This window comes from Streptomyces sp. SD15 (genome assembly GCF_054462255.1).
The window spans coordinates 1-115343 of sequence record NZ_JBTLMO010000027.1; the positions used below are offsets into that span (position 1 = coordinate 1).

General features: G+C 70.0%; 82 protein-coding genes and 4 pseudogenes (1 of these 86 running past the window's edge). 55 read left to right on the top strand and 31 right to left on the bottom strand.

Annotated elements, in window-relative coordinates; translation table 11 throughout:
• Positions 1 to 188: 188 nt before the first annotated feature.
• Together ACX28W_RS25250 and ACX28W_RS25255 are read right to left on the bottom strand one after the other, a co-directional pair.
• On the bottom strand, positions 189 to 1439 hold the full coding sequence (locus ACX28W_RS25250) for an IS701 family transposase (RefSeq protein WP_459001631.1): 1251 nt from the start codon (positions 1437 to 1439) through the stop codon (positions 189 to 191).
• 462 nt (positions 1440 to 1901) lie between these two features.
• The gene (locus ACX28W_RS25255) at positions 1902 to 3524 is read right to left on the bottom strand and encodes a glycoside hydrolase family 76 protein (RefSeq protein ID WP_459001746.1); all 1623 of its coding nucleotides are present in this window, start codon (positions 3522 to 3524) and stop codon (positions 1902 to 1904) included.
• 638 nt (positions 3525 to 4162) lie between these two features.
• Here ACX28W_RS25255 and ACX28W_RS25260 point away from each other — a divergent pair.
• Positions 4163 to 7003, top strand: a complete 2841-nt coding sequence (locus tag ACX28W_RS25260; RefSeq protein WP_459001632.1) for an alpha-L-rhamnosidase-related protein — start codon at positions 4163 to 4165, stop codon at positions 7001 to 7003.
• Positions 7004 to 7085: 82 nt separating this feature from the next.
• Here the strand turns inward: ACX28W_RS25260 and ACX28W_RS25265 are convergent, their stop codons facing one another.
• From ACX28W_RS25265 to ACX28W_RS25285, 5 genes are read right to left on the bottom strand one after another with little or no spacing between them, the layout of a single operon-like run.
• A complete protein-coding gene (locus tag ACX28W_RS25265; RefSeq protein ID WP_459001633.1) occupies positions 7086 to 8513 on the bottom strand; it encodes a cellulose binding domain-containing protein in 1428 nt (475 codons plus the stop codon).
• A gap of 47 nt (positions 8514 to 8560) precedes the next feature.
• On the bottom strand, positions 8561 to 10075 hold the full coding sequence (locus tag ACX28W_RS25270) for a beta-N-acetylhexosaminidase (RefSeq protein WP_459001635.1): 1515 nt from the start codon (positions 10073 to 10075) through the stop codon (positions 8561 to 8563).
• A 40-nt stretch (positions 10076 to 10115) separates the two neighbouring features.
• On the bottom strand, positions 10116 to 10955 hold the full coding sequence (locus ACX28W_RS25275; RefSeq protein ID WP_459001636.1) for a carbohydrate ABC transporter permease: 840 nt from the start codon (positions 10953 to 10955) through the stop codon (positions 10116 to 10118).
• Positions 10952 to 11944, bottom strand: coding sequence for a carbohydrate ABC transporter permease (locus tag ACX28W_RS25280; RefSeq protein WP_459001637.1), 993 nt, complete (start codon positions 11942 to 11944; stop codon positions 10952 to 10954). Before ACX28W_RS25280 ends, ACX28W_RS25275 begins: the two co-directional genes overlap by 4 nt.
• Before the next feature lie 29 nt (positions 11945 to 11973).
• Positions 11974 to 13242, bottom strand: a complete 1269-nt coding sequence (locus ACX28W_RS25285) for an extracellular solute-binding protein (protein WP_459001639.1) — start codon at positions 13240 to 13242, stop codon at positions 11974 to 11976.
• A gap of 270 nt (positions 13243 to 13512) precedes the next feature.
• Here ACX28W_RS25285 and ACX28W_RS25290 point away from each other — a divergent pair, with 270 nt between their 5' ends.
• On the top strand, positions 13513 to 14352 hold the full coding sequence (locus ACX28W_RS25290; protein WP_459001641.1) for a GntR family transcriptional regulator: 840 nt from the start codon (positions 13513 to 13515) through the stop codon (positions 14350 to 14352).
• A 135-nt stretch (positions 14353 to 14487) separates the two neighbouring features.
• Here ACX28W_RS25290 and ACX28W_RS25295 read toward each other — a convergent pair whose 3' ends face one another.
• The 3 genes and pseudogenes from ACX28W_RS25295 to ACX28W_RS25305 form a co-directional block, all read right to left on the bottom strand.
• Positions 14488 to 14685, bottom strand: a complete 198-nt coding sequence (locus ACX28W_RS25295) for a hypothetical protein (protein ID WP_459001752.1) — start codon at positions 14683 to 14685, stop codon at positions 14488 to 14490.
• 77 nt (positions 14686 to 14762) lie between these two features.
• Positions 14763 to 14906, bottom strand: a pseudogene (locus ACX28W_RS25300) (hypothetical protein); the annotation flags it as partial.
• On the bottom strand, positions 14884 to 15357 hold the full coding sequence (locus tag ACX28W_RS25305; protein WP_459001642.1) for a MarR family winged helix-turn-helix transcriptional regulator: 474 nt from the start codon (positions 15355 to 15357) through the stop codon (positions 14884 to 14886). The pseudogene ACX28W_RS25300 and the gene ACX28W_RS25305, both read right to left, overlap by 23 nt.
• An 82-nt stretch (positions 15358 to 15439) precedes the next feature.
• Here ACX28W_RS25305 and ACX28W_RS25310 point away from each other — a divergent pair, with 82 nt between their 5' ends.
• From ACX28W_RS25310 to ACX28W_RS25320, 3 genes are all read left to right on the top strand, one after another.
• Entirely contained in the window at positions 15440 to 16495 is a 1056-nt protein-coding gene (locus ACX28W_RS25310) for an ABC transporter permease (RefSeq protein WP_459001644.1), read from the top strand.
• A gap of 124 nt (positions 16496 to 16619) precedes the next feature.
• Entirely contained in the window at positions 16620 to 17600 is a 981-nt protein-coding gene (locus ACX28W_RS25315) for an ATP-binding cassette domain-containing protein (RefSeq protein ID WP_459001646.1), read from the top strand.
• On the top strand, positions 17597 to 18388 hold the full coding sequence (locus ACX28W_RS25320) for an ABC transporter permease (RefSeq protein WP_459001648.1): 792 nt from the start codon (positions 17597 to 17599) through the stop codon (positions 18386 to 18388). Before ACX28W_RS25315 ends, ACX28W_RS25320 begins: the two co-directional genes overlap by 4 nt.
• Here ACX28W_RS25320 and ACX28W_RS25325 read toward each other — a convergent pair.
• Positions 18369 to 21506 (bottom strand): ATP-binding protein, encoded by a 3138-nt coding sequence (locus ACX28W_RS25325; RefSeq protein ID WP_459001650.1) that lies wholly within the window; start codon positions 21504 to 21506, stop codon positions 18369 to 18371. The genes ACX28W_RS25320 and ACX28W_RS25325 overlap by 20 nt on opposite strands.
• A 573-nt stretch (positions 21507 to 22079) precedes the next feature.
• On the opposite strand from ACX28W_RS25325, the gene ACX28W_RS25330 reads away from it, so the two are divergent.
• A complete protein-coding gene (locus tag ACX28W_RS25330; protein ID WP_459001652.1) occupies positions 22080 to 23318 on the top strand; it encodes an RNA-guided endonuclease InsQ/TnpB family protein in 1239 nt (412 codons plus the stop codon).
• A gap of 112 nt (positions 23319 to 23430) precedes the next feature.
• On the opposite strand, the pseudogene ACX28W_RS25335 reads toward ACX28W_RS25330, so the two are convergent.
• Positions 23431 to 23898, bottom strand: a pseudogene (locus ACX28W_RS25335) (serine hydrolase); the annotation flags it as partial.
• A gap of 243 nt (positions 23899 to 24141) precedes the next feature.
• On the opposite strand from ACX28W_RS25335, the gene ACX28W_RS25340 reads away from it, so the two are divergent.
• Positions 24142 to 25413, top strand: a complete 1272-nt coding sequence (locus tag ACX28W_RS25340) for an alginate lyase family protein (RefSeq protein WP_459001653.1) — start codon at positions 24142 to 24144, stop codon at positions 25411 to 25413.
• A gap of 35 nt (positions 25414 to 25448) precedes the next feature.
• Positions 25449 to 27137 (top strand): RNA polymerase sigma factor, encoded by a 1689-nt coding sequence (locus ACX28W_RS25345; RefSeq protein ID WP_459001654.1) that lies wholly within the window; start codon positions 25449 to 25451, stop codon positions 27135 to 27137.
• On the opposite strand, the gene ACX28W_RS25350 is transcribed toward ACX28W_RS25345, so the two are convergent.
• Both ACX28W_RS25350 and ACX28W_RS25355 read right to left on the bottom strand, forming a co-directional pair.
• On the bottom strand, positions 27138 to 27833 hold the full coding sequence (locus ACX28W_RS25350; protein ID WP_459001655.1) for a glycerophosphodiester phosphodiesterase: 696 nt from the start codon (positions 27831 to 27833) through the stop codon (positions 27138 to 27140). It abuts the gene before it with no gap.
• Between the two features lie 26 nt (positions 27834 to 27859).
• A pseudogene (locus ACX28W_RS25355) lies at positions 27860 to 29061 on the bottom strand (adenosine deaminase).
• Between the two features lie 32 nt (positions 29062 to 29093).
• Between ACX28W_RS25355 and ACX28W_RS25360 the strand changes: the two are divergent.
• On the top strand, positions 29094 to 30062 hold the full coding sequence (locus ACX28W_RS25360; protein WP_459001656.1) for a DUF4190 domain-containing protein: 969 nt from the start codon (positions 29094 to 29096) through the stop codon (positions 30060 to 30062).
• Positions 30063 to 30091: 29 nt separating this feature from the next.
• On the opposite strand, the gene ACX28W_RS25365 is transcribed toward ACX28W_RS25360, so the two are convergent.
• Positions 30092 to 30658 (bottom strand): NADAR family protein, encoded by a 567-nt coding sequence (locus tag ACX28W_RS25365; RefSeq protein WP_459001658.1) that lies wholly within the window; start codon positions 30656 to 30658, stop codon positions 30092 to 30094.
• Between the two features lie 208 nt (positions 30659 to 30866).
• Here ACX28W_RS25365 and ACX28W_RS25370 point away from each other — a divergent pair, with 208 nt between their 5' ends.
• The 7 genes from ACX28W_RS25370 to ACX28W_RS25400 all read left to right on the top strand — a co-directional run bounded on the left by ACX28W_RS25370 (position 30867) and on the right by ACX28W_RS25400 (position 38837).
• Positions 30867 to 32390 carry a gamma-aminobutyraldehyde dehydrogenase gene (locus ACX28W_RS25370; protein ID WP_459001659.1) on the top strand — a complete coding sequence of 508 codons (1524 nt, stop codon included), beginning with the start codon at positions 30867 to 30869 and terminating at the stop codon, positions 32388 to 32390.
• Between the two features lie 76 nt (positions 32391 to 32466).
• Positions 32467 to 33714 carry an ABC transporter substrate-binding protein gene (locus tag ACX28W_RS25375; RefSeq protein WP_459001660.1) on the top strand — a complete coding sequence of 416 codons (1248 nt, stop codon included), beginning with the start codon at positions 32467 to 32469 and terminating at the stop codon, positions 33712 to 33714.
• 163 nt (positions 33715 to 33877) lie between these two features.
• Positions 33878 to 35029: an ABC transporter ATP-binding protein gene (locus tag ACX28W_RS25380; RefSeq protein WP_459001661.1), complete on the top strand. Its 1152-nt coding sequence runs from the start codon at positions 33878 to 33880 to the stop codon at positions 35027 to 35029.
• Complete coding sequence (locus ACX28W_RS25385) at positions 35029 to 35952, top strand: ABC transporter permease (protein WP_459001663.1); 924 nt, start codon at positions 35029 to 35031, stop codon at positions 35950 to 35952. Before ACX28W_RS25380 ends, ACX28W_RS25385 begins: the two co-directional genes overlap by 1 nt.
• Positions 35953 to 36753: an ABC transporter permease gene (locus ACX28W_RS25390; RefSeq protein WP_459001665.1), complete on the top strand. Its 801-nt coding sequence runs from the start codon at positions 35953 to 35955 to the stop codon at positions 36751 to 36753.
• Positions 36754 to 36782: 29 nt separating this feature from the next.
• A complete protein-coding gene (locus ACX28W_RS25395) occupies positions 36783 to 38219 on the top strand; it encodes an NAD(P)/FAD-dependent oxidoreductase (protein WP_459001667.1) in 1437 nt (478 codons plus the stop codon).
• Positions 38220 to 38384: 165 nt separating this feature from the next.
• Entirely contained in the window at positions 38385 to 38837 is a 453-nt protein-coding gene (locus tag ACX28W_RS25400; protein WP_459001668.1) for a bifunctional DNA primase/polymerase, read from the top strand.
• Between the two features lie 208 nt (positions 38838 to 39045).
• On the opposite strand, the gene ACX28W_RS25405 is transcribed toward ACX28W_RS25400, so the two are convergent.
• Together ACX28W_RS25405 and gabT are read right to left on the bottom strand one after the other, a co-directional pair.
• Positions 39046 to 39837 (bottom strand): phosphatase PAP2 family protein, encoded by a 792-nt coding sequence (locus ACX28W_RS25405; protein ID WP_459001748.1) that lies wholly within the window; start codon positions 39835 to 39837, stop codon positions 39046 to 39048.
• Positions 39838 to 40036: 199 nt separating this feature from the next.
• On the bottom strand, positions 40037 to 41371 hold the full coding sequence (gene gabT, locus ACX28W_RS25410; protein WP_459001670.1) for a 4-aminobutyrate--2-oxoglutarate transaminase: 1335 nt from the start codon (positions 41369 to 41371) through the stop codon (positions 40037 to 40039).
• Positions 41372 to 41671: 300 nt separating this feature from the next.
• Between gabT and ACX28W_RS25415 the strand changes: the two genes are divergently transcribed.
• From ACX28W_RS25415 to ACX28W_RS25425, 3 genes are all read left to right on the top strand, one after another.
• Entirely contained in the window at positions 41672 to 43807 is a 2136-nt protein-coding gene (locus ACX28W_RS25415) for an ATP-binding protein (protein WP_459001671.1), read from the top strand.
• Between the two features lie 133 nt (positions 43808 to 43940).
• Entirely contained in the window at positions 43941 to 45599 is a 1659-nt protein-coding gene (locus ACX28W_RS25420; protein WP_459001673.1) for a PucR family transcriptional regulator, read from the top strand.
• 364 nt (positions 45600 to 45963) lie between these two features.
• A complete protein-coding gene (locus ACX28W_RS25425) occupies positions 45964 to 47409 on the top strand; it encodes an aldehyde dehydrogenase family protein (protein WP_459001675.1) in 1446 nt (481 codons plus the stop codon).
• Between the two features lie 142 nt (positions 47410 to 47551).
• Here ACX28W_RS25425 and ACX28W_RS25430 read toward each other — a convergent pair whose 3' ends face one another.
• Positions 47552 to 50425 (bottom strand): glycoside hydrolase family 3 C-terminal domain-containing protein, encoded by a 2874-nt coding sequence (locus tag ACX28W_RS25430; protein WP_459001676.1) that lies wholly within the window; start codon positions 50423 to 50425, stop codon positions 47552 to 47554.
• Between the two features lie 362 nt (positions 50426 to 50787).
• On the opposite strand from ACX28W_RS25430, the gene ACX28W_RS25435 reads away from it, so the two are divergent.
• The 7 genes from ACX28W_RS25435 to ACX28W_RS25465 all read left to right on the top strand — a co-directional run bounded on the left by ACX28W_RS25435 (position 50788) and on the right by ACX28W_RS25465 (position 61930).
• Positions 50788 to 52470, top strand: coding sequence for a type 2 periplasmic-binding domain-containing protein (locus ACX28W_RS25435; RefSeq protein ID WP_459001678.1), 1683 nt, complete (start codon positions 50788 to 50790; stop codon positions 52468 to 52470).
• Between the two features lie 4 nt (positions 52471 to 52474).
• Positions 52475 to 53560, top strand: a complete 1086-nt coding sequence (locus ACX28W_RS25440; RefSeq protein WP_459001680.1) for an ABC transporter permease — start codon at positions 52475 to 52477, stop codon at positions 53558 to 53560.
• Positions 53557 to 54492: a carbohydrate ABC transporter permease gene (locus ACX28W_RS25445; protein WP_459001682.1), complete on the top strand. Its 936-nt coding sequence runs from the start codon at positions 53557 to 53559 to the stop codon at positions 54490 to 54492. The genes ACX28W_RS25440 and ACX28W_RS25445 overlap by 4 nt, the downstream gene beginning before the upstream one ends.
• A gap of 171 nt (positions 54493 to 54663) precedes the next feature.
• On the top strand, positions 54664 to 56883 hold the full coding sequence (locus ACX28W_RS25450) for a 1,4-beta-glucanase (RefSeq protein WP_459001684.1): 2220 nt from the start codon (positions 54664 to 54666) through the stop codon (positions 56881 to 56883).
• Positions 56883 to 58889 carry a beta-galactosidase gene (locus ACX28W_RS25455; RefSeq protein WP_459001686.1) on the top strand — a complete coding sequence of 669 codons (2007 nt, stop codon included), beginning with the start codon at positions 56883 to 56885 and terminating at the stop codon, positions 58887 to 58889. The genes ACX28W_RS25450 and ACX28W_RS25455 overlap by 1 nt, the downstream gene beginning before the upstream one ends.
• 5 nt (positions 58890 to 58894) lie before the next feature.
• Positions 58895 to 61168 (top strand): glycosyl hydrolase family 95 catalytic domain-containing protein, encoded by a 2274-nt coding sequence (locus ACX28W_RS25460; RefSeq protein WP_459001687.1) that lies wholly within the window; start codon positions 58895 to 58897, stop codon positions 61166 to 61168.
• A gap of 45 nt (positions 61169 to 61213) precedes the next feature.
• The gene (locus ACX28W_RS25465) at positions 61214 to 61930 is read left to right on the top strand and encodes a glycoside hydrolase family 12 protein (protein WP_459001689.1); all 717 of its coding nucleotides are present in this window, start codon (positions 61214 to 61216) and stop codon (positions 61928 to 61930) included.
• 93 nt (positions 61931 to 62023) lie between these two features.
• On the opposite strand, the gene ACX28W_RS25470 is transcribed toward ACX28W_RS25465, so the two are convergent.
• Complete coding sequence (locus ACX28W_RS25470; RefSeq protein ID WP_459001690.1) at positions 62024 to 64075, bottom strand: glycoside hydrolase family 31 protein; 2052 nt, start codon at positions 64073 to 64075, stop codon at positions 62024 to 62026.
• A 116-nt stretch (positions 64076 to 64191) separates the two neighbouring features.
• Positions 64192 to 65205: a LacI family DNA-binding transcriptional regulator gene (locus ACX28W_RS25475; protein WP_459001692.1), complete on the bottom strand. Its 1014-nt coding sequence runs from the start codon at positions 65203 to 65205 to the stop codon at positions 64192 to 64194.
• Positions 65206 to 65481: 276 nt separating this feature from the next.
• On the opposite strand from ACX28W_RS25475, the gene ACX28W_RS25480 reads away from it, so the two are divergent.
• From ACX28W_RS25480 to ACX28W_RS25525, 10 genes are all read left to right on the top strand, one after another.
• Positions 65482 to 66288 carry a GH12 family glycosyl hydrolase domain-containing protein gene (locus tag ACX28W_RS25480; RefSeq protein ID WP_459001693.1) on the top strand — a complete coding sequence of 269 codons (807 nt, stop codon included), beginning with the start codon at positions 65482 to 65484 and terminating at the stop codon, positions 66286 to 66288.
• 159 nt (positions 66289 to 66447) lie between these two features.
• Positions 66448 to 68391, top strand: coding sequence for an acyl-CoA dehydrogenase family protein (locus tag ACX28W_RS25485; protein WP_459001695.1), 1944 nt, complete (start codon positions 66448 to 66450; stop codon positions 68389 to 68391).
• Positions 68392 to 68494: 103 nt separating this feature from the next.
• Complete coding sequence (locus tag ACX28W_RS25490; RefSeq protein WP_459001697.1) at positions 68495 to 68980, top strand: hypothetical protein; 486 nt, start codon at positions 68495 to 68497, stop codon at positions 68978 to 68980.
• A gap of 27 nt (positions 68981 to 69007) precedes the next feature.
• The gene (gene secA / locus ACX28W_RS25495) at positions 69008 to 71776 is read left to right on the top strand and encodes a preprotein translocase subunit SecA (RefSeq protein WP_459001698.1); all 2769 of its coding nucleotides are present in this window, start codon (positions 69008 to 69010) and stop codon (positions 71774 to 71776) included.
• Between the two features lie 85 nt (positions 71777 to 71861).
• Positions 71862 to 73118: a 1-deoxy-D-xylulose-5-phosphate reductoisomerase gene (gene dxr / locus ACX28W_RS25500; RefSeq protein ID WP_459001699.1), complete on the top strand. Its 1257-nt coding sequence runs from the start codon at positions 71862 to 71864 to the stop codon at positions 73116 to 73118.
• Positions 73115 to 74419: a M50 family metallopeptidase gene (locus ACX28W_RS25505; RefSeq protein WP_459001700.1), complete on the top strand. Its 1305-nt coding sequence runs from the start codon at positions 73115 to 73117 to the stop codon at positions 74417 to 74419. The genes dxr and ACX28W_RS25505 overlap by 4 nt, the downstream gene beginning before the upstream one ends.
• A gap of 162 nt (positions 74420 to 74581) precedes the next feature.
• Positions 74582 to 75739 (top strand): flavodoxin-dependent (E)-4-hydroxy-3-methylbut-2-enyl-diphosphate synthase, encoded by a 1158-nt coding sequence (gene ispG, locus ACX28W_RS25510; RefSeq protein ID WP_459001701.1) that lies wholly within the window; start codon positions 74582 to 74584, stop codon positions 75737 to 75739.
• 305 nt (positions 75740 to 76044) lie between these two features.
• Positions 76045 to 76893, top strand: coding sequence for a GNAT family N-acetyltransferase (locus tag ACX28W_RS25515; protein WP_459001702.1), 849 nt, complete (start codon positions 76045 to 76047; stop codon positions 76891 to 76893).
• A gap of 138 nt (positions 76894 to 77031) precedes the next feature.
• Positions 77032 to 77610: a GNAT family N-acetyltransferase gene (locus ACX28W_RS25520; RefSeq protein WP_459001703.1), complete on the top strand. Its 579-nt coding sequence runs from the start codon at positions 77032 to 77034 to the stop codon at positions 77608 to 77610.
• A gap of 72 nt (positions 77611 to 77682) precedes the next feature.
• A complete protein-coding gene (locus ACX28W_RS25525; protein WP_459001704.1) occupies positions 77683 to 79374 on the top strand; it encodes a proline--tRNA ligase in 1692 nt (563 codons plus the stop codon).
• Between the two features lie 99 nt (positions 79375 to 79473).
• On the opposite strand, the gene ACX28W_RS25530 is transcribed toward ACX28W_RS25525, so the two are convergent.
• From ACX28W_RS25530 to ACX28W_RS25540, 3 genes are read right to left on the bottom strand one after another with little or no spacing between them, the layout of a single operon-like run.
• Complete coding sequence (locus ACX28W_RS25530) at positions 79474 to 80397, bottom strand: aminoglycoside phosphotransferase family protein (protein ID WP_459001705.1); 924 nt, start codon at positions 80395 to 80397, stop codon at positions 79474 to 79476.
• 39 nt (positions 80398 to 80436) lie between these two features.
• A complete protein-coding gene (locus tag ACX28W_RS25535) occupies positions 80437 to 80919 on the bottom strand; it encodes a ferritin-like domain-containing protein (protein WP_459001706.1) in 483 nt (160 codons plus the stop codon).
• Positions 80916 to 81470: a hypothetical protein gene (locus tag ACX28W_RS25540; protein ID WP_459001707.1), complete on the bottom strand. Its 555-nt coding sequence runs from the start codon at positions 81468 to 81470 to the stop codon at positions 80916 to 80918. The genes ACX28W_RS25535 and ACX28W_RS25540 overlap by 4 nt, the downstream gene beginning before the upstream one ends.
• Before the next feature lie 330 nt (positions 81471 to 81800).
• On the opposite strand from ACX28W_RS25540, the gene rimP reads away from it, so the two are divergent.
• The 10 genes and pseudogenes from rimP (at position 81801) to ACX28W_RS25590 (ending at position 94244) form a co-directional block, all read left to right on the top strand.
• Positions 81801 to 82298: a ribosome maturation factor RimP gene (rimP, locus tag ACX28W_RS25545; RefSeq protein WP_459001708.1), complete on the top strand. Its 498-nt coding sequence runs from the start codon at positions 81801 to 81803 to the stop codon at positions 82296 to 82298.
• 2 nt (positions 82299 to 82300) lie between these two features.
• The gene (gene nusA / locus ACX28W_RS25550; RefSeq protein WP_459001709.1) at positions 82301 to 83299 is read left to right on the top strand and encodes a transcription termination factor NusA; all 999 of its coding nucleotides are present in this window, start codon (positions 82301 to 82303) and stop codon (positions 83297 to 83299) included.
• Positions 83300 to 83400: 101 nt separating this feature from the next.
• Positions 83401 to 83679 carry a YlxR family protein gene (locus ACX28W_RS25555; RefSeq protein ID WP_362074609.1) on the top strand — a complete coding sequence of 93 codons (279 nt, stop codon included), beginning with the start codon at positions 83401 to 83403 and terminating at the stop codon, positions 83677 to 83679.
• A gap of 147 nt (positions 83680 to 83826) precedes the next feature.
• Positions 83827 to 86982 carry a translation initiation factor IF-2 gene (infB, locus tag ACX28W_RS25560; RefSeq protein WP_459001710.1) on the top strand — a complete coding sequence of 1052 codons (3156 nt, stop codon included), beginning with the start codon at positions 83827 to 83829 and terminating at the stop codon, positions 86980 to 86982.
• 276 nt (positions 86983 to 87258) lie between these two features.
• Complete coding sequence (locus ACX28W_RS25565; protein WP_459001712.1) at positions 87259 to 87552, top strand: DUF503 domain-containing protein; 294 nt, start codon at positions 87259 to 87261, stop codon at positions 87550 to 87552.
• Positions 87553 to 87585: 33 nt separating this feature from the next.
• Positions 87586 to 88038, top strand: coding sequence for a 30S ribosome-binding factor RbfA (rbfA, locus tag ACX28W_RS25570; RefSeq protein WP_459001714.1), 453 nt, complete (start codon positions 87586 to 87588; stop codon positions 88036 to 88038).
• A complete protein-coding gene (truB, locus tag ACX28W_RS25575) occupies positions 88035 to 88940 on the top strand; it encodes a tRNA pseudouridine(55) synthase TruB (RefSeq protein WP_459001716.1) in 906 nt (301 codons plus the stop codon). Before rbfA ends, truB begins: the two co-directional genes overlap by 4 nt.
• Before the next feature lie 259 nt (positions 88941 to 89199).
• A pseudogene (locus tag ACX28W_RS25580) lies at positions 89200 to 91299 on the top strand (trypsin-like peptidase domain-containing protein); the annotation flags it as partial.
• Positions 91300 to 91650: 351 nt separating this feature from the next.
• Positions 91651 to 93174: a hypothetical protein gene (locus ACX28W_RS25585; protein ID WP_459001717.1), complete on the top strand. Its 1524-nt coding sequence runs from the start codon at positions 91651 to 91653 to the stop codon at positions 93172 to 93174.
• Positions 93175 to 93290: 116 nt separating this feature from the next.
• Positions 93291 to 94244 (top strand): bifunctional riboflavin kinase/FAD synthetase, encoded by a 954-nt coding sequence (locus tag ACX28W_RS25590; RefSeq protein ID WP_459001718.1) that lies wholly within the window; start codon positions 93291 to 93293, stop codon positions 94242 to 94244.
• 70 nt (positions 94245 to 94314) lie between these two features.
• On the opposite strand, the gene ACX28W_RS25595 is transcribed toward ACX28W_RS25590, so the two are convergent.
• From ACX28W_RS25595 to eccE, 8 genes are all read right to left on the bottom strand, one after another.
• A complete protein-coding gene (locus tag ACX28W_RS25595; protein WP_459001750.1) occupies positions 94315 to 95316 on the bottom strand; it encodes an ABC transporter ATP-binding protein in 1002 nt (333 codons plus the stop codon).
• Between the two features lie 44 nt (positions 95317 to 95360).
• On the bottom strand, positions 95361 to 96347 hold the full coding sequence (locus tag ACX28W_RS25600) for an ABC transporter ATP-binding protein (RefSeq protein ID WP_459001719.1): 987 nt from the start codon (positions 96345 to 96347) through the stop codon (positions 95361 to 95363).
• Positions 96344 to 97327: an ABC transporter permease gene (locus tag ACX28W_RS25605; protein WP_459001720.1), complete on the bottom strand. Its 984-nt coding sequence runs from the start codon at positions 97325 to 97327 to the stop codon at positions 96344 to 96346. The genes ACX28W_RS25600 and ACX28W_RS25605 overlap by 4 nt, the downstream gene beginning before the upstream one ends.
• Complete coding sequence (locus ACX28W_RS25610) at positions 97324 to 98391, bottom strand: ABC transporter permease (RefSeq protein ID WP_459001722.1); 1068 nt, start codon at positions 98389 to 98391, stop codon at positions 97324 to 97326. The genes ACX28W_RS25605 and ACX28W_RS25610 overlap by 4 nt, the downstream gene beginning before the upstream one ends.
• 101 nt (positions 98392 to 98492) lie before the next feature.
• Entirely contained in the window at positions 98493 to 100334 is a 1842-nt protein-coding gene (locus ACX28W_RS25615; RefSeq protein ID WP_459001723.1) for an ABC transporter substrate-binding protein, read from the bottom strand.
• Positions 100335 to 100752: 418 nt separating this feature from the next.
• The gene (locus ACX28W_RS25620; RefSeq protein ID WP_459001724.1) at positions 100753 to 103704 is read right to left on the bottom strand and encodes an SCO5717 family growth-regulating ATPase; all 2952 of its coding nucleotides are present in this window, start codon (positions 103702 to 103704) and stop codon (positions 100753 to 100755) included.
• A gap of 208 nt (positions 103705 to 103912) precedes the next feature.
• A complete protein-coding gene (locus ACX28W_RS25625) occupies positions 103913 to 104746 on the bottom strand; it encodes a hypothetical protein (protein WP_459001725.1) in 834 nt (277 codons plus the stop codon).
• Positions 104746 to 106062 (bottom strand): type VII secretion protein EccE, encoded by a 1317-nt coding sequence (gene eccE, locus ACX28W_RS25630; protein WP_459001726.1) that lies wholly within the window; start codon positions 106060 to 106062, stop codon positions 104746 to 104748. The genes ACX28W_RS25625 and eccE overlap by 1 nt, the downstream gene beginning before the upstream one ends.
• A 431-nt stretch (positions 106063 to 106493) precedes the next feature.
• On the opposite strand from eccE, the gene eccB reads away from it, so the two are divergent.
• From eccB to ACX28W_RS25675, 9 genes are all read left to right on the top strand, one after another.
• Entirely contained in the window at positions 106494 to 108074 is a 1581-nt protein-coding gene (gene eccB, locus ACX28W_RS25635; protein WP_459001727.1) for a type VII secretion protein EccB, read from the top strand.
• Between the two features lie 207 nt (positions 108075 to 108281).
• Positions 108282 to 108593 carry a WXG100 family type VII secretion target gene (locus ACX28W_RS25640; protein WP_459001728.1) on the top strand — a complete coding sequence of 104 codons (312 nt, stop codon included), beginning with the start codon at positions 108282 to 108284 and terminating at the stop codon, positions 108591 to 108593.
• A gap of 122 nt (positions 108594 to 108715) precedes the next feature.
• The gene (locus ACX28W_RS25645) at positions 108716 to 109000 is read left to right on the top strand and encodes a WXG100 family type VII secretion target (RefSeq protein WP_362074657.1); all 285 of its coding nucleotides are present in this window, start codon (positions 108716 to 108718) and stop codon (positions 108998 to 109000) included.
• A 227-nt stretch (positions 109001 to 109227) separates the two neighbouring features.
• Positions 109228 to 110514 carry a type VII secretion-associated serine protease mycosin gene (mycP, locus tag ACX28W_RS25650; RefSeq protein ID WP_459001731.1) on the top strand — a complete coding sequence of 429 codons (1287 nt, stop codon included), beginning with the start codon at positions 109228 to 109230 and terminating at the stop codon, positions 110512 to 110514.
• Between the two features lie 69 nt (positions 110515 to 110583).
• Positions 110584 to 110934: a hypothetical protein gene (locus ACX28W_RS25655; protein ID WP_459001732.1), complete on the top strand. Its 351-nt coding sequence runs from the start codon at positions 110584 to 110586 to the stop codon at positions 110932 to 110934.
• 38 nt (positions 110935 to 110972) lie between these two features.
• Positions 110973 to 112415: a hypothetical protein gene (locus tag ACX28W_RS25660; protein ID WP_459001734.1), complete on the top strand. Its 1443-nt coding sequence runs from the start codon at positions 110973 to 110975 to the stop codon at positions 112413 to 112415.
• 88 nt (positions 112416 to 112503) lie between these two features.
• A complete protein-coding gene (locus ACX28W_RS25665; RefSeq protein ID WP_459001736.1) occupies positions 112504 to 113856 on the top strand; it encodes a S8 family serine peptidase in 1353 nt (450 codons plus the stop codon).
• 1159 nt (positions 113857 to 115015) lie between these two features.
• Complete coding sequence (locus ACX28W_RS25670; protein ID WP_459001738.1) at positions 115016 to 115339, top strand: hypothetical protein; 324 nt, start codon at positions 115016 to 115018, stop codon at positions 115337 to 115339.
• A protein-coding gene (locus ACX28W_RS25675; RefSeq protein WP_459001739.1) for a WXG100 family type VII secretion target crosses the window boundary here: on the top strand, positions 115336 to 115343 show its beginning. Its footprint extends 1270 nt past the window's final position; 8 of the gene's 1278 nt are visible here — the first part of the coding sequence; it begins with the start codon at positions 115336 to 115338; the stop codon falls past the right edge of the window. Before ACX28W_RS25670 ends, ACX28W_RS25675 begins: the two co-directional genes overlap by 4 nt.

A 115343-nucleotide genomic window follows, 5' to 3' on the forward strand; every position in this document is an offset into this window, starting at 1 on the left:
ACGCACCAGACCCCGCTCACCTGCGCCGACAAGGCACCGCCGCTTCCCTCCGACCTGATCCGCCGGACAGGCCCTAGTAGGGCCTGGTCAGGTTCGTATGGGCATGGGTATGTCGCGGTGGCAGGTGGGGCAGGCGCCGGTCCAGAGGGCGAGGAGTGTCTGCAGTTCGCGGACGACCTGGTAGAGGCTCAGGCCTGCGCTGTGTCTTTTGGGTGGTGTGCCAGTCGTTGCAGTGTGCAGAAGGCGTGGGCGGCGGAGACGAGGGTGACGTGGTGGTGCCAGCCCTTGAAGGTGCGGCCCTCGAAGTGGGCCAGGCCCAGGGCCTGTTTCATCTCCCGGTAGTCGTGCTCGATGCGCCAGCGCAGTTTGGCCAGCCGCACCAGCGTGGCCAGCGGCATCCCGGAGGGCAGGTTCGACAGCCAGAACTGCACCGGCTCGCTCTCGCAGGCCGGCCACTCGGCCAGCAGCCAGCGCTCGGGCAGCTCCGGATCCTCGCTGGTCTTACGGATGCCGCGTCCAGCAGGCCGGATCCGCAGGGCCACGAACCGCGAATACATGCGCTTGAAGCCACTTTGGCCTTTGCCCGGCCGGGAGCCTTCCCTCCAGGACACCGGTCTCGCGGCCGTCCTCCCGGCCGCGATGACCAGCTGTTTCACGGTCTGCGCAGGCTCGGGGTACTGCGCCTTCGGCGGCCGTCCGGTGCCCGCATAGGCGGGCTGGACCGGCCGGGCCTCGGCGGGATGGGCGCTATGGCGGGAGGAAATCCCCACCGCGTAGGGCAGGTTGCGTTCTTCCAGGCCCAAGCGGAAGGCGGCGGCATCACCGTATCCGGCATCCGCGACGACGAGGGGAATGTCGATGCCCCACGACCGGGTCTCATCGATCATGTCCAGGGCCAGCTGCCACTTCTCCACATGCCCCACCTGGGCGGGGATGCCGCAGCGACTGCGGCGGGCGACCTTGACCGGATCGGCTTCCGGCGAGGTGGGATCCCAGGAAGCGGGCAGGAACAGCCGCCAGTTCACCGCAGCCGAGGCACGGTCGTGCGCCAGGTGCAGCGATACTCCCACCTGGCAGTTGGTGACCTTGCCCGCGGTGCCGGTGTACTGCCTGGACACACATGCTGAGGCGTCACCGTCCTTGAGGAAGCCGGTGTCGTCGACGATCAACGCCTCCGCACCGATGACGTCCTGCATCTTCCAGGCGAGCCGGGCCCGCACATGGGCCGCGTCCCACGGGCTGGAGGTGATGAAGTGCGCCAGCGCCTGACGGTTGCCGTCCTCACCGAGGCGGGCCGCCATCGGCTCCACCGACTTACGCCTTCCCTCCAGCAGCAGCCCCCGCACATACGCCTGCCCCCACCGCCGCTGATCCGCACGGAAGAACCCGTCGAACAACTCCGCCACGAACGCCTCCAGGTCCTCCCGGACCTCGGCCATCCCCTCAGGTGTCACACCAACCCAACGACACCCATCCGCAAGCAGACATGCCACTCACGAGGGAAGCTGACCAAGCCCTACTAGGCCCTGTTTGAGATGTGATCACGGCGCCTGTGTCCGTCGTTGTGGTTGATGCAGGTGTGGTGTGCGCAGGCCGTCGGGGGCCTGGCGTACCCGACCGGGCCGGGCAGAGGATGTCGGGTCCGGCAGGGTGGGTCCTTCCTGACGTGAGTGATCGAAAGGGAAGGAGACCGGGGTGCTCACCATCCCGGCCGGCACGTGGGCCGTCTTCGAGAAATCCTCCCCCACGCCTCGGGGCGCCTCTCGCCCGGCGGGAGGCGCCCCTCGTGCTGAGAGGTGCGCCTTCCGGCAGCGGTCCCTCCTGGCCGTGGTCCGCCCCGTGCGCGGCGAGCGGCATCGACGGCCCGAGCCCCGCCCCACACCCTTCCGTTCCAGCGGTCGTCAGCCCGCGGCGGCGGTGAGCGCTCCGAGGGCGCTGGCCTGGGTGCGCCAGTCGGTCTGGTTGGGGCTGGTGCCGGCCCAGCGTTGACCGAGGGCGTTGAGGGAGCTGCGGTCCTGCGCCCACAGCGTGTCCGCCTGCTTCTGGATGTAGCTCCGGTAGGTGCTGGAACCGGTGACCTTGGCGAGGTCGGCGAAGTGCCGCATGAAGATGCCCTTGAACTGTTTCTGGTTGTCGTCGCAGGCCGCCGAGCCGATGTCGCAGGACTCGGTGAGCACTCCGTCCCGGGTCAGCGCCGGGCTGCTGATGGCGGCGTCGGCCAGGGTCCGCGCGGTGGCCAGCAGCGAACTGTCCCCGGTCGTCTTCCACAGCTCGGTGAAGCCGCCGATGGCCAGTCCTTGGTTGTAACTCCACACGGTGCTGCCGTTGTTGGCGCAGGTCGAGGTCAGCCCGTCGTTCACCAGCCCCGAGGAGTTGATCATCCCGCCGGCCTTGTACCAGGCGGCGGACGTCTTGGCCCGCTGGAGCCATACCGTGTCGCCCGGGATGCGCTGGTGCAGCGCGGTGGTCAGCCAGAGGTACTGGCCGTTCGTCACCGCGTTCTTGTAGGTGCGCTCGCGGTCCCACCACACGCCACCGCCGCAGGTGCTGGGGTCCCAGTACTGCTGGACGTAGTTGGCGATGGTGACGGCCTCGTCGAGGTAGCGGGAGTCGCCGGTGTAGTCGTACGCGTCGAGCCAGGCGATGGCCCACCAGGCCGAGTCGTCGATGGAACGGCTGATGAAGTGGCCCTCGATCGCGTCCGAGCTGCGCACACCGGCGGCGAAGACGCCCTTGTTCTGCTCGAAGGTGCGGGCGATGACCCAGTCGTAGTGGTGGTTGCCGGTGGTCTTCGCGAAGTCGATGAGGGAGGTGAGGGTGGCGGCGGAGTTCCACCAACTGCTCGGCCACCAGCCGTTGTAGGGGTCGTACGAGGTCATCAGCGCGTCCGCCGCTGCGCGCGCCCTGGTCGGCGCGGGCCTGGCCCATGCCGTGCAGCTGCCCTCCTGGTGGGCGGCCTCCCGGCCGCAGGCGCGGACCGCGCCGCCGTAGAGGAGGCCGCGTGGGTCGCGGGTGGCGTACATGGTGGTACGGGTGCCGGTGGCTCCGGACGGGGTGCTGGTGCGGCCGAGGGAGGAGCCGTCCGGCCAGGTCGAGCCGCCGTCCCAGGAACGGTCGAGCCAGATCTCGTCGCCGGAGCCCCCGGTGTCGATGCTCGCCCACGCCATGGAGTTCTGCTGGTCGACGTGCAATCGGATCCTGCGGCCGTAGAGGGTGGTGGACGGCACCGGCTGGTCGTCGCCGGCCGCCTGGCCGGCGTCGGTGCCGTCGCAGAGCGTGTCGCAGACGGTGGGGTAGACCCAGTTCGTACAGCCGACGGCCGCGGCGTCGCCGCAGGCCCGGACCAGGCCGCGGCGGTGGTTGCGAGGGTCGGTGATGTTGTACATCAGCGTCCTGGTGCCGGTCCAGGTTCCTGGGATGCTCGCCTTGCCGAGCAGTCCTTCCCAGGTGGCGCCGCCGTCCCAGGAGCGGTCCAGCCACACCGAGTCGCCCGTCACGCCGTTGTCGATGCTGGCCCAGGCCATGTCGTCCGCGTCGGAGACGTGCAGTTCGAGGCGACGGCCGTTGAGGTTCTTGGCCGGCACCGGGAAGCTCTCCTGCCGGGCCTGTGAGGGGTCCAGCGTGTCACAGGCCAGTACGCACACCGGGGTGGCGGCGGCCGCGGGCGTCGCGGCCGGGACCAGTGCCGCGAACGCGAGAGCGGCCGTCAGCAGGACGCTGAGAAGCCGTGATCTGACAACGATGTCGGAACTTCGTGAGGACACGGCAAACTCGCCTCGATTTCACGATGGGGAAGCCGGTTGGTGGGCGTTGCTGGGGCCGACGGCTCGCACCGAGCCGGGCCGGAATCGCGCACTGGTCCATACCTGTCTCCGAGGCAGTGAAGCGGCTTGGCGAGTCCCTGTCAATGCCTTCAACGGGAGTCCGTTGCAGGGCAGTTCGCGGTCGCCGCGGCGGGTTGACACCCCGATTCCGCGCGCCCATCATCGGTGGAACTTCGGCGAGGCTCCTCGTGTATCCCACTGTCCGATCGGCCACTGGGCCTCGCAGGCCACGGTTTTGAATCGTTTCAGACGTCACGTTTCCGTTGTTCCCGCACCCGCCCCGGGAGGTTCCCATGCGCCGTCGTTCCCCGCTGAACAGATCGCCAGGTCGGTACCACTTGCTCAGCCTCGCCATGGTCGCGGCCGCCGTGCTGGCCGCAGGTCCCGCGCCGTCCGCCTCGGCGGCGACCCCGGTGACTCCAACAGGCGTCAGCAAGGCGGCCCTTGACGCCCTGAACTACTCGCCGACCTCACGCACCCTCAAGCCGACCGCCGTCCACCGAACGTCCGGCAGCGTCGCGAACCCGCAGAACGTCCTCAGCGGACAGCCGACGCGGATCTCCGGCTCGCAGTCGGCCGTCACCCTCGACTTCGGCAAGGAAGTCGGCGGTATGGCAACGTTGTCCTTCGGCAGTACCAGCGGCAGCGGCCAACGAATCGGCCTGGCCTTCAGCGAGTCGTCCCTGTACGTGGGCAACAACAGCGACCGCAGCAGCGGCCGTGACGGCGAGGACGGGGCGCTCTACGCGACGGCCTCCGCCAACGGCACCTACACGATGCCCACCGCGAGACAGCGTGGCGGCTTCCGCTACCTCACCGTCTTCCTCGACAGCTCGGGCTGGGTGGACCTCACGGGCGTCAGCCTCGACTTCACCGCGGCTCCGGGGAAGGCCAACCCGGCCGACTACGCCAACTACTTCTCCTCCAGCGACGAGCTGCTCAACCGCATCTGGTACGCCGGGGCGTACACCGTGCAGCTCAACACGATCGCCTCCGACCAGGGCCGCGCCTGGCCCCCGCCGGCCTCGGAGTGGGACAACGGCGCCACCGTAGGTGTGGGCGACTCCGTCCTGGTCGACGGGGCCAAGCGTGACCGTACGGTGTGGCCCGGCGACCTGGGCATCGCCGTACCCACGCAGTACGCCTACTCGAACGACCTCACCTCGACCCGCAACGCGCTCACCACGATGTACAACGTGCAGTCGGCGGAGGGCGAAATCCCCTGGTCGGGACCGCCGTTCAACCTCACCGGCTCGGACACCTACCACACCTGGACACTCCTGGGCACGGCGACGTACTACACGTACACGGCCGACCGGACGTGGCTGGACTCCCAATGGGCCGACTACAAGCGCGGGATGGCCTTCATCATCAACAAGATCGGCGGCAACAACCTCCTCGATGTGACCCGCACCCAGGACTGGGCCCGGGTCGGCCAGGGCGGCGAGAACATCTCCGCCAACGCGCTGCTGTACGCCGCGCTCAAGGGCGGCGCCACCCTGGCCACGGTCGAGGGCGACAGCGCGCTCGCCGCGAGCTGGGCCGCCAAGGCGGCCGCCCTCAAGACCGCGGCCAACTCCCGCCTGTGGGACGCCTCGAAGGGCATGTACAAGGACAACCCGACCAGCGGTCTGTACCCGCAGGACGGCAACTCGCTCGCGGTCTGGTACGGGCTCACCGACTCCACCGCGAAGTCGCGGAGCATCATCACCCAGCTCGGCACCCGCTGGGGCATCTACGGCCCCACCACCCCCGAATGGGGCGGCAATGTGTCGCCCTTCGCCGGCGGCATGGAGCTGAACGCCCGCTTCACCGCCAACGACGACTACGGCGCCCTCGCGCAGATCCGCCGCACCTGGGGCCACATGCTGAACAGCGACATCGGCACCAAGAGCACCTTCTGGGAGGGCATCAAGGCCGACGGCGGCCTCGCCTACGGCGGTTCGTTCATGAGCCTGGCCCACGGCTGGTCCAGCGCGCCCACCTCCACGCTCACCTTCGACGTGCTCGGCACCGCACCGGAGTCGGCGACCGGCGCGTACCGCTTCGTCCCGCACCCCGGCGACCTGACCAGCGCCGAGGGCCGCATCACCATGCCCCAGGGCGCCATCAACGCGTCCTGGTCCCGCGAGCCCGCCGCCGGTACCTATGCGGCGCACCTGACCAGCCCGTCCGGCACCAGCGGCCGCATCGGCGTCCCGAAGTTCGGCGGCGGCAACATCTCGGTGTCCGTGAACGGCAACGTCGTCTGGAGCAACGGAACCTTCACGCCCACCTCCGGCATCACCGGCGCGAGCCAGGACGACACCTACGTGTACCTCACCGGCGTCGCCCCGGGCAGCTACAGCGTGACCGCCACCGGACTGGGCAACCCGTCGGCACCCGCCGAACCCGGTACCGGTGCGCTGCGGGCGGGCTTCACCCGGTGCGCGGGCGAGGGCGGCACCTGCTCCTTCAGTGGCACCCGTGCGGTGGCCTACGGGGCCGGGACGTACACGTACAAGACGGCGACCGACAGCACCGCCTGCACCAACGCCTCCTTCGGTGGCGACCCGGCGGCGAATCTCGTCAAGTCCTGCTACGTCGCCGACGCGGGCGGCCCGCCCGGATACACCGTCTGCGCGGCCGAGGGCGGTACCTGTGCCGTGCCCGGCTACAACCGTGACGTCGCCTACGGCGCCAACGGCAATTTCGCGCACCAGGTCACCAACGGCTCCGTCGCCTGCACCAACGCGCACTTCGGCGATCCCATCGACGGAGTCGCCAAGTCCTGCTACCTGCCGCCCGCCGGAGGACCGCCCGGTGGCTGGACCAAATGTGCGGACCAGAACGGCACCTGCCCGGCCGTCGCGGGGCAGCCGGTGACGTACGGAGCCTTCGGCGCGTTCACGACGATCACGGCCACCGGCAACACCCCGTGCACCGACGCCACGTTCGGCGACCCGATCGCCGGGGAGTCGAAGGCCTGCTACACCGCGACCGGCGGCCCGGTCGGCTACGCCACCGCCTGCTCCGCCGAAGGCGGCACGTGCGCCTTCAGCGGACAGCGGACCGTCGCCTACGGCGCGCGGGGCCGCTTCCTCTACAAGTCGTTCACCGGCGGCACCGGCTGCACGACGGCGGCATTCGGCACCGATCCGCTGCCCGGCGTGAGCAAGACCTGCTACCTCACCTCCTGAGGCGGCGGGCAGAAGGACCGCGCACTCGATGCATCTGCACCGAGTGCGCGGTCACCTTCGCCCCCGTCGTCGGGCAAGGGGATCAGCTGCTGGGGACGGTGTCCTGGAACGTGGTGCCCGCGCTGCGGTACGCGTTCAGCTTGGCGGTGACCTGCGCCGGCGTGAGGACCTGGTCCTTGACGTGCAGGACGTAGTCGACCTGCTGGTCGTACGCTCGCGCGGTGGTGCTGGTCTGGCCCGCGAGGTCGATCAGCCACTGGTTGAAGTTGATCGACATGGGCCGCTCCGGCAGGTACGCGGCGCCGTGGGTGCCGAAGAGCTGCCCGTCGATGTAGTACTTGATGGTGCTGTTGTCGATGGTCAGCACCAGGTCGTGCCAGCCGCTGAAGCTCTGGCGGCTCTCGGTGTGCTGGTTGACCGCCACCCACGGGTCGGCCTGGTAGGTCTCCCAGGACGTCGTGTAGAGGATGTTCGACGGCTCGCCCCAACCGCCGTTGGGCAGGTACTCGAAGTCGTACTCGGCGTAGTCGTCCGCCAGCGGTGCCTTGAGGTCGTTGATGGTGAAGAACGTCTGGACGAGGTGGTCGCCGTCCGGGCCGTACTTGGGCGCGTCGCTGAACCTGACCCGGGCCGCGTAGGTGCCGTTCTTGAACTTCATCGACTTGGTGAGGATCTCGGTCTGCTCGGTGCTCGCTCCGGTGCCGGCGGTCGAGGTCTCCAGGTTCATGAGGGAGTTGCCGCCCGTGGTGGAGAAGGTGACGTTCTCGGGCGCCCAGGTGGCGCCGGGCACGCCGGGGCCACCGGAGTTGGAGCGCACGCTCCAGCCGTTCGCCGAGATCTTCGGGTCGGTGTAGCCGCTGTAGTTGAAGTCGTCGAACAGCGTGGCGCCGTCGGCCGGAGGATCGGTCGGCGGGTCGGTGGGCGGGTCCGTCGGCCCGTTGCCCGCGGGGGCCTGGCCCCACAGGGTGGTGCCGGCCAGCTGCGCCGTGACCTTGGACCAGTCGCCGTACGACGTCTGGGAGGCGCCGAAGGAGTAGTCGTCGCTCTGGTTCAGCGGCGCCCACGTCGACTGGTAGAAGCGCAGCTGCAGGTCGCCGGTGTCGGCGCCCGGGGCGAGCGAGCCGGCACTGGAGGTGAAGCCGATCTCGAGGTAGCGGTCGGCCGTGGCGGTCGGGTTGGCGAGCGTGCCGAAGGCGCCCGTGACGTTGGCGCAGCCCTTGACGGCCCAGGAACAGGCGAAGCGATAGGTCGCGCTCGCCGAGTCGGCCTTGAAGTAGTAGCGGACCTTGACGCTGCTCAACTGCACGCTCGTGGTGCCGGTGTTCTTCACCTTGAACCAGGGTTCGGCCTGGTCGGCGCCGGCTCCGGTGGCGCTCGTACGGTACTGGACGCTCAGCCCGTCGGCGGCCGCGCTCGCGGTGGCCGGGAGTGCGGTGAGCGCGGCGGCACCCATGGCCACCGCGACGGCGGTGTGTGCGGTGGCGCGCAGCCGGTTCTTCGCGAATCTCATCGTTGTTCCTCTCCAGAAAGGTGGGGTGATTCCCGGAATGGGACAGGTCAGGGGTGGTGCTGGACGCCGAGCGCGTCGAGCCGGGCCGTGTGCGCGTCGAGGCGGGACCGGAAGTCGGCCCAGTCGGTCGTGCCGCTCCAGCCGCGGTCGGCGAGGGCGCACAGCCGCGGGTAGGTGAGGTACTCGATGTGGGCGGGCGTCGTGACGAACTCGGTCCACAGCTGGGCCTGGGTGCCGAGCACCCGCCCGGCCGCCTGGGCGTCCGCGTCCTCGGGTACGGGGTCGTGGGCATGGACCGCGCGTAGATCTACGACGGTTCCGGGCTGGGCCGGCGGCTCGTGCGGGTTGTCGGACTGGGCGTAGTCGAGGTAGGTGGCCCGGTGGTAGGCGCTGACGACGGGGTGGCCGCGACGGGCCGCCGCCAGGGTGTGGGCCGAGTCGCGCCAGGTCATCACGGTGAAGTCGAGGGGCAGTTCGGCGCCGGTCTCGGCCCAGCCGACCGGGCGGCGTCCGTGCCGGACGAGGTGGTCGCCGATCCGTCCGAGGAACCAGCCGTGCAGGGCCTCGGGGTTCGGCAGACCCTCCGCCACTGCTCGTTCGCGTGCGGCGACACTGTGCGTCCACTCGGTGGTGGGGCACTCCTCGCCGCCGATGTGGATGTACGGCGAGGGGAAGACGTCCATGACCTCGTCGAGGACGGTGCGGCAGAAGTCGAGGACCTCGTCGTGGACACCGAGGACGGTGTCGCACACGCCCCAGCGCGTCCAGACGTCGAGGATGCGCTCCGGGTGGTTGCCCAGTGAGGGGTAGGCGGCGAGGGCTGCGCGTACGTGGCCGGGCATCTCTATCTCCGGCATGACGGTGACGCCGCGAGCGGCCGCGTACCGGACCAGGCCGGCGAGTTCGGCCCGCGTGTACGCCCCACCGTGCGGGACGCCGTCGTACGTGTCGCTGCCGGCCGGGCCTTTCTGGGACTCGGCGCGGTGGCCGCCGATCTCCGTGAGCTTCGGACAGGCGGCGACCGGCATGCGCCAGCCCTGGTCGTCGGTGAGATGCAGATGGAACACGCTGATCTTGTGCAGGGCCAGCACGTCGACGTACCGGCGCAGGTAGGAGACGGGCTGGAAGTGGCGTGCCACGTCCAGCATCGCGCCGCGCCAGGGGTGACGCGGGACGTCGGTGATGTCGGCGCACGGCAGCAGCCACGGCGTACCGCGCTGCGGGATCACCGACAGGGCCTCAGGGGGGAGGAGTTGACGGATCGTCTGGATGCCGCGCAGCAGGCCGGTGGGGTGCGCGGCGCGCAGCAGCACGGCGTGCGGGTCGATGGCGAGGACGTACCCCTCTTCGCCCAGGTTGCCGAGGCCGGAGTCGAGCGCCAGGGCGAACTGTCCGTCCGGGGACGGTCGCAGGGGCAGCCCGGTGGCGGGGGCGAGCAGGGTGCGCAGCAGTTCCGCGGCCGGTTCGGCGCCTGCGCCGATGCGCAGTGCGGTGTCGGCGTCGAGGGTGAAGTGGCCGGGCCTGAACGCGGCCTCGGTGGGGCGGGGGACGAGGGCGGGCATGCGTCGCCTCCGGAACGGGGTCGCGGGGGTGGGTGTGAGGTCAGCCCTTGACTGCGCCGGCCGCGAAGCCGGAGGTGACGTGGCGCTGGAGCAGCAGGAACACCACGAGTGCCGGGGCGGCGAAGAGGGTCGAGGCGGCCATGGTGGCGCCCCAGTCGGTGCCGAAGACGTTCTGGAACGAGGACAGCCACACGGGCAGGGTGCGGTTGTCCTGCTGCTTGATGATCAGGAAGTTGGCGTACGTGAACTCGTTCCAGGCGGTGATGTAGCCGAACAGCGAGGTGGCCATCAGGCCCGGGGCAAGGAGCGGGAACGCTATATGCCGAAATGCGCCGAGCCGGGAGCAGCCGTCGACCTGGGCGGACTCCTCCAGCTCCGGGGGGATCGTGGCGATGAAGCCGCGCAGGACGATGACGGTGAAGGGCAGCGTCATCATGAAGTAGACGAGCGTCAGGGTCGGCAGCCGGTCGAGCATGTCGGTGTCCCGGGAGATGATGTAGACCGGGATGATCAGTGACTCCCAGGGCGCCATCTGGGCGATGAAGACCATGAGCATGAACTGCCGGCGCCCCTTCCACTTCATCCGGGCGACCGCGTAGGCGGCGCCGAGCGCGATGACGAGGGCGAGCAGGACCGCGCTCAGCGTGACGAGGATGCTGTTGCGCCAGAACAGGCCGAAGCCGTCGGCACCGACGGCGGCGCGGAAGTGGTCGAGTGTCCAGGTCTCCGGGAACAGCCGGGGGCTGTCGGACTGGATGTAGCGGGTCGGTGTGAACGCGGTGGCGACCATCCAGTAGACCGGGAACAGACAGACCACGACCGTGACCACGGCGGCGGCGTTCAGGGGTATGCGGCGGATGCGGGGCCGGGTCGTGCTCATGCGAGCTCGTCCTCCTGGCGGAACATCTGGCGGAAGTAGAAGACGAGCACGCCCGACATCAGCACGACGGTGACCATGGAGGCCGCCGATCCGAGGTCGTAGCGCTGGCTCGACAGGGCGGTCTGCACCGCGTACACGGGCAGGATCGTGGTCGCGTCGCCGGGTCCGCCGTTGGTCATCACCCAGATCTGGACGAACGCCTTGAACGTCCAGATCACCTCCAGCGAGAAGACGAGCATGAAGATCGGCCGGACCATCGGGAAGGTGAGGGAGCGGAATATCCGCGGCCCCGATGCTCCGTCGAGCCGCGCCGACTCGTACAGCTCGGTGGGGACGGTGGTGAGGGCCGAGTACAGGGTGATCGCCGCGAAGGGCACGGACTGCCACACGACGAGGGTGACCACGATGGCGAAGGCGGCCGGACCGTGCGCGAACCAGGGGTAGCGGTCGAAGGATTCGAACCCGAGGTCTGTCAGAACCGCGTTGACGATGCCGAACTCCGAGTGGAACAGCCACTGGAAGACGGTGGTCGCCGCGATGACGGGCATCGCCCAGGTCAGCACGAGCGCGCTGAGGACCGCGGTCCGGCCGAACCGGCCGAGTCGCTCGATCATGAGCGCGACCAGCGTGGACAGCGCCATGATCAGGACGACGTTGATCGCCATGAAGAGGAAGGTGCGGCGTACGACCTCCCAGAAGCGGCCGTCGCTCAGCAGCGTCTCGTAGTTCTTGAGTCCGACGAAACGCGCGTCGCCCAGGATGAGTTGGCGCAGTCCGAAGTCCTGGAGCGATATCACCACGGCGCGGACCAGGGGATAGACGAGCAGGTAGAGCGCGCCGAGGACGGCGGGCGCGATCAGGACGTACGGCCAGACCCCACGGTCGGCGGTCTTCGACGGGCGGCGCGGTCCTGGGCCGGTGGAGCGCCGGGGTGGCCCGGTGCCGAGTGGGGGGCGAGGCGCGGTCTGCTCTCGGACGGCGGCCGACACGGCGCTCCTCCTTCCGGTGCGTGGACGGTTCAGGAGCCGGAGTTCATCGCCGTGGTGAGGGCGTCGGATGCGGTGGCGGCTTGCTTCTGGGCGTCGCCTCCGGTGAGAACGGCCGTCATGTAGTCCTTGACCGGGTTCTTGGCCTCGACGGCGGCCCAGCCGGGTGTGTTGGGCGTGGCGTGACCTTCGGCGGCGCCGACCGCCATGGCCGCGGCGCCCGGGTCGGAGGCGACCGCGCCGGCCAGGGTGGTCTTGTTCGGGACGTAGCTCATGGCGACGGCGAGCTTCTTCTGCCAGGTGTCGCCGGTGAGTTCCTTGATGAAGGTGTAGGCCGCGTCCTGCTTGGTGGACGCCGTCGGGATGACGAGGTCGGAGCCGCCGGTGAAGACCGCGCCGGGTGTGCCGGCGGTCTTCCCCGGGATCGGGAAGAAGCCGAGCTCGCCCTTCAGCGCGGGGTTGTTCTGGATGACGACGTTGGCGCCGCCGGGTGTCGCGATGATCTGGGCGACCTTCCCCTTGGCCATGACGTCCGCCTGCGGGGGGTTGGCCTCGTCGGAGTCCTTGGGGCCCCTGCCGAGGGCCTGGAGCTTCTCGTAGAACTTCATGCCGCGGATCGCCTCGGGGGTGTCCAGGCTGCCCTTCCACTTGCCGCCGGACTCGGTGGCGAGGTCGCCGCCCTCGTCCCAGACGAAGCCCGCGAAGGTGTACCAGTTCTGGCCGGGCAGATAGATGCCCTGCGTGTCGCCGGTGTTGAGCTTCTCGGTGGCGGCGATCCACTGGTCGCGGGTCTTGATGGCGGACGCGTCGACGCCCGCCTCCTTGAAGAGGTCGGTGCGGTAGATGACGACGCGGTTGGCGGCGTAGTAGGGGATGCCGTACTGCTTGCCCTCGTAGGCGCCCGGCTCGGCGAGGCCCTTGAGCCAGTCCTTCCCGCCGAGTTCGTCGACCTTGTCGCTGAGGTCGAGCAGCCCTCCGCTCTGCGCGAACTGGGCGACCTGGGTGTTGCCGGTCTCGATGACGTCCGGTGCGTCGTTGCTGGCGAGGGCCGCCGTGACCTTCTCGCCGATTCCGTCCCACTCCTGGATCTGCACCTTGACCTTGATGTCCGGGTGAGCAGTCTCGAAGCCCTTGACGAAGTCGTTCTGGAACGCGGCCGAGACGCTGTCGCGCATCAGCCAGACGTCGATGGTGGTGCTCCCGTCGGAGCTGTCGTCGGAGGCATCGGAGGAGCTACTGCAGGCACTCAGCCCGGCCGTCATCACGAGCACGGACACACCGGCAAACAAGCGGAGCTTCACGGTTCACCTCTGGAGGACATGACCTGACCACCTGACCAGTGAAGTCCACTGGACAGCTCACCTCTTGATGTGGGGATGAAGGTGGCATAGACCAATCGAGGGCGTCAACCCCCTGTACATCGCGGGGTTTTGGTCTTCAGGCCGGTCGGGATCTGGACGATCACCGCTCGGTGACAGTTACACTTCCCTGGCCGAGAGGGCAGTTGCGGGCGACCACTGGTCAACTGGTCAGCTGGGTAACTGGGGATTCCGCGCATGAGGGAGTGCAATATGAAGGCCGACGAACCAGGTGCGGTGCTCAAACGGGAGCGAGTTCGCGACTTCATCCTCGACCTCGTCGAGTCGCACCGCCCGGGGGACGCGATCCCCTCCGAGCGCTCCCTGTGCGCCCAGCTGGGCGTGTCCCGCCCGACCCTGCGCGCGGCGGTCGACGAGCTCGTCGCCGCGGGTCTTCTGGTACGGGAACACGGCCGCGGCATGTTCGTGGCACCAGAGAAGATCACCCAGGAACTCGTCTCCGGTCAGCAGACCATGACAGTTCCTCAGGCCTCCGGGACCTGGTCGAGCCGCCTGCTGGAGTTCACCACCATCCCGGCAGGCGCACGCGTGGGCCGCAAGCTGCGCCTTTCACCCGCCGCCGAGATCGTGTACGTGGCACGACTGCGCCTGGTCGACGGCGCCCCGATGGCCATCGAGCATCTGCACATCAGGGCCGATCTGGTCCCCACCCTGTCCGCCCAGGAACTGGAAGCCGGTGACCTGTACGAGCACCTGCGCGAACAGCATGGCGTGCACGTCCAGGAGGCCGTACAGGCGATCGAGCCGACCGTCGTCACGCGCGCCGAGGCCGAGCTGCTCGACGTGCCCGAGCTGTCCCCGGCGCTGCTCTTCGAGCGGCTCACCTCGGACACCACCGGTCAGCCCGTCGAATACGTCCACTCGATCTACCGCGGCGACCGCTACCGCATCGTCTCCCGGCTCACCCTCGGCCCCTCGGCCGCAGTGCCGCCGGCCCGGCTCGGACACCACCCCGGCATCCCCCCGGGCGACTTCGCGCACCGCGACACCATCGCGTCCTCCACGCGCGGGGACATCCAGTCGGCACCGTGAGCCACTGCGGTTTCCCGGCGGGGCATGGGCGCAACGCCTGGCGAGCGTGGCCGGTCCTGAGCGTGGCCGGTCCTGAGCGCGGCACCGACTGGCAGCGGGCTTCCGGTTCCATGGGCAGGGGCATCAAGATCACCGTCAGTTCTCGGAAGCCCCTGAAACGCTGTCACCCGAGCCCTTCACGATCCTCAGCAGGTTCCGCCAACCGGCTTCCACGCGCTCCTGCGGTATCCCGCGTTGATGTACGAGGTGGTTGAGGAGGGCGGTGTCGAGGGAGGCCAGCAGTGTTTCGGCGAGCAGTTCCACATCGCCTTGTGTGCCGGTCTGCCGCAGCAAGGTGAGGAGGTGGGCGCGGCGGACGTTGAGGGGACGGTGCCCTTGCCCACCGAGGCGGCACGCGCGACCGCGTCCATGGTGACGTGCTCGACGCCGTCCTCGGCCACCAGACGGGCCGCGGCTTCCAGCAGGCGCGCTCGGTTGCGCACGGCGTCGGCGCGACGGCGGCTTCTTCTGATCCCACGTCGGGGATGGCCGTCACCCGTCCGTCGGCTCCTCACGATGCGCGCTGTCGACGTCCATGGATGCCGGATTCAGGGACGCCAACAGTTTCAGCAGCAGTGAGTGCACCTGCTCCTGCTCCACCGGCGTCAGCACCTCCAGAGCTTCGTCGTGGGTGGCGTCCACCGCGCTTCTGGCCTCCGCCGCGAGCCGCAGGCCGGCCTCGGTGGCGTGCAGTCGATGCGTGCGCCTGTCGCCGGGGGCGGTCCGACGTTCCAGAAGCCCCCGCTCGACCAGCCCGTTGACCGCGGTGCCCATGGACTGGGGGGTGATCGCCGCTCTGCGTGCCGCGGTCGCACTGGTGAGACCCGGATCGAGGATGGCCTGCGACAGGGCGCTGTTCTGGGCAAGGGTCAAGTGGAACGGGCGCAGTGTGCGCTCGACCCGAGTCGAGATGATCTGGCCGATCTGCCAAGCCACATGACCCGTACGCCGGTCGGATTGGTTCACGTGGCGGACCCCTTTTGTAAGTCAACTGATTATGATGTACAACAGACTATCAGCTGCCTTCTATTCTAGGAACCTGTCTTCGATGTCTCGAGTCTCCCCCCGACAGCCTCACAAGCACGCCCTGGACGTGGCCCATGCGCCTCCCCGCCCGGGAAACTCGCGTGCCGTCCTGCTCCCCGTCGCGGTCGTCCTGCTGATCGGCACCGTTTTCGTCAGCGTCTATCTCGCCGCCTTCCATGCGCCGCGCCCTCATGAGCTCCGCGTGGGCACCACGGAGGTCGGCACGCGGCAGGCGCACCTGCGCGAGGACCTCGAGCGGGTCGCCCCGGGCGGCTTCACGCTCGAGACCTACCCCGACGAATCCGCCGCCCGGCAGGCCGTCGAGGACAGGTCCGTGTACGGCGCCTACCTCGGCAAGGGGAACCTGCTCTACGGCAGCGCCAACGGAGCCGCCGTCACCGCGACCCTGACCACTGCTTTCGCTTCCGTGGCCCACGCGGAGCACCATGACCTCTCCGTCAAGGACGTTGCCCCGGCGGCAGCGGGGGACACCCGAGGGCTCTCCGTCTTCTACGCCGCCTTCGGCCTCGTACTGGCCGGATACCTGTTCGGCATGACGACCTACCAGATGGCCCCCCGGCTCCAATACCGCTGGCGTATGGCCAGCCTGGCCCTGTTCGGAGCCGTCGGCGGTGTCCTGGTCGCCGCCATCGGCGGGAGCACGGGCTTCGGTGCGCTGCCCGGCGCCTTCCTGCCCCTCGCTGTCATCATCGCGCTGATGGGCGCCGCGGTCGGCGGGACGACCATGGTGCTGCTGCGACTGTTCGGCTCCGCGGGCGTCAGTCTCGCCTCGATCCTCCTGCTGATCCTCGGCAACAGCAGCAGCGGCGGGATCATGCCGGCGGCCTACCTTCCCGCCTGGCTGCGCCCGCTGTCCGAGATCCTGCCCGTCGGGGTCGGCGTCCGCGCGATGCAAGGGCTTTCCCGGTTCGAGAACGACGGTTTGACCCGCGCCCTGGTGATCCTCCCGCTGTGGGTCCTCGGTGCCGCCGCCGTGCTCTACCTGAAGGACGTGTTCCGGCGCGAGGCTCCGGCCGGCGCGTGGGAGAAGGCCGAGCCACAGCCCGCGGCGGGCTGAGGCCGACAGGGCACTTCCGCATCTGGATGCGGTGTTGACGGGGCGTACCCTCCGCCGCCCGGTTCCAGGGCACTGAAAGCAGCCTGAAACCGCGCTGAATGCGCCCTGCCGCAGTCTCTTCGGCATGACGACAACGACATCGCACTCTCCCGCCATCGCGGCCAAGGGGCTGCGCAAGGCCTACGGGGACAAGACGGTCCTCGACGGCATCGACCTGGCGGTGCCGGCCGGCACGGTCTTCTCCCTGCTCGGGCCGAACGGCGCCGGTAAGACCACCGCAGTCAAGATCCTCTCCACCCTCGTCACCGCCGACGCCGGTGACCTGCATGTCGGCGGCCACGACCTGGCCACCGACCCGCAGGCCGTGCGCGCCGCGATCGGCGTCACCGGGCAGTTCTCCGCCGTCGACGGCCTGATCACCGGTGAGGAGAACATGCTCCTCATGGCGGACCTGCACCACCTCTCCCGCAGCGAGGGCCGCCGCACCGCCGCCGAACTCCTTGAGCGCTTCGACCTGGTGGAGGCCGCGAAGAAGCCCGTCTCCACCTACTCCGGCGGCATGAAGCGCCGCCTCGACATCGCGATGACGCTGGTCGGCAACCCGCGGATCATCTTCCTCGACGAGCCGACCACCGGGCTCGACCCCCGCTCCCGCCACAACATGTGGGGGATCATCCGTGGTCTGGTCTCCGGCGGCGTCACCGTCTTCCTCACCACCCAGTACCTGGAGGAGGCCGACGAACTCGCTGACCGTATCGGCGTGCTCAACAACGGAAAGATCGCCGCTGAGGGCACCGCTGACGAACTGAAGCGGCTCATCCCGGGAGGGCACGTCCGGCTCCGTTTCACCGACCCGGCCGCGTACCAGTCCGCCGCCGTCGCCCTGCGTGAGGCCACCCGCGACGACGAGGCGCTGTCGCTGCAGATCCCCAGCGACGGCAGCCAGCGCGAGCTGCGCTCCATCCTCGACTGGCTGGACTCGGCCGGCGTCGAGGCGGACGAGCTGACCGTGCACACCCCCGACCTCGACGACGTGTTCTTCGCCCTGACCGGCGGAACCAACGTCCCCAGCCAGCCCAACGAGCCCAAGGAGACTGTCCGATGAGCGCCCTCTCCCTCGCCGTACGCGACTCGAACACGATGCTGCGCCGCAACCTGCTGCACGCGCGGCGCTACCCGTCCATGACCCTGAACCTGCTGCTCACGCCGATCATGTTGCTGCTGCTCTTCGTCTACATCTTCGGAGACGTGATGAGCGCGGGCATCGGTGGCGGCGGCGCCGACCGCTCCGACTACATCGCCTATATCGTCCCGGGCCTCCTGATGATGACCATCGGCAGTACCGTGATCGGGGCCGCGATCTCCGTCTCCATGGACATGACCGAGGGCCTCATCGCCCGCTTCCGCACGATGGCGGTCTACCGCGGCTCCGTGCTCGTCGGGCACGTCGTCGGCAGCGTGCTGCAGGTGCTCGCCAGCCTGGTCCTCGTCGGCGCCATCGCCGTGGCCATCGGCTTCCGCTCCACGGACGCCACGGCCCTGGAGTGGCTGGCGGCGTTCGGGCTGCTCGCGCTGTTCACCCTGGCGCTCACCTGGATCGCGGTCGGGATGGGCATGGCCAGCCCGAACCCCGAGGCGGCCAGCAACATGGCGATGCCGCTGATCCTCCTCCCGCTCATCTCGAGCGCCTTCATCCCGGCCGACACGATGCCGGGCTGGTTCCAGCCGATCGCCGAGTACCAGCCGTTCACGCCGGCCATCGAGACCCTGCGAGGCCTGCTGCTCGGCACCGAGATCGGCAACAACGGGTGGATTGCGATCGCCTGGTGCGTCGGCCTCACCGCGCTCGGCTACCGCTGGTCGACGGCGCTGTTCAACCGCGACCCGAAGTAACCGCCATGACAGCGCGGGCCGCATCCCGCAGTTCGTCCCGCTCCAGGGCGGCGTACTCCGACACCGCGTCGGCGTACGCCGCCCTGTCGGCATTCTCGGCCGCCTGCCGGGCGCGGTCCGCCGACATCGTCGGCTGGAACTCGCGCGCCACCCGCAGCCGTTCGGCCAGCGCGATCATCCGCACGGCCGAGATGTCGCCGGACGCGAGCCCCGCCATGCCGAGCGCGTGCAGCACCGTCCCGAACAACAGGAGCTCCATGGGCGAGCCGGCCGGACCGGAGAGCAGGGTCCGCAGCCCCCGCCGCAGCCGGTCGACCGGTTCCGCGACCAGCTCGAGCCGGCCGGCGTGCGCGTGCGCCGTCACCGCCGCCGAGTGGGTCTGCAGCGCCGACGGGTCGAGCCAGGGGTCGTCGCCGTGCATCGATCCGACTTCGAGCATCCGCTCCACGGCGCCGCGCCACAGGCCGAGCCCGACCTCCGTCAGTCCGCGGGCGAGCGCGATCTCGGCGCGCCCGCCGAGGTCGGGCCGGTGGAAGGAGTCCTGCTGCGGGGTGTTGTCGCTCTCCGCCTGCCGCAGCCAGTACTCGGCCTCGTCGGGGTCGTCGCGCTGCAGGCAGGCGAGGACGAGGCTCGTGCGGATGAAGGGGTAGTCGTGCCCGTCGCCGAGCCGCGGCACCACCTCGAGCGTCGCCTTGAGGTGCTCGTACGCTTCCTCGCCCCGCCCCGTCCGCAAGCACAGCTCGCTCAGCCGGGAATGCCCCATGAGCTGCATGGACGGATTGTCGACCGGAGCCAGTTCGGCGAGTATCCGGCGAGCCGAGGTGAGCGCGCGGTCGATGTCGTGCTCGTACTCCCAGACGTAGGTGGCGATGCTCTCGGCGATGCCGGCGACCAGCGGCTGCTCGCTGTCGCAGAGCCCCCGCAGCACCTCGTAGTCGGGAGGCAGCATCTCGGGGACCGCGCTCAGCACGGCCGCGGCGGCGCGCGGCAGCGTGTCCGGCGGGGCCGGGGGCAGCCGCCGGAGGGTGACGAGCTGGCGTACGGCGACCGGGCCGTAGCCCATGAACAGGCTCGCCGTGCCCACCACCGCGGCGGCGCGGGCGACTTCGACGTGTTCGGGCTCGGGGTAGTAGTGCGACAGCGGCGGGCCGGTGTCCGCGGCGAGGGCGGCGAGGCGGGGGAAGTTGGAGTCGTTGGACCACAGAGCGCCGAGGACGGCGGTGAGGGCGGCGAGGGTGGGGCCGTCCGTACGGGCGAGGGCGTGCCGCAGGGCCAGCACGAGGTTGTCCTGCTCGGCCCTGATCCGCTCCCCGGCGGCCAGCGGTTCCGAGCCGAAGAACCAGTCGTGGTACGCGACCCCGAAGTCCCGCGCCCAGGTGAGGAACCGGCCGACGGCCTCCTCGTCCCCGCCCGCCTCCGCACACCGGGCCGCACTGAACTCCCGTACGGTCTCCAGCATCCGGAACCGCACACCGGCCGGGGTGTCGGCGACGGTGAGCAGCGACTGATCGGTCAACTGCTCCAGCAGAAGCAGCGCATCCTCGCCGAGCACCTGCTCCGCCGCCTCGCCGGAGAAGCCGCCAGGGAAGACGGACAGCATGCGCAGAGCCGCCCTGGCGTCCTCCGCGAGCAGGTTCCAGCTCCACTCCACGACCGCGTGCAACGTGCGGTGGCGCTCCGGCACGTCCCGTACCCCGCCGCGAAGGAGCGCGAACCGGTCGCCGAGGCGGCGGGCGATCTCCGGCACCGAAAGCACCCGCACCCGTGCCGCGGCCAGCTCCACGGCGAGCGGCAGCCCGTCGAGGTGACGGCACAGCTCGGCCACCGCGTCCGGCGGCAGCTCCACGCCGGGCCGGGCGGCCCGGGCCCGCTGCGTGAACAGCTCGACCGAGGTGTCGAGACCGAGCTCCGGCAGCGCGTACACCGCCTCCGACGTGAGGCCCAGCGGGGCCCGGCTGGTGGCGAGCACCCGCAGGTCCTTCGAGGACGAGACCAGAGCCTGTACGAGGTCGGCGGCGCCCCGGATGACCTGCTCGCAGTTGTCCAGCACCAGCAGAGCGGACCCGGAGCCGAACACGCCGAGGATGCCGGACACCGAGTCGGCCGTGGCGTGGCCGCTCACGGCGCCGTGCCGCCCCTCGCCCGCGCCGAGCGCGGAGGCCACCTCCGCGGCCACGTCCGCGTCCGTGGTGACGCCGGCGAGCGGCACGAAATACACCACGCGCTGCTCGCCCCGGCGGCTGACGGCGTGCGCGAGCCGGGTCTTGCCGAGGCCGCCGGGGCCGACTACGGTGACGGCGCGGGAAGCGCGCAGCAGCCGCTCCACCGCCGCAATGTCCTCGTCACGCCCGAGCAGCGGGTTCGGCTCGTGCGGCACGCCGTGCCTGACCACAGGCGCCTCGCCGCGCAGCAGCTCCCGCTGTACGGCCTTGAGCCCGGCGCCCGGATCCGTGCCGAGTTCGTCGCGCAGCTCACGGCGGTATGCCTCGTACTGCATCAGCGCGGCGGACGGGCCCGCCGTCGCCGCTTCGCCGCGCAGCAGCTCGGCGAGCACTTCTTCGTCGCGCGGATGCTCCGAGGCGGCCAGGGCCAGCGGCCCGGCCGCCTCCGCGTGCCGTCCAAGGCGGGCGAGTGCGAGCGCCTGCGCGCGTATGAGCGTGCCGCGGACGGGGGCGCGCTCGGTGCGCAACGCGGCTACGGGGTCGTCGGTGTCGCCGCCCCCGTCAGGAGTGCCCTCCCACAGCGCGAGCCCGGCGTCGGCCGCCGCCAGCGATCCCGCGTGGTCCCCGGCCCTGGCCCGGTCCGCGCTGGCGGCGGCGTGCAGCAGCAGGGCGGAGCTGTCGACCTGGTCCTCGGCGAGGGTAAGCCGGTATCCGGTCGGCGTGCTGACGAGGACGTCGGCGTCCAGCTGCGCCCGCGCCCTGGACACGAGGACCTGCACCGCCTTTCCCGGCCGCTCGGGCAACTCGTCCGGCCACAGCCCTGCCACAAGCCGCTCGGTGCTGCAGCCCGTGCGCAAGTCGCCCGCCAGCAGCGCGAGGAGACCGCGGAGCCGGGGCGCGGTGACTTCCTGTCCGCGATAGGCGACACGCGGCAGCAGGGTCAGGTCGGTGGTCATCCGTGCAGATTAGCCAAGGCCCGGCCGCCGGAACTACCGCCGCGGGCCGAACTCCCGCTGCGCGGGCGGCTGTCGCAGCCGCGCCGACCGTTCCTGCAGCCGCGCCGACCGATGCCGACTCCCCCAAGTTCTCGGCTTCGCTCGAACAGAAGGGACCCCCATCGCGTCGACGCCCTCCTCCGCCTTGCAGCTGCACGCACCCCACCCCGCTCACCGGCACCGACCACACACCGCTGCTTTCCTCCACCGTGATCGACCGGACAGGTCCTAGAAATCCTGGTCACAGCCGGTGATGTCCCGGGAGACGCCCATGACGCGGTGCGTTGTCGAATCGTCGAGGGCGATCGGAGTGCGCTGCTCGAAGGCTCCGGGCTTTGGCCAGTACGTCGCCGCCGCCCAGTGGTCGCGGCGCGGAGCGCCGCGGTATCGATGGTGTCTGCTTGGCTGCGAGGCGGCCGGGTGCCGTGTCCGGCGGAGCCGGTGCTGCGTACACGCGGTGGCGGGATCACTCGGTCGGGTGAGGGGTGGGGAACGTGCGACGGGGCGTCGTATGCGTGTGTACGTTTGCTGATCGTGAAGCTGGTGGTGCAGGTCAAGCTGCTGCCGACGCCCGTGCAGGCGGCGGCACTTGAGGCGACCCTGCGTGCCTGCAACGAAGCAGCCGGCTGGGTGAGCCAGGTCGCTTTCGAGCACGGGGAGTTCAAGAACTTCCCGCTGCGCAAGCTCACCTACGAGCAGATCAAGACCCGGTGGAACCTGGGGGCGCAGGCTGCCCAGCACACCATCAAGAAGGCCTGTGACGCGTACGCGACGTTGAAGGCGAATCTGAAGGCGGGCCGTCTGGGCCGCCCCGGCTCGAAGCGCTACCGGCGCGCCACCGAAAAGCCCGTTGCCTTCCGTCGTTGCGGTGCTCAGCCGTACGACGACCGGATGCTGTCCTGGCAGATCCCCGACCGCACGGTGTCGATCTGGACCACCGACGGCCGCATGAAGAACGTGGCCTTCACCGCCTCCCCGGAGCAGCTCGCCACCCTCGCCCTGTACCGCAAGGGCGAGTCCGACCTGCTGGAGCGGGACGGCATGTGGTTCCTGAACGCCACCTGCGAGGTCCCCGAGGCCGAACCGAACGCCGAACCGGTGGACTTCCTCGGCATCGACCTGGGCATCGTCAACATCGCCACCACCAGCGACGGCGAGATCATGGCCGGACGGCAGCTCAACCGGATCCGCCTGCGCGAGCGCGGCCTGCGCACCAAACTCCAGAAGAAGAACACCCCGTCCGCCAAACGCCGCCTGAAGAAACGGCGGCGCAAGGAGGCGCGGCGGGCGAAAGACATCAACCACAAGATCGCGAAGCATGTGGTGGCCGAGGCAGAACGCACCGGTCGCGGAATCGCCCTGGAAGACCTCACAGGCATCCGCGAGCGGGTACGGCTTCGAAAGCCCCAACGGGCCACCCACTCCAGCTGGTCCTTCCACCAGCTCGGACAGTTCATCGCGTACAAGGCCCGTAAGGCCGGGGTGCCCGTGGTGTACGTCAATCCGGCGTACACCTCGCGCACCTGCGCCGAATGCGGGCACATCGACAAAGCGAACCGGGTCTCCCAGGCCCTCTTCGCATGCCGGTCCTGCGGATTCGTTGATCACGCGGACCGGAACAGCTCCCGCAACATCCGCGCAAGAGCGTGGGAGTTGTGGCGAAGCGGGGCCCTGTCAACGGCCCCCGCCCCACCCCCGAAACCCAAGGGTGGGGCCGGACGCAAACGGCACGTCACCGCCAGTGACGCCCGTTGTGCAAGCCCGGGACTTTAGGACTCCGTTGGTAAAAGGACAAGGCCGACATCACGGCTCGCATGCCGGTTGGATGCGGATCACTCGACTTGCGAGTTCGCAAGCCCGGTGATCCTCGCGGCCGGGGTTTCGTCCCTTTCCCAACGGAGTCCTTTAGTCCCGGGTAGTTGACCAACTGCCGTACGAAGACGGGCTTGAAGGCGGGGGAGAGCAGCCCCGGGAGGTAGCGCTGCACCGGCGCGCCCAGATCGACCTCCTCCGCCGCGAGCTGGAGCACCACCGCGGCCGTGACCACCTTCGTCGTCGAACCGGCCCGGAAGACGGCGTTCGGGTCCGCTTTACGGCCGGTCGCCAGATCGTGCACTCCGGCACTGCCGCTCCAGCGGCCGTCGCTGCCCCCGACGCGTACGAGGGCGGCTGTCGCGTCGGCGTCCGGCAGTCCGGCGAGCGCGGCGCGTAAGGCGGCGGCGTCCGGGCCGGCCGTGGCGGGGCGCGCGGTCACGGAGGGCGAGGCGACGGCGGGCACGGCCAGGGGGCCGGCCGCCAGGCCGAGGACGAGGGCGGCGGCGACGGCCGCGACGGTTGTGGTGCGGACGGGCATCTGCTGCTCCTGGTGTGGGCGGTGCGGTGGGAACATCCTGCGACCGCGCGGGCTCTCGCGGATCGTCACCGAGGAGGGCCCCACCCCTGACGCCCACCCGGATCAACTCCCTTTCCATGCAGGGGTGTTGTCAGGGGTTGCCCCTAGGGCCCGGCGAAGAGAGGTGCGAAAAACTGTTATCGCGGAGGGCGGCCGTCCGTCTCCTGTGCGTCAGGACCACCTCTTCGCACAGGAGTAAACGCCATGCCCGCGCACAAGCGCCCGAGCACATCCGAGCCCAAGCGTGAGAACAAGCACCGCCTGACCCGCCGCGGTCTGCTGGGCATCGGCGGTGGCCTCGCCGCCACCGCGGCAGTCGGTGGTGGCGCGCTGCTCGTGATGTCCGGCGGAGACAACGCGGGCGCGGCGCCCACGGCCTTCGCCCACCCGGGCATGCTGCACGCCCACGGCGAGCTCAACCGTGCGAAGGTGCGCGTGGCGGCGAAGGCGCAGCCCTGGCTGTCCGGCTGGGACAGGCTCACCGCCAACCCGCATTCCCGCAGCACCTGGAAGGCCAACCCGCAGGCCACGATCGTCCGTGGCGGCACCGGCCAGAACTACGGCATCCTCTACAACGACATCCATGCGGCCTACCAGAACGCCCTGCGCTGGAAGATCGCCGGGACGAGGGCGAACGGCGACGCCGCACGTGACATCCTCAACGCCTGGTCGGCCGCGCTCACCGCGCTCACCGGGAACGCCGACCGGTTCCTGGCGGCCGGGATCTACGGCTACCAGTTCGCCAACGCCGCCGAACTCATGCGCGGCTACGACGGCTTCGACCTGGCCCGGTTCAAGAAGATGATGCTGAGGGTCTTCTACCCGATGAACCGCCAGTTCCTGGCCACCCACAACGACGCGGTCATCACCAACTACTGGGCGAACTGGGACCTCTGCAACGTCGCCTCGATCATGGCGATCGGCATTCTGTGCGACGACCGGACGAAGTTGGACCGCGCGATCGCGTACATGAAGCACGGAGCCGGCAACGGCTCCCTGAAGAACGCCACCCCGTTCGTCTACGAGTCCGAGGGCCTCGCCCAGTGGCAGGAGAGCGGCCGCGACCAGGGACACACCATGATGGGCATGGGGCAGATGGGCACGATCTGCGAGATGGCCTGGAACCAGGGCGTCGACCTGTACGGCTACGACGACAACCGGTTCATGAAGGCCGCCCAGTACGTCGCCAAGTACAACCTCGGACGGAGCGTGCCCTTCACCACGTACGCCTGGCGCAGCGGCACCGGCACCGGCAAGTACAACGAGCAGACTGTGATCTCCGACATAGGACGCGGACAGGTTCGCCCGGTTTGGGACATCCTGCACTACCACTACGCGCGCCGCCGCAGGCTCTCCGTGCCGTACATCACGGCCATGGCTGAAAGGGTGCGTGCGGAGGGCGGGGGCGGCGACTACGGGCCGAACAGCGGCGGCTACGACCAGCTCGGATTCGGGACGCTGCTCTACGCCAAGTGACGGCTCTACGCCAAGTGACACCGAAAGGGACGCACGTGGACGGGCGGCAGTGGCGTTCGACCATCGCGGCCGCGCAGGCCGGTGACCGGCGCGCCCTCGACGAACTGGTCGAGGGCTGGCTGCCCCTCGTCTACAACGTCGTCGGCCGCGCGCTGAACGGTCACGCGGACGTCGACGACGTCGTGCAGGAGACCATGCTGCGCGCCGTCGACAACCTCGGCTCACTGCGCGACCCGGACAGCTTCCGGTCCTGGCTGGTCGCCATCGCGATGCGCCAGATACGCGAGCGGGCCCGCCGCCGCACCGCCGAGACGCTGGACGACGGCGCGGCGGACCAGGCCGCTGACTTCGCCGAACTGACCGTGCTGCGGCTCCAGTTGGAGGGGCAGCGGCGCGAGGTCGCGGAGGCCGTGCGGTGGCTCGACGAGGATGACCGCCACCTGCTCTCGCTGTGGTGGCTGGAGGTCGCGGGCGAGCTCACCCGGCGCGAGCTGGCGGCGGCGAGCGGGATCAGCCGACAGCACGCGGCGGTGCGGGTGCAGCGGATGAAGGAGCGGCTGGAGACCGCGCGCGACATCGTACGGGCGCTCGACTCGTCCTGCCCGGACCTGCCGTCGGTGACCGCCCGCTGGGACGGACGTCCCGACTCGGTGTGGCGCAAGCGGCTGGCCCGGCACATCCGGGGCTGCGCGTACTGCTCGGGCGCCCGCGAGGCCGTCGTACCGGCCGAACGACTCCTGGTCGGGATCGCGCTCGTCCCGCTGCCGGTCGGCTTCACGCTCTCGCTGGCGCTGGGCGGCAAGACGGCGGGGGCCGCCACCGGCGTCGGCTGGTCCGCCAAGGTGATCGGCGTGCTCACCAAGCCCGCCGTCGCGGTGACGGCCGGAGCGACGCTCGTGGCGGGCGGCGCGTACGTCGTGACACACACCCCCGACAAACCGCCCGCGCGCGCCGCCGAGCCGACGACGGCGAGCACGGCCCGCCCGCCGACATGGACCCCTTCCGCGACCCCGAGCCCCTCACCGACGAAGTCGACGTCGAAGACGAAGCCGACGTCAAAGGCGAAGAAGCCGGAGGGGGAAACGCAGCTGTACGGCACGGTCGTCGACGCCGTCGACAACGCGCCCTCCGCGACCGCGCTCCCCGCCGCGCTGCCCCGGCGTGCCGAGAAGGGCGTGACCGCGACGGGCGCGCCCGCCACGGGTATGACCCACCGCGGCGAGACGATCACCCTCACCGGCCAGGGCTACGTCCGCGTCCGCTGGCAGATCCTGCCCGGTCAGCGCCCCGGCAGCGTGGTGATGCCGACCTGGACCGGCCTGCGCGGCAAGCTCTTCCACGTCGCCTCGGGCGGCGGCCACCGTATGGACGACGTCCAGCCCGGCGCGACGGACGGCACGACCTGGATGGGCGGCCCGGCCACCGGCGTGTCCGTCCTGCCGTCCGGCACCCAGCAGATGTGGCAGAACGAGTACTTCTGGGTCGACGGCACCGTCACCCTCCACCAGAACGAACGCGGCGCCGACTACAACCTCTTCGTCGAGACCTCGACCTGGGACAAGGCGACCGAGGACATCCGCACGGGTCCCGCCCAGGGCGCGGTCCGCTACGGCCTCGTCCGTGACGACGGCAAGGACACCGCTCCGGTACCGCAGTACCTGACCCGCTCCACCCCCACCGACCCGGCGACCGTCCCTCAGCGGTCCGACGTCACCACTCCATGACTACTCCCCTGACCACGCCTTGCGCAGGGCGCACAGCGTGTCGATGCGGTTCGTCGTGATCGAGTCCACCCCCATGTCGAGCAGCCGGCGCATGGAGCGGCGGGTGTCGGGGGTCCAGACGGAGAGGAGGTAGCCGTTGCGGTGGACGTGGGCCGTGAGGGCGCGGTCGACCAGGGTGAAGCGGTAGTTGAGCCAGCGGGGGCGCACCGCGTCGAGCAGGGCGGGGCGCGGCGGCGCGAGCGTCGTCCAGGTGAGCGCGATCTCCGCCGCCGGGTCGGCCGCCCGCACCGCGAGCATGGTCGGGGCGTCGGCGCAGTAGTACACCCGATCCTCGGCCCCGCACTCGCGAATGACGTCCACGACCCGGCGTACGGCCCGCGCGTTCGCCGCACCCGGCAGATCGACCAGGATCCGGCTGTCCCCGGTCGCGGCCAGCGCGTCCACGAGCGTCGGCACGCCGTCGTCCGTGAGCCCCCGCAACTCGTCGCAGGAGAGGGACCGCAGGGGCCGCTCCAGCTCCCACAACCGCTTCAGCGTCTCGTCGTGCAGCAGAACGGGCACGCCGTCGCGAGTCGTCCGTACGTCGATCTCGACCACGTCCGCGCCCAGTTGGAGCGCGGAACGCAGTGAGTCGATCGTGTTCTCGCGGACGCGATAGGGGTCGCCGCGATGAGCGACGGCAGTCACGGTGCGCATGGGGCCCATTGTGGTGGTGCGGTGTGTCAGGGCGCGAGCCAGGTCGAGGCGTAGGTGTCGATCTCCTCGGCGAGCTTCATCTTTCCGGCCGGGTCGAGGAAGGACGCGTCGACCGCGTTCTTGGCGAGCGCGGCGAGGCTCTGCTCGTCGAGTTCGAGGAGACGGGCGGCGACCGCGTACTCGTTGTTGAGGTCGGTGCCGAACATCGGCGGGTCGTCGGAGTTGATGGTGACCAGAACTCCGGCCCGTACGAACTCCTTTATGGGGTGCTCGTCGAGGGTGCGGACCGCGCGGGTGGCGATGTTGGAGGTCGGGCAGACCTCCAGGGCGATGCGGTGCTCGGCGAGGTGCGCGAGCAGCTTGGGGTCTTGGGCGGAGCTCGTGCCGTGTCCGATGCGCTCGGCGCGCAGGTCGGTGAGTGCGTCCCAGACCGTCTGCGGGCCCGTCGTCTCACCGGCGTGCGGCACCGATCGCAGCCCGGCCGCGATCGCCCGGTCGAAGTACGGCTTGAACTGCGGCCGCGGTACGCCGATTTCGGGCCCGCCCAGCCCGAAGGAGACCAGTCCCTCGGGGCGCAGCCGATCGTCGGTGGCGAGCCGTACCGTTTCCTCGGCCGCATCGAGGCCCGCCTCGCCGGGAATGTCGAAGCACCAGCGCAGTACGACACCGAGCTCGGCCTCCGCCGCCTTGCGGGCGTCCTCGATCGCGTCCATGAAGGCGCGCTCGTCGATGCCGCGGCGGGTGGAGGACCACGGCGTGATGGTCAGCTCGGCGTAACGGACCTGCTGCCGGGCCATGTCCCGGGCGACCTCGTACGTCAGCAGCCGTACGTCCTCCGGGGTGCGGATGAGGTCGACGACGGACAGATAGACGTCGATGAAGTGGGCGAAGTCCGTGAACGTGAAGTAGTCCGCGAGAGCCTCGGGGTCCGTCGGCACCTTGGAGTCGGGGTGGCGGGCGGCGAGGGTCGAGACGATGCGCGGGGAGGCGGAGCCGACGTGGTGCACGTGCAGTTCGGCCTTGGGCAGCCCGGCGATGAAGGCGTGCAGATCGCGGGTGCCGCGGGTGGCCTGGGTGTTGAGGTGGTCGGTCAAGGGTTCCTCCCCGGGAACGGCGCCCCCGGGCCATGGTCGGCGGGGACGCGGGTGATCGGCTGATCGGTGACTCGGGGATCATCGTAGAGCGCGGTCCGCGAGGGGCAGGCCCGGGCCGTAGCATGACCGAACATACGACAGGTGTACGACAGAGGGGGGCCCACGCATGTCCGACGACGCGCAGACGCCGCAGAGCGCCGCCGGGACCCCGTGGGCGTCCCCGGACCAGGGGACTTCGCCACCGTCGCCGACCGACGTGTCGCCGACTGCCGAACCCGCGGACGGCATGCCCGCCGACGCGATACCCGCCGACGCGATACCCGAGGTGGGCGGGGCGACCGGGTACACCGCCCCCGCTCCCAAGATCGCCCTGGACAAGTCCCCGGACGTGTCCTCGGACAAGTCCCCGGACGCGATGCCCGCCGCCCGGCAGCCCGAGCCGAACCCCTGGGCTCCACCCGCGGATCCGGCCCCGTCCCGAGCGGGCGGCGCTCCCACGCCACCGCCCCCCTCGGTGGACCACCAGCCGACCGTCACCTCGCTCCCCGCCACGGGCACCCCGAGCCACCACCCTCAGCCCCGCCCCTGGGACAACCCCTTCGCGCCTCCCGCCGCCCACGCGCCCCACCCCCGACCCGCCCCCGGAGAACCGGTCCCCCCGCCGCCCATCGCCCCCGAGGGGCCCGGCCAGATCCCGTACGGCTACGGATACGGCCAGGGCTACCCGGCCTACGCCCCGCCGCAGGCCGGCCACCCGGGCCTCCCCGGCTACCCGGGCGGCGTCCCTGGCCACGGCTGGCCCGCGATGCCCCTGCCGCCCAGCAACGGCGTGGGCACCGCCGCACTCGTGCTCGGCATCGTCGCGGCCGCCATGTTCTGTCTGTGGCCGCTGGCCATCGTCGCGGGCATCCTCGCCGTGATCTTCGGTGTGATCGGCCGCCGCAAGGCCCGCCGGGGTGAGGCGACGAACCCGGGCCACGCCCTGGCCGGGATCATCTGCGGAGCGGTCGGCATCGTCCTGGGTGTCGCGTTCGCCTCGCTCCTGTTCCTCGTCCCGGACGACGACGGGACCGATGACCCGTTCACCGGCGACGACGGCTACTCCACCTCACTCGTCGTGCAGCACCACGGCTGACCGGGCCCCCAGCCGGCGGGAGGACACCCTCAGTCGGCCTGGGACTCTCTCAACCGCTCTCGCGCCTCCATCAGCGCGAACCCCAGCAGATTCGGCCCCCGCCACCGCTCGGGATCCGATGCGCGCTCGTCGTCCGCCGCGAGCCCGATGCCCCACACGCGGTCCAGGGGGCTGGCCTCGACCAGCACCCTCTCACCCGTGCTCAACAGAAACGCCCGCAGATCGGCGTGCGCGGCGAACTTGTGGACGCTGCCTTCGACCACGATCGCGAACCGCTCCCGCTCCCATATCGAGTCGTCGAAGCCGCGCACCAGCCGCCCCGCCTTCTTGGCGAGCGCGGGATGGGGCGCCTCGACCGCGCGCCGCTCCGCCTCCGCGTCCCCGAACAGCCGCGCCTTGCCCGCCATCATCCAGTGCTCGGCACTCGCGTAGGAGACCCCGGCCACCGTGAACGGCGACGGCCACCACTGGCTCAGACAGCTCGCGCTCACCTGACCGTCCGGTCGCGGGCTGTGTCCCCAGAAGTGCAGGTACTTGACCCTCGCCCCCGAGGCGACCGTGCTGACCAGCGCTTCCCAAGAATCGATCCTCCCCATGCACGCGAGTCTGGCATCCACCACTGACAGTCCGTCCTGCCTTTTCCCTGGGGACTCGACACCTGGTCGACAGATTCCGTCGCGTAACCAAAAGGCAACAACGGAATCACTTGTTGGAGTCCCTTTGCTCTGTCAGGATCGGCACTCAAATCGAGCTGGAGCTACGCCGGCCCTCGCGGTAACGGGCAGGGCGGCGGAGGAGAGCGACATGCACAATCCGGGTCATCGCTTCCAGGCGCAGGACCGCTTCGCGGACGGCGCGCAGTACATCGCGGGCCGACTGACCAAGGGCACCTCCGGCCGCACGTACGCGGTCGTCGACCCGGCCACCGGCGACGCCGTCTACACGTACGAACTGGCCGGTACGCAGGACGTCGACCGCGCCGTCGCCGCCGCCCGCGACGCGTTCCCCGGCTGGTCCGGCGCCACCCCTGGCGAGCGTTCCGACGCGCTGCACCGCTTCGCCGCCGTGCTCGCGGACCGCGCGGAGGAATTCGCCCGCGCGGAGTCGCTGCAGTGCGGCAAACCGCTCAAGCTCACCCGGGAGTTCGACGTCCCGGGGACGATCGACAACACCGCCTTCTTCGCCGGTGCCGCCCGGCACCTCCAGGGTCAGTCCGCGGGCGAGTACTCCGGCGACCACACCTCGTACGTACGCCGTGAGCCCATCGGCGTCGTCGGCTCCATCGCGCCCTGGAACTACCCCCTCCAGATGGCCGCCTGGAAGATCCTGCCGGCGATCGCGGCGGGCAACACGATCGTGCTGAAGCCCGCCGAGCTCACCCCGCTGACCTCGCTCCTTTTCGCCGAGGCGGCCACCGAGGCGGGGATCCCGGACGGGGTCGTCAACATCATCACGGGAGCCGGGAAGGACGCGGGGGAGCACCTCGTCGGTCATCCCGACGTCGCGATGACCTCCTTCACCGGGTCCACCGCCGTCGGCAAGCGGGTCGCGGAGATCGCCACGTCCACCGTCAAGCGGCTCCACCTGGAGCTGGGCGGCAAGGCGCCCTTCGTGGTCTTCGACGACGCCGACCTGGACGCGGCCGTCCACGGCGCGGTCGCCGGCTCGCTCATCAACACCGGGCAGGACTGCACGGCGGCCACGCGCGCGTATGTGCAAAGGCCCCTCTACGAAGATTTCGTTCACCGAACGGCCGCCCTCATGGAGAGCGTCCGGCTCGGCGACCCGTTCGCGCCCGGCACCGACCTGGGCCCGCTGATCTCGCACGCCCAGCGCGACCGAGTGGCCGGATTCGTCGACCGGGCGCGTGCCTACGCGCGCGTCGTCACCGGCGGCGACATCCCCGAGGAGCTCAAGGACGGCGCGTACTACCGGCCCACGCTCATCGCCGACGCCGCTCAGGACAGCGAGATCGTGCAGTCCGAGATCTTCGGCCCCGTCCTGGTCGTGCTCCCCTTCGACAGCGACGACGAAGGAATCCGGCTCGCCAACGACACTCCGTACGGTCTCGCCGCCTCCGCGTGGAGCCGGGACGTGTACCGGGCCAACCGTGCGACCCGCGAGATCAAGGCGGGCTGTGTCTGGATCAACGACCACATTCCGATCATCAGCGAGATGCCGCACGGCGGTTATCAGGCATCCGGCTTCGGCAAGGACATGTCGGCGTACTCGTTCGAGGAGTACACCCAGATCAAGCACGTCATGTTCGACAACACCGCGGTGGTCAGGAAAGCCTGGCACCGCACGATCTTCGGGGACCGGCCGTAACGGGATTCCCGCTACCGCCAAGTGGCAGACCAGGCCGCGACCACGGCCGCGACCCTTCCGAAAGGGCACCACGAGCATGGAGCAGTACGAGCCCGAACGCCTGGCCCCGGCCCAACTGGCCGCTCTTCGGCGCAGCTTCGCCGGCGGCAGGGCCGCCCTCACCCGTCGTTCGCTGCTGCGCGCCTCCGCGGGCGGTGCCCTTGCCGTCGGCGGGCTCGCGGCACTGAGCGGCTGCGGAATCCCCGCGGCGGGCAAGTCCCAGGGCGGCGTCTCAGCCGAGGACCACTCGGCCAAGGAGAAGACGATCAACTTCTCCAACTGGACCGAGTACATGGACGTCGACGACAGCGAGAAGCACCACCCGACGCTCGACGCGTTCACCAAACGCACCGGAATCAGCGTCAAGTACACCGAGGACATCAACGACAACGTCGAGTTCTTCGGCAAGATCAAGCCGCAGCTCGCGGCGGGCCAGGACACCGGGCGCGACCTCATCGTCGTCACCGACTGGCTGGCGTCCCGGCTGATCCGCTTCGGGTGGGTCCAGAAACTGGACGCGTCCAATCTCCCGCACGCGTACGCGAACCTGTCGGACCAGTTCCGCAGCCCCGACTGGGACCCGGGCCGCGCCTACTCGTACCCCTGGACCGGCATCTCCACCGTCATCGCCTACAACAAGAAGGCGCTCGACGGCGTGGAGGTCAAGTCGGTCTCCGACATGCTCGACAACCCCAAGCTCAAGGGGCGCGTCGGCTTCCTCTCCGAGATGCGCGACAGCGTCGGCATGACGCTGCTCGACCTGGGCAAGGACCCGGCGAAGTTCACCGACGACGACTTCGACGCGGCGATCGCCCGGCTCCAGAAGGCCGTGGACAAGGGCCAGATCCGCCGCTTCACCGGCAACGACTACACGTCCGACATCACCAGCGGCGACTTCGCGGCCTGCATAGCCTGGGCCGGCGACGTCGTGCAGCTCAAGGCGGACAGCCCCGATGTCGACTTCATCATCCCGGACAGCGGCTATATGACGTCCACGGACAACTTGCTGATCCCCAACAAGGCGCGCCACAAGACGAACGCCGAGCGGCTCATGGACTACTACTACGAGCCCGAGCCGGCCGCCGAACTCGCCGCCTACATCAACTACGTCTGTCCGGTCGACGGAGTGCAGCCCTATCTCGCGAAGATCGACGAGGACGCGGCGAACAATCCGCTGATCATTCCTGACCAGGCCATGGCCGCGAAGTCGCACGCCTTCCGCTCACTGAGCTCGAAGGAAGAGACGGCCTACGAAGAGAAGTTCGCGAAGCTCACAGGGGCGTAACGCCTCCGGCGGGTGCGGTTCGGGCGGCCTGGGCCGCCCGGGCGGTCACCCGGCACCGCGGGCACCGAGCGCGGGCCCCGCCGCGCCGCGTACCCGACCGGCGCGGCGAGCGATCGCCACCCGCCCCGGATCCCCTACGACCCCGACACTCAGGGACCACACCATGACGACAGACCATGGCGGCGACGTCCGCCTCTCCGGGATCAGCAAGACGTACGGCTCCTTCACGGCCGTCCACCCGCTCGACCTGACCGTGCCCGAGGGATCGTTCTTCGCGCTCCTGGGAGCGTCCGGCTGCGGCAAGACGACCACCCTGCGGATGATCGCCGGACTGGAGGAACCTTCCTCCGGCACCGTCTCGCTCGGCGAGCAGGACGTGACGAACCTGCCGCCCTACAAGCGGCCGGTCAACACCGTCTTCCAGTCCTACGCGCTCTTCCCGCACCTCGACATCTTCGAGAACGTCGCCTTCGGCCTGCGCCGACGCGGCATCAAGTCGGTGAAGAAGCAGGTCGAGGACATGCTCGACCTCGTACAGCTCGGCGAGCAGGCCCGCAAGAAGCCGCACCAGCTGTCCGGCGGCCAGCAGCAGCGCGTCGCCGTGGCCCGCGCGCTGATCAACCACCCCAAGGTGCTGCTCCTCGACGAGCCTCTCGGCGCCCTCGACCTCAAACTGCGCCGCCAGATGCAGCTGGAACTCAAGCGCATCCAGACCGAGGTCGGCATCACCTTCGTCCATGTCACGCACGACCAGGAGGAGGCCATGACCATGGCCGACACGGTCGCCGTGATGAACGCGGGCCGCGTCGAGCAGCTCGGCGCCCCCGCCGACCTCTACGAGAACCCGCAGACCACGTTCGTCGCCAACTTCCTCGGCACCTCGAACCTCATCGAGGCCGCCGTCGACGGCAAGAGCGGCGACGACATCGTGCTGGCGGCGGGCGGTGGCAAGCTCGTACTGCCGCAGGCGCGATGTTCGGCGCCCACGACGGCCGGCGGCAAGGTCCTGGTCGGCGTCCGCCCCGAGAAGATCTCGCTCACGCACGCCGACGACGCGGGCGAGATCCCGGAAGGCCGCAACCGGATCACCGGCAGGATCGCCGACTCCAGCTTCATCGGCGTCTCCACGCAGTACGTCATCGACAGCGCCGTCTGCCCCGAGTTCGAGGTCTACGCCCAGAACATCGACCGTGACGCCCGGCTCACCCCCGGCGCCGAGGTCGTTCTGCACTGGAGCCCGGCGCACACCTTCGGGCTGGATGCCGCGCAGGACATCGATGCGGGTGTCGAGACGGTCGAGGAGGACGCCGCCTGATGGCCGCCGTCACCGAGGCGCCGCCCCTCGCGCCGGGGCCCGCCAAGAAGCCGCCCCGCAAGCGCGGCCGTCTCGTCCCGTACTGGCTGCTCCTGCCCGGCATCCTCTGGCTGCTGGTCTTCTTCGCGCTGCCGATGATCTACCAGGCCTCCACGTCCGTGCAGACGGGCTCCCTGGAGGAGGGCTTCAAGGTCACCTGGCACTTCCAGACGTACTGGGACGCGCTGGTCGACTACTGGCCGCAGTTCCTGCGGTCCGTGCTCTACGCGGGTTCGGCGACGATCCTGTGCCTGCTGCTCGGCTACCCCCTCGCCTATCTGATCGCCTTCCGCGCGGGCCGCTGGCGCAATGTGGTGCTGATCCTGGTCATCGCGCCGTTCTTCACCAGCTTCCTGATCCGCACGCTCGCCTGGAAGACGATCCTCGCGGACGGCGGCCCGGTCGTCGGCGCCCTCAACACGCTGCACGTCCTGGACGTCACCAGCTGGCTCGGCTTCACGTCCGGCGACCGCGTCCTGGCCACCCCGCTCGCGGTGGTCTGCGGTCTGACGTACAACTTCCTGCCGTTCATGATCCTGCCGCTCTACACCTCGCTGGAGCGCATCGACGGACGACTGCACGAGGCGGCCGGCGACCTGTACGCGAAGCCCTTCACCACCTTCCGCAAGGTCACTTTCCCGCTGTCGATGCCCGGAGTCGTCTCCGGCACGCTGCTGACCTTCATCCCGGCCAGCGGCGACTACGTGAACGCCGACCTTCTCGGCTCCACGGACACCCGGATGGTCGGCAACGTCATCCAGACGCAGTTCCTGCGCGTTCTCGACTACCCGACGGCCGCGGCGCTTTCGTTCATCCTCATGGCCGCGATCCTCATCATGGTCACGCTCTACATTCGCAAGTCCGGGACGGAGGATCTGGTTTAAATGGCCTTCGTACGCTGGTTCAAGCGGAATCTCGTCGTCATCGCGGGACTGCTGACGCTCGGATATCTACTGCTGCCCAACGTGATCGTCACGGTGTTCTCCTTCAACAAACCGAAGGGGCGCTTCAATTACGAGTGGCAGCAGTTCTCCACGGACGCCTGGAGCGATCCGTGCGGGGTCGCGGACATGTGCGGCTCGCTCTCGATCAGCCTGCAGATCGCGCTCTGGGCGACCGTCGGGGCCACCGTCCTCGGCACGATGATCGCGTTCGCGCTGGTCCGCTACCGCTTCCGGGCGCGCGGCGCGGTGAACTCGCTGATCTTCCTGCCGATGGCGATGCCCGAGGTCGTGATGGCCGCCTCGCTGCTCACGCTCTTCCTCAACATGGGCGCGCAGCTGGGCTTCTGGACGATCCTGATCGCCCACATCATGTTCTGCCTCAGCTTCGTCGTCACCGCCGTCAAGGCACGCGTGATGTCGATGGACCCGCGCCTGGAACAGGCCGCGCAGGACCTCTACGCCGGCCCCGTGCAGACCTTCCTCCGCGTCACCCTGCCCATCGCGGCCCCCGGAATCGCCGCGGGCGCGCTGCTCGCCTTCGCGCTCTCCTTCGACGATTTCATCATCACCAATTTCAACGCGGGTTCCACCGTCACCTTCCCCATGTTCGTCTGGGGCTCGGCACAGCGCGGGACACCCGTTCAGATCAATGTCATCGGTACGGCCATGTTCCTCATCGCCGTACTCTTCGTCCTGGCCGGAATGGTCATCGGCAACCGCCGCAACAAGCAAAAGGCATAAACGCTCAGAAGTCGTAGGGAGTTGAAATCATGGCCCCAAGCGCCATGACCCGTGGGAATCATCGGAATCACTGGACGAAATCTCTTTCCGACGCCCAGCCGGTGTCCTACTGGCTGGACGACCCCGGCAAGCCCCACCCCGAGCCCGCCCTCACCGGCGCCGAGATGTGCGACCTGCTCGTCGTCGGTGGCGGCTACAGCGGACTGTGGACCGCGCTGATCGCCAAGGAGCGCGACCCGCGGCGCGAGGTGGTGCTCCTGGAGGGCCGCGAGGTGGGCTGGGCCGCCTCCGGCCGCAACGGCGGCTTCTGCGCCGCGTCGTTGACCCACGGACTGGCCAACGGCCTCGCTCGCTGGCCGGACGAGATCAAGAAGCTGGAGGAGCTGGGCGCCCGCAACCTCGACGAGATCGAGGCGGCCGTCGCCCGCTACTCCCTCGACTGCGACTTCGAGCGCACCGGCGAGATCGACGTCGCCACCGAGCCGCACCAGGCGGCCGAACTGCGCGAGTGGTACGAGGAGCTGGAGGGCGCGGGCCTCGCCGACGGCACGGAATTCCTGGACGCCGACGCGGTGCGCGAACAGGTCGACTCCCCGACCTTCCTCGCGGGCCTGCACGACCGCCGTGGTGTCGCCATGCTCCACCCCGCGAAGCTCGCCTGGGGCCTCAAGCGCGCCTGCCTCCGGCTCGGGGTACGGGTGTACGAGCACACGCCCGCGCTCGCCCTGAAGTCGTACGGCGCCGGTATGGCCGTACGCACCCCGTACGGCTCCGTCCGCGCCCGCCGGGTCGCCCTCGCCACCAACATCTTCCCGAACCTGGTCAAGCGCGTGCGGGCGTACACCGTCCCGGTCTACGACTACGCGCTGATGACCGAGCCGCTGACCGCCGGCCAGCTGGCGGCTGTCGGCTGGAAGAACCGCCAGGGCCTCGGGGACAGCGCCAACCAGTTCCACTACTTCCGGCTGTCGGCGGACAACCGGATCCTGTGGGGCGGTTACGACGCGATCTACCCGTACGGCGGGCGGGTGCGCGCCGAGTACGACGACCGCCCGGAGACCTACGCGAAGCTCGCCGGGCACTTCTTCACCTGCTTTCCGCAGCTGGAGGGCGTCCGCTTCACCCACGCGTGGGGCGGCGCGATCGACACCTGCTCGCGCTTCTCGGCCTTCTTCGGCACCGCGCACCAGGGCAGGGTCGCGTATGCGGCGGGCTACACCGGGCTCGGCGTGGGCGCGACCCGGTTCGGTGCCGACGTGATGCTCGACCTGCTGGCGGGGGAGCGCACGGAGCGCACCGAGCTGGAGATGGTCCGCAAGAAGCCGCTGCCCTTCCCGCCCGAGCCCTTCGCCTGGACGGGCATCGCGCTGACCAAGTGGTCGCTGGCGCGCGCGGACGCGCACGGCGGGCGGCGCAATCTGTGGCTGAAGGCGATGGACAGGCTGGGGCTGGGCTTCGACAGCTGAGGGGCGCGTGCGCCCACCCGTGATCCACGGGCGCACGCCCAGCTCATCCACTGTGACCCGGCTCACCACCGACAAGTGGCGGAACCCGCGTAATGCCCGGCCCGAACCCCCCTCTCCCCGGTGACGCAACCAGCGTCGACACGAGGAGAAAAGGGAGATTACGCCATGACAGTGGACCAAACGGCGGTCGAGTGGCTGGCATCCGTGGCGCCGGATCCCGAGGCCTGCCGCTGGGAATGGGAGCGCAATCCGCAGGGGGTCGCGCTGCTGCCGGCGGGCAGGCTTTGGGACGTACTCATCCTGCCCGGCGAGCTCGGCTATCCCACGCTCGATGTGCTGACCCGGGTGATCGACCAACTGGGCCCGGTGCTCGTCGACTTCGGCGACGCCCGCATGGGCTTCTTCGTGCCTCCCGGTACCGCGGCCCGGTGGCTCGGCACGGGGGTGCGCACGGCGGGCGGCGGTACGTGGATAGTGGTGCCGTATCCGGGACGGACCACCGGCGGGGTCCGCTGGCTGATCCCCCCGGACGGCTCCGGCACGCTCACCGATCCGGCGCTGCTGGAACTGGCCATGCATGAGGCGGCGGCGGGGCCGGCCGGAAACGAGGACCGATAACCGGGACGGGCCGGACCCCGATGATGCTCGGTGACGGTCAGAGGTCTCGACCACGGAAGCGGCCTGTGCCGAATGGCGTCGCTCCACCTTCCTGAATTCCCCCATGCCAGGAGGAAGTCGAGCCGCACCCGGCCTCGCCGTGCTCTCGTCGGCCTGGCCGTGCTCCGGTCGGCCGCCCGTGCGGCCGACGGCCCGATGACCTGGTCGGTCAGCCGCTTCGATCGCCGATCCGGCTGAGCGAGAGCCGCAGCGCGAGCAGCAGCACCGCACTCAGACACCAGCTCGCCACCACGTCCAGCGGCCAGTGGTAGCCGCGGCGGACCAGACCGATCGCCACCAGGGTGTTGAGAGCGAGACATGTGATCACCAGGGCACGGCGTGCGTACGTCCTGCGCAGCCAGGGCAGCAGGAGCAGGGTCGCGGAGCCGTAGGAGATGGCGGCGGTGGCGGTGTGGCCCGAGGGGTAGAAGCCGGTGCCCGGGCCCATGACGGGTGGGCCGGGACGGGCGACCAGTTCTTTCAGAGGCACGATCAATGCCGGTACGACCGCCATCAGCACCGCCGCGGCGACCGACGGCAGCCACCAGCGATCCCACCCGGCCCTGCGGGCCCGCCACGCCACATACCCGAGCGCGACGGCCAGGATCGGCACCGCGACAAAGACACTGCCCAGGTCGGAGAGGAGTTCGGAGCCGCGACCGGGCCGGACGACGCTGTCACTGAGACGTTCATCCGCGCGGGCGAGGGGGCCGTGGGCCGCGACCTGCCAGGTGATCAGCGCGAAGAGCAGGGCCGGAAGGCCGAGGAGGAAGGTCGGCCGCCCCGGAACAGGGGGGGGAGTTCCGAGGCGGCCGTCCAGATCGGGTCGTCGCGCGCCCCGGGGGGTTTGGGGCGAGCGACTGTCCGATCGGTGAGGAGATCCGGAGCCGGAAGCTCCGGGTGTGTGCGCGAGGGCACGACCAGGGCGAAGCTGGGGAGGCCTCGACCCGGTGTCGCCCACAGTCCCCTGTGGGCGGGGTGTATCTCTCATCTGGGTAGAACCTACGGCAGGGGGTCCGGGTCCGACAGGCGGAATCGCGTCCCGTCATGCACCCCGCACACGTTCTTCACACGCTCTGACGCCCGTGACCTTACCGCCCAAACCAAGCGGAATCCGGCACGAGGAGCAGCCGGATTCCGCTGGTGGGGCGGGTGGGACGTCAGATACGGGCGAAGGCCTGCTCGATGATGTCGAGGCCCTCGTTCAGCAGGTCCTCGCCGATGACCAGCGGGGGCAGGAAGCGGAGGACGTTGCCGTAGGTGCCACAGGTCAGGACCAGCAGGCCCTCCTGGTGGCAGGCCTTGGCGAGCGCGCCGGCCGCCTCCGCGTTCGGCTCCTTGGTGGCGCGGTCCTTGACCAGCTCGATGGCGATCATGCCGCCACGGCCGCGGATGTCGCCGATGATGTCGAACTTCTCGGCCATGGCGCCCAGGCGGGCCTTCATGACCGCCTCGATGTTCTTCGCCTTGGCGTTGAGGTCGAGCTCCTTCATCGTCTCGATCGCGCCGAGCGCACCGGCGCAGGCCACCGGGTTGCCGCCGTAGGTGCCGCCCAGGCCGCCCGCGTGCGCGGCGTCCATGATCTCGGCGCGACCGGTGACGGCGGCGAGCGGGAGGCCGCCCGCGATGCCCTTGGCGGTGGTGATCAGGTCCGGGACGATGCCCTCGTCCTCGCACGCGAACCACTGGCCGGTGCGGCAGAAGCCCGACTGGATCTCGTCGGCGACGAAGACGATGCCGTTGTCGGACGCGAACTTGCTGATGGCCGGAAGGAAGCCCTTCGCGGGCTCGATGAAGCCGCCCTCGCCGAGCACCGGCTCGATGATGATCGCGGCGACGTTGTCGGCGCCGATCTGCTTGTTGATCATGTCGATCGCCTGGGCCGAGGCCTCGGCGCCGGCGTTCTCGGGGCCGGTCAGCCAGCGGTAGCCGTACGCCACCGGCACGCGGTAGACCTCGGGCGCGAACGGCCCGAAGCCGTGCTTGTAGGGCATGTTCTTCGCGGTCAGCGCCATCGTGAGGTTCGTCCGGCCGTGGTAGCCGTGGTCGAAGACGACGACGGCCTGGCGCTTGGTGTACGCGCGGGCGATCTTGACGGCGTTCTCGACGGCCTCGGCGCCCGAGTTGAACAGGGCGCTCTTCTTCGCGTGGTCGCCCGGGGTCAGCTCGGCCAGCGCCTCGGCGACGGCGACGTAACCCTCGTACGGCGTGACCATGAAACAGGTGTGGGTGAAGTCCTGGAGCTGGGCGGAGGCCCGGCGTACGACGGCCTCGGCGCTCGCACCGACCGACGTCACGGCGATGCCCGAGCCGAAGTCGATCAGGCGGTTGCCGTCGACGTCCTCGATGATGCCGCCGCCGGCGCGGGTGGTGAAGACGGGGAGCACCGAGCCCACACCGGCCGCGACCGCGGCGGTGCGTCGGGCCTGCAGCTCCTGCGACTTCGGGCCGGGGATGGCGGTGACGACGCGACGCTCCTGCGGAAGTGCGGTCATGAGGGGCTCCCTGATGGTCTTGCGAACCCGGCGGTCCCCGGCGGTCGGGGGCGCGCTGGGCGGGGGTGTTTTCGGACGCTTGCTTTCTTTCTTCGCAGGCTAGGGCCGAGGGTGGGGGGTGGGCATGCTCCATGTGGGCGTTGTCGGAGGATTCGCTTGTCCGTGGTGGATAGAGAGAGCCGAGGGTGGCGGTTCTCCCGTTCGCCGCGGGCCCGGCCCGGTAAACGGTGAACTCGCCCCGCAGGGGCACTAGATTGACTCGCGGACGAAGCACGGAGCGGCTGGTCAGGGGGCAGGGCGATGGACAGCGACGGGACGCAGGACGCGCAGGGCACGCATGCCCGTCCGGTGCCGCGTCCGGCGGGGCCGCCGGACGTACCGGCGATGCCACCCCGGCCGACACGGGCGCCGGGCGCTCCACCGTTGCCGGACGGGTCCGCCTTCCTGGCGTGGGTGCGGGCGCCCCGGCCGGAGGCGGCGCCGGGGGTGTGGCGCTTCGGGTACCGGCCCCGCCCGGCGGAGGAGCCGGAGCAGATCCCGACACGGCAGCTGCTGAGCGGAGCGGTGATCGCCTTCCTGGTGGGGTGGCTGATCTGGTCGCTGCTCTGGAACGGATACCTGGGCGGCTGGTGGGTCCTGCCGCTCGACGCGATGACGGCCTCCTGGACGTCATCCAACTCGTACGCTCGTGTGGTTTTCGGCTATGCGTGGTACGTCATCGTCGCGCTTGTGATCATGATCAGTCTCGGACGCCTCGGCCGTTGGAGTGAGGTCTGGCGGCGCTACGGGCTGCCCGCGTGGCGCCGCGCCGCTCCCGTGCACGAGCGGCCGCCCACGCCCGAGGAAGACCCCGCCCAGTGGAACCAGCTGCGCGCCGCCGGAGCCACCGACGCCGCCGACCGGCTCGCCACCGAGGCCCACGCCGGGCTCATGCGCGATGTCGACCACGCCCGGATCGCGCGCGCCTGGCAGGGCGTACGGAGTGGCCGGCACAGCCTCGCCACGTTCACCGGGGCCGTACTCAAGGACGGCGCCGCCGCCTGCCTGCACCCCTCCGGGGAGCGCGACCTGCCCGGGCGGCTCGCCCGTCATGACCTGGTGACGGGTCAGGTGCGGCTGGGCACGACCGCCGACGACCCGCGCAACCCGTACGCCTATCGCGGCACCGGACTGGCCCTCGCCCCCGAACTGCTGGGGACCTCGCTGCTCGCCATCGGCCCGGCCGGGTCCGGCAAGACCGCCGGTGTCGTCTGGCCGCTCGCCGAGTCGCTGTGCCTGCACGCGCTCGCCGGACGGGCCGCCGTGGTCGTGGTGGGCGCCGCGGGCGCAGGGCTAGGGCCCGTCGACGCCTACGACGTCGTCGTACGGATCGGGAACCCCGAGTCCGTGTACGACCTCGACCTGTACGGCGGGACCACCGACCCCGACGAGGCCGCGGCGGTGCTCGCCGAGGCACTGGTCGGAGATCTCGCCGACCCGCACCCCGGCGGCGACAGCCGCCGCTCGACGACGGTGCTCGCTCAGCTGCTCGGCCCGTTCCGTGCCGTCCACGGGCGCTTCCCCTCCGTGCCCGAGCTGCGACAGCTCCTCGATGGTTCTCCTGGATCGCTCGGGGCGCTGCGCAAGGCCCTGGAGGACAGCGGACAGGAGTCGCTGCTGCGAGAACTCGACGCGCGGGAGCGGCAGATGGGGCATCCCGGGGATGTGGGGGGTGTGCTCGCGGACCGTGTCGCGCTGCTCGACCGGCCCGCCTTCGCCACGTTTTTCGAGAGCACAGCCTTCCAGACCTCCGGCCAATCGCGGCCCTTCTCGCTGCGCGCGCTCGACCATCCGGTGCGGGTACGGATCGATCTGCCCGCGCGGGGGCACGCCGATGCCTCGCGGATCCTGGCGCGGCTGGTGCTCGCGCAGTTCACGGCGAGTGTCGCGGTGCGGGAGGACCGTTCGCTGTTCGCCTGCCTCGTGCTGGACGACGCGACCGGGGTGGTCACGCCCGAGGCGGTACGGGGGATCCAGCGGCTGCGGTCGGGCAACGCCGGGGCCGTACTGACGCTGCGCACACTCGACGACGCGCCGCGGCCGCTGCGCGGCCCGCTGCTGGGCGCCATCGGCTGCCGCATGGCGCTGTCCGGGCTCACCCCCTGGGACGGACAGGACTTCGCCGAGGTGTGGGGCAAGGAGTGGATCGAGGCGCGGGACGTCACCGACCGGCAGATCATCGCCGAGACCCCGGCCGGCAAGGCGGTGCACATGCTGCGGCGGGTGATCACCGGGAACGCGCCCACCGCGCGGGCCGTCACCGTGCGGCAGGTCGAGCGGGAGCGGTGGTCCGCGTCCGAGCTGGCGCACGCGGTGCCGCCCGGGCACGCGGTGCTCTCGCTCACCAGCGTGCGGGGCGAGCACGCGCCGCCGTTGCTGGTGGATCTACGGGGCTGACCAGGACGTCTGGACATAGGGTCACCGGCTGACCGTACGGTGAGGCAGAATCGACATAGGTCGTTCATACGTTGCGGCCAAAAGATCACCCCGCCCGCGACCGTCGAAGATCCTGTGAAGACCTGAAGGCCCCATGCCCCCTACGCTCGCCTCGCTCGTCCATCACTCCGCGCTCAAACTGACCGTGCGGGCGGGCGAGGACCGTCTGGACGTGCCCGTTCGCTGGGCCCACGCCAGCGAGCTCGCCGACCCCGTGCCGTACATGGAGGGCGGGGAACTGCTGCTGATCACCGCGCTCAAGCTGGACGCGGAGGATCCGGACGTCATGCGGCGCTATGTGAAACGGCTGGTGGGAGCGGGGGTCGTCGGGCTCGGGTTCGCCGTCGGGGTCAACTACCAGGAGATCCCCAAGGCCCTCGTGGACGCCGCGGAAGAGGAGGGGCTGCCGCTGCTCGAGGTCCCTCGGCGCACGCCCTTCCTGGCCATCAGCAAGGCGGTGTCGGCCGCGATCGCCGCCGATCAGTACCGGGCGGTCACCGCAGGGTTCGCCGCGCAGCGCGAGCTGACCAAGCAGGCGCTGAGCGATGGGCCCGAGGGGCTGCTCGCCGCGCTCGCCGGACAGGTCGACGGGTGGGCCGCGTTGTACGACGCGTCCGGCGCCGTCGTCGCCACCGCGCCCGAGTGGGCGGGGCGGCGGGCCACCCGGCTCACTCCGGACGTGGAGCGGCTGCGGGAGCGGCCCGCGCCCGCGAGTTCGGTGGTGGGCGGTGAGGACCGCGTCGAGTTGCACTCCCTCGGGACCGGGCGGCGGCCCCGTGCCGCGCTCGCCGTCGGCACGGCCGCCGCGCTGGGCACCGCCGAGCGGTACGCCGTGCACTCGGCGATCGCGCTGCTGACGCTCACCACGGAGCGGTCGCGGTCACTGCACGCCGCCGAGCAGCGGATCGGGGCGGCGGTGCTGCGCATGCTGCTCGCCGGGCAGCCCGATCACGCGCGGACCGTTGCCGGGGACCTGTACGGGGAGCTGCTCGACGCGCCCTTCCGACTGATCCTCGCCGAGTCGGCGTCCGCGTCGGCCGCGCGGGCGCACGCCGACGGGCACGCGCGCGTGGCGGCCGCGAAGCCGTCGAAGGCCCCCGTCGCGGTGCCGGACACGAACGGCGATCCGCTCGGTGGGCTCGCCGAGATCGTGGAGTCCGCCGCCGCCCGCTCCGGGGAGTCCGTGCTCATCGTGCCCGACGGGGAGCGGCTGGTCGTGCTCGCCGTGGACGGGGGTGCGGCGGTGGCCGCGTGCGGAGAGCACGCCGTCGCTCTGGACGCCGCGCGGACCGTGGCGCGGGAGCAGCCGGTGGGCGACGAGGACGAGTTGGTGGTGGGGCTGTCGGCTCCGGCCGGTCCGATCGCTGCCGCCGCCGCGTACAAGCAGGCCGAGCAGGCGCTGTCCGTCGCCCGGCGACGGGGGCGGTCGCTGGTCGAGCACGAGGAGCTTGCTGCGGGGTCGGTGCTGCCGTTGCTCGCGGATGATGCGGTGCGGGCGTTCGCGGACGGGTTGCTGCGGGCGTTGCACGACCATGACGCGACCGGGCGGGGGGATCTGGTGGCCTCGTTGCGGGCCTGGTTGTCCCGGCACGGGCAGTGGGACGCCGCGGCGGCGGATCTGGGTGTGCACCGGCATACGCTGCGGTATCGGATGCGGCGGGTGGAGGAGATCCTCGGGCGGTCGCTGGATGATCCGGATGTGCGGATGGAACTGTGGCTGGCGCTGAAGACGACGGCTGCGGTGGGGGAGTAGGTGTGGGTTTTCGCCCCCGCCGCCCCTACCCGTCCCCTCCCGTTCCTGGGGGCTCCGCCCCCAGACCCCCGTTCGGCCTGGACGGCCTCGTCCTCAAACGCCGGACGGGCTCGATGGCGGGGATCCAGGGGGCGCAGCGCCCCTGGTGGGGGTTTGGGGGCGGAGCCCCCAAGGGTGGGACGGGTAGGGGCGGCGGGGGCGAGAACCCTACGGTCCGCGGCACCGTGCGACCGTGCCAAAGCGGCGCACCGGGCACCACGACTGCTACGCGCCGGACAAACGACCTCCCGCCGCCCCGGCCCTACCGTGGACCACGGACCATGAAAGCCAAGGACACACCAACCTCGGAAGGGCCGGGACTCACATGACTTCCACCCACGCCTTCTGGCTCGCCGGCCGCCAGGCCACCGGTGAGACCACCTTCGATGTCACCTCGCCGTGGGACGGACGGGTCGTCGGGCAGGTCAGCGTGCCGACCGAGGAACAGGTCGAGGAGGCGGTGGCCGCCGCGTACGCCGTACGCGACGAGTTCGCCGCCACCCCCGCCCACGTACGCGCCGCCGCCCTCGACCATGTGTACCGTCGCCTCGTCGAGCGCACCGAGGAGATCGCGCAGCTCATCTCCGCCGAGAACGGCAAGCCGATCAAGTGGGCACGCGGCGAGGTGGGCCGCGCGATGTCGGTGTTCCGGTTCGCGGCGGAGGAGGCGCGGAGGTTCAACGGGGGCGAGGCGCAGCGACTCGACACCGACCTCGGCGGTCAGGGCCGGCTCGCGCTGACCCGCCGCTTCCCGAAGGGCGTCGTGCTGGGCATCGCACCCTTCAACTTCCCGCTCAACCTGTGCGCCCACAAGATCGCCCCGGCCATCGCCGCCGGCGCGCCGATCATCCTGAAGCCGGCGCCCGCGACCCCGCTGTCGGGCCTGATCATCGGTGAGCTGCTCGCCGAGACGGACCTGCCCGCCGGTTCCTGGTCCATCCTTCCGGTCTCCAACGACCGTATGCCTGCCCTCGTCCAGGACGAGCGGCTGCCCGTCATCTCCTTCACCGGGTCCGAGAAGGTCGGTTACGCGATCATGGACTCGGTGCCCCGCAAGCACTGCACCCTGGAGCTGGGCGGCAACGGAGCCGCCGTCGTCCTCGGCGACTACGCGAGCGACGCCGACCTGGACTGGGCGGCCACCCGCATCGCCACCTTCTCCAACTACCAGGGCGGGCAGTCCTGCATCTCCGTGCAGCGGGTGATCGCGGATGCCTCCGTGTACGACCGGCTGCTGCCGCGCATCGTCGCCGCCGTCGAGGCCCAGGTCGCCGGTGACCCCTCCGACGAGACGACGGACGTCGGCCCGCTGGTCAGCGAGGACGCCGCCCGGCGCGTCGAGTCGTGGGTCGAGGAGGCCGTGAACTCCGGCGCCACGCTGCTCACGGGCGGCAAGCGCGACGGTGCCGCGTACGCGCCGACCGTGCTCGCCGACGTACCGGCCGAGGCGACGATCTCCCGCGAGGAGGTCTTCGGGCCGGTTCTCACCGTGCGGAAGGTGGAGGGGGAGGCCGAGGCCTTCGCCGCCGTCAACGACTCCAAGTACGGGCTGCAGGCCGGTGTGTTCACGCACGACCTGCAGAGCGCCTTCCGCGCGCACCGTGCGCTGGAGGTCGGCGGTGTGGTGGTCGGCGACGTGCCGTCCTACCGCGCCGACCAGATGCCGTACGGCGGTGTGAAGCAGTCCGGTGTCGGTCGCGAGGGCGTGAAGTTCGCGATGGACGACTACACGTACGAGCGGGTGCTGGTGCTGACGGGGCTCGCGCTCTGAGCAGGCGGTACCGCGCCGGACGTAGCTAACGACAATCGTTTTCAGATAAGGTCTGAGTGTGTGCCGGGTCCGCCCGGCGTGCAGGGGCCCGGCACCGATGCCTTCCGGTGCCGGGCCCCTGTCGGTCGACCTGTCCGGACCCTCAACCGGAGAAGTCGACCCGCGCGAGCCGCAGTGGGCCGCGCAGTCTGAGGTGTACGTCATGGACATCCGCGGCGACGAGCGGGGCGCCGACGGTCGTGTAGGCGTACGGGCCCTTTGTCGGGCTCAGGGGCAGGGTCGCGAGCGACGGGCCGCCGTCCAGGGACACTTCGACGATTCCCTCGCCCGATGCCTCGATGGTGATGTGCGTGACGCCGCTCGCGAAGTCGCAGTCGCGGTAGAGGAGTTCGCCCGCCAGTTCGCCCGCCGGTTCGTTCGCCGCGTCGGCCGTCGGTGTCACCGCGTCGCCCGCCGTCTTCGTGCGGTCGACGATCTCGGTGTTGTGCTGCTCATCGAAGTCGGCCGCGTTCAGGCCCAGTTCGCGGACGGGGCGGGGCGTGGCGGGCTCGCCGTCGACGTCGATCGTGGTGCGCAGGCGGATGTCCTCGCTCGAGGCGCCCACGAGGAGTTCGTACGCGCCCGGCTCGAGGCGGCGGCGGCCGTGCGCCACGTCCCAGAACTCCAGGGTGGTGAGGGGGAGTTCGAAGGCCACGTGCGTCGAGGCGCCCGGGGTGAGATGGAAGCGGCGGTGTGCCGACAGTTCACGGCGGGGGCGCGGCACCGACGGGTGCACGGCCCGCGTGTAGAGCTGGGCCACCTCGTCGGCGGGGGCCTCGCCCGTGTTGGTGACGGTGAAGGAGACCTTCAACCCGGCGTCCGACGCGGTGACTTCGAGATCCTCGTACGCGAAGGATGTGTAGGACAGGCCGTGTCCGAACGGGAACAGGGGCGTGCCCTCGAAGTACAGATACGTCTGGCGGCTGCCGATCACGTCGTAGTCGAGGAGGTCGGGCAGGTCCGCGTCGGAGGCGTACCAGGTCTGCGGGAGGCGGCCCGCGGGGGAGACGTCGCCGGCCAGGACGCGGGCCAGGGCGGTGCCTGCCGCCTGGCCGCCGTGGGCGGTCCAGAGGGCGGCCGGGAGGTCGGTGGGGTCCACCGCGTAGGGGTACGCGGAGACCAGGGCCAGGGTGGTCCGCGGGTTCGCGGCCCGCGCCGCGCGGAGCAGGCGCTCCTGGTGGGCGGGGAGCCGGAGGGTGGTGCGGTCCTCCGTCTCGCGGCCGTTGATGTGCGGGTCGTTGCCCGCGACGACCAGGACGACATCGGCGGCGGCCGCCGCGCGGGCCACCGCGTCCTCACCGCGCTCGGTGAACTCGAGCTCGAAAATCTCCGGGGCCTCGTCGGCAACCTTTACGCCGTCGGCGGCAACAGAGATGTGCCTGCCCGTCCCTACGTGCCTCAGGAGGTGGCCGTTGTCATGGGAATCGGATGGTTCGAGGCGGAATGTCTCCTGGACCACCCAGCCGCCCGGCTGATCGGCGGACGCGCGGACGTAGCCGTCGTCGGCGACCGAGAGATACCGGCCGTCGGGCGCGCGCAGGGTCAGGATGCCCTCGCCCCAGTCGATCAGCGCGAACTCGGTGCCGGTGCCGGTGGCGTCGGCGGTGAGGGGCGGGAGGTCCGTGCGGCCCGCGAGCAGCGCCGGGTCCAGGGCGCCCTCGGCGCCGCGCACCTTGTCGGGCGCGTCGTCCGCGGCGGGGACGGACAGGTGGGCGCCGGACGACGTCCGCAGGCGTACCCGGTCCACGCCCTCGGCGAAGTCGACGTACTCGGCGCCGAAGCGCTCGTACAGGCCCTCCAGTGGTGTGGACCGGTGGATGAGGGTGCCGCTGTACCAGTCGAGCTTGCACTCGTCGGCGAGCAGGCCGACGACGGCGATGCGCGTGCCCTCGGAGAGCGGCAGCAGGCCGTCGTTCTTGAGGAGGACGATCGCCTGCTCGGCCGTCTCGCGCGCGAGGGCGCGGTGGGCCGGCGTGTCGAAGTCCTTCGCTTCGGCGTACGGGTCCGACTGCGCGTCGAACTCGCCCAGTCGGAAGCGGATCGCGAGCTGGCGCCGGACCGCCGCGTCGATGTCGGCCTCGCTCAGCAGGCCCTGGTCGAGGGCGCCCCGGACGAGTTCGACGATCTTCGAGCTGTCCGGGCCGTGGTCGGTGAAGCTGTCCACCCCGGCGAGGATCGCGGCGGCGGTCGCCTCCTCGTGGGTGTCGAAGTAGTGCTCGGAGTCGACCAGGTTGGAGGGCGCGCCCGCGTCCGAGCAGACCAGGAGTTCCTGGTCGGTCCAGGTGCGCAGGTGCTCGCGGAGATACGGCGACACATGGTTGGGGCGGCCGTTGACCAGGTTGTACGCGGGCATCACCCCGGCCACCGCGCCCGCCTGGACACTCTCGCGGAAGGCACGCAGGTCGTACTCGTGCAGGACGCGCGGACGGACGGAGGAGGAGGTGGTGTCGCGGTCCGTCTCGTTGTTGTGGGCGAGCCAGTGCTTGAGGACGGGGGCGGTGCGCCAGTAGTCGGGGTGGTCGCCGCGCAGACCCCGGGTGTACGCCGTCGCGATCGCCGAGGTCAGCTTCGGGTCCTCCGAGTAGCCCTCCTCGTTACGGCCCCACAGGGGGTGGCGCAGCAGGTTGACCGTGGGGGACCAGACGTTGAGGCCCACGCGGTCGTCGCGGGCGCGCATGGCGCGGGTCTCGGTCGAGACCGCTTCGCCGACGCGGCGTACGAGGTCGTCGTTCCAGGTCGCGCCGAGGCCCACGGCCTGGGGGAAGACCGTCGCCGGGCCCATCCAGGCCACGCCGTGCAGCGCTTCCTGCCCGGTGCGGAAGGCGGCCACCCCGAGCCGCTCCACGGCGGGCGCGAACTGGTGCAGGAACGCGATGCGTTCGTCGAGCGTGAGCCGCGCCAGCAGGTCGTCGATGCGCTTCGCGAACGGCAGCTGCTGATCACGGAAAGGCGGCGTAGGCGGCGTTTGTGCGGTCACGTGGTGATCCCTTTGAGGCGGAGCGACGGGGTCCTTTCGAAGCGCTTCGATGCTCAGTCGCCCGGGGGGTGGGTGTCAAGACACCCAGACGCAACAACTCCGTTTCCTCACCGGCATTTCAAGCGCCCGATAAGGGTTGTCCAGTCCTCCACACCACCGAGGAATCTTGGAATCGGCTCTTGTGCACCCCCAGGTGTTCACTTAACCTCGCAGCAACATCGAAGCGCTTCGACTGGCGGGACTGCCCTCAAGGGGGGCCGCAGTCCACCGAGGACCGCTTCAGCTCAGCCAGTTCCACTCAAGACACCGCAGCCGACGGCCGAACCGCCGGGTGTCCTGGTGCGCCATGAAGGGTTGACGCAATGACGCCGAACTCCGCCACCTCCGCTCCCAGCCGGAGAAGCTTCCTCGCCTCCACGGCGGTCGCCGCCGCAGCGGTCGCCGGCGGGATGCCGCTGCTCGCCGCCTGCGGCGGCTCCGACAGCGGCTCCAAGGGGGGCACGACCTCGGGCAAGGGCGCGCAGAAGATCCTTCCCGCCTTCGTGGCGCAGAACGTGGTGACGCCGGACATCGCGGCGAAGAACGGCTCCTCCATCGGCTTCACCAGCCAGCTTTCGCTCGCCGACCTGAAGACCTCAGTGCCTCAGAAACTCGGTAAAGGCAGCACCATCAAGATCATGTCACCGTTCTGGGGCTCGCCGCCGAAGAGCAGCAACCCCTACTACTCGGCGATGAACGCGAAGATCGGCGCCAACATCGTCTGGCAGAACCAGGACGGCAACACGTACGACCAGAAGTTGGGCGCGGTCCTCGCCTCCAGCGACATGCCGGACGTCGTGGTAATCCCCAGTTGGAACATGGGGGGCAAGATACCCAGCGCCATCATCAGCAAGATGGCCGACCTCGGCCCGTACCTGTCCGGCGACAAGATCAAGAACTACCCGAACCTCGCGGCCATCCCCAGTGACGCCTGGCAGTACTCCATCTTCGGCGGCAAGCTGCGCGGCCTGCCCCAGCCCGCCCCCACCGTCACGGGCATCGTGCCCTTCTATCGCAAGGACGTCTTCGACGAGAAGGGGTACGAACTCCCCACCTCCGCCGACGAGTTCCTGGCCCTCGCCAAGGAGATCACCAACGCCAAGGCGAAGGTGTGGGCCTGCGACGACATGAAGTGGACGGCCTTCGGCGTCTTCGGCGTGCTCTCCGGAAGCGAGAAGCCGCTCGGCTGGAACCTCGTCGACGGCAAGCTGATCTACCGCGTCGAGACCGACGAGTACCTCGAAGCGCTGGAGTGGACGCGCAAGCTGTACGCCGCGGGTGTCGTCCACCCCGATGCCAAGGTGAAGAACCAGGGCAACTCGGGCCAGCGCTTCACCGACGGCGAGATTCTGATGTACAACCAGAACATCTCGGACTGGTGGGGCAAGATGGCCGAGCAGGCCGCCCAGAACAAGAAATTCCGCATCGCGGGCATGGACATCTTCGGCCACGACGGGGGTGATCCCCAGTTGTGGTCCGGATCGCCCGCGGGCATCTTCGCCTTCATCAACAAGAAGGCGTCGAAGGCCGTGATCCACGACGTGCTGGCCGCCGCGAACGTCACCGCCGCCCCGTACGGCACCAAGGAGTACATGCTCACCAACTACGGGGTGGAGGGCACGCACTACACCGTCAAGGACGGTACGCCGGTCAAGACCGACCAGGGCAACCTGGAGGTCGTGAACGCCTACGTCATGGTCGCCAGCCCCGCCGCGACCATCGCGCACCCCGACTTCCCGGACATTGCCAAGGAACAGGTGGAGTGGCAGCAGCGGATGGGCGCCTTCACCAAGAGGTCCTCCTTCTGGGGCCTCCAGATCACTGAGCCGGCCCGCTACACCAACCTCTCCAACGACTTCGAGGATCTGGAGGACGACGTCGTCCGCGGCCGCAAGAAGATCAGCGACATGCAGCAGGCGGTGTCGGACTGGAAGAGCCAGGGCGGCGACAAGCTGCGGGACTGGTACAAGAAACTGCTGGACGACAGCGGATCCGCGCAGGGGTGACGACGTGGCACACAGCACCACGCCGGGCGCCGCCGCGCGCACCGAGCCGTCCTCGGCGACGGACACCGCCGAGCCGTCCGACGGAGGGAGCAAGTCCGCCCAGGCCGCCAGGCCCGCCGCTGTCTCCAAGGCCTCGAAGAAAGCCTTGAAGAAGGCCTCGAGGGGCGGCGCTCTCAGGACCCGTCTCAAGCGGGACCGCACGCTGATCCTGATGACCCTGCCGGCCATCTTGCTGGTCCTGGTCTTCAACTACATACCGATCCTGGGCAACATCGTCGCCTTCCAGGAGTACGACCCGTACATCAGCGACAACGGCCTCGTCGCCATCTTCGAGAGCCCCTGGGTGGGCTTCGAGCAGTTCACACGGATCTTCGATGACTCGGCGTTCTGGAACGCCGTCCAGAACACCTTCGTCCTGTTCTCCCTCCAGCTGTTGCTCTTCTTCCCCATCCCGATCCTGCTCGCGCTGCTCATCAACAGCGTGATCAGGCCCCGGGTGCGGGCGGTGTCGCAGGCAATCCTCTACCTGCCGCACTTCTTCTCCTGGGTGCTGGTCATCACCGTCTTCCAGCAGATCTTCGGTGGCGCCGGCATCATCGCGCAGACCCTGCGGCAGCACGGGTATGAGGGCTTCGACCTCATGACCGACCCGGGGATCTTCAAATTCCTGGTGACGTCCGAGGGAGTCTGGAAAGACGCGGGCTGGGGCATCATCGTCTTCCTCGCCGCGCTGGCCTCCGTCAGTCCCGACTTGTACGAGGCCGCGGCGATGGACGGGGCCGGGCGGTGGCGCCGGATGTGGCACGTCACGCTGCCCGCGCTGCGCCCGGTGATCGCCCTGCTGCTGGTGCTGCGCGTCGGTGATGCGCTCACGGTCGGCTTCGAGCAGATCCTGCTGCAACGCACCGCGGTCGGGCCGGGCGCGTCGGACGTCCTCGACACCTTTGTGTGGTGGAACGGCGTCCGTAACCAGGACTTCAGTTACGCGGCGGCGGCGGGCCTGATCAAGGGCGTGGTCGGCCTCGGCCTTGTCCTCGCCGCGAACAAGGTCGCCCATCTCATGGGCGAGCAGGGGGTGTACAAGAAGTGACCACCGTGACCGAACAACGGCCGAAGGCCCCCGGCCGCTGGGCTGCCCCGCCGAGGCCCGTCTGGGAGGAGGAGCCCGGCAAGGCCGGGCTCGCGGGCAAGGGCATTGTGCTGGCCGGTGCCTGCCTCAGCGTCCTGTTCCCGCTGTGGATCGTCATCGTCACCAGCCTGTCCTCGAAGAAGATCATCTCCGACGCCGGCGGCCTGGTGGTCATCCCCAAGGGCATCACCTTCATTGCCTACCAGGAGCTGCTGAGCGGCGGACAGGTCACCCGCGCCACCCTCGTCAGCCTGGGCGTCACGCTCGTCGGCACGCTGTTCTCGATGACGGTGTCCATCCTCGCGGCGTACGGGCTGTCCCGCATCGGGTCGGTCGGGCACCGCTGGTTCCTGATGACCCTGCTCGCCACGATGTTCTTCGGCGCCGGCCTCATCCCCACGTATCTGCTCGTGCAGTCGTTGGGCCTGACGGACACGTATCTCGCGCTCATCCTGCCGAGCGCGATCAGTGTCTTCAACATCCTGGTGCTGCGCGGGTTCTTCATGGGCATCTCGCAGGAGCTTGTCGACAGCGCGCGGATCGACGGCGCGGGGGACTGGCGGATCCTCTGGCAGATCGTGATGCCGCTGTCCCGCGCGGTCATCGCCGTGATCACGCTTTTCTACGCCGTCGGCTACTGGAGCGCCTGGTTCAACGCGTCGATCTACCTGAGCGACCAGGACATGATGCCGCTGCAGAACGTCATGATCCAGCTCGTCCAGAAGCAGGAGCCACCGGTCGGCATGGGCCAGGCCATCAAGACGGGCCAGGTGTCCGCACTCGCCGTCCAGATGGCCGTCATGGTGCTGGCGCTGCTCCCGGTCGCCGTTCTCTCGCCGTTCGTCCAGCGGCACTTCAAGAAGGGCATGCTGACCGGGGCGGTGAAGGGCTGACGCCCAGCTGGAAGCGCCGGGGAGCTGCGGGTCGTCCGTTCACGCGCGCAGTGGGGTGGCTGGTCGCGACCACGCGGTGGTGCCGCACCATGTCGCAGCCCCGCGCCCCTGAAAGAAGGGGCGCTCGCCCCTGCCTGTCCAGAACTCCCCTCTCCCAGAACGAGGTATGACATGCACACGCCCCGCCCGAGCAGACGAGTCGTCCTCGCCGGGACCGCCGCGGCCGCCGCGCTCACGGCCGTCCCCGCCGTGGGGTCCCAGGCGCACGCCGCCGAAACCAGCGCCGACCCGTCGTACCGCTGGCGCAACGCCGTCATCGGCGGCACCGGCTTCGTCACCGGTGTCCTCTTCCACCCCTCCGTCCGTGGTCTCGCCTACGCCCGTACCGACATCGGCGGCGCCTACCGCTGGGACGACCGCGCCGCCCGCTGGACCCCGCTCACCGACCACCTCGGCTGGGACGACTGGAACCTCCTGGGTGTCGAGGCGCTCGCCGTCGACCCCGCGCACCCGGACCGGCTCTACCTCGCCCTCGGCACCTACGCCCAGTCGTGGGCGGGCAACGGTGCGGTCCTGCGCTCCGAGGACCGCGGCGCCACCTGGACCCGCACCGACCTGTCCGTGAAGCTCGGCGCCAACGAGGACGGGCGCGGGGCCGGGGAGCGGCTCCTCGTCGACCCGCGCGACAGCGACACCCTGTGGCTGGGGACCAGACACGACGGACTGCTGAAGTCGACCGACCGGGGTGCCACCTGGGCAGCCGTGACCGGCTTCCCGGCGCAGCCGAACTCCTCCGGGCAGGGCGTCGTGTTCCTCCTCGCGGTCGGACGCACCGTCTACGCCGGCTGGGGCGACGGCGACGGCACCTCGGGCACGGCGAACCTCTATCGCACGTCCGACGGCACGACCTGGGAGGCGGTCCCCGGACAGCCGTCCGGTACCGCCGCCAAGGTCCCGCTCCGCGCCGCGTACGACAAGCACACCCGCGAGCTGTACGTGACGTACGGCGACGCGCCCGGCCCCAACGGTCAGTCCAACGGCAGCGTGCACAAGCTGCGCACCGCGACCGGCGCCTGGAGCGACGTCACCCCGGTCGAGCCGGGCGGCACCACCTCCGACGGATCGGCCGACAACTTCGCCTACGGCGGGGTCGCCGTCGACGCCCGCCGCCCGGGCACCGTCGTCGTCTCCACCAACAACCGCTGGGCCGACGGCGACACTGTCTTCCGCTCCACCGACGGCGGACGCTCCTGGACGTCCCTCAAGGACACCGCTGTGTTCGACGTGTCCGAGACTCCCTTCCTCAACTGGGGTGGGGACCAGCCGAAGTTCGGCTGGTGGATCCAGGCGCTCGCCCTCGACCCGTACGACTCGAAGCACGTCGTGTACGGGACCGGCGCGACCCTCTACGGCACCCGCGACCTCAAGCGCTGGGCGCCACAGATCCGCGGCCTGGAGGAGACGTCCGTGCGCCAGCTGATCTCGCCCCCGGTCGGGGAGGCGCACCTGATCAGCGGACTCGGGGACATCGGCGTGATGTACCACGAGCGGCTCACGGCGTCTCCGTCGCGCGGCATGGCGACGAACCCGGTGTTCGGGTCGGCGACGGGACTCGCCCAGGCCGCGGGCAGACCCGCGTACGTCGTCCGCACCGGCTGGGGCGACAACGGCAACGGCGCCCACTCCGACGACGGCGGGCAGACCTGGGCCCCCTTCGCGGCCCAGCCCGACATCGCCAAGAACGCACCGGGGCCGATTGCCACCAACGCCGACGGCAGCGTGCTGCTGTGGTCCTTCGTGCACTGGGACGGCACCAAGTACGCAGCGCACCGCTCGACGGACAACGGCACGACCTGGTCCGAGGTCTCCTCCTTCCCGAAGGGCGCCACGCCGGTCGCCGACCCGGCCGACCCGACGCTCTTCTACGCGTATGACACCGACACGGGAACGCTGTACGCCAGCACTGACAGTGGTGGTTCGTTCACGGCCCGGGCGACCGGACTGCCCTCCGGTGACACCCAGTTCGAGCTGGTCGCCGCCCCTGGGCGGAGCGGTGACCTGTGGCTGAGCGTGAAGTGGAACGGGCTCTACCGGTCCACCGACGGCGGGGCCGGCTTCGCCAAGATCGACAGCTGCTGGGCCTCGTACACCCTCGGCTTCGGCAAGGCGGCCGACGGTGCGGACTACCCGGCGATCTACTTCGTCGGCGCGACGGAGACGATCACCGCCGTCCACCGCTCGGACGACGAGGCCAAGACCTGGGTCCGGATCAACGACGACGCCCACCAGTGGGGCTGGACCGGAGAGGTCGTCACCGGCGACCCGCGCGTGTACGGCCGCGTGTATGTCGCCACCAACGGCCGCGGCATCCAGTACGGGGAGACGGTCTGATGTCCACGCACAAGGGACCCGGCAAGGGACCCAGCCTGAGCGACGCCACCCGCGGCCGCATCCTCTTCGGCGGCGACTACAACCCCGAGCAGTGGCCCGAGGAGGTCTGGCAGGACGACGTACGCCTCATGAAGGAGGCCGGCGTCAACTCCGTCACCGTCGGGGTCTTCTCCTGGGCCAAGGTCGAACCCCGGCCAGGAGCACGGGAGTTCGGCTGGCTCGACCGGCTGATGGACCTCTTGCACGAGAACGGCATCGGCGTCGTCCTCGCCACCCCCACCTCCGCCCCGCCCCCATGGATGGGCAAGCTGCACCCCGAGACGCTGCCGCGCGACGAGAACGGGCAGATCGTGTGGTGGGGCTCGCGCCAGCAGTTCTCGCACTCCAGCCTCGTCTACCGCCGCTACGCCGCCGCCATCACCGAGGACCTGGCCGCCCGCTACGCGAACCACCCCGCCCTCACCATGTGGCACATCAACAACGAGTACTGCACCCACGACTGGGGCGACGAGGCCGCCCGCGCCTTCCGGGTCTGGCTGCGCCGCAGGTACGAGACGATCGATGCGCTCAACACCGCCTGGGGCACCGCCTTCTGGAGCCAGCGCTACGACTCCTGGGACGAGATCATCCCGCCGCGCCGCGCCCAGTACATGAACAATCCCACCCAGGTCCTCGACTTCAAGCGCTTCACCTCCGACGCGCTCATGGAGTGCTACGTCGCCGAGCGTGACATCGTCGCCCGGCACACCCCGCACATCCCCGTGACCAGCAACTTCATGCCCTTCTGGCAGGGCCAGGACGCCTGGGCCTGGGCCGAGCGGGAGGACGTCGTCTCGGTCGACATCTATCCGGACCCGCACGACCCGCTGGGCGGCCAACACAGCGCGCTGATCCATGACACGACCCGCTCGCAGGCCCGCGGCGGCCCCTGGATGGTCATGGAGCAGGCGGCGGGCCCCGTCAACTGGCGCGGCGTCAACCACCCCAAGCCGCCCGGCCTCAACCGGCTCTGGTCGCTCCAGGCCGTGGCCCGCGGCGCCGACGCCGTCTGCTACTTCCAGTGGCGGCAGTCCCGGCAGGGCTCCGAGAAGTTCCACTCCGGCATGGTCAGCCACGCGGGGGAGCGGGGCCGAACCTTCCAGGAGGTCAAGCGCATCGGGGCCGAACTCTCCTTGCTGAGCGAGAAGGTGACTGACAGTCATGTCACCGGGGCCGATGTCGCCGTGCTCCTCGACTGGAACGCCTGGTGGGCGAGTCAGCAGGACGGGCGGCTGTCCTCCGAGGTCGAGTACCCGGCTGTCGTACGCGCCTGGCACCGCGCCCTGTGGGAGGCGAACACCACCGCCGCCTTCGCCCACCCCGAGCACGACCTGTCCCCGTACAAGCTTGTCGTCGTACCGCAGCTGTACCTCCTCACCGACGCCGCGATCGACAACCTCCTCGCGTACGTCCGCGGCGGCGGCACCCTCGTCTCCGGTTTCCTGACCGGTGTCGCCGACCAGGACGACCGGGTGCGCCCCGGCGGCATGGACGAGCGACTGCGCGACCTCTTCGGTATCCGCACCCTGCACGAGTGGTGGCCGCTCGACGTCGGCGAGACGGTCGACGTCGAGGGCTTTCGCGGCACCCTGTGGTCCGAGGAGATCGAGGCCGCGGACGACGCCGACTCCGTCACCCCGTACAAGGGCGGCGAGCTGGACGGTCTCCCGGCCGTGCTGCGCAAGGGCCGCGCCTGGTATCTGTCCACCCTCCCCGAGCCGGAGGCGTTGCGGACGGTGATCGCTGGGATCGCGGAGGAGGCGGGCGTACGGCCGCCGCTCGACAACCTGCCGACGGGCGTGGAGGCCGTACGCCGAGGTGAGCTGCTGTTCCTGCTCCACCACGGGCGCGACGCGGTCACCGTGCCCGTGCCGGGCCGCCACCGCGACCTGCTGACCGGCGCGGACGTCACCGACGCCGTGGAACTGGGCCGGTACGGCGTCGCCGTGCTGGAGGCGGCGCCGTGAACCTCATGAGTGAGCCCGCCGATGGAGACCCCGTCCATGGAGACCCCGTCCACGGCACCTGGGAGCCGGAGCCCGCCGCACGCTGGGAGGACGCCTTCCTGAGCGGCAACGGCGGACACGGTGTCATGGTGTTCGGTGATCCGAACGACGACCGGGTGATCGTCAACCATCACACCCTGGTCCGCCCGAACGGCAGCCAGGACGCGCGCCCGCCCGAGCTGGCGGCCCGACTCCCGGCGCTCCAGGACCGCTTGCTGGCCGGTGACGTCACCGCGGGGGAGGAGTTCACCGACGGGCGTTCGCTGCTGTGGGTGCAGCCCTTCCACCCGGCCTTCCAGGTACGGTTGCGCCGCTCGGCGGAGCTGTGCCCCTCGTACCGGCGCGAGGTCGACTTCACCACCGGTGTCGTCCGTAGCCTGTGCGGGGGCCGGCGCAGCGAGGTCTTCGTGTCGCGTGCGGACGACGTCGTGGTGCAGTACGTGACCGATCCCGGCCACTTGGTGGAAGTGACGCTCGACCATCGACTGCCGGGCGCGCCCAGCGACTTGCCGGTCGGGCACAGTACGGCCCTCACGCCCGAGGGCGCCCTCCTGACGCTGCGGGCCCGCTACCCGGACAGCGACCGCGCGTACACAGGAGTGACGCTCGCCGTGGTCACCGGCGGCCGGGCCCAGGTCGCGCTGACCGGCGTGCGCCTGGAAGGCGCGCGCTCGGTCCTCCTGCTCACGCGCGTACGGCGGCACACGGGCGGCGAGCTGGACGCGCTCACCGAGGCCCGCGAGCTGCGTGCGCTGCTGCCGGACAGGGACGAGAGCGAGGGCGAGGGTGAGAGCGAGAGCGACTCTGCCGAGAACGCGTACGCCCACCTCCTCGCCCGCCACACCGCCCTCCACCGCCCCGCCTACCTCCGCGCCGGTCTGGACCTGAGCGCCGACCCCGCCGAACGCGCCCTACCCGGCTCGGAGTTGGTCCGCCGGCCAAAAAGCCCCGCCCTCCTCGAACGCCTCTTCGCGGCCGGCCGCTACCACCTGCTGTCCTCCGCCGGGATGCTTCCCCCACGGCTGACCGGCCTGTGGACCGGCGACTGGGACACCGCCTGGGCAGGGGCCTTCACCACCGACGCCAATGTCAACCTGCAGACGGCGTCGGCCGCCGCGGCCGCCCTCCCGGAGGTCTCCGAGGCTCATGCCGCGCTGATCCACGGCCAGGTGCCGCACTGGCGCGACAATGCCCGTGCCGTCTTCGGGACCCGTGGCGTCGTCGCCCCCGCGCACACCGACGGTGAGTCCGGGCACATCTACCACCTCAGCCGCGAGTACCCCCTGCACGTGTGGACCGCGGGTGCCGACTGGCTGCTGAAGCCCCTCGTGGACCACGACGAGACGCGCGGCGCGCGCGACCCGCGGCTGGCCGCCGCGCTCGCCGAAGTGGCGTACTTCTACGAGGACTTCCTCACCCGGACCGACGACAACGGCCACCTCGTCGTCGTGCCGTCGTACTCGCCGGAGAACCGGCCCGCGAACGCGAGCTGGATCACCCTCAACGCCGCCATGGACCTCTCGGCGGCCCGGCACGCCCTCCTCACGGCGGCCCACTACCACCCGGGACCCGACGGCCGGCGCTGGCGCGCGCTCGCCGACCGGCTGCCGCCGCACCGCGTCAACGTCGACGGCGCGCTCGCCGAGTGGGCCTGGCCCGGCCTCGACGACACCTACGACCACCGGCACCTGAGCCACCTCTACGGGGTCTGGCCCCTCGACGAGATCAACCCGTACGACACTCCCGAACTCGCCGCTGCCGCCCATCGCGCCCTCGAACTGCGCGGCGCCGAGAACGACTCCGCGCACGGCCACCTCCACCACGCCCTGGTGGCGGCCCGGCTGCGCGACGCGGACCGGGCGGCGGGAGCCCTCGGCAACGTCCTGGCCGGGGACTTCTTCCACGTCTCCCTGATGAGCGGCCACTACCCCAACCGGCACGTCTACAACGCGGACGCCGCCCACACCCTCCCCGCCGTGCTCATCGAGATGCTGATCCAGTCCACGCCGGAGCGGCTCGTCCTTCTCCCCGCACTCCCCGCCGCGTACCCGAACGGTGCACTCCGCGGCATCCGTACGAGGTTCGGCGCCGAGGTCGACCTGATGTGGGGTCCTCGGGGTGCGACGGCCGTGGTGAGACCTGCCCGCACCTGCCGCGTCGACCTTCAGACTTCCGCCGGCGCGCGACCGCTCTCCCTGAGCGCCGGAGAAGACTGCGTCCTCACTCTGGGGCCGCAGTAGTACCGGCCAGTACCCGCAGTTCCCCCCACCCATGGAAGGGACACCATGGCACGTAGCAGCACACTCAACAGGATCACCAAGGCGCTCATCGCCCCCGCCCTCGCGCTCGGCGCCACCATCGGTCTCGCCTCGGCCCCCGCCTCGGCCGCCATCTGGAACTCCTGCGACCAGTGGGGCAACACTTCGCTGAACGGCTACACGCTCTACAACAACATCTGGGGCTCCGGCGCCGGCAGTCAGTGCATCTGGGCCAACTCCGGTACCAACTGGGGGGTCTGGGCCAACCACCCCAACACCGGCGGCATCAAGTCGTACCCCAACTCCAAGAAGGTGATCAACAAGACGATCACCTCACTCGGTTCGCTCTCCAGCAGCTACAACGTCACGGTCCCGTCCTCCGGCGCGTACAACACGTCGTACGACATCTGGGACACCGACTACGACTACGAGATCATGCTCTGGGTCAACTACAACGGAGCCGTCGGACCCCTCGGCACCTCGCAGGGCAATGTGACGCTGGGCGGCCACACCTGGACCGTCTACAAGGGCAACAACGGCGCCAACGAGGTCTTCTCGTTCCTGCGCACCTCGGACTCGTCCTCCGGCACCGTCAACATCCTGCCGATCCTGAAGTGGATCAAGGACACCAAGGGCTGGTTCGGCAACGAGACCATCGGAGACGTCCAGTTCGGTTACGAGGTCACGTCCTCGTCGGGCGGGCTGGATTTCCGGACCAACAACCTTACGGTCTCCAGCAGTTGACGGCTTGCGGCAGTTGACGGTTTCCGGCGGTTGACGGATCCCGTCCGGCGGCCCGGCCCTCGCGTCCGGCGGGGGCCGGGCCGTCACGCGCGGCTACTCCGCCACAGGCAGCCGCGCCCCGTCCCGCAGGAACAGCGGGATGCGGTCCAGCGGGGCGTCGACGGTGACGGCGGCGCCGCCCTCGTACGTCTCACCGGTCCACGCGTCGGTCCACCGGGCGCCCGCCGGGAGGTACGCCGTACGGGCCGTCGCGCCCGCCGTGAGCACCGGCGCGACCAGGAGGTCGGGGCCGAAGAGGTACGCGTCGTCGATCGACCAGGCCGTCTGGTCCTCGGGGAACTCGAGGAACAGCGGGCGCATGACCGGCAGGCCCTCCTCGTGCGCGGCGCGCATGACGTCCAGCACGTACGGCTTCAGGCGCTCGCGCAGCCGCAGATACCTCTCCAGGATCGCGCCGGCCTCCTCCCCGTACGACCAGACCTCGTTCGGGCCGCCGGTCATGTCCGGGCCGAGCGGCATGCCCGGGTCGCGGAAGCCGTGCAGGCGCATCAGCGGGGAGAGGGCGCCGAACTGGAGCCAGCGGACCATGACCTCGCGGTACGCGGGGTCGTCCGGGTCGCCGCCGTGGAAGCCGCCGATGTCGGTGTTCCACCAAGGGATGCCGGAGAGCGCGGTGTTGAGGCCCGCCGCGATCTGGCGGCGCAGGGTCGCGAAGTCGGTGCCGATGTCGCCGGACCACAGGGCGGCGCCGTAGCGCTGACTGCCGGCCCACGCCGAGCGGTTGAGGGTGACGATCTCGGTCTCGCCCGCGGCGAGCATGCCCTCGTAGAAGGTGCGGGCGTTCTCGCGGGGGTAGAGGTTTCCGACCTCGAGACCGGGGCCGGCGTGGTAGCGCAGGTTCTCCTGGAAGCCCGGCTTCAGCTCCGGTTCGCAGGCGTCCAGCCAGAAGGCGGTGATGCCGTACGGATCGAGGTAGTTGTCCTTCACCCGGGACCACACGAACTCGCGGGCCTCCGGGTTCGTCGCGTCGTAGAAGGCCACCTGGACGGTGGACGCGACCTGCTTGTCGGGCCAGTCGGCGTGTGCCATCGGGCCGTACTCGGTGCCGATGAAGTGGCCGCGCTGCTCCATGAGCGGGTGGTTCTCGGAGAGCGGGGAGACCGAGGGCCAGACCGAGACGACCAACTTGACGCCGAGCTCGGCGAGTTCGCGCTGCATCGCCGCCGGGTCCGGCCACTCGGCCGGGTCGAACTTCCACTCGCCGAGGTGGGTCCAGTGGAAGAAGTCGCAGACGATGACGGAGAGGGGCAGACCGCGGCGCTTGTACTCGCGGGCCACGTCGAGGAGTTCGTCCTGGGTGCGGTAGCGCAGCTTGCACTGCCAGAAGCCGGCCGCCCACTCGGGCAGCATCGGCGTACGACCGGTCGCGGCGCTGTAGCGGCGCTGGGCGTCCGCCGGGGTGCCCGCCGTGATCCAGTAGTCGAGCTGGCGGGCCGAGTCGGCGACCCAGCGGGTGCCGTTGCCCGCGAGCTCGACGCGGCCGATCGCCGGGCTGTTCCACAGGAAGGTGTAGCCGCGGCTGGAGGTGAGCACCGGGACGGTCACCTCGGCGTTGCGCTGCACCAGGTCGAGGACCACGCCCTTCTGGTCGAGCAGCCCGTGCTGGTGCTGTCCGAGGCCGTACAGCTTCTCGCCCTCGTATGCGGCGAAGCGCTGCTCCAGACGGTGGTGGCCGTTGCCGGTCGGTGTGTACAGACGCGGGCCCGGCCACCAGAAGTGGGCGCGCTCCTCGGCGAGGAGTTCGGTGCCGTCGGCGGTGCGAAGGAAGCGGATCAGGCCCTCGGCGCCGACCTCGACGGTCAGCGCGCCGACCGTCAACTGGCCCTCGCCGTCCTGGATCTTGACGGTGCTCTCGGTCACCTGCGGCTCGTCGAGGAGCGCGCCGGGGAGGCCTTCGAGCACCGGGCCGCCGAGCCGCGTACGGACGCGGACCGCGTCCGGGCCCCAGGGCTCGACACGTACGGTCTCCTGGCGGCCGCTCCACTCCAGCGCGCCGTCCCGCTCACGGAACGTGCCGACGGTGGGGGAGGACTGCGCGAGGCTGACTGCGCCCGACTGGGTCTGGTTTTCGGCAGGCTGATTCACGAGGGGTGCTCCTGAAGGAAGGAGTGGCGATACAGCCCCGGCGCCGGTCGAGCGGGCCGGGACAGGATGGGGTGCCTCGACGCCCCTGGGCGCGAGGAAGGGGAGTGACGGTTCGTTCAGTTGGCGGTCGGCGCCGGGCCCGTACTCGCCCGTACCGTCAACTCGGGTGCGATGAGCACGACTTCGTCCTTGCCGTGCCCCTCCAGCTTGGCGATCAGATGCTCCACGGCGTGCCGGCCCATCTCCTGCGCGGGGATGGCGACCGAGGTCAGCCGCACCGAGGCCTGTGTGGCGACCTGGTCCGGGCAGATCGCGATCACCGACACGTCCTCGGGCACGGCACGGCCCTGCCGGCGCAGCAGCGCGAGCAGCGGCTCGACCGCGGACTCGTTCTGCACCACGAAGCCCGTGGTGCCCGGGCGTTCGTCGAAGACCCGGGCCAGCGTCAGGGACATCGCGTCGAAGCCGCCCTCGCAGGGGCGGTGCAGCACGCGCAGGCCCAACTCCCGGGAACGGGCCCGGAGTCCGTCGAGCGTGCGCTCGGCGAAACCCGTGTGCCGCTCGTAGACCGCGGGCGCCTCCCCGATGACAGCGATGTCACGGTGCCCGAGCAGCGCGAGATGCTCGGCGCACAGCGCGCCTGTCGCGCCGAAGTCGAGATCGACGCAGGTCAGGCCCGAGGTGTCGGCGGGGAGGCCGATGAGCACGGACGGTTGGTCCGTCTCGCGCAGCAACGGCAGCCGCTCGTCGTCGAGTTCGACATCCATCAGGATCATCGCGTCGGCGAGCCCGCTGCCGGTGACGCGGCGCACGGCGTCGGGACCCTCCTCGCCGGTGAGCAGGAGCACGTCGTAGCCGTGGGTGCGGGCGTGGGTCGCCACCGCGATGGCGATCTCCATCATCACGGGTACGTACATGTCGGTGCGGAGCGGAATCATCAGCGCGATGATGTTGGACCGGCTGCTCGCCAGGGCCCGGGCGCCCGCGTTCGGGTGGTAGCCGAGCTCCTGGATGCTCCGCTCGACCCGCTGCCGGGTGCCCGCGGAGATGGACCGCTTGCCGCTGAGGACATAGCTCACCGTGCTCGCCGAGACTCCGGCGTGCTGGGCGACCTCGGCGAGGGTGACCATCCAGCTCTCCAAGAATTGTGTGAAGCGCTTCGACAGTGCGCGTTGCGGATAAGAGGGAGTGAGGGTGGCTCGACAGTAGCTCGATGGGTGAGGGGGTGTCCATAGGTTGTCGAAGCGCTTCGACAGGTTTCTTGCGGCGCGGGTTCGTCGCGGGTTCGGCGCGGGTGCGACGCAGGTTCGGCGCCCTTCTCGAGCCCTCACGATCGCGCGGCAACCTTCCTGGCCTCGGCGACCACTGAGAGGTCGTACACAGACCGTCCCCCGGAAGGACCACCGATGCAACACCGCCGACCACGCCTGTCCAAGAAGGCGAGGACGCTGCTCGCGGGCTCGGTGGCGCTCGCGGCCGCCGCAGGCGTCACCGTCGCCCAGGCGGGCGAGGCCGGCAAGAAGTGCGGCGCCTTCGACACCGTCACGATGGGCAAGTACTACGTCAACAACAACCTCTGGGGGCAGGACGACGGCACCGGCACCCAGTGCGTCTGGGACACCTCGCACAGCGGTGACACCATCGCCTGGGGCACGGACTACACCTGGGCCGGCAAGGCCGGCAAGGAAAACGCCGTGAAGTCCTACTCCAGCACCGTGCTGGGCTGGCACTGGGGCTGGAAGACCGACAAGGCGGCCACCGAGCTCCCCGTCCGGGTCGGCGACCGCAAGCCGGTGAAGACCAGCTGGGAGTTCTCGGTCAGCTCCGACCCCGGCACCATGAACGTCGCGTACGACCTGTGGCTGCACACCAAGAACACCGCGGACTGGCAGGACCAGCCCACCGACGAAATCATGATCTGGCTCAATCGGCAGGGCGGCGCGGGCCCGCTCGGCACCAAGTACGGCAGCGTCAGCCTCGGCGGCGCCATGTGGGACATCTACCAGGGCGACATCGGCTGGAAGGTGTACTCCTTCGTCCGCCGCACCAACACCACCAAGGCCTCCCTCGACCTGGACGACTTCACCCAGGCTCTGGTCCGCCGCAAGCTGCTGAGCAACGACAAGTACGTCTCCGGCATCGAGTCGGGCACCGAGGTCTTCCGCGGCTCGGGGCGGCTCGACACGAAGGCGTACTCGGTGGACATCGGCTGATCGGAAGGAGGGGCGCGGGCTGGGTGCGGGGTGGGCGCCGGTTGACCCGAACGGCGCGCGAGGACTGGTGGGGCAGTCCGAAATCGGGTAAATACGATCGAGTAGAACCGGTCGGTAACGATCGGCCCCAAGATCCCTATTCGCGGCGAGGTGAGCCTCATGTCCGCAACACCCCACCAGGCCCCCCACCAGGCCACAGTCACCGAACGTGAGGCCCGACAGGTCGCCGAGGCGGCCCGCGAACAGGACTGGCGCAAGCCCAGCTTCGCCAAGGAACTGTTCCTGGGCCGCTTCCGGCTCGATCTGATCCACCCGCACCCCCTGCCGGCCGACGAGGACACGCAGCGCGGCGAGGAGTTCCTCGCCAAGCTGCGCGACTTCTGCGAGACGAAGATCGACTCGGCCCGCATCGAGCGCGAGGCGCGGATCCCCGACGAGGTCATCGACGGCCTCAAGGACCTCGGCGCGCTCGGCATGAAGATCGACACCAAATACGGCGGCCTCGGCCTCACCCAGGTGTACTACAACAAGGCGCTGGCTCTGGTCGGCTCCGCGAACCCCGCGATCGGCGCGCTGCTGTCCGCGCACCAGTCGATCGGTGTACCGCAGCCGCTGAAGTTGTTCGGCACCCAGGAGCAGAAGGACACCTTCCTGCCACGCTGCGCCCGCACCGACATCTCGGCGTTCCTCCTCACCGAGCCGGACGTCGGTTCCGACCCGGCACGGCTCGCCACGGCCGCCGTACCCGACGGCGACGACTACGTCCTGGACGGCGTGAAGCTCTGGACGACCAACGGCGTCGTCGCGGACCTCCTCGTCGTCATGGCCCGGGTGCCGAAGTCCGAGGGCCACAAGGGCGGCATCACGGCGTTCGTGGTGGAGGCCGGCTCCGAGGGCATCACCGTCGAGAACCGCAACGCCTTCATGGGCCTGCGCGGCCTGGAGAACGGCGTCACCCGCTTCCACCAGGTGCGCGTACCGGCCGCGAACCGGATCGGCCCGGAGGGCTCGGGCCTGAAGATCGCGCTCACCACCCTCAACACCGGCCGTCTCTCGCTCCCCGCCATGTGCGTGGGCGCGGGCAAGTGGTGCCTGAAGATCGCCCGCGAGTGGTCGGCGGCGCGCGAGCAGTGGGGCAAGCCGGTCGCCTTCCACGAGGCGGTCGGCGCGAAGATCTCCTTCATCGCGGCGACCACCTTCGCGCTGGAGGCCGTCCTCGACCTGTCCTCGCAGATGGCCGACGAGAACCGCAACGACATCCGCATCGAGGCCGCCCTCGCCAAGCTGTACGGCTCGGAGATGGCCTGTCTGATGGCCGACGAACTGGTCCAGATCCGCGGCGGCCGAGGCTTCGAGACGGCGGAGTCGCTCAAGGCCCGCGGGGAGCGGGCGGTCCCGGCCGAGCAGATCCTGCGCGACCTGCGCATCAACCGCATCTTCGAGGGCTCCACGGAGATCATGCACCTGCTGATCGCCCGTGAGGCCGTCGACGCCCATCTGTCGGTGGCCGGTGACCTCATCGACCCCGACAAGTCGCTCTCCCAGAAGGCGAAGGCGGGCGCGAACGCCGGAGTCTTCTACGCCAAGTGGCTCCCCAAGCTGGTCGCGGGCCCCGGTCGGATCCCGGGCTCGTACGGCGCGTTCCACCACCACGTGGACCTCTCCCCGCATCTGCGTTACGTCGAGCGCAGCGCCCGCAAGCTCGCCCGCTCCACCTTCTACGCGATGTCCCGCTGGCAGGGCCGGATGGAGACCAAGCAGGGCTTCCTGGGCCGGATCGTCGACATCGGCGCCGAGCTCTTCGCGATGAGCGCGGCCTGCGTCCGCGCCGAACACCTGCGCGTCGCCGGGGAGAACGGCCGCGAGGCCTACCAACTCGCCGACGCCTTCTGCCGCCAGTCCCGCGTCCGCGTCGACGAACTCTTCGGCCGGCTGTGGACCAACACCGACGACATCGACCGCAAGGTCGTCAAGGGCGTCCTGGCGGGCACGTACGAGTGGCTGGAGCAGGGCGTCATCGACCCGTCCGGGGAAGGCCCCTGGATCGCCGACGCGACGCCGGGCCCGTCGAAGAAGAAAAACGTTCACCGCCCCATTCGCTGACATTCTCCCCAGGAATTCACTGGTGTCCCCGTTCGCCATTCCGCTGCTTGCCGCACCGAATCCGTGCGTCAACAATGAGAACAATGGCGAACGGGGACAGTACATGCGCCAAGGAGTCGCGGAAGAATACAGTCACGGCATTTCCGTACAGCTGACGCGGGCCCGCGGGGAGGCCTGGCGTCGGCTTCATGAGACAGATCTCGTACGGGCCCTGCGGACCGTGCGCGACGAGGTGCAGCCGCTGGCGCAGAAACTGCGCGAGACCGCACCGGAGGCCTTCGAGGCACACCGGGACGCCGTCGCCGTCCTGCTGAACGAATGCGCGCTGGCCCTGGTCGACACGGAACCCCGGCCGCCCGTGCCCTCCTTCGACGCGGTACGGATCCGGAGAATCGACCTCCGCGACATCGACGGTCTGCTCGACGCCGGACGGCCCGGCGAGCGACCGGTCATTCAGCAGCTTTTCCGCAGCGCGCTCGACGCGGTCAAGGACCCCGTCCTGCGCGAGGTGATCAAAGCGAATCAGCAGGGCGTCCACATTCTCCAGCGCGCCAATCGCTGGATACGGATGCTCGTGGACACCGTTTAGTCATGTTCCACTGTGGGGGGAATTCCCATGCCAGGTAAGGGTCTGGATGCCATCACCGGCAGGATCATGCGGGCCGGCGAGGGGCGGGTGCTGCGCCGGCTGCAGCGCTCCGTCGATGAAGTCAACTCCCTGCAGGAGGAGTTCAAAAGCCTGTCCGACGACGAACTCCACGCCCTCACCCCGGAGTTCAAGAAGCGCCACGCCAAGGGCGAGAGCCTGGACGACCTGCTGCCCGAAGCCTTCGCCGCGATGCGCGAGGCGGCCTGGCGCACCCTCGGCATGCGTCACTTCGACGTTCAGGTGATGGGCGGCGCGGCGCTTCACCTCGGCAACATCGCCGAGATGCAGACGGGGGAGGGGAAGACCCTCGTCGGCACCCTCCCCGTGTATCTGAACGCCCTGGCCGGCAAGGGAGTTCACCTTGTCACCGTCAACGACTACCTGGCCGAGCGCGACGCCGAGTGGATGGGTCGCGCATACCGCTTCATGGGCCTGACCGTCGGTGTCATCAAGTCGGACTCGACCTCCGCCGTGCGCCGCGCCCAGTACGCCTGCGACATCACCTACGGCACCAACACCGAGTTCGGCTTCGACTATCTCCGCGACAACATGGCCTGGTCGCAGGACGAACTCGTCCAGCGCGGCCACCACTTCGCGATCGTCGACGAAGCCGACTCGATCCTCATCGACGAGGCCCGCACCCCGCTGATCATCTCCGGGCCCGCGGACCAGCCCACCCAGTGGTACGAGGCGTTCGCCAAGCTCGTACGACGGATGAAGGGCGTCCGCGTGCAGGACGAGCTGTTCACCCGGCCCGCGGAGAAGGAGGAACTGGGCCGGCTGCGGGCCACGTACGACTACGAGTACGACCCGAAGAAGCGCACCGTCGCGATCCTGGACCGCGGTGTGGAGTACCTCCAGGACCAGCTCGGTATCGAGAGCCTGTACGAGTCCGACCACACGTCCCTCATCGGGCATCTCAACAACGCCCTCAAGGCCAAGGAACACTTCAAGAAGGACAAGGACTACGTCGTCGTGGACGGCGAGGTGCTGATCGTCGACGAGCACACCGGCCGCATCCTCTCCGGCCGCCGCTACAACGAGGGGCTGCACCAGGCGATCGAGGCCAAGGAAGGCGTGCCGATCAAGGACGAGAACCAGACCCTCGCCACCATCACCCTGCAGAACTTCTTCCGCCTCTACGACAAGCTCGCGGGCATGACCGGCACGGCGATGACGGAGGCGGCCGAGTTCCACCAGATCTACCAGCTCCAGGTCGTGCCGATCCCCACCAACCGGCCCCCGCAGCGCGCCGACGACCCCGACCAGATCTACCGCACCGCGGACGCCAAGTACGCCGCGATCGTCGATGACATCGCCGAACGGAACGCGAAGGGGCAGCCGATCCTCGTGGGCACCACCTCGGTGGAGAAGTCCGAGCTGCTGTCCGCACGGCTGCGGAAACGCGGCATCCGGCACGAGGTGCTCAACGCCAAGAACCACCAGCGCGAGGCCCAGATCGTGGCCCAGGCGGGTCGCAGGGGCGCCGTCACCGTCGCCACCAACATGGCGGGCCGCGGCACCGACATCATGCTCGGCGGCAACCCGGAGGCGCTGATATCCGCAGAGCTGGAGCGGCGCGACCTCACCGAAGCGGAGCACCCGGACGCCTGCCGCGAGGTCCGCGAACGGATCACCGCCGTGGTCGAGACCGCGTACAAGGAGGTCAAGGAGCTCGGCGGGCTCTACGTCCTGGGCACCGAACGGCACGAGTCGCGCCGCATCGACAACCAGCTGCGCGGCCGCTCCGGACGCCAGGGCGACAACGGCGCCTCCCGCTTCTACCTCTCCCTGGAGGACGACCTGATGCGCCTGTTCCGCGCCCAGGTGGTGGACCGCGTGATGTCGATGGCGAACGTCCCCGACGACGTGCCCATCGAGAACAAGATGGTCACGCGCGCCATCGCCTCGGCCCAGGCCCAGGTGGAACAGCAGCACTTCGAGTCCCGCAAGGACGTCCTGAAGTTCGACGAGGTGCTCAACCGGCAGCGCACCCTCATCTACGCCGAGCGCCGCCGCGTTCTGGCGGGGGAGGACCTGCGCGAGCAGCTCCTGCACTTCATGGACGACACCGTACGCGCGTACATCGAACAGGAGACGAGCGAGGGCTTCCCCGAGGAATGGGACCTGGAGCGGCTGTGGGGCGCCTTCACCCAGCTGTACCCGGCGCGGATCACCATCGAGGAGTTGGAGGAGGCGGCCGGCGACCGCGCGAACCTCACCGCGGACGACCTGATCGAGGCGGTGACGCGGGACATCCACGACCGCTACCAGGACCGGGAGGTCGAACTCGGTGCCGACGCCCTGCGCGATCTGGAACGCCTCGTCGTCCTCTCCGTCCTCGACCGCAAATGGCGCGAGCACCTCTACGAGATGGACTACCTCCGTGACGGCATCGGCCTGCGCTGGACCCTCGGCCGGGAACCGATCGTCGAGTACGAGCGCGAAGGCTTCGACATGTACGGCGCGATGACCGACGCCATCAAGGAGGAGTCCGTCGGCTACGTCTTCAACCTGGACGCCTCCGGCCCCGCCACGCAGACCCTCGAACGCCGCGAACGCGTCGAGGACCTGCACTTCACGGCCCCCACGTTGGACACGGCGGAGGGCGTGGTCCAGGGCGACTTCGCATCGGCGACGGCCGACGAACCCGCCGCTCCCGCCGCTCCTGCCAAGCCGTCCCGCGGCGGCACCCGCCCCAGCAGGTCCAAGGCGCGACGCCGCCGCAAGCGGTGAACAGAGCGTCGGTGGCGAGCGTCGCCAGCGAGCGGAAGAGGGGAGCCCTGTCCTGCGCGCCTCGTCTTGCGGCCACAATGGGGGGATGAGCGACAGTCCAGCCCCCCTCGCCGATCCGCATCTTGTCTTCGACCCCGTGGACGGAGTCCGGGATGTCGTGATCCTCGGCTCCACCGGGTCGATCGGGACCCAGGCCATAGACCTCGTGCTGCGCAACCCCGACCGCTTTCGGGTCACCGCGCTGTCCGCCGCCGGCGGCAGGGTCGCACTGCTCGCCGAGCAGGCGCACCGGCTGCGCGTCGAGGTGGTCGCCGTCGCGCGCGAGGACGTCGTACCGGCGCTGCGCGAGGCGCTGAGGGCGCGGTACGGAGCGGGTGAGCCGCTCCCCGAGATCCTCGCGGGCACACAGGCGGCGGCTCAGCTCGCCGCCTCCGACTGCCACACCGTCCTCAACGGCATCACCGGCTCCATCGGCCTCGCGCCCACCCTCGCCGCCCTGGAGGCGGGCCGCACCCTCGCGCTCGCCAACAAGGAGTCGCTCATCGTGGGCGGCCCACTGGTGAAGGCGCTGGCCGAGCCGGGCCAGATCATCCCGGTCGACTCCGAGCACGCGGCCCTGTTCCAGGCGCTGGCGGCCGGCACGCGCGCGGATGTGCGCAAGCTGGTCGTGACCGCCTCCGGCGGCCCTTTCCGGGGCCGTACGAAGGCGGAGCTGGCCGACGTCACACCGGCGGACGCCCTCGCACACCCCACCTGGGCCATGGGCCCGGTCATCACGATCAACTCGGCGACCTTGGTCAACAAGGGTCTGGAAGTCATCGAGGCGCACCTCCTCTACGACATTCCCTTCGATCGCATTGAGGTGGTGGTGCACCCGCAGTCGTATGTCCACTCGATGGTTGAGTACACGGACGGATCGACGATGGCCCAGGCGACGCCCCCCGACATGCGGGGCCCGATCGCCATCGGGCTCGGCTGGCCGGAGCGCGTCCCGGACGCCTCCCCGGCCTTCGACTGGACCAAGGCGTCGAGCTGGGAGTTCTTCCCGCTCGACAACGACGCGTTTCCCTCGGTCGGGCTCGCCCGGCACGTGGGGCAGCTCGCGGGCACGGCCCCGGCGGTGTTCAATGCCGCCAACGAGGAGTGCGTGGACGCGTTCCTGAACGGCACGCTGCCGTTCAACGGCATCATGGAGACCGTCACACGGGTGGTCGAGGAACACGGCACACCCGGTACGGGAACTTCCCTGACCGTCGCGGACGTCCTCGAAGCGGAGACCTGGGCGCGCGCCCGGGCCCGGGAACTGACGGCACAGACGACAACCGCGGAGGTTCGTGCATGACGACCTTGATGATGATCCTCGGCATAGTCGTCTTCGTGGTCGGCCTGCTCATCTCGATCGCCTGGCACGAGCTGGGACACCTGTCGACGGCCAAGCTCTTCGGCATCCGCGTACCGCAGTACATGGTCGGCTTCGGCCCGACCATCTGGTCGCGGAAGAAGGGCGAGACCGAGTACGGCATCAAGGCGGTCCCGCTCGGCGGCTACATCCGCATGATCGGCATGTTCCCGCCGGGGCCGGACGGCAAGATCGAGGCCCGCTCGACCTCCCCCTTCCGTGGCATGATCGAGGACGCCAGGTCGGCCGCGTTCGAGGAGCTCAGGCCCGGCGACGAGACCCGCCTCTTCTACACGCGCAAGCCGTGGAAGCGCGTGATCGTGATGTTCGCGGGCCCCTTCATGAACCTGATCCTGGCCGTGGCGATCTTCTTCGGCGTCATGATGACGTTCGGGGTCCAGACCCAGACCACCACGGTCGGCAAGGTCTCGGACTGCGTCATCGAGCAGAGCGAGGCCCGGTCCGAGTGCAAGACGAGTGACCAGGCCGCGCCCGCCAAGGCGGCCGGACTCAAGGGCGGCGACAAGATCGTCGCGTTCAATGGCAAGAGCGTCCAGGACTGGTCCGCCCTCCAGGCCGACATCCGCGCCAACCCCGGCAAGGACGTCACGCTCACCGTCGAGCGCAAGGGCGAGCAGGTGGACCTCACCGCCCACCTGATCAAGAACCAGGTCAGTCAGAGCGACGGCAGCGGCGGCTATGTCGAGGGCAAGTACGTCTACGCCGGCTTCCTCGGCTTCACCCCCGCCACCGGCATCGTCCAGCAGTCCTTCGGCCAGTCCGCGGACCGCATGGGCGACATGATGGAGAACGGCGTCGAGTCGCTGATCTCGCTGCCCGCCAAGATCCCCGACCTGTGGGACGCGGCCTTCGGCGACGGCCCGCGCAAGGCGGACTCCCCGATGGGCGTGGTCGGCGCGGCCCGCATAGGCGGCGACGTGTTCACGCTGGACATCCCGGCGTCCCAGCAGGTCGCGATGATGCTGTTCCTGGTCGCCGGCTTCAACCTCTCCCTGTTCCTCTTCAACATGCTCCCGCTGCTCCCGCTCGACGGCGGGCACATCGCGGGCGCCCTGTGGGAGTCGCTGCGCCGGAACACGGCCAAGGTGCTGAGGCGGCCCGACCCGGGCCCGTTCGACGTCGCGAAGCTGATGCCGGTGGCTTATGTGGTGGCCGGAATCTTCGTCTGCTTCACCCTGCTCGTCTTCATCGCCGACGTCGTTAACCCGGTGCGCATCTCGTAGTAGTGCGGCGTTTGTGGCGGTCGGGCATGCTGTGCGCCCGACCGCCTTCCATGGGGTGGCTTCAGGGACGGGATGTGCTCGGGCGGGTGCCCGTGCCGTAATCTCGAAGCCTGGAGCCCACGATTCCGGGACCTTGATCCACAACTTGGGGTTGCACAGCAGATGACTGCGATTTCTCTCGGCATGCCGTCCGTTCCGACCAAGCTGGCCGAGCGCCGCAAGAGCCGGCAGATCCAGGTCGGAACCGTGGCCGTGGGTGGAGACGCGCCCGTCTCGGTGCAGTCGATGACGACGACGCGTACGTCGGACATCGGGGCCACGCTGCAGCAGATCGCCGAGCTGACGGCGTCCGGCTGCCAGATCGTGCGCGTGGCCTGCCCCACGCAGGACGACGCGGACGCCCTCGCGACCATCGCCCGCAAGTCCCAGATCCCCGTCATCGCGGACATCCACTTCCAGCCGAAGTACGTCTTCGCGGCGATCAACGCCGGCTGTGCCGCGGTCCGCGTCAACCCCGGCAACATCAAGCAGTTCGACGACCAGGTCAAGGAGATCGCGCGGGCCGCGAAGGACACCGGCACGCCGATCCGGATCGGGGTCAACGCGGGCTCGCTCGACCGGCGCCTGCTCCAGAAGTACGGCAAGGCCACCCCCGAGGCGCTCGTCGAGTCGGCGCTCTGGGAGTGCTCGCTCTTCGAGGAGCACGACTTCCGGGACATCAAGATCTCGGTCAAGCACAACGACCCGGTGATCATGGTCAACGCGTACCGGCAGCTCGCCGCCGCGTGCGACTACCCGCTGCACCTGGGTGTGACGGAGGCGGGCCCCGCCTTCCAGGGCACCATCAAGTCGGCCGTCGCCTTCGGCGCGCTGCTCTCCGAGGGCATCGGCGACACGATCCGCGTGTCCTTGAGCGCCCCGCCCGCCGAGGAGGTCAAGGTCGGCCTCCAGATCCTGGAGTCGCTGAACCTGAAGCAGCGCGGCCTGGAGATCGTCTCCTGCCCGTCCTGCGGTCGCGCCCAGGTCGACGTCTACAAGCTGGCCGAGGAAGTCACCGCGGGTCTGACCGGCATGGAGGTCCCGCTGCGCGTCGCCGTCATGGGCTGCGTGGTGAACGGTCCGGGCGAGGCCCGCGAGGCCGACCTCGGTGTCGCCTCCGGCAACGGCAAGGGGCAGATCTTCGTCAAGGGCGAGGTCATCAAGACCGTGCCGGAATCGAAGATCGTGGAGACCCTCATCGAGGAAGCGATGAAGCTCGCCGAGCAGATGGAAGCGGACGGCATCGCCTCCGGCGAGCCTTCGGTGTCGGTGGCCGGCTGACCGCGGTGCCGGTGACGCACTGACCCGCCGTGTGACGCATGGGACCCGGGTGCCCCTCCGGAGGGGCACCCGGGTCCCATGCGTCACACGGCGGGTCATGCCGGACAGGCCCTAGCGTGCGGTGCCGCTCGGCATCTCCGGTTAAAGTACGGAGATCAGCCGACCGTGTGACTCCCGCCCCGAGGGGCTTCTCGCCGTGAAACGACGGTCAAGCCCTGACCGGTGTCCACGAACGAGCACACGACGACGCTATTAGGGTGAGCGACGCGCTGTTGTTGCCCGCAAGGAGTGATGGAGTCGTCCCGTTGTTGACCCAGACAACCACCAGGGTCCTTGAACCGAGTGACCTGGACGCCGCGCTCGCCGTCCTCGACCGCGAGCCGGTCGCGAACGCTTTCGTCGCATCCCGGGTACAGGTCGCGGGCCTCGACCCGTGGCGGCTCGGCGGCGAGATGTGGGGCTGGTACGAGGACGGAATGCTGCGCTCCCTCTGCTACGCGGGCGCCAACCTGGTCCCGATCTGCGCCACCCCGCGTGCCATCCGCGGCTTCGCCGACCGGGCGCGCAGGGCCGGACGCCGCTGCTCCTCGATCGTCGGCCCCGCCGAGGCCACCGCCGAACTGTGGCAGCTGCTCGAACCGAGCTGGGGCCCCGCCCGCGAGATCCGCGCCCGACAGCCCCTGATGATCGCCGACCGGCTCCCCGCCGACATCGCCCCGGATCCGTACGTCCGCCGCATCCGCAAGGACGAGATCGAGACGATCATGCCGGCCTGCGTGGCGATGTTCACCGAGGAGGTCGGGATCTCGCCGCTCGCCGGTGACGGCGGACTCCTCTACCAGGCACGGGTGGCCGAACTGGTCAGCTCCGGACGCTCGTTCGCCCGTATCGACCAGAACGGCAAGGTCGTCTTCAAGGCCGAGATCGGCGCCGCCACCCGGCAGGCCTGCCAGATCCAGGGCGTCTGGGTCGCGCCCGAATACCGAGGACAGGGATTGGCGGCCCCGGGCATGGCGGCCGTTCTCCGCCACGCCCTCGCGGACGTCGCCCCCGTCGTCAGCCTCTACGTCAACGACTTCAACACCCCGGCCCGGGCGACGTACCGCAGAGTGGGCTTCCAGGAGATCGGCGCGTTCATGAGCATCCTGTTCTGAAGCGCCCCATCAGGGCGCGGGGCTGTGACATGTGCGGCTGCGCCGCGGGGGCGCGACCAGCCGTTGACGGCCCGCAGTCGTACGACAACCTGTAGTCCCCGGCGTAAGCCGGCGAAGCACCCCGGTAGTCTCGCCGACATGCTGCGATTTCCCGGTCAGGGCTCCCGCAACCCCGACGACGTGGTCATCGGCCCGCTGGATCTCGCCGCGCGCGTGGACGAGGCGCTCACCGTGCAGGCCCTCGCCTTCGGGCTCGGCGCCGACGAGATCGCCGTACGCCGCCAGATCGTGCTGCGGCACCTCACCTCCCCGGGCGCCCGCGCCCTCGGCGCCACCACCGCCGGCGGACGGCTCGTCGGCTTCGTCTACGGCATGCCCAACGACCGTACGCACTGGTGGTCCACCGTCGTCGAGCCCTACCTGCGCGCTCAGGGCCACGACGACTGGCTCGACAACTCCTTCGTGATCACCGAACTGCACGTCCACCCGCACTACCAGAACCTCGGCATCGGCCGCGCCCTGATCACCGGCATCACGGACACCGCCACCGAACCCCGCTCGATCCTCTCCGCCATCGACACGGACAGCCCGGCCCGCGGCCTGTACCACTCGCTGGGGTACGAGGACCTCGCACGCCCCGTCCTCTTCCCGAGCGCACCGAAGCCGTACGCCGTGATGGGCGCCCCGCTGCCGCTGCGCAGGCGCCCCAGGCGCTAACCGATTTCCACCGTGATGGGCTGCCCGGCTAACCTCCTTGCCATCACCCTTACGCAGCAGGAGTCGAGAATCATGGCCCAGGTCCAGCGCATGTCCCGTTTGATGGTCAAGACACTGCGTGACGACCCGGCGGACGCCGAGACACTCAACCACAAACTGCTCGTGCGCGCCGGTTACGTGCGCCGCAACGCCGCGGGCATCTGGACCTGGCTGCCGCTCGGCAAGAAGGTCCTCGACAACGTCTCCCGCGTGGTCCGCGAGGAGATGGACGCGATCGGCGCGCAGGAAGTACTGCTGCCCGCCCTGCTGCCCAAGGAGCCGTACGAGGCGTCGGCCCGCTGGGAGGAGTACGGCGACCTGCTGTTCCGCCTCAAGGACCGCAAGGGCGCCGAGTACCTGCTCGGCCCGACCCATGAGGAGATCTTCACCCTCGTAGTGAAGGACCAGGTGGCCTCCTACAAGGACCTGCCGGTCATGCTCTACCAGATCCAGACCAAGTACCGGGACGAGGCCCGCCCGCGTTCCGGCGTGCTGCGCGGCCGCGAGTTCCAGATGAAGGACTCGTACTCCTTCGACACGACGGACGAGGGGCTCGCCGAGTCGTACGCGCTGCACCGCGCCGCGTACCAGAAGATCTTCGCGCGCCTGGGCCTGGACTACCGCATCGTGTCGGCCGTCTCGGGCGCCATGGGCGGCTCGGCGTCGGAGGAGTTCCTGGCTCCCGCCGCGGCCGGTGAGGACACCTTCGTGGACTGCCCGGCTTGCGACTACGCGGCGAACACGGAGGCGGTCACCTTCAAGCTGACGCCCGTGGACAGGCAGCACGGCCCCGTCGAGGAGCTGGACACCCCCGACACCCCGACCATCGAGTCGCTCGCCGAGCACCTGGGCGTCCCGGCCTCCGCCACCCTCAAGAACCTGCTGGTCAAGGTCGACGGCGAGATCGTCGCCGTCGGTGTCCCCGGCAACCGCGAGGTCGACCTCGGCAAGCTGGGCGAGCACCTCGCACCCGCCGTCGTGGAACTGGTGACGGCCGAGGACTTCGAGGGCCGCGAGGACCTCGTACGCGGTTACGTGGGCCCGCAGGGCCTGGAGAAGGTCCGCTACATCGCCGACCCCCGGGTGGCCCCCGGCACCGCCTGGATCACCGGCGCGAACAAGGTCAACACGCACGCGAAGAACGTCGTCGCCGGCCGTGACTTCGAGGTCGACGACTACCTCGACGTCGTCGTGGTCGAGGAGGGCGACCCCTGCCCGTCCTGCGGCGCCGGCCTCAAGCTGGACCGCGCGATCGAGATCGGCCACATCTTCCAGCTCGGCCGCAAGTACGCCGACACCTTCCAGCTGGACGTCCTCGGCCAGCAGGGCAAGCCGGTCCGCGTGACCATGGGCTCGTACGGCATCGGTGTCTCACGTGCGGTGGCCGCGCTGGCCGAGCAGTCGGCGGACGAGCAGGGCCTGTGCTGGCCCCAGGAGATCGCTCCCGCCGACGTCCACGTCGTGGCCGCGGGCAAGGCCCTGCAGACCGAGCTGGCCCTCGACGTCTCGGAGAAGCTGGGCGCCGCGGGCGTGCGGGTCCTGGTGGACGACCGGGCCGGTGTCTCGCCGGGCGTGAAGTTCACCGACGCCGAGCTCATCGGCGTACCGCACATCCTGGTGGCGGGGCGGCGCTCGGCCGAGGGTGTCCTGGAGCTGAAGGACCGCCGTACCGGTGAGCGCGAGGAGCTGACCGTCGACGAGGCGATCGCCCGCCTGACGGCGTAACCGCAGGACAGCCGGGAGGCGCTCAAGATTCATCTCCGGAGCATGGGCGCCTCACGGACTTCTGAGAGCCGCACAGGGCAGTCACAGCGGACAGGGCAGTCAGAGCCAGCCCGCGAACTCCAGCAGCAGCTCGGCATCCTGCGCCCGCCCGACCCGCCGCGCCCGTACGCCGGACTCGACCGCCCGGAACAGGGTCCAGCCCCGCAGCCGCTCCTGGTCCACGTCCAGGGACTCGGCGAGCCGCTTCACGCGCCGCCGGGTGGTCGATGCTCCCGAGGGGGTCGCGATCAGGTCCTCCACCCGGTCGCGGACCAGCCGGGCCAGGTCGAAGGCGCACTCGCCGACCACCGGGTCGGGGCCCACGGCCAGCCAGGGCATGCGCTCACCGGCGAGTACCTTGCTCTGCCGGAAGGTGCCGTGCAGCAGCCGTTCCTCGGGCGGGTCGGCGAGGAGTTCGGTGCGGGCGGCGAGCGCCGCGTCGACCAGTGCCGTGACGTCGGCGTCAGCGCTCGCCGTCGCCCGCATCGCCTCGGCCTGTCGTCCGGTCCGCTCCGCGACCGTCTCGAAGACATGGGCGGCGGGCGGCTCGACCCACAGCCGGCGCAGCGTCCCCGCCGCCTCCAGCAGCGCCTTCGCCTCGGGCAGCGAGCGCACCGACAGGTCGGGACGCAACCGCTCCAGCAGCATGACGCCGTGCGTGTCGCCGGGATTGAGAAGCTGCACCGCGCCCCGACCGTCCCAGTGCGCGAGCGCGGCCCGTTCACTCTCCGGACGGGCCCGTTCCGGCGCCAGCTTCAGCACGGCGGGCGTCCCGTCGAACCGTCGCACCAGCACGACCAGACTGCTGCGCCCGCCGGGTGCCTGCACCCGCTCGACGGTCAACTCGCGTAGATCAACAGCCTGTTGCACCAGTGCGGGCAGCATGTCCAGCCACTCACTGGTGCCGTCGGTTCCCCCGTTGGACCCGCCCCGCTGCGTCTCGCCGAGCGCCCGCACCAGGCGCTGCGGCGGTTCGAAAGCCATGCGCGAGTCCATCCGAGAGTTGTTCCCTTCCAGGTCGCGTTACGTGGGCGAGGGTGCCGACGCGGACGGGGTGGCCGACCGCTCGGCGAGCCCAGGGAAGGGTACGCTCTCCCCGCGCCAGCGCACCGCCCGCACCGCCGCCTCCCGCAGCGCCTGCGCGGCTGAGCCCCGCCGGTCGCCCGAGGAGGCGCGTACGAGGTCGGAGTACACCCCGGCCACCCGCTCCTCCAACTCAGCGGCGAACCGTACAGCCGCGGCCGAGTCCTTCACCGCGAACGGGAGTGCGTACGCCGCCGCCGCGACCACGGGCTTCCCGCCCAGGTCCCGTACGGCCCGCGCCAGTTCGTCCCGCCGCGCCCGATGGGCGTCGTACGCCGCCCGCGCCTCGCTCCGGCGCTCCGTACCGATCCTGCCGCCGACGACTCCGTAGCCGTACACCACGGCGTGCTCGGCGGCCAGCGCGGCCTGCAGGGCGTCGAGCTCCGCGGTCGTGGCCTTCTTCGTGTCGTCGGTCGAACTCACTTCGCACCCTCCGTCAGCAAAAAGGCGTGCGCGGCCCCGGCGGCCGCGACCGAGGCCAGCAGCCTGGCCAGCTCTCCCGGGGCCTCCAGCAGGGCCTTCGTGCGCTGGTCGGCCAGGGTGCGCTCGGCCGAGGCGAGGTCGGTGAGCGCGTCCTTCTCGCTGGTGGGCACGGTGGGGGAGGCGGACGCGGAAGCCGATACGGAAGCGGAAGGGGAAGCGGGAGTGGGAGTGGGAGTGGGCGCGGAGGGCTTGCTGCTCCCGGTGCCCCCGAACGCCTTCGCATGCCGTACGACCTCTGCCCGCAGCGGGCTCAGCCGCTCCGCCAGTGGGGGATGGGCGGTGATCACGGCGGCGTACCGCGCCGCGAGCGTCTCGCTGTCGCGGGCCGCACGCGCGCGTGCGCGGTCCGCGGCCGAGGGGCTCCCGCCCGTGGTGTCGGTGGACGACTCGGGGGCGGAACAGCCCGCGAGCACGACGGCGCCCGCGGCGGACGCGAGCAGACTCCTTCGGCGCGGTCCCGTGGGGGTGCGCGACGGCAGGGTGAACGGCACGGCAGACGTCCTCGGAAGGCTCGTACGAACGGGAGGGCGGCACGCCCGTGATCACGGTACCCGCGCCGGACCCGATCATCACCCAGCGGCTCTCACCCCAGCCCCAGACCCCGCCAGGTATCCCAGCCCGTCATGGGGGTCCCCCCTGCTCGAGCGAAGCCGAGAGCTTGGGGGAGGGTAGGGGCGGCGGGGGCGAGGAGCCCGCCGTAGGCGGTGACGGCCCGCACACGCCCGTGTTCCGGTGGACGGCAACACCCCCCGCGACCGGATACCCTTTGACCTGACACACGACCTACCCACAACAGCACACGCGGCCGAGGAGTCACCCGGATGAGCACGACCCAGAGCGAGAGGCTGCGAGAACTGCTGGAACCGCTCGTCGGCACTCAGGGACTCGATCTCGAGGAGATCGAAGTGGACTCGGTCGGCCGCAAGCGCGTGCTGCGTGTAGTCGTCGACTCGGACACCGGTGCCGACCTGGACCAGATCGCCGATGTGAGCCGCGCGCTCTCGGCGAAGCTCGACGAGACGGACGCGATGGGCGAGGGCGAATACACCCTCGAGGTCGGAACCCCCGGTGCCGAGCGCGAGCTCAAGGAGCACCGTCACTACGTACGCGCCATCGACCGGCTGGTGAAGTTCCAGCTCGGCGAGGGCGGCGAACTGGTCGCCAGAATCCTCGACGTGGATGACGCCGGTATCGACGTCGAAGTACCGGGCGTGAAGGGGCGCAAGCCCACCGCCAAGAGGCTCGCCTTCGAGGACATCGCCAAGGCGCGCGTCCAGGTCGAGTTCAGCCGCAAGGACAAGAAGGAAGAGGAGGCGTAGCCGTGGACATCGACATGAGTGCCCTGCGTGGCTTGGTGCGGGAGAAGGAGATCTCCTTCGACCTGCTGGTCGAGGCGATCGAGTCGGCCCTCCTCATCGCCTACCACCGTACCGAGGGAAGCCGCCGCCACGCGCGCGTGAAGCTCGACCGGGAGACCGGTCATGTGACCGTGTGGGCGAAGGAGGACCCCCAGGACCTGGAGGAGGGGCAGGAGGCGCGCGAGTTCGACGACACCCCGTCCGGGTTCGGCCGGATCGCCGCGACCACCGCCAAGCAGGTCATCCTGCAGCGCCTGCGGGACGCCGAGGACGACGCGACGCTCGGTGAGTACGCCGGGCGGGAGGGCGACATCGTCACCGGTGTGGTCCAGCAGGGCCGCGACCCGAAGAACGTGCTCGTCGACATCGGCAAGCTGGAGGCCATCCTGCCGGTGCAGGAGCAGGTCCCGGGCGAGATGTACCAGCACGGCCTGCGGCTGCGCTCGTACGTCGTACGGGTGGCGAAGGGTGTCCGCGGTCCGTCCGTGACCCTGTCCCGTACGCATCCCAATCTGGTGAAGAAGCTCTTCGCGCTCGAAGTGCCGGAGATCGCCGACGGCTCGGTCGAGATCGCCGCCATCGCGCGTGAGGCCGGCCACCGTACGAAGATCGCCGTCCGGTCGACCCGTAGCGGCCTGAACCCCAAGGGCGCCTGCATCGGCCCCATGGGCGGCCGGGTCCGCAATGTGATGGCCGAGCTGAACGGCGAGAAGATCGACATCGTCGACTGGTCGGACGATCCGGCCGAGATGGTGGCGAACGCGCTGTCCCCGGCCCGTGTCTCCAAGGTCGAGGTCGTCGACCTCGCGGCCCGCTCCGCGCGCGTGACCGTCCCGGACTACCAGCTGTCGCTGGCGATCGGCAAGGAAGGGCAGAACGCCCGCCTCGCGGCCCGTCTCACGGGCTGGCGGATCGACATCCGCCCGGACACCGAACAGCCTGCCGAGCAGCGCGGGGAATAGATCGGGAATAGATCCAAGCCTCAGGTGGCTTAGATCACGACAACAACCGTTCGATTCTTGCCGCAAAGGGGTGAGGTCGGTACGGGGAGGTAGACTTAAGAGTGTCTGGCCGGACGCGAGCCCGCGCATGCCCTGAACGCACCTGTGTGGGGTGCCGGGAGCGAGCGGCCAAGAAGGATCTGCTGCGCATCGTGGCGGTCGAGGGTGAATGTGTCCCCGATCATCGCGGTACGCTGCCCGGCCGGGGTGCGTATGTACATCCCGCCCTGGTCTGCCTCGACCTGGCGGTACGCCGCCGGGCATTCCCACGGGCGCTGCGTGCCCAGGGATCGCTCGACACAGCGGCGTTGCGCCTCTACGTCGAGCAGGCAACACCGTAAGACGTGTCGCACGGAACCCCCGTGCGGCCCTGGTACCCCGCGAGTTGGAAGTAGGTCGAGATTGCGATGAGCACTCGATGAGCACGCGATGAGTACGCCCATGAAGTAGCGACGGTCCGGACGCATCCCGGACCTAAAAGGAGCGAAGTGGCTAAGGTCCGGGTATACGAACTCGCCAAGGAGTTCGGGGTTGAGAGCAAGGTCGTCATGGCCAAGCTCCAAGAACTCGGTGAATTCGTCCGTTCGGCGTCCTCGACGATCGAGGCGCCCGTTGTACGCAAACTGACTGACGCCCTCCAGCAGGGCAGCGGTGGCGGCAAGCCCGCCTCCGCCCGCAAGGCTGCCCCGGCGAAGCCGGGCGCCCCCTCTCCCGCGCAGGCAGCCCGTCCGGCCGCCCCGCGCCCGCCGGCCCCGAAGCCGGCCGTGTCCGAGCGCCCCTCGGCGCCGGTCACTCCCGTCACTCCGGCCGCGCCGGGCCCGCGTCCCACTCCGGGTCCCAAGCCTGCTCCGAAGCCCGCTCCGGCGGCTCCGGCTCCGGTCGCGGCTGAGTTCACCGCCCCCCCGTCGGCTCCTGCGGCTTCTGCGGCTCCGGCCGCCGGCGCTCGTCCGGGTGCCCGTCCCGGCGCCCCGAAGCCCGGTGCCCGTCCGGCCGGTCCCGGCCAGGGCGGTCAGGGTCGTGGCGAGCGTCCCGACCGCGGTGAGCGTCCCGACCGCGGTGACCGTGGCGACCGTCAGGGCGCTCCGCGTCCGGGTGGCCAGGCTCCGCGTCCCGGCGCTCGTCCGGCCGGACCGCGTCCGGGCAACAACCCGTTCACCTCTGGTGGCTCCACCGGCATGGCGCGCCCGCAGGCGCCCCGTCCGGGCGGTGCCCCGCGTCCCGGTGGCGACCGTCCCGGCGGCGCTCCGCGTCCGCAGGGCGCGGGTCAGGACCGTGCTCCCCGTCCCCAGGGCGGTCCCGGCGGCGCTCCGCGTCCGCAGGGCGGTCCGGGCGGTGCCCGTCCGACTCCGGGCGGCATGCCCCGTCCTCAGGGCGGTGCTCCGCGTCCCGGCGGTGGCCCCGGTGGCAACCGTCCGAACCCCGGCATGATGCCGCAGCGTCCCGCTGCGGGTACCCCGCGTCCCGGCGGTGGCCCCGGTGGCCGCGGTCCCGGTGGCGGCGGCGGTCGTCCCGGTGGTCCCGGTGGCGGCGGCGGTCGTCCGGGTGGCGGCGGCTTCGCCGGTCGTCCCGGTGGCGGCGGTGGCGGTTTCGCGGGTCGTCCCGCTGGTCCCGGCGGTGGTGGCGGCGGCTTCGCCGGCCGTCCCGGTGGTCCCGGCGGTGGCGGCGGTGGCCGTCCCGGCTTCGGCGGTCGTCCGGGTGGTCCCGGTGGCCGTGGTGGCACGCAGGGTGCGTTCGGCCGTCCCGGCGGTCCCGCGCGCCGTGGTCGCAAGTCGAAGCGGCAGAGGCGCCAGGAGTACGAGGCCATGCAGGCCCCGTCGGTCGGCGGCGTGATGCTGCCTCGCGGCAACGGACAGTCCGTCCGCCTGTCGCGCGGTGCGTCCCTCACCGACTTCGCCGAGAAGATCGGCGCCAACCCGGCGTCGCTCGTCGGCGTGATGATGAACCTCGGCGAGATGGTCACTGCCACGCAGTCCGTCTCCGACGAGACGCTGAAGCTCCTCGCGGACGAGATGAACTTCGTCCTCGAGATCGTCAGCCCCGAGGAGGAGGACCGCGAGCTGCTCGAGTCCTTCGACATCGAGTTCGGCGAGGACGAGGGTGGCGAGGAGTTCCTCGTCGCGCGTCCGCCGGTCGTGACCGTCATGGGTCACGTCGACCACGGTAAGACCCGACTGCTCGACACCATCCGCAAGACGAACGTCGTCGCGGGCGAGGCCGGCGGTATCACGCAGCACATCGGTGCGTACCAGGTCGCGACCCAGGTCAACGAAGAAGAGCGCAGGATCACCTTCATCGACACCCCGGGTCACGAGGCGTTCACCGCCATGCGTGCTCGTGGTGCGAAGTCGACCGACATCGCGATCCTCGTGGTGGCGGCCAACGACGGTGTGATGCCCCAGACGATCGAGGCGTTGAACCACGCCAAGGCGGCCGGTGTGCCGATCGTGGTCGCGGTCAACAAGATCGACGTCGAGGGCGCGGACCCGACCAAGGTGCGCGGTCAGCTCACCGAGTTCGGTCTGGTGGCCGAGGAGTACGGCGGCGACACGATGTTCGTCGACATCTCCGCCAAGCAGGGCCTCAACATCGAGAGCCTGCTGGAGGCCGTGGTCCTGACCGCGGACGCCTCGCTCGACCTGCGGGCCAACCCGGAGCAGGACGCGCAGGGTATTGCGATCGAGTCCCACCTCGACCGCGGCCGCGGTGCCGTCGCGACCGTCCTGGTCCAGCGAGGCACCCTGCGGGTCGGCGACACCATGGTGGTCGGCGACGCGTACGGCCGTGTCCGAGCGATGCTCGACGACAAGGGCGAGAACGTGGAAGAGGCGGGTCCCTCGACTCCGGTCCTCGTCCTCGGTCTCACCAACGTCCCGGGCGCCGGCGACAACTTCCTGGTTGTCGACGAGGACCGCACGGCGCGTCAGATCGCCGAGAAGCGCGCGGCGCGTGAGCGCAACGCCAACTTCGCCCGCCGGGGTGTCCGGTTCTCCCTGGAGAACCTGGACGAGGCCCTCAAGGCCGGTCTGGTGCAGGAACTCAACCTCATCATCAAGGGCGACGCGTCCGGTTCGGTGGAGGCTCTCGAGTCCTCGCTGCTCCAGCTCGACGTCGGCGAAGAGGTCGACATCCGCATCCTGCACCGCGGTGTGGGTGCGGTCACCGAGTCCGACATCAACCTGGCGACCGGCTCCGACGCCATCGTCATCGGCTTCAACGTCCGCGCTGCGGGCCGCGCGGCTCAGATGGCGGAGCGCGAGGGCGTCGATGTCCGGTACTACTCGGTGATCTACCAGGCCATCGAGGAGATCGAGGCGGCCCTCAAGGGCATGCTCAAGCCGGAGTACGAGGAGGTCGAGCTCGGCACGGCGGAGATCCGCGAGGTCTTCAAGTCGTCCAAGCTGGGCAACATCGCCGGTGTCCTGGTCCGTTCGGGAGAGGTCAAGCGCAACACCAAGGCGCGCCTCATCCGCGACGGCAAGGTCATCGCGGAGAACCTCAACATCTCCGGGCTGCGTCGCTTCAAGGACGACGTCACCGAGATCCGCGAAGGCTTCGAGGGTGGTATCAACCTCGGAAACTTCAACGACATCAAGGTCGACGACGTCATCGCGACGTACGAGATGCGCGAGAAGCCGCGGTCGTAAAGCGGTTGTGTGAGCTGGCCGGCGGTGACAAGTCACCGCCGGCCAGCTCGCCGCTTTTAGGGGCGCGGGGAACTGCGCGACAAGCCCCCACCGGCTGGCAGCCGAAGAAACAACCCAGGGGGTCTGGGGCACGGCCCCAGGAGGATGGGACGGGTAGGGGCGGCGGGGGCGAAAATATCCGTCGAGCACCCCCACCCGTTCGTTGTACGGTTCTGATGTCCCTGCCAAGTGATTGGCAGGCCGTCTATCCCGTACCGGCGGGACATCCGGTTACACATGTACGTGGGGACACTGTCCTTCGACCTGCTCCTCGGCGACGTTCGCTCGCTGAAGGAGAAACGCTCAGTCGTCCGGCCCATCGTGGCCGAGCTCCAGCGCAAGTACGTGGTGAGCGTGGCGGAGACGGGCAACCAGGACCTGCACCGCAGGGCCGAGATCGGCCTCGCGGTGGTCTCCGGAGACACCGAGCACCTCACCGACGTACTGGACCGGTGCGAACGGCTCGTCGCGGCTCGACCGGAGGTGGAGTTGCTGTCGGTACGGCGCAGGCTCCACAAAGACGAAGATTGACGAAACAAGCAAGGCGAAGAAGGAGACGGACCAGTGGCCGACAACGCGCGGGCGAAGAGGCTGGCGGACCTCATTCGAGAGGTGGTGGCCCAGAAGCTGCAGCGCGGGATCAAGGACCCGCGGCTCGGTTCACACGTGACCATCACGGACACCCGGGTCACCGGGGACCTCCGGGAGGCGACCGTCTTCTACACGGTGTACGGGGACGACGAGGAGCGCGCGGCCGCGGCCGCGGGCCTGGAGAGCGCCAAGGGCGTGCTCCGCTCAGCGGTCGGCGCGGCGGCGGGCGTGAAGTTCACGCCGACGCTGACCTTCGTCGCGGACGCCCTGCCGGACACCGCCAAGACCATCGAGGACCTGCTCGACAAGGCACGGGCCTCGGACGCGAAGGTGCGCGAGGTCTCGGCCGGCGCCACCTTCGCCGGTGACGCGGACCCGTACAAGAAGCCGGACGACGAGGACGAGACGGGCGAAGCCGCCGAATGACCGAGAAGCACCGGACGCCCGACGGGCTTGTCATTGTCGACAAGCCGTCGGGCTTCACTTCGCACGACGTGGTCGCCAAGATGCGCGGGATCGCCAGAACCCGCCGCGTCGGACACGCCGGCACCCTCGACCCCATGGCGACGGGCGTGCTCGTCCTCGGCGTCGAGAAGGCGACCAAGCTCCTCGGGCACCTCGCGCTCACCGAGAAGGAGTACCTCGGCACGATCCGGCTCGGCCAGAACACGGTGACCGACGACGCCGAGGGCGACATCACGTCGTCCACGGACGCGTCGGACGTCAAGCGTGAGGCCATCGACGCCGGCGTCGCCAAGCTGACCGGCGCCATCATGCAGGTCCCGTCCAAGGTCAGCGCCATCAAGATCGACGGCGTGCGCTCGTACAAGCGGGCACGCGACGGCGAGGACTTCGAGATCCCGGCCCGCCCGGTGACCATCTCCTCGTTCGCGGTGTACGACATCCGCGACGCGGTCGCCGAGGACGGCACGCCGGTGCTCGACCTGGTCGTCTCGGTGGTGTGCTCGTCCGGGACGTACATCCGCGCGCTGGCTCGCGATCTGGGCGCGGACCTGGGAGTCGGCGGTCATCTCACCGCGCTGCGCCGCACCCGCGTCGGCCCGTACAAGCTCGACTCCGCGCGCACCCTCGACCAGCTCCAGGAGGAGCTGACCGTGATGCCGATCGCGGAGGCGGCCGCGGCCGCGTTCCCGCGCTGGGATGTCGACGCCAAGCGGGCGCGGCTGCTCCTCAACGGCGTACGCCTGGAGATGCCCGAGACCTACGCGGGCAAGGGCGCCGTGGCGGTCTTCGATCCGTCGGGAGCGTTCCTGGCGCTGGTGGAGGAGCAGAAGGGGAAGGCCAAGAGCCTCGCGGTGTTCGGCTGACGCCGATGGGCCCTGCGGGGCGGCCAGAGGCGCTCGCGCGTGGAGCGGCGGTCACGGGGCTTCGTGTCCGCCGCTCCACGGTCCCCCCTCGGTTCCCCCACCCATGGGTGTATCCATCCGGCCTCCCCCATTCACCCCATCGAGCAGGCGCTCGGAGTGAACCGAGGGAGCGGAAGGGGGCGCGTTCGCCACGCGATCTGTCCCGCTGATCACTCCGCGCCTACCGTCGGAAACAGGAGCGCGGCGGGGAGGTTCGAGCATGGCGGGACGCGGCCCGCGGACCGGGAACGAGCAGACACCGGACGACACCCGCCGGACGCGGGACCAAGCCCTGGTGTGCATCCGCGACCTGGCGGGACGCCCGCGCGGCACGGGCTTCGCCGCCGACCACCACGGCACGGTGATCACCAGCCACGAGGCCGTCGACGGCGTCACCCGCCTCGTCCTCCACGCCCCCGGCGACCGCATCTGCGTGGTGACCGCCGACGCCGTCACACCCCTCCCGGAAGCCGATCTGGCGCTCGTACGCACCGAGGGCCTCGGCCTCGACCCGCTGCCCATCACCGTGCGGGACCGGGTCGAGACCGGCAGGTACGTCCGGATCGCCGCGGGCGGCTGGCGCGAGGCGCGGGTGCTCGGCACCACCGCCGCGACGTACACGGCGACCGATCGCTTCCATCTCCTCGACGACGCCGTGGAGTTGGCGATCGGTACGGCGGGTGCGGACGCGCTCCGCCTGGGTGGCGGGGCGGCCGGGGGACCGGTGCTCGACGCGTCGACCGGGGCGGTGGTCGGCGTCCTCGGCACCGCGCTGCACACCGGGCACCCGGCGGCGGGTTTCGCCGTCCCGCTGCGGCGGCCGGGCGTCGAGGAGCCGCTCGCGGCGCTGCTGGCCCGCAATGCGGCGACGGTGCCCGCGTACGGGGCCGATCTCAATCCGGCAGGTGTCCTGGAGCTCACGGCGACCTCGGTGGGGTCGGACGGGCCGGGGGCCGCGACATCGGCGGGAACCGGCGGCGGGGTGTCCGGTCCGCCCGTCGAACGGGCCGCCGTGGTACGGGAGTTCGCGGCCTTCGCGGACGGTCCGGCCGCCGTCCTCGGGCTCGTCGGCCCGCCCGGCAGCGGCCGTACGACAGAACTCGCGGCCCTCGCCGCCCGCCGCGCCCGGGGCGCGGAACCGGCACCCACGCTCTGGTTGCGCGGTGCCGACCTCCTCGCCACGGACACCTCCGTCGCGGACGCGGCGTCACGGACGCTGGAGCGGGCGGGGCTGATCGTGGCGGCCTCGAGGGAGCCGGGGGAGCCCGGGAAGCAAGGCGAGGCCGGAGAGTTTGAGGAGCGACAGTCCGGCCCTTCGGGGGTGCTGCCTCCCGACCGGTACGGCGGTGAACTGGGCGACATCGAACCCGATCGCCTGGCCCGGCTGGCGCGGGACACCGGACGCCCGCTGCTCCTCCTTCTCGACGGACCCGAGGAGATGCCGCCCGCGCTCGCCCACCGGCTGCCTCACTGGACCGCGGGGACGGCCGAGTGGCTGCGGGCGACCGGGGCGCGGCTCGTCGTGGCGTGCCGGGCCGAATACTGGGAGCAGGCCGGAGCGGAGTTTCCGGGGGAGTTGCTGCACCGGGCCGGGGCCGACGCGCAACCGCTGTCTCCGCCCGGTGTCCGGCTGGGCGATCTGACCGAGGGGGAGGCGCGGCGGGTCCGGACCCGGGCCGGGATCCCCGAGGACGCACTGGCGGAGGCCGACGCACGGCACCCATTGACACTGCGGCTGCTGTCGGAGGTGCTGGCCGCGCTGCCGGACACGCTCGCCCTACGGCTGGACCGGGACGAGGTCTTCTCCGCCCACCTGGACCTGATGTGCCTGCGCGTCGCGGTCCGGCTCGCGGCGGCGAACGGGCTGCGCGGCACGGCCGTACGACGTCTCGCCGCCCAGGTCTCCGGCCAGGTGCACGAGGCCGCGCGGCGCTGTCTGGGGCCCGGGCAGGGCGAGTTGGACCGCGAGTCCTTCGAAGCCGTCTTCCCGTGGGGCACCGCCCCCGGGCGCCGACTCGGCCGTACCACCGGCTGGGCCTCCGCCGTCCTCACCGAGGGCCTCCTGGTCCCGGCCGGCAACGGCTACCGCTTCGCCCACGAAGAACTCGCCGACTGGATCCAGGGCACCCACCTGGACCTGGACGCGGCCCTGCACGCCTTGGTCCACCGGGGCCGCGACGCCCGGCGGGCGGCGCCTGCGGGGTGGGGCATGGCCGGGTCTTCCGCGACGAGTACCGCGGGCGCGGGCACGACGGGAACCCCGTCGGCACCCCCGCCCGCAGTGGCGGGCGCGACCACGCGAACGGATCGCGTCCCGGCGCAACGGGTGCCCTCGTCCCCGTCGGCAGAGGCGGCCGGGCCCCCGGCCGGACCGGGAGCCGGACCGAAATCCGGACCGGGAGCCGGGCCGAAAGCCGGGACGACCGCGACGCGTCGCCGGAGGGCCGCCGGTGGCCCGCGCTGACCAGTCTCCCCGGCCATCCCCGCAACCTCGGCCATCCCCGCAACCTCGTCCACCCCAGCAACCTCGGCCACCCCGCCCCACACCCAAGCCCATTCCCGCCCCCTCCCTCGCCACCGCATCGGCCCCGTCGTCCAGGCCCTGCTCCTGCTGGCCCGTCAACAGGGCGCCGCCGAACTGGCCATCCGCCTGGAGGACTTGGTTCACGCCATGGACGCCCCGCCGCCGGAGGCATCCGCCCCGCCGCCGGAGGCATCCGCCCCGCCCGGGGACCCCACCTGGTGGGCCACCCGTCTCCTCGGTGACGTCGTGTCCCGCGTGCCCGACGCGACGCCGTACGCCGGGGTCCTGCGACTGCTCGCCGAGCGGACCGTGGCGTGGCGGGAGCAGGGCCGGGGCGTGCCGGGGGAGTTCGGGCCGTCCTTCTGGGAGGCGTTGCCACTGCCGAAGGCGGAGCGGCTCGACCTGCTGAGGCGCCTGGTCGTCGCGGACAGGGCCCCCTGCGACTCCGGGACCGCGTCCCCGCGCTACCTGGACGCCGTGGCCCGTCTCCTCGCCGCCGACCCCACCGGCGTACCGCTCCACCTCACCCGCTGGTTCGACGACGACCGCCCGCTGCCCGCGACGCCCCACGCGACCGTGGCGACCGCCGCGCAGGCCTTGCTGTACACGCACCGGAGGCGCGCCCTGGACGAGCTGGCGGAGGCGCTGGTCGGCTGTGCGCACCGGCGGGGCGACGAGCTGCTGACCGTGCTCGCGGAGGAGGAGCCGTCGGCCGTGTGCCGGGCGGTGGACCGGTGGGCACACGACGGACGACCGGCGCGGCGGGTGGCGGCGGTGGCGTACGGGCTGCGCGCCGCGCCGCACGTCCGCACCGAGGCCGACCGCGAGCTCCTGCGCTACGCGGCGCTCGCCCTGCTGGCCCGCCCCGCCGACAGCATGCTGCACGGCGGAGCGCTCGGCCTCCTCGTACGGGATCCATGGACCCGGGCCCGGTACCTGCCGCAGGCGTTGGAGCGGTTCGCCGCGGGTGACGCGCAGTTGCCCGCGAGCGCGCTGGTCGCGGCCCTGGCCACGCACCCGGACCCGGTGTTCGGCGCCTTCCGGGCCCGGCTGCGGCAGTCGGGCCCGGACACGGGCGAGGTGCTGCGCACGCTCGCCGACGTCACCACGCCGGCCCTCGCCCGCCGCGTCGCCACGCTGGTACGGGAGGTGGTGGAGCTGCGCCCGGCGGCCGCCGCGGACGTCGCCGCGTATGTGGACCGGCGTCTGGACCACGGGCCCGCCGCTCGCGCGGTGCTGTTTCCCCTGGTCACCGGCCTGCTGGTCGGCTGCCCCGCGCCGGTGCGGGCGGCCCTCGCGGCGGTGTTGGCGGCTCCCGGCAGCCGCACCTCCGGCGCCCTGCGCCGCGAGCTGCTGGACCTGCTGCTCGCGCACGAGCAGGACCCGGCCGTCCTCGACACCTTGCTGCGGGCCGCCGTGGACGGCGTGGCACGTCGGGGCGAGGAGCCCACCCGCGAGCTGGTGCACCGGACAGGCCTGCTCATGGTCCGTACCCCTGCCGGTGCCACCGGCTTCGACCGCGGTCTCGTCGACCTGGCCCACCAGGTCCCCGGCTTCGCCGGACTCGTGGCCCGCTGGCTGACCTGCGCGCCGGAGGAGTGGGCCGGCGTGGTCGGCCCGAGCACCCGCCGCATGATCGAGAGCCTGGCCGGGGTGCGGGTTCCGGTCTGACCCGTGCGCGATGCGTCACACCCCGATGCCGATGCGAACCGCGCGCACGCGGCATGGCACCCTTAGAGCTGCGAATGAGGCAATCACGGACACACGTTCGACAAGGAGCGGTCACAGTGCAGCGCTGGCGTGGCTTGGAGGACATCCCCGAGGACTGGGGGCGCAGCGTCGTCACCATCGGTTCCTACGACGGGGTGCACCGCGGACACCAGCTGATCATCCGGCATGCGGTGGAGCGCGCCCGTGAGCTGGGCGTGCCCTCCGTCGTCGTCACCTTCGACCCGCACCCGAGCGAGGTCGTGCGCCCCGGCAGCCACCCCCCGCTGCTCGCCCCGCACCACCGCCGCGCCGAACTGATGGCCGAGCTGGGCGTGGACGCGCTGCTCATCCTCCCCTTCACCACCGAGTTCTCGAAGCTGTCGCCCGCCGACTTCGTGGTGAAGGTCCTCGTCGACAAGCTGCACGCCAAGGCCGTCGTCGAGGGCCCGAACTTCCGCTTCGGCCACAAGGCCACCGGCAACGTCGACTTCCTCCGTGAGCAGGGCGAGACGTACGACTTCGAGGTCGAGGTGGTGGAGCTGTACGTGAGCGGTGCGGCCGGCGGCGGCCTGCCCTTCTCCTCGACCCTGACCCGGCGGCTCGTCGCCGAGGGCGACGTCGAGGGCGCGCGCGAGATCCTGGGCCGCCCGCACCGCGTCGAGGGCATCGTCGTCCGTGGCGCCCAGCGCGGCCGCGACCTCGGCTTCCCGACCGCCAACGTCGAGACCCTGCCGCACACCGCGATCCCCGCCGACGGCGTCTACGCCGGCTGGCTGCACGTCGAGGGTGAGGCGATGCCCGCCGCGATCTCGGTCGGCACGAACCCGCAGTTCGACGGCACCGAGCGCACGGTGGAGGCGTACGCCATCGACCGCGTCGGCCTCGACCTGTACGGCCTGCACGTTGCCGTCGACTTCCTCGCCTACGTCCGCGGCATGGCCAAGTTCGACTCCATCGAGGCGCTGCTGGAGGCCATCGCGGACGACGTGAAGCGGTCGCGGGAGCTGATCGAGGCGTACGACGCCGCGTAGGGCATTCGGCGGATACGTCGATGGGGGCGGCCGGTGCTTTTCAGCGCACCGGCCGCCCCCATCGACGTACCTACCGAGTGACCGCGGATGTCGCCCAGTGGCAGGCCACCTGCGCCGCACCGCCCCCGCCCAGCACCTCCGGATCCCGGCTGCGGCAGGCGTCCGCGACCCCCGCCTGCTCCGCCTCCCCACTCGCCAGGATCTGGCAGCGCGCGTGGAAACGGCAGCCGGACGGGATGCGGGACGGGTCCGGTGGCTCGCCGGTCAGGACGACGGGGTCGCCCGGCGCCTCGGGGAGCACGGACAACAGGGCCTGGGTGTACGGGTGCTGAGGTGCCGTCAGGACTTTCTCCACCTCGCCCGTCTCCACGATCCGGCCCAGGTACATCACCGCGACCCGGTCGGCGATGTTCCACGCCAGGCCCAGGTCATGGGTCACCACCAGGGCGGACAGGCCGAGTTCGGCGCGCAGTCGCAGCAGCAGGGCGAGGATCTCACCGCGTACCGACGCGTCGAGCGAGGCCACCGGCTCGTCGGCGACGATGAGTTCGGGCTCCAGGACGAGTGCGCCCGCGATGACGACACGCTGGCGCTGGCCGCCGGAGAGTTCGTGCGGGTAGCGGAGGAAGAAGCGCTCCGGCGGGCGCAGGCCGGCCCGGGAGAGGGCTCCCGCGACCGCTGCCTGCTCGTCGCCGCCGTAACCGTGGATGCGCAGCCCCTCGGCCACCGCGTCGTACACCGTGTGCCGGGGGTTGAGTGAGCCGCTCGGATCCTGGAGGACCAGCTGGACGCGCTTGCGGTAGGCCTTCAGGGAGCGCGAGGAGTAGTCGAGTGGCTTGCCGTCGAAGGTGACGCGGCCGCCGGTCGGTGGGACGAGGCCCAGGAGGGAGCGGGCCAGTGTCGTCTTGCCGCAGCCCGACTCGCCGACCAGGGCCACGATCTCACCGGGCCGGATGTCGAGGTCGACGCCGTCGACCGCACGGGCGCGGGCGGCGCCGTGCCGGCCGGGGAACGAGACGTGCAGGCCTTCCGCGGAGAGGAGAGGAGATGTCGGCACGGGCGGCGTCGTCATAGGAGGTGTGGGCGGTGTGGGAGGTGTCGGCGTGGGCGGTGTCGTCATGGGGTGCTCCTGGCTGGTTCCGCTGCTACGGCCGCGGCGCCCACGTGCACACAGGCCGCCCACCGCCCCTCACCCGCGTCCCGCAAGGGCTGGTCCTGGGTACCGCACGACTCCAGCGCCACCGGACACCGGGGATGGAACGTACAGCCGGACGGCAGCGCCGACGGATCCGGCGGATCGCCCGGCAGGCCGCGCGGCGCGAACCGTGACGCCGCGTCGCCGATGCGCGGGAACGCCGCCGACAGGGCCGTGCCGTACGGATGCCGGGCGTCCTCGTACACCTGCCGGGCGGGGCCCTCCTCGACGACCCGGCCCGCGTACATCACCGCGAGCCGGTCGCAGGTGTCGGCCAGTACGGCGAGGTCGTGGCTGATCATGACGAGGCCCAGCTCCTGCTCGGCGACGAGCTGTTCGATCAGGCGCAGGATCTGTGCCTGGATCATCACGTCGAGGGCCGTGGTCGGTTCGTCGGCGATGACCAGCCGGGGGTCGCAGGCCAACGCCATGGCGATCATGACGCGTTGGCGTTGGCCGCCGGACAGCTCGTGCGGGTACGCGTCCGCGCGGGCGGCGGGCAGGCCCACGTGTTCGAGCAGCTCGCCGGTCTTCTTCCGCGCGCCCGCCGGGGTCGCCTTCTTGTGCAGCAGGATCGGCTCGGCGATCTGGTCGCCGATGCGGTGCACGGCGTTGAGCGAATGCATCGCGCCCTGGAAGACGATCGAGGCGCCCGCCCAGCGGACCGCCCGCACCCGGCCCCACTTCATCGTCAGCACGTCCTCGCCGTCGAGCAGGATCTCCCCGCTCGTGCGGGTGCCCGCGGGCAGCAGCCGCAGCAGCGCGAGCGCCAGCGTGGACTTTCCGCAGCCGGACTCGCCCGCGATACCGAGCTTCTGGCCCGCTTCGAGGGAGAGGTCCACGCCGCGTACGGCGGCCGCCCCACCCGCGTACGTCACTGCGAGGTTCCTGACGTCAAGGAGCGTCATCGCGCCACCCCCAGCTTGGGGTTGAGGACCGATTCGACCGCGCGCCCGCACAGGGTGAACGCCAGCGCGACCACCGCGATCGCGATACCCGGCGGTACCAGATACCACCACTTGCCCGCGCTGACCGCGCCTGCCTCCCGCGCGTCCTGGAGCAGCCCGCCCCACGAGACGACCGTCGGATCGCCGAGTCCGAGAAACGCGAGCGTCGCCTCGGCGAGGATCGCGGAGGAGATGATCAGCGTCGTCTGGGCCAGCACCAGCGGCATCACATTGGGCAGCACGTGACGGGACATGACGTGCCAGTGCCCGCCGCCGAGCGCCTTCGCCCGCTCGATGTACGGCCGCGACTCCACGGCGAGGGTCTGCGCGCGGACCAGGCGGGCCGTCGTGGGCCAGGTGGTGACGCCGATGGCCAGGATGATCGTGCCGAGCGACCGGGTCAGCACGGTGGCCAGCGCGATCGCGAGGACGAGCGTCGGCATGACCAGGAACCAGTCCGTGATCCGCATGATCACGGTCGCGTACCAGCCGCGGAAGTGCCCGGCGGTGATGCCGATCAGCGCGCCGATCGCGACGGACAGCACCGCCGCGAGCAGCCCGACGAGCAGCGAGACCCGGGCGCCCCACACCACCAGCCCGAGCAGGCTGCGTCCGAACTGATCGGTGCCCAGCGGGAATTCGGCACTCGGACTCTCCATCGGCCGCCCGGGCGCGTCGGTGACGCTCTGCACGTCGGAGCCGACGGTCAGCGGCGCGGTCAGCGCGATGAGCGCGAAGAGGCCGAGGGCGGCGAGCCCGAAGACTCCTGCCCGGTGGGTGCGGTACTGCTTCCAGAAGCGGGCGGCGGAGTGGCGGCGGCGTTGCCGGGCGAGCGCGCGGGGGCTCCTCGCCGACACTGGCGCGGCCGGTTCGGTTGGTTCGGCCTTTTCGGCCGCGGTGGATTCGGTTGTCATCGGCCCGTCCGACTCGGTCGCGGTCATCGGCCCACCCGTGGGTCCAGCAGCGGATAGATCAGATCGGCCAGCATGTTCATCACGATCACCGCCGCCGCGAAGACGAAGAACAGCCCTTGGACCAGCGGCAGATCGGGCACGCTCAGGGCCTGGTAGAAGAGCCCGCCGAGCCCCGGCCAGGAGAAGACGGTCTCGACGAGGATCACTCCCGCGACCGTCCGGCCGAGGTTGATGAAGATCAGTGTCACGGTCGGCAGCAGCGCGTTCGGCACGGCGTGGCGGCGTCGTACCAGGTCGTCCCTGAGGCCCTTGGCCCGCGCCGTCGTCAGATAGTCGCTGCCCATCTCGTCGAGCAGCGCCGAGCGCGTGACGAGCAGCGTCTGCCCGTACTCGACCGCGACCAGCGTCACCACCGGCAGGATCAGATGGTGGGCGACATCGATGACGTACGCGAAGCCCTCCTTGCCCCCCGACTCCATGCCGCCGGTCGGGAAGAGGCCGGGGATCGGGCCCATGCCCACCGAGAAGACGATGATGAGCAGCAGCCCGAGCCAGAACGACGGGATGGAGTAGAGGGTCAGCGCCAGACCTGTGTGGAGCCGGTCGGAGAGTCCGCCGTTGCGCCACGCGCTGCGGGTGCCGATGAAGATGCCGAGCACGGTGTAGAGGACGAACGCCGTGCCGGTGAGCAGGAGGGTGTTCGGCAGCGCCTCGGTGATCTTGTCGATGACGGGCGCCCGGAACTGGTACGAGGTGCCCAGATCACCGGTGAGCGCCTTGCCGCAGTACTCCGTGAACTGCTCCCACATCGGCAGGTCGAGCCCGAACTCCTTGCGGTAGTTGGCGAGTTGCTCGGCGGACACCTGGCGACCGCCCGTCATGTACTTGACCGGGTCGCCGGGGATGAGCCGGAAGAGGAAGAAGCTGGTGACGAGGACGGCGAGCAGCGAGACGGCCGCGCCGCCCAACTTGCCCGCCACATAGCGCAGATACGCGGCGCCGGTACGCGCCCGTGGCCCGCGGACCGACGGCCCGGCGTCGGCCGGACCGTCGGTCGCCTCGACCAGCGAGGGTGTTGCCTCAGCGGTCATGAACTACTCATTCGCTCGTACGTTCATGGGGTGCCCGTGTGGGGTGGGGGCTACTCGCGGTTGTGTGGTGGGGGGGGGCTACTCAAGGTTGTGTGTGGGGGTCACTCGCGGTCCTCGGCCGTCGCGCGGCGCCGCTTCGCGAAGAACACCCCGGCGCCGACGAGGACGACGACGCCCGCGACGATGCCGATGATGACGCCCGTCGAGCTCGAACCGTCGGAGGACGCACCGGAGGAGCCCGCCGGAACCGCCGACCACCAGCTCCAGTAACCGTCCTGGCCGTAGATGTTGCCCGCCGCCTTGGGCATCGTCTCGATCGACTTGATCTGGTCGGTGCGATAGGCCTCGACCGCGTTCGGGTACGCCATGACGTTCATGTACCCGGTGTCGTACAGCCGCGATTCCATCTGCTTGACGAGGTCCGCCCGCTTGGCGGGGTCGTACTCGGCGAGCTGCTGGTCGTAGAGCTCGTCGTACTTCTTGTCGCAGATGAAGTTGTCGGTCGCGCCGGTGTCCTTGGCGGTGGCGGGCAGGGCCGCGCAGGTGTGGATGGACAGGACGAAGTCGGGGTCCGGGTTGACGGACCAGCCGTCGAACGCCAGGTCGTACGTGCCGGCGAGCCATGGGTCGGTCACGTTGTCCCGGCAGTCCAGGGTGACGCCGATGCCCAGCTTTCCGTACCACTCCTTGAGGTACTGGCCGACCGCCTTGTCGTTCGGGTCGGTGGCGTGGCACAGGACGCGGTAGTTGATCGGCTTGCCGTTCTTCTCGACGCGCTTGCCGTCCCCGTTCTTCTTGTAGCCCGCCTCGTCGAGGAGCTGGGCCGCCTTGGCCGGGTCGTACGCGAGGGTCTGGCTCGCCGACGGCTTCCAGTAGTACGTGGAGAAGCGCGGCGGGATATATCCCTCGCCCTCGACGGCGTGGCCCTGGAAGACCTTGTCGACGAGGGTCTTCCGGTCGATCGCCAGGAACAGCGCCTGGCGCACCTTCTGGTCGAGCAGCGACTCGGCTCCGTCACCGAAGTGCTTGCCGTCCTTGGCCTGGGCGCCCGGGTTGGTGGCGAGGGCGTAGAAGCGGCGGCCGGGGGCGTCGTTGACCTTGATGTTCCGCTCGCTCTCGAGCGCGGCCGACTGGGCCGGCGTCAGGCCGGAGACGAACGACACCTCGCCCTTCCGCAGGGCCGCGACGGCCGCGTCACCGTCCTTGTAGTACTTGAAGACCAGCTCGTCGAACTTGGGCGTGCCGCGCCAGAAGCTCTTGTTGGGCTTCAAGCGTACGTAGCTGTCGGCCTTGTAGTCGGTGAGGATGAACGGCCCGTTGCCGACCACGGGGACGTTCTTGTCGTTGTTGAACTTCGAGAAGTCCCCGACCTTTTCCCAGATGTGCTGGGGCACGATCGGGACGTCGAGGGCGGCCATCGTGGCCTGCGGTTTCTTCAGTTCGATGACGAGCTGGGTGGGGCTCGGGGCGGTGACCTTCTTGAAGTTGGTGACGAAGCTGCCGTTGGCGGTGGCGGCGCCGTCGTCGGTCATCATCTTGTTGAAGGTCCATGCCGCGTCCTCGGCGGTGGCCTGCCGGCCGTCCGACCACTTGGAGTTGGAGCGGATCGTGTAGGTCCAGGTGAGTTTGTCGGCGGACGGCTCCCACTTGGTGGCGAGGCCCGGGATCGCGCGGTTGTCCGTGGCGTCGTAGTTGGTCAGATATTCGTACGTGAGCCGGTGAATGCTCGTACTGACCAGGCGCGTCGCGAGGAACGGACTCAGCGAGTCGACGCTCTGCGCGACCGCGACGGTGAGGACCTTCTTGCTCTCCTTGGCATGGGCCTGTTGCGGGGCCGGGTTGAGCGGGGTCGCGAGGGCGGCGGTGAGAGCGAGAGCGCCGACGCCTGCGGCGGCGATGAGTCGGGGGCGGCGGTTTCTGTCGGGCTGATCTTGTCTGTTCATGGGTCGGTGACCTCGCGTCATCGCTTGCGCAGGGATGGCTGATTGACCTACTTGATCGGGCACGTCGGCTGGGTTGATGTGCGTGTCTACCAGCGGCGGTCTTGGCCCGTCAACGGCGCGAGGACCCCGTGTGGCCTGCGGAAATAACAAGTCGGCGGTAATTTCGTGCCCATTGGTTCAGACCGGTGAAGCCCTCCTGGCCAGGGCGTGGCGCCCCGTTTCGTCCCTGGACACACGAAGGCCCGCACCGTGAGGGAACGGTGCGGGCCCAGGTGATAAATCGGCCCCTCGAAAGGGGCCGATCGGGTTACTGCTGAGGGGGCGCGGGCGGGGGAGGGGTCTGGTCCTGGCTCTGGTGCGGCGGGTGGGGCTGCCCTGGGGCCGGCGGTGCCGGCCCTCCGCTGCCGGCCGACCTCCGCTACTGCTGTGTCCAGCCGGGCGGTACGACGCCGTGCTGCGGTTGGTCCTGCTGCGGAACCTGGGGCGCCGGCTGCTGTTGCCAGCCCTCGCCCGGTCCGGGCTGCTGCTGCGGAGGCTGCTGCCACTGCTGCCCCGGCTGGGGGGCGGCGCCGGGCTGGGCGTAGGGCTGCTGGGGCGCGTACCCCTGCTGGGGCGCGTACCCCTGCGGGGGCTGCTGGTACTGCATGTTCGGGTTGCCGAAGCCCTGCTGCGTGCGGGCGATGTCCTCGGCGATGAGCGCGGCGAGATCGAAGTAGGCCTCGCGGGTCTTGGGACGCATCATGTCGAGGTCCACCTCGGCGCCCGCCGAGAGGTGCTCGTCGAAGGGGATCACGACGACACCGCGGCAACGGGTCTCGAAGTGCGCGACGATGTCCTCCACCTTGATCATCTTGCCCGTCTCGCGGACACCGGAGATCACGGTGACCGACCGCTGGACGAGATCGGCGAACCCGTTCGCCGACAGCCAGTCGAGCGTGGTCGAGGCGCTGCTCGCACCGTCCACCGAGGGCGTGGAGATGATGATCAACTGGTCGGCGAGATCCAGGACTCCGCGCATCGCGCTGTAGAGCAGACCGGTACCGGAGTCCGTGAGGATGATCGGGTACTGCCTGCCCAGCACGTCGAGCGCGCTGCGGTAGTCCTGGTCGTTGAAGGTGGTGGAGACCGCCGGGTCCACGTCGTTGGCGATGATCTCGAGACCCGACGGCGCCTGCGAGGTGAAGCGGCGGATGTCCATGTAGCTGTGCAGCTGCGGGATCGCCTGCACCAGGTCGCGGATGGTGGCGCCCGTCTCGCGTCGCACCCGTCGGCCGAGGGTGCCGGCGTCCGGGTTGGCGTCGATCGCAAGGATCTTGTCCTGGCGCTCGGTGGCGAGCGTGGCACCGAGCGACATGGTCGTCGTGGTCTTGCCGACACCGCCCTTGAGGCTGATCACCGCGATCCGGTAGCAGGACATCACCGGCGTACGGATCAGCCCCAGCTTCCGCTGCCGCTCCGCCTCCTCCTTCTTGGCGCCGAGCTTGAAGCGGGACGGGCCCTGGTTGTTCTTGCGGGCCTTGGGCTGGTTGCGCAGCAGCCGGTCGGAGGACAGCTCGACGGCGGCGTTGTAGCCGAGCGGGGTGCCGGGCGCGGCTTGCTGCTGCTGGGGGGCACCGGGACCGGCCTGCGGACCGGGCGGGGCGGTCCAGCCCTGGTTGCCGTAGGCGGCGGGGGCGGGTGGAGCGGCGGGCTGTTGGGCCGGGGGCTGCTGCTGCGCCGGGGGCTGCTGTTGGGGCGCGGGCTGCTGGTGGGGCGTGGACTGCGGGTAGTTGTAGCCCGCATGTGGCTGCTGCGGCGGCTGGGCGGGGGTCTGGGGGTAGCCGTATCCGGCGGGTTGGGGCTGTCCGGGCTGCGGCTGTCCGGGCTGGGGTGCCTGCTGGGGTGCCTGCTGGGGGTAGCCGTATCCGGGGGCCTGCGGGTGTCCGGCCTGCGGCTGTGGGGGCTGGGGCGCCAGCCGCGGGTCGACGGGTGCCGACTGTCCGCCCTGCGCGGGGTAACCGTAACCGGGCTGCTGTTGTGGCGGGGCCGGCGGCTGGGGCGGGCCGAACGCGCCCTGCGGCGGGGCCTGGTGCTCGGGCTGTCCCGGCTGGTGCGGGGGCTGGGCGGGGGTCTGGGGGTAGCCGTATCCGGCGGGCTGGGGCTGTCCGGTCTGGGGCTGTCCGGGCTGCGGCTGTCCGGGCTGGGGCTGTCCGGGCTGGGGTGCTTGCTGGGGTGCCTGCTGGGGGTAGCCGTATCCGTCGGTCTGCCCGGCGGCGGCCGGGGCGTGCTGGCCCGGCTGCCCTGCCTGCTGCGGTACTCCCTGTGCGGGGTGCACGGGCATGTAGCCCGGCGGCAGCGGGGGAATTCCCTGGCCGGCCGGGGGCGCCTGCACGACGGGCTCCGGCTCTGCCTCCGGCGCCGCTTCCGCTGTCGCCGACGCCGGATCGGCGTCGGGCTGCGCGGGGGCGCCCGCGTCGGACCCGACGTTCGCCGTCCCCTCGCCCTCAGCACCGGACACGGACCCGGACCCGGACTCGGACTCGGCGGAGCCACCCGGCTCCGCCTCGTCGGTCCGCTCCTCCTCCGGCTCCTCGGCGTCGTGGGCACCGCCGAACAGCGCCGCTGCCTCGGCATCGGCGGCGGCATGGTTGAGCTCGGGCATCGGCTGCGCAGGGGCGGGTTCTTCGGGAACGCCCGCTGCCGGGGCGGCGGCCTGCGGCGGGTTGCTCGGGGAGTCCTCGTCGACCGGTCGCAGCACGGGGAAGCCGGGCGCGGCGGCCGGCTGGGGCGACGCCGGCGGCTGAGCCGGAACGTGACCGCCCGATGTGTCCTGGCTCGGCTGGGGCACGCCCGCTCCCGCCTGCTGGGGGTAGCCGTACCCGCCGGAGGTCGCCGGGCCGCCGGCCGCGGGGGCCGTACCGGGCTGCGGCTGCGGCTGCGGCTGCGGCGGCTGGGAGGGCAGCTGCGGCTGGGAGGGCTGCGGCGGCTGGGAGGGCTGCGGCGGCTGGGAGGGCTGCGGAACTCCGTGGCCACCCGTGCCACCAGGGCCACCTGCGCCGTACTGGACCGCGCTCGGCACGCCCTGCGCGGGCTGCTGAGGTGCGCTCGGAGCGTACGGCTGTGCCGGCGCGGGAGCCTGCGGTGCGGGAACACCGGGCGGTCCGGCCAGGGGCCCGGCGGGTGATCCGGCGGGCGACCCGGTCGGCGGCGGTGGTGAGGCCTGCCCGGCGTTCCGCTGATCGGCGGCCGCGGAGCCGGACTGGGTGCTCGGGGCGTACCAGGCGGGAGGCGTGTAGACGATTTCGAACTCGCCGGTGAGTTCCACCTCTTGTTCGTCCCCGTCAGAGGACGGACCGCCGCCGCCGTTGTACTCGGACGGATCCCTGTTCACTGCTTGCCTCCTGGTCAGCCACTGCTGCTGAGTTGGTCGTCGTCGCGGCCGGGCGGACCGAGTGGCGAACCCCCCACGCGGCTGCGATCGTCACCGCATCACCAGAAGCCTAATCACTCACATCGCGGTACGGAAAAGCGCCCATGGGCATGACCGGTTCGCACCGCATTCCCGGAAACGGTGACGCATTCCCGGAAACAGCGACGCGTCAGTCCAGACGGCGGGCCACGCCCAGCAGACCCGTCTCCGCGTCGGTGGGTTCGGTCATGACGAAACTGCGGTGCTTACGAGTGCACCACAGGGCGACGCTGTCGTGAAGGGTCGAAAGGTACTGGAGGGGCTCGTCCGGGATACCCAGAGTGTTCTGAACGACCTCGGTCTCCTGGGGCGAGATGCGCTGGATCCCGACCAGTTGAGCCTGGGCCAGCCAGCGCGGCGCGTGGTCGCTGACAAAGGGCAGCACCGTCACCACGGCCTGCCACGGCAGGGAGGTCACTCGCCCGCGCGGCGGGCGGATGCCACAGTCCCGGAACAGGACGACCGGGCTCGAAACGGAGGGACCCTGAGCGGGCACCCGTCCCACCGGGTAGACCGTCACGCACTGCTGACCGCCACCCGCCGCCTGGGCCAGCTGCTGCCAGGCCTGCGGCCGACCGGTCTCCACGCCCACGCGCGCGCCCGTCGCGGCGGCACGCAACGCCAGCACCTGGGCGAGCCAGAGGCCGCCGACGAGTACGACGTCGAAGGGGGTGGGGCGGGACAGGCCGAGCACGGCCGGCTGCGACGACCGATGGGTGCCGATGATCACGCCGTCGTCGCCGATCGGCATGCTGATCGCCGGTAGTTCGTCGACGGTGACGACATGGCGGTTCCGGCGCGGCCCGCGCAGTCCGAACCCCGGGCTGAAGACGCGCCGTTGCTGCCGCGGCGCCTCCGGCTGCCGGATGATCGGGATCATGCCGGTGTCGGTGGGCGAGGCCACGTGCGCGGGGGTGGTCCGGCCCGGCTGTCCCGGGGGCACGGTCGAGGCGGGGTGGGACATCAGTACGTACCTCCGAGCGGCAGAGTGGCGAGGGCTCCGGGGACCTGCTCCCGGTCGAGGCGGACCAGTCCGACCTTCGCGGCACTCGCGGTCCGCTCCAAATCACGCCCCACCTGGCCGAGTTCGCTGTCACCGCGGGCGGTGACGCGGATGTGCCCGGCGAGGGAGATGCCCCGGTTGCCGGCCTTGCTCAGGGTCACGCTGAACGTCGTGGCGAGAACGGGGAGCGAGGTGAACCGCGTGATCAGCTCGGGCAGCGCCACACCGCCGTCCCCCAACTGCGGCCAGCGGGAGATCCAGTACGTGGTGTGCCACCGGTCGTCGACCCGCCAGGTCCGTACCGACTCGACCGTACGCCGCTGGGGCGACCGCCCGTCCTGGCCGTGCTGGGCGTTGACCCGCGGGTTCAGGCAACTGGATGTCGCGAGCGCCTGCACCAGCTCGGTCTCGTCCAGGATGGTCGCCTTGAATCCGGCCCCGTCCAGTCGGCTGGCCAGCTGGTCCGCCACCCGCAACAGTGCGCGCTGCGCCCCGGGAACACCGTCTCCGCGCGCCTGAACCGCCTCCGGGCACAGTTCCGGGTCGAGTTTGAGGGCGACCCAGGTGAGCCGAAGCGCGGGAGAACCGGCCTGCTCCTGCAGCGGGCCGTACGACCGCGCGGCGAGCGACTGTTGGGGCAGGTGCGGCGCGGGCGCCGGCTGGGTGTGCTGCACGACCTGCGCGGAGGCGAGACGGATCCCGTCGACCTCCAGCGCGTCCTGGATCAGCCGGAGCGGCAGCTGGCGTCCGGCGGACTCGGGACGCAACGGCTGGTCCGCGGGCTGTACGAAGAGCACCGCGGTCAGGAAGGTCCCGTCGCCGATGAGGCCGATCGAGCGGTCGTCACGGGACACGAAGCCGTCGGTCCGCAGGGCAGGGTCGCACTCCACGACCGGAGCCAGCATCGGGTCCGTCCCGGGCGGCACGGGCAGCTTGGCCTCGCGCTGACGGCGCCTCAGCGCGCGTGCCGTCTCGTACCACTCGGGCATCGGCCGACGGCCGCGGCGCAGGACCGCGAGCAGCAGCAGCAGCGCTGCCACGGCACCGGCCGGGGCCAGCAGCCAGGACACGTCGGTGACCCAGGCGGCCAGCATGACGCCCGCCGCGAGCTCCACCAGGATCAGCTGCTGCAGCCGTACCGGGCCCATACCGCCGGGGCTGGGCAGTGTGCGCGGCGACGCGGCGGCGGGGGCCGGAGTCGGCACGCGTCCGCCGCTCGAACCGTCCGGTTGCTGCTGTGCGCGGCGTCCGCGCCGAGAGCTCGTAGCGCTGGTCATCCCCCGGGACATCCCTTTCGCGAAGTCGTGGCCGTTCGTCGGGCGTTCATCGGCCCGCATCGTCCATACGAGTGGCTCACGGTACCCGCTGCCGAGCACAGGCGGCACAGCGGCACAGGGGACACCGAACCCCGGGTGGCCAGCCTCGCACGGACCAGGCGCGCATGGTGGAGGGCTGTGGTGAAGCTCTGTGAAGATGATCTGTGAAGATGCCGGAACGGCCGTACCCTGATGGATCGTCGGCCCGCGGCGCAGTGCATAGTAGGTGCCTGCTCGGCCGAAGCGGCGGCCTGTCGTCGAGCGCGATCGCACACCACAGCGCGGTATCGAACACCACAGCGCGGTAGGGCATCGCCTCACGATTCACGGTCAGGCACGATCAGTCACGGTCGGGCACCATCGGGGACCAGAATTCGGGAGACACGGGGACCATGGCAAAGCAGCGTCGGGATGAGCTCGCCGCCTACACGTTCGCTCGCAAGCGCACCGTCGCGGCGTTTCTGGCGCCGTCCCCGGGAGGCTCCGAAGAAGGCGCACCGCGTCCCATTCGTACGGTGATGCCCAGCCTGGCGGTGGGAGTTGTGCTGGTGATCGGCTTCATCGCCTGGGGCGTGATCAAGCCCGCGGCACCCAAGGGCTGGGACACCCCGGGTGAGTACATCATCGTCGACAGCGACTCCACGACGCGGTACGTGGTCCTCGACCCGAACCCGAAGGACAGCAAGGTGGAGAAGGTTCTCCACCCGGTCCTCAACTACGCCTCCGCGAAGCTGCTGCTCGACAAGGGCAAGGGCAGCGTCCTCGAGGTCCCCGGCAAGGAGATCGACAAGAGCGGCATCCGGCACGGCGCGACGATCGGCATCCCGTACGCCCCCGACCGGCTGCCCTCCAAGGAGGACGCGGAGGAGGCGAAGACCTGGGCGGTGTGCGAGCGCCCGGCCCCGGGATCGCAAGGCGCCATCGACCGTGCCGTCTTCGTCTTCGACGCCGCCGACGCCAAGTCGCTCGAGAACGCGGGGAAGGTCGATTCCCGTGAGGCCCTGTACGTCGTCGACCCCAAGACCAAGCTGGAATACCTGGTCGACGGCAAGGGCAACCGCTTCCTGCTGGGCGGCGAGTCGGGCCTCGACGACACCTCCATGGAGCAGCTGCGTTCCGCCGTCATCGGCAGCAGTGCCACGGCCGAGCCGCAGCCGGTGAGCCAGGAGTGGTTGAGCACCCTCAACGAGGGCGCGGACATCACCTTCCCGACGGTCCCGTCCGCCGGTGCCTCGACCTCGGTCCAGGAGCTCCCTGCCGAGGCGGGCACGGTGGGCCAGGTACTCAGGGCGCGGGACGCTCAGGGCGAGCAGTACTACGTCGTCCTCCAGAACGAGGTCGCTGCCATCACGCCCCTCGTCGCCAACCTGCTGGTTGCACGCGACGGGACCAGTGCCATCCAGGTCAGCACCCGGGACATCATCGAAGCCAACGGCGGCTCGGCGGGCAGCTTCTACAAGAACAAGGGCTGGCCCGAGACCGTTCCGCGGCAGGCCAACCCTGCGGCCACGGCGTCCAGCGAGGCCCGTACCACCTCGTGCAGCGTCTACAAGGGCACCATCGGCGATGACCAGAAGCCGCAGCTCGCCGCCTGGGCCGGAACGAACTACCCCACGAAGGTCATCACCGATTCACTGAGCGCCTACGTCTCGTCCGGCTCGGGCCTCCTCTTCCAGGAGGTCGCCGGTGCGACGGGGGGCGGCGGTGCGACGTACCTGCTGACAGACACGGGCCTGCGGTACTCGTTGCCGGCGAACAACGACAGTGAGGCGGAGGGAAGCGGCAGCGGTTCGTCCTCGTCCTCGTCCTCGTCGTCGTCGGAGAGCGACGCGAGCGAGACGGCCAAGGCGCGTACGCGGCTGGGCTACGAGGACCTCTCCAGCCCCGTGTTCGTGCCGCAGACCTGGGCGACATTCATTCCGAAGGGCCCCACCCTGGACACTGGCAGCGCAGCGCAGCCGCAGAGCCAGTGATGCACCAACGGGGTTATGGGCGCGGGGACTTGACGGCGGCCGATCACTTGCGCATCGCGCAGGTGTGTGAATGCTGTAACTGAAAGACCTTGCCCGTGGGTATGTGACAGGCGGAGGATAGAGTGCTTCCAGCGTTCACGAACGGGACGCAACTCCGGGTACTGGTAAGGGTTTCCCGGATCAAAGACGACATGGGGGAAGGTTCACATGGCCGGCCAGTTCCGGGTAACAGAAGACGAGCTGACCAAGCTCTCCGGTGACATCACCACGGCGAACGGTCAGCTGCAGGGCGAGATCCGCCGTCTCAACGGAGTGATCGACCAGATCGCGGGCGGCTGGCAGGGCCAGGCGTCCCAGTCGTACCGCCAGCTGCAGGAACGCTGGAACGCGGACGCGAAGAAGATGAGCGACATCCTCAACGACATCAAGGAAGCCGTGGACTCCACGCGGAGCAACTACTCCGCGTCGGAAGAGCAGCAGAACTCCGAGATCAGCAAGATCATGTCGGACTTCGGCTGATCAAGCCGTAGAGCTGCTGACTCTCCAGCAGTTCTTCCCAGTCCCATCGATGCCGACTGGTATCGACTGGTATCGACTGGTATCCACCGACTTCCTTCGACTCTTCCTGAAAGGGAACGACGATGTCGATTCTCGTCAATTACGCAACCATCACCAACGCGTCCACGGACGTGAAGACCACCGCCGGTCGCATCAAGCAGCAGCTCGATGACCTCGAGGCCGCGGTCAAGCGCGTCGCCAACTCCTGGGAAGGTGAAGCGCAGGAGGGTTACCAGCGCAAGCAGCGCGAGTGGGACCAGACCGCTGCTGACCTGCACGCGACCCTGCTGAAGATCTCCACGGCGCTGCAGAGCGCGGCCGACAACTACCAGGCCACTGAGAAGAGCAACGCCAACACCTGGGGCTGAGCCCGCCGGTGGCCCGAGGGGCGTGACATGCGGAGGATCGGCCCAGCGGATGCCAAGGCGTCCGCTGGGCCGCCCCGTTCTCCGGGGTCGTACACAACACATCCCGCGAATCTTCACGGTCGCCGACACATCGGTAACGCGCATGCCCCAGCTTCGAAGTCAACGAAGCAGGCGAAGTGGACGTAGTAATCGACGTAAGCAAGCAAGGAAGCCCTGGGAGTCTGAACATGAGGGGCCTGGACGTGGAGGGCCTGACAGCCCGTTCGCGCAGCCGCAACAGTGGAACCCGCGCACTGCAGCGGGCCTTTGGCGTGCTCGCGGCCATGGGAATCTGCTGGGCATCGACTCCACCGGCACTGGCCGACTCCGCCGGCGCCGACCATCCCGAATTCGGCCTGGCGGCCAGCTCGGAGTGCGTTTTCGGCGGCGACGTCATCAAGTCCACGCCCTGGTCACTCCAGCGGATCCTCCTGGACCAGCTGCGCGAACAGGCCACGGGCAAGGACGTCACAGTCGCGGTGATCGACACCGGCGTCGACGACTCCAACCCCCAGCTCCGCGGCGCCATGGCCTCGGGCGGCAAGTCCTACGTCGGCGGCTCCGCGGACGGCACCGACGACATCGAGGGCCACGGCACCCGGGTCGCGGGCATCATCGCCGCCCGCCCGATCGCGGGCACGGGCTTCGAGGGCATCGCACCGGACGCCAAGATCCTCTCCTTCCGCTACACGGGCGGGGAGGAGAAGCAGGGCGACTCGGGGACCATGTCGGCGGCCATCCGTGCCGCGGTCGCCGCGGGCGCAAAGATCATCAACATCTCCTCGGACACGGCGAACAAGGAAGACAACCCGACACTGGCGGGCGCCGTGGCGGACGCTGTGAATTCGGGCGCCCTGATTGTGGCGGCGGCGGGCAACGACGGAGCCGACGGCAAGTCCGCGAAGACGTACCCCGCCTCGTACGACGGCGTCCTGGCAGTGGCGGCCTCCGACCGCAACGACGAACGCGCCTTCTTCTCACAGTCCGGCGACTTCGTCGACATCGCGGCACCGGGCGTCGGCATGGTCTCCACCGTCCCGAAGGGCGGCCAGTGCACCGCCGACGGCACGAGCTTCGCGGCGCCGTATGTCGCGGGCGTCGCGGCTCTCCTGAAGGAGAAACACCCGACCTGGAACGCGGCCCAGATCGCGACTCGCCTCGAGGAAACGGCCCAACGGCCGGGGCGGGGGCCCAACCAGTTCATCGGCTGGGGTGTCGTCGATCCGGTCGCCGCATTGTCGGATGACTCCACGCCGGGGAACTCGCCTGAGCCGGATCCGCCGGTGGCGGCCGGGGCGGGCGGGGTTGTCCCCATGGCGGTGACCATGGGCGAGAGCGAGGCTGAGCGGGAGCGTCGGGTAGCCACGTACGTGTTGGGCATTGGCGTGGCTCTGGCGCTGGTGGTTGCGGGGAGTGGGGTGGCTGTGCGGGACTGGCGTAGTCGGCGGGTTGGACGGGCTGGACGGTCCGGCTAGGGCTGGGCGATGACTTGGGCACCGAGAAGGTGCTGACAACTTGAGAAACAGGGGAGAGGACAACGGGGTATGAGTAACGGGATGCGGGTTGACCTGAGCGCGATGGATGAGGTCATCCGGAAGCTCTGGACGTTGCTGGACGACATGGACAAAGCGGGGCAGACGTCGCGGTACAACACGGAGATCCCGATGGACGCGTTCGGGAACACGTGCCTCTTCTTGGAGGCGGGTGATCTGCAGGAGGCTCACAAGAACATGAAGACCGATCTTGAGAACACGATCCAGAGTCTGCATGGGCTGATCGACAAGTTCGGCACGAGCACTTCCAAGGTCAAGGACAAGTACACCGAGCAGGAGTACGCGAACAAGAACCAAATGGGTGGTGGCACGGGGAGCTCGAACGGCTCGTTTGCAAAGTAGTCCGATCGAGAATCACCTATTAGAGGGAGGAGTTCAAAATGGCCGGTGAAAAGGACCTGCCCAAGCCCGAGATCGTGAATGACACCTGCGTTGCGGACCCGGGGCGTCCTCAGACCAAGACTCAGTTCATCGAGTACTCGTTGAAGGAACTCAAGCAGATGCTTGAGAGCACCAATCCCGGGACGATCGAGGAAGTTGGCCGCCACTGGGGCAAGGTCAACGAGCTTCTTTCCGGTGGTGAAGGAGGCGGCATCGCCGGCTTGCTCGACAAGGCGGTCGACAATGTCCTGGAGCACTGGGAAGGGGAAGCGGCCCGGAGTTTTGAGACGCAGGCCCGGAAAATCTCTCAGAGCATCAGGAATGCAGCTTGGCATGCCGATCTAAACGGCTCCCAGATGGCTGACGCTGGTTCACAACTCCGCAGGTTCAAGGCGCAGTTGGACGACATCGAAGAGCCTAGCGGCTGGGCCAAGGTCGGCGACGCTCTCAGTGACTGGAAATGGGACAACGGTGAAGCAGTAGCCAGTGATCTCCAGGACCGTAAGCTGACAGCGAAAGAAGTAGCGGAAATCAACGAGGGCAAGATCGGCGCGAGCCGAGAAGCTCAGCTCAATGGTGTCGCTGTCATGGAGAACCTGGGTGCTCAGTACATGCGCATCACGGGGAATCTGCAAAGGAATCGGGTGATCCAAAACCCCGATGGCACCGTCAAGGAGCCAAGTCGCGATGTGGAATACCCGCCTCCGGTCGTCCCCTCCGGTGTCGGGGCGTCTCGACCGGGCGCTTCGGGATCAGGTAGTAAGCCGTGGAGCGCAGGTCCGACCACGAGCGTCAAGCCGGCCCCAACGGTGCCCCGTGACCAGGGCATCACGGGAGGTGCACAACTCCCGACAGCCAAGACGAAGGTGGACAGCATCTCCCCCGGTCTGACGGGTACCGGTCCCAGCACTAGCACCGGGGGTCCCGGCGTTGGCGGGGGCGGCGTTGGGACCGGCGGGGCTCAAGGCCCGGGCGTCGTGGCTCCTGGCGGAGGTGCTGGCGTCGGGCGTGGCACGGCCGGACGCGGCGGCATCGGTGTTGCGGGCGGCGGTCGCGCGGCTGGTACTGGTGCGGCAGCAGGTCGCGGTGCCGGAGGCCGAGCCGGTATGGGCGGCATGGGCGGCGGGGGAGCCGGCGCAGCCGGCCGAGGTGGTGCTGGCGCTGGCGGACGTGGAGCCCTTGCGAAGTCCCGTGGCGGTGTGGTTGGAGCGGCCAAGGGCATCGCAGGCAAGGGCGCCGGTGGCGGTGCGGGCCTGCACGGCAGCCGCGGCGGAACCCAGCGCGGAGCCGGTGCAATGGCTGGCGGTATGGGTGGTCGCAATGGTCGACGGCCCAACGACGAGAATAGCCAGGGCGAACGCCCCGACTACCTGGTCGAGGACGAAGAGACCTGGATCTCGGAAGAGGACCGCAACCGGAACGTACCGCGGACCATCGAGTAGGCACACGAGCGAGTCGCACGGAGAGAACGTGCGGCTCGCTCGCATGAAGACTGGCGGAACCAGTCGTGGTTGAGTGAGGAGCAAAGAAGTGAGTTTCAAGCGAGTCTGGTCTACGGCGGGAGTCGTGACGCTGACAGGAGCTTTGCTCCTCACTACGGCCCCAGTTGCCTTTGCTGACTATGTCAGGGATCAGCAGTGGGCCTTGAACGCGTTCGCAGTAGAAGACGTTTGGGCTGAGTCCGAGGGGGCTGGCGTCACCGTTGCTGTTGTCGACTCTGGAGTGGATGGCAGTCATCCTGATCTGACTGGTCAGGTCCTTGAGGGTAAAGACTTCACCGATGGAGGGAATGCCCAAGAGGACACCCTTGGCCACGGAACAAAGATGGCAAGCATTATCGCAGGCCACGGTCATGGTGCCGGAAATTCCTCCGGTGTGATCGGGCTCGCGCCGAAGGCAAAGATTCTGCCCTTGCGTACGCTTCAAACAGATTCTGATAGGAATCTCGATGAGACATGGGGGGCAGCCGTTCGATATGCAGTGGATCACGGCGCAAAGGTAATTAATCTCTCTATCGCAAATGATGGCGGTAAAACTCTAAGCGCCGGTCGCGAAGCGATTGCGTATGCGCAGGCTCATGACGTCGTAGTCGTGGCAGGATCGGGAAATGACGGGTATTCCACTGTGAGTGAACCAGGTGCACTACCTGGTGTTGTCTCTGCCGGTGCCGTGGATGAAAAAGCTAACCTCTGGGAGGACTCGAATACGGGGAAGGGGCTAACGCTTACAGCTCCTGGTGTGAAAATCGTTGGCGCGAATCCGACGATGTCCAATGGATATGGCGTGGGAAGCGGTACCTCAGACGCCACAGCCTACGTGTCCGCTGCTGCCGCCCTGGTCCGCTCCAAGTACCCCGACCTCTCCGCAGGTCAGGTAATCAACCGGCTGATCAAGTCGGCCACCTTTGCGCACCACAAGGGATTGAAGGCACCCGACGAGGAATACGGCTACGGGATCGTCCGGCCCTATTCAGCGCTCACGATGGATATCCCCGCCGGCGCCAAGACGAACCCCCTCGGCCATCTCCAGTCGTCCAACTCCACTTCTGGCGGGGCATCCAAGGGGACGGACACCTCGGCCCAAGCCAAAAAGAAGAAGTCCTCCTCCAGCAACATCCTCGTCCTCGCCGGCGGTATCGCAGCCGTTGTGATCGTCGGTGCGATCGCCTTCGTGGTAATCCGCAGCCGCCGCAACGGTGGTAACGGCGGCCCCGGCTCCGGCGGCGGAACCCCCTCTTACGGAGCGGGCTACCCGCCCCAGCCCCCGACTGGCCATCAGTCGTACCCCAACGCAGCCCCCAACCAGGGCTACCCCACTGCTCCAGGTCAGTCCCCGCAGTACCCCAACCCCTACGCCCAACAGCCTCCGCACCAAGGGCAGTAGGAGTAATTCCTCCTCGGAGAGGCTGTGAACTCGGAACTACCGGAGCTGAACTCCCAAGCCGCTGCCGATGAGATGGCGACGCGCACCGCGAACCATTTCAGCGGAATGTTGTTTGGAATTGCAGTTTTCGCCCCTTGGCTGCTCTTCGCCATGTCGATCATGTCTGGCAAATTGTGTGGCTGACGGTGTTAGATCTGATCGGTACGTACGTGGGTCTCTTGGTCATGCTGCGTGGGTACCGCGATGGCAATCGCGCCTTGAAGAGGTGGGGAGCAGGGGTTCACGCCATAACCCTGCTGCTCTGTCTCGTGGTACTCGGGATTTTGCGGTGACCCTGCTACGGGATCACTGCCTCTACCAGGCCCTTACGATGGATATCCCCAAGCGGCTCAAGGGCAGTCTCCGCTTGGTTGAATCCAGCTGGCCGCCGAGGCGCCCGGAAACAACGACACCACAGTGAATCAGCCCGAGAACAAGAAGGGAATCTCCCTAATGGGTGCCATCGCCCTTATTATTGGCGTTATCGGCATCGGAGCCGTGATTGGCGCCGTCGTAGTCATCGCCGTAAACCGCAGTCGCCGCAACTCTGGTACGGGCCCGGTCAACCCTGGGGCCGGAACCTACTCCCATCACATGGGTTACCAGCCTCAGCAACCGATCTACCCGCCCGCCCAGCAGCCGTATCTCTCAGCTCCCAACCAGGGATACGGGCACCCCGCTCCTCCTGCGCAGCCTCCGCAGCACCCCAACCCCTACGCCCAGCAACCTCCGTACCAAGGCCAGTAGAAGTACCTCACCCATCTAGCCGCAGCGGACGGCACTTGGGCATCACGATCCTCGTACTCCTGGTGGCGCTCGGCAATGTCATCGGGATGCATCACAGCCGGCGCAGCAGAGACGGATGTCGACCAGGCGATGATGCCCGTGAGCGCGGGTCATCAGCAGTCCTATCCGAATCCTGCGCTGGGCGAGGTCACCCGACCTCGCCAGGGCAGGGCGTAAAACTTTGTGAAGATGTGCACCAGGCACCCCCGACGTGCAGAGCCGCAGCTTCCGCCTGGCAAAATCGACGATTCCGCTTAGCGTTCGCGCGGCGTAAGGCGTGCAGCCGCAGGCTTGGCTTGGCGTGTCACGCGGCAACACCAAGAGGGAGGATCTCATGTCGGACGGGTTCTACATCGGCCACTCCGCGCTCGAAAGGTTGAGTGGAGCTTTCAAGAAAGAGGCCGATGAAATCGGCGAGCAGTTGGCCAAATTCAAGCCGAAGACGGATGGCGAGGCCATCCACGACGGGTTCGGCTTTCTGACGGAGTCAGAGGAAGTGACCACCGCGTACATTGACTTGGCCGACCACATGACCAAGGCGATCCAGGGGTTGCAGGACCATCTCTATGACATGGCCGACAACCTTTCCGACAACTCCCACAACACTGGAGCTGCCGAGCGTGCCCTGGAAGATCTGTTCAAGGGGAAGAGCGCGTGAGTGA

Excerpts from the sequence above, each read along its gene's own strand:
- ACX28W_RS25370 (WP_459001659.1), top strand. The coding sequence starts at position 30,867 with ATGCACAATCCGGGTCATCGCTTCCAGGCGCAGGACCGCTTCGCGGAC.
- ACX28W_RS25565 (WP_459001712.1), top strand. The coding sequence starts at position 87,259 with ATGTACGTGGGGACACTGTCCTTCGACCTGCTCCTCGGCGACGTTCGC.
- ACX28W_RS25640 (WP_459001728.1), top strand. The coding sequence starts at position 108,282 with ATGGCCGGCCAGTTCCGGGTAACAGAAGACGAGCTGACCAAGCTCTCC.
- ACX28W_RS25655 (WP_459001732.1), top strand. The coding sequence starts at position 110,584 with ATGAGTAACGGGATGCGGGTTGACCTGAGCGCGATGGATGAGGTCATC.
- mycP (WP_459001731.1), top strand. The coding sequence starts at position 109,228 with ATGAGGGGCCTGGACGTGGAGGGCCTGACAGCCCGTTCGCGCAGCCGC.
- ACX28W_RS25610 (WP_459001722.1), bottom strand. The coding sequence starts at position 98,391 with ATGACCGCTGAGGCAACACCCTCGCTGGTCGAGGCGACCGACGGTCCG.
- ACX28W_RS25600 (WP_459001719.1), bottom strand. The coding sequence starts at position 96,347 with ATGACGCTCCTTGACGTCAGGAACCTCGCAGTGACGTACGCGGGTGGG.
- ACX28W_RS25435 (WP_459001678.1), top strand. The coding sequence starts at position 50,788 with ATGACGCCGAACTCCGCCACCTCCGCTCCCAGCCGGAGAAGCTTCCTC.
- ACX28W_RS25250 (WP_459001631.1), bottom strand. The coding sequence starts at position 1,439 with ATGGCCGAGGTCCGGGAGGACCTGGAGGCGTTCGTGGCGGAGTTGTTC.
- rimP (WP_459001708.1), top strand. The coding sequence starts at position 81,801 with ATGAGCACGACCCAGAGCGAGAGGCTGCGAGAACTGCTGGAACCGCTC.
- ACX28W_RS25315 (WP_459001646.1), top strand. The coding sequence starts at position 16,620 with ATGACGACAACGACATCGCACTCTCCCGCCATCGCGGCCAAGGGGCTG.
- ACX28W_RS25290 (WP_459001641.1), top strand. The coding sequence starts at position 13,513 with ATGAAGGCCGACGAACCAGGTGCGGTGCTCAAACGGGAGCGAGTTCGC.
- ACX28W_RS25385 (WP_459001663.1), top strand. The coding sequence starts at position 35,029 with ATGGCCGCCGTCACCGAGGCGCCGCCCCTCGCGCCGGGGCCCGCCAAG.
- ACX28W_RS25605 (WP_459001720.1), bottom strand. The coding sequence starts at position 97,327 with ATGACCGCGACCGAGTCGGACGGGCCGATGACAACCGAATCCACCGCG.
- ACX28W_RS25465 (WP_459001689.1), top strand. The coding sequence starts at position 61,214 with ATGGCACGTAGCAGCACACTCAACAGGATCACCAAGGCGCTCATCGCC.
- ACX28W_RS25350 (WP_459001655.1), bottom strand. The coding sequence starts at position 27,833 with ATGCGCACCGTGACTGCCGTCGCTCATCGCGGCGACCCCTATCGCGTC.
- secA (WP_459001698.1), top strand. The coding sequence starts at position 69,008 with ATGCCAGGTAAGGGTCTGGATGCCATCACCGGCAGGATCATGCGGGCC.
- ACX28W_RS25420 (WP_459001673.1), top strand. The coding sequence starts at position 43,941 with ATGCCCCCTACGCTCGCCTCGCTCGTCCATCACTCCGCGCTCAAACTG.
- ACX28W_RS25380 (WP_459001661.1), top strand. The coding sequence starts at position 33,878 with ATGACGACAGACCATGGCGGCGACGTCCGCCTCTCCGGGATCAGCAAG.
- ACX28W_RS25645 (WP_362074657.1), top strand. The coding sequence starts at position 108,716 with ATGTCGATTCTCGTCAATTACGCAACCATCACCAACGCGTCCACGGAC.
- ACX28W_RS25425 (WP_459001675.1), top strand. The coding sequence starts at position 45,964 with ATGACTTCCACCCACGCCTTCTGGCTCGCCGGCCGCCAGGCCACCGGT.
- ACX28W_RS25365 (WP_459001658.1), bottom strand. The coding sequence starts at position 30,658 with ATGGGGAGGATCGATTCTTGGGAAGCGCTGGTCAGCACGGTCGCCTCG.
- gabT (WP_459001670.1), bottom strand. The coding sequence starts at position 41,371 with ATGACCGCACTTCCGCAGGAGCGTCGCGTCGTCACCGCCATCCCCGGC.
- ACX28W_RS25325 (WP_459001650.1), bottom strand. The coding sequence starts at position 21,506 with ATGACCACCGACCTGACCCTGCTGCCGCGTGTCGCCTATCGCGGACAG.
- ACX28W_RS25340 (WP_459001653.1), top strand. The coding sequence starts at position 24,142 with ATGCCCGCGCACAAGCGCCCGAGCACATCCGAGCCCAAGCGTGAGAAC.
- ACX28W_RS25360 (WP_459001656.1), top strand. The coding sequence starts at position 29,094 with ATGTCCGACGACGCGCAGACGCCGCAGAGCGCCGCCGGGACCCCGTGG.
- ACX28W_RS25455 (WP_459001686.1), top strand. The coding sequence starts at position 56,883 with ATGTCCACGCACAAGGGACCCGGCAAGGGACCCAGCCTGAGCGACGCC.
- ACX28W_RS25490 (WP_459001697.1), top strand. The coding sequence starts at position 68,495 with ATGCGCCAAGGAGTCGCGGAAGAATACAGTCACGGCATTTCCGTACAG.
- ACX28W_RS25415 (WP_459001671.1), top strand. The coding sequence starts at position 41,672 with ATGGACAGCGACGGGACGCAGGACGCGCAGGGCACGCATGCCCGTCCG.
- ACX28W_RS25505 (WP_459001700.1), top strand. The coding sequence starts at position 73,115 with ATGACGACCTTGATGATGATCCTCGGCATAGTCGTCTTCGTGGTCGGC.
- ACX28W_RS25595 (WP_459001750.1), bottom strand. The coding sequence starts at position 95,316 with ATGACGACGCCGCCCGTGCCGACATCTCCTCTCCTCTCCGCGGAAGGC.
- truB (WP_459001716.1), top strand. The coding sequence starts at position 88,035 with ATGACCGAGAAGCACCGGACGCCCGACGGGCTTGTCATTGTCGACAAG.
- ACX28W_RS25520 (WP_459001703.1), top strand. The coding sequence starts at position 77,032 with ATGCTGCGATTTCCCGGTCAGGGCTCCCGCAACCCCGACGACGTGGTC.
- ACX28W_RS25450 (WP_459001684.1), top strand. The coding sequence starts at position 54,664 with ATGCACACGCCCCGCCCGAGCAGACGAGTCGTCCTCGCCGGGACCGCC.
- ACX28W_RS25615 (WP_459001723.1), bottom strand. The coding sequence starts at position 100,334 with ATGAACAGACAAGATCAGCCCGACAGAAACCGCCGCCCCCGACTCATC.
- ACX28W_RS25670 (WP_459001738.1), top strand. The coding sequence starts at position 115,016 with ATGTCGGACGGGTTCTACATCGGCCACTCCGCGCTCGAAAGGTTGAGT.
- ACX28W_RS25660 (WP_459001734.1), top strand. The coding sequence starts at position 110,973 with ATGGCCGGTGAAAAGGACCTGCCCAAGCCCGAGATCGTGAATGACACC.
- ACX28W_RS25255 (WP_459001746.1), bottom strand. The coding sequence starts at position 3,524 with ATGGCCTGGGCCAGCATCGACAACGGCGTGACGGGCGACTCGGTGTGG.
- ACX28W_RS25310 (WP_459001644.1), top strand. The coding sequence starts at position 15,440 with ATGTCTCGAGTCTCCCCCCGACAGCCTCACAAGCACGCCCTGGACGTG.
- ispG (WP_459001701.1), top strand. The coding sequence starts at position 74,582 with ATGACTGCGATTTCTCTCGGCATGCCGTCCGTTCCGACCAAGCTGGCC.
- ACX28W_RS25460 (WP_459001687.1), top strand. The coding sequence starts at position 58,895 with ATGAGTGAGCCCGCCGATGGAGACCCCGTCCATGGAGACCCCGTCCAC.
- ACX28W_RS25265 (WP_459001633.1), bottom strand. The coding sequence starts at position 8,513 with ATGAGATTCGCGAAGAACCGGCTGCGCGCCACCGCACACACCGCCGTC.
- ACX28W_RS25320 (WP_459001648.1), top strand. The coding sequence starts at position 17,597 with ATGAGCGCCCTCTCCCTCGCCGTACGCGACTCGAACACGATGCTGCGC.
- eccB (WP_459001727.1), top strand. The coding sequence starts at position 106,494 with ATGGCAAAGCAGCGTCGGGATGAGCTCGCCGCCTACACGTTCGCTCGC.
- ACX28W_RS25275 (WP_459001636.1), bottom strand. The coding sequence starts at position 10,955 with ATGAGCACGACCCGGCCCCGCATCCGCCGCATACCCCTGAACGCCGCC.
- ACX28W_RS25530 (WP_459001705.1), bottom strand. The coding sequence starts at position 80,397 with ATGGCTTTCGAACCGCCGCAGCGCCTGGTGCGGGCGCTCGGCGAGACG.
- ACX28W_RS25475 (WP_459001692.1), bottom strand. The coding sequence starts at position 65,205 with ATGGTCACCCTCGCCGAGGTCGCCCAGCACGCCGGAGTCTCGGCGAGC.
- ACX28W_RS25585 (WP_459001717.1), top strand. The coding sequence starts at position 91,651 with ATGGACGCCCCGCCGCCGGAGGCATCCGCCCCGCCGCCGGAGGCATCC.
- ACX28W_RS25480 (WP_459001693.1), top strand. The coding sequence starts at position 65,482 with ATGCAACACCGCCGACCACGCCTGTCCAAGAAGGCGAGGACGCTGCTC.
- dxr (WP_459001699.1), top strand. The coding sequence starts at position 71,862 with ATGAGCGACAGTCCAGCCCCCCTCGCCGATCCGCATCTTGTCTTCGAC.
- ACX28W_RS25390 (WP_459001665.1), top strand. The coding sequence starts at position 35,953 with ATGGCCTTCGTACGCTGGTTCAAGCGGAATCTCGTCGTCATCGCGGGA.
- ACX28W_RS25270 (WP_459001635.1), bottom strand. The coding sequence starts at position 10,075 with ATGCCCGCCCTCGTCCCCCGCCCCACCGAGGCCGCGTTCAGGCCCGGC.
- ACX28W_RS25375 (WP_459001660.1), top strand. The coding sequence starts at position 32,467 with ATGGAGCAGTACGAGCCCGAACGCCTGGCCCCGGCCCAACTGGCCGCT.
- ACX28W_RS25485 (WP_459001695.1), top strand. The coding sequence starts at position 66,448 with ATGTCCGCAACACCCCACCAGGCCCCCCACCAGGCCACAGTCACCGAA.
- ACX28W_RS25525 (WP_459001704.1), top strand. The coding sequence starts at position 77,683 with ATGGCCCAGGTCCAGCGCATGTCCCGTTTGATGGTCAAGACACTGCGT.
- ACX28W_RS25625 (WP_459001725.1), bottom strand. The coding sequence starts at position 104,746 with ATGTCCCACCCCGCCTCGACCGTGCCCCCGGGACAGCCGGGCCGGACC.
- ACX28W_RS25395 (WP_459001667.1), top strand. The coding sequence starts at position 36,783 with ATGGCCCCAAGCGCCATGACCCGTGGGAATCATCGGAATCACTGGACG.
- ACX28W_RS25400 (WP_459001668.1), top strand. The coding sequence starts at position 38,385 with ATGACAGTGGACCAAACGGCGGTCGAGTGGCTGGCATCCGTGGCGCCG.
- eccE (WP_459001726.1), bottom strand. The coding sequence starts at position 106,062 with ATGACCAGCGCTACGAGCTCTCGGCGCGGACGCCGCGCACAGCAGCAA.